Below are 113648 nucleotides of genomic sequence, written 5' to 3' on the forward strand. Positions count from 1 at the left end.
TTCTCGCAGCTCAGTGACATCGGTAAACAGCGCCACATAGTGTTGTACGTGGCCTTCGGGGTCATGAATGGCCGTGATGGTCTGCCCCGCCACGAAAATCTCGCCGTTACGCCGCCGGTTCCACAGCTCGCCCTTCCAAAAGCCCTCGCAGGTCAGCGCGCGCCACAGGTCGTTGAATACATCCCGGGCGGTCAGGCCGGAGGCCAGCAGTCGCGGGTTGCGCCCCAGTACATCGGCTCGGGAGTAACCGGTGATGGTGCAGAACGCCTGGTTGATGTCCACGATCTCACCACTGGCGTTGGTGATCATGATGCCCTCGTGGGCATGGGTGAACACGTTGGCCGCCAGGGCCAGGCTTTTTTCCGCTGCTTGACGCGCGCTCAGGTCGGTGAGGGCCAGGCGCACCAAACGCTGGCCATCGAGGTGGCGGACACAGTCCACATGCACCGGCAGGGCTTCGTGGATGCCGCGCAGCACCCGCAAGCCGGTTTCATGCGCGGCGGCGTCCCGACAGGCCCGTAGGAACAGGGCCGTCCATGCGCCCAAGTCATCGGGGGCAACCCAGCGGTCGAAGCGTTTGCCGACCAACGCATTCCGCTCAAGGCCCAGCAGTTGCTCGGCGCGCTGGTTGACGGCCTGAATGACACCACTTTCGGTAAGGTTCAGGTACGCGACCGGTGCGCGCTCGTACAGGTCCATATACAGGTCGCGGGAGCTTTCCAGTGAGGTCTGCATATGCCGCAGCGCCTCGTTCTGCATTTCCAGCTCAACCTGGTATACCTGCAGTTCACGCAGCGTGCCCAGTTGCACGGCGTCGAGCTCTCCCTCCAAGGCATGCTCGTCACTTTTGCTCAGGCCAGTTTTAGGCGGGCGGGCTTTTTTCATCGTGGCCTCGTAGTGAGCGACGGTTGATTTGCATCGCAAGCAAAATCAGATCCGGCCGTATGCCGTCACCTACTACACGCCGACCGTCCAGGCTCAATTGCAAAAGGCCAACGGCGGCGAACTGCTGCTCCATGCATAAGCCTGTAAAACTGCTGTCTCGTTCAAGGATAGTTCGAAGCCGGTCCTTTAGCGCGGGGATATTCCACTCACCGCAGCCAAGCTCCAGCAACGGGCGGTTGAGGGTGTGTGCTTCGCTGGTCTTGAAGATCTCGTAATACGACTGGCTGGCCGATACCACCCGCAAGCTTGGGTCCAACACCAGCAGCGGCTCGCGCACGGTATTGATCACCGCTTGGGCCAGGGATCTGGCGGCTTCGACCGAGCGCTCGGTGGCAATGCGCGAGGTTATGTCATGGAAGGTCAACACCACGCCCTCGATGACGTTGTCCAGGGTGCGGTAGGGCATGATCCGCGCCAGAAAGCATTGCCCCTGGGCGGTGTGCACTTCGCATTCATAGGGAATCAGCGTATCGAGTACTGCCCAGGCAGGTTCGATAAGGTCGGTGTTTACCAAGTGAGAGGTGATGTCGAGCAGCGAGCGCCCAATGTCTCTGGTGATAAGCCGGTAAATATGCGTGGCTTCACGGGTGAACCGCCGTATGCCCAGCTGCATATCCAGGAAGATTGCCCCGACGTTCACGCTGTCGAGCAAGTTCTTCATATCGTTTTGCATATCGAACAGTTGCTCGACCTTGGCCTGGAGTTCGGCGTTGACCGTGATCAACTCTTCATTGACGGACTGTAGCTCTTCACGAGAGGTTTCCAACTCCTCGATAGTGGACTGCAACTCTTCGTTTGCCGACTGAAGGTCCTCATTGGTGGAGTCATATTCCGCGTTCGACAGTTGTAGCTCCTTGATAGTGGCGTGCAGGGTGTACTGGGTGTTAGTGGAGGCCGCGGGCCGTGGCGCCTTGATAGCCTCATAGAGCTTCCAGCGGCGGTCCAGGGGTGTGAAGAGTGTGCCGTGTTGCCCGATGCTTTCGGACGGAGAGACAAACAGCACGCCCTTGGGCTTGAGGGCATAGTGGAACGCCGGGATGACCTGCTGTTGCAGCCGTGGGCCCAGGTAGATAAGCAGGTTGCGGCAGCACAGCAGGTCCAGCCGTGTGAAGGGCGGGTCGCTCACTACATTATGTACGGCGAACACCACCCGCTTGCGCAATTCGCTTCTCACCCGGTAACCGCTCTCTTCATGGTTGAACCAGGCACGAAGCCGCGGTGGGGATACCTGCTGCTCGGTAGCGAGAGGGTATAGGCCTGCTCGCGCCAGGCATATAGCGTCAGCGTCCAGGTCGGTAGCATAGAGCTGGATGTCAAAGGTGCCAGGCAATTCGGCGCGCAGTTCCAGCAGCAGTATGGCCAGCGAATAGGCTTCCTCGCCGCTGGCACAGCCCGCGACCCAGGCGCGCAGCACATAGCCATCCGGCTTATGCGCCAGCAGGGGTTTAAGTACCTGGTATTTGAGGGTGTCGAAAGCCTCAGGGTCGCGGAAGAAACCGGTAACGTTGATCAGCAGTTCATCGAACAACAACGGCAGCTCCGCTGGCGTGGCCTTGAGGTACTGAACGTAGCTGGCTTGCTCGGTAATCCGCTGCAAGGCCATGCGCCGTTCGATACGCCGTTCGATGGTGCTGCGTTTGTAGTGGGTAAAATCGTGGCCGGTAGCCTGATGCAGTGCCTGGATAATCTCATCGAAACCATGAGCTTTGTTGATCTGGCCAGCCCCCTGATGCTCCAACAGCAAAGTAGGCATTTGTTCTACAGGCGCAACGGTGGTTGCCTGGCCGGCGGCGATAACCCTGGCAGGCATGCTGCGGTACAGGGCTTCGTCCGGCAACTGCGCCAAGGTATACCCCCCCGCTTCGATGATCGCCTGGCATCCCAAGGTGCCATCCTCGCCACTGCCCGACAGCACAATGCCGATAGCGCGGGCCTGGCGCTCGCTGGCCAGCGAGCGGAAAAACCTGTCCACCGACAGGTGTCTGCCACCTTCGATCACTTTCTCCACCCGGCGCAGCCTGTTGCCGTCGAGCACGAGGTCGTAGCCAGGCGCAATGATATACACCCGGTCAGCCACCAACGGGTCAGCCTCGCGTGCCTCCCTCACGGCCATCTGCGTGCAGCGCCCAAGAAGTTCGGTCAGCAGCGAGGGGTGGGTGGGCGACAGGTGTTGAACCACCACGAAGGCCATGCCGGTATCACAGGGCAGGGCGCGCAACAGCGCCTCCAGGGGTTTGAGCCCCCCAGCGGAGGCGCCTATGCCCACTACTTGAATGCCGGCGTCCACGTGCGACGCGGGGGTGTGTTGGGGCGTGTTCACGAGGGGCGCCTGTTGCGGGCATGGGGCGGCCAGTATGCGCGCTTGACCCAGGGAATACACAAGCCCCAGGCTCCATGCGCCTACCGGCATGCCCAGGTAGCGGCAGAGCTTGCTCGCGACCGGCACCGGCACCGGCATAAGTGCTGTGTTGAACCCGGTCGCGGGCAAGCCCCGCTGCTACGGGCGATATGAGCCCGCGTGTGCGATGAGGGGCCAGACGGTCTCTACGAGAACAGGATCAAGCATCGTGGCCCAGGGCATAACGTCGGCAATGCTCCAAGTAGCCCATTTCATGCTTACCCACCAGTTGTACCACGCTGGACCATAGCCACGAGGGCGCGTCCAAGGTGCGGGTGCGATTGAGCTGCAGCTCTTTGATCCAGGCAGCACGAGTGGCCAGGTCCATCTGCCGGGCGTGGGCCAAGCCCACCACCCTTGCCAAGTAGGCCGCCACTTCCATGGCCTCCCGAGGCGTAAGCTCGTCAAGCTCCAGCTTCATGTCCTGGGGCAACAGTTCGCGAATAAAGAACCCCCGGTCCAGCAGGCGGGTGGCGATCATCCGGTTGCCCAACCCCGGCGACAGTTGCCGAGCGCCTTGCAGTACGCGCTTGGCATTGTCCCGAGGCATGGGCAGGCGGGTCGCCCGAGGGGCCGCGGCCGCCACGGCCTCCTTGATGTCGATCAGGCAATAATCCTGTTCGTTCCGCCCACCTACTCCCAGCAGCACGGCATAGCGGTGCAGCCCGAGCGAGCTACAGCCTTTGACCCAATAGGCGCTGTCGAGCAGTTCGACCCTGTCGTCCTTGGACCGGCCCTTGAGGGATGTCACCAGGGCGTGAAGTTCCGGCGTAGCGCACAGGGTTTTCAGCGCCTCTCGCTCAGGTTTGGAAAGCGTCCAGAAGTGCTTGCCCAAGGGGAAGCTAGGCCGAGTGTCTTCGATCCGTTCATGGGCCAGGTGCTTCCAGGTGCGCTGTACCGCGCTGCGCATCCCGGCCTTTACCTGGGCCGGGCGCTGTGGCTCCTCGTCCACATCGCCCTCGAACGCGTGCTCGTAACCGCGCATCATTTCTTCGAGCATCTTGGCCGTGGCTACGCCGGGCAGGTCCGAGCCGCGGGCGGCGGTGGCCAGGGACAACGCCAGCCGCACCAGGTCATGTACCGGGTTGCCGATCACGGTTTGGTCCAGGTCGCGGATATGAATGTCAATCTGGCCGCGGGAGTCGCCCGTGGGGCCCAGATTACCCGCGTGGCAGTCACCGCAGATCCATACCGGTGGGCCACTGGGCAAGCGCCGGCCCGGCTGGCTATGCAGCCATTCATAGAATTGCACGGTACTGCCGCGCACATAGGCGTGGGCAGAGCGGGCCATCTTCAGGTTGCGCAGCTCAGTGAGTGGTTCGAGCCGTTCTGAAGGGGAGGGGGTGACCACGCAAGGTTGTTTCCCAGCGAATTTCTTGCGTTTTGCCTGAGGCTTAACAGTATTCAAACGGACCATCCCAACTGCTGGCCAATGACTTGGCGATAGGTAGTATCGATTTGTGCAGGCACCGATTCCATATAGGTTCGGGCGTGTTCAAGGGTTTCACCCTCGAGCGAGGACAGGTATCGCACTGTGCCCATGGCCGAAGGTACACGGCCTTCTACATTGTCAAAGCGTGGCGGCAAGGCGGTCCAGATCAGCGCCTCGATGCCTTGCTCGTTGGCCCAACGTACGAGCGGGCCGGCGGGGTAATCAGTGACCAGCAGGCTGCCAACGCCATCATGGCGGTCTGCTGGGATACCTTCACGCTCCTTCAAGGCCGCGCAGGCCTCGGCCAGGTCGGTGGGCGCCAGCCATGCCCACAGTACCGGCACGGGTACCGCGTCCACGCACAGGGCCGTGGCCAGTTCGCCCGTTTCGCCGACCCGGCAGAATTCCACGGGCAAGTGTGGGCCATTGGCGTGCCACTGGCCTTGCACGGGCAGTTCCGCCGGTTTCCAAATAAGGGAGCCCCACCCAAGACACGCAATCTTCACTTCACGGCTCCTTCGACTATCGCCGAAACAAATTCTTCATACTCAGTGGCTAAGACCCCAAGGCCAAGCGATTGGTGCGCCACATTACCGCGTACTTTCGTCCGGAAATGCGGTGCTCGATGGAACGTCGCCCGGATGCGCCAATCTTCCCAGAAAGCCCCTGAGAAGAAGGTAACGCCATGGCGATTCGTCCAACCCTCGCATCCACCAAGGCCGGCAGTACCGGCGAGAACCTCAGCAAACCGGAGCGGGTGCTGTCCATGGCCGGCGGCGGCGCGTTGCTGATCAATGGCCTGCGTACCGGCGGCATAGGCGGATTGGCCCAACTGGCCATGGGTGGCTGGACCCTCTGGCGCGGCTACAAGGGCCGTTGCGAGCTTAAGGCCGCCATGACTCACACCCCATTCGAGCAAGAGTGGGAGGCCGAAACCGGCTGGCCCACCAGCAAGGTAGTCAGCCGCAGCATTACCGTAAACAAACCCTTGGAAGACGTGATCGCCTGGTGCCGCGACCCGGCCAATATCGGCCCGTTGATCCCTTGGGTCGACTCCATTGAGCAAACCGCGGACAACACCTATCGCTGGACCGTGCGCGGCCCAGGCGATCGCACCTACAGCTGGACCCTGATTCAGAGCGAGCCTGACGCAGGCCGCGCTCTGCGCTGGAATACCCCAGGCGAAGGGGTATGGCAACACGAAGCCGACGCCCGTTTCACTGAAGGGCCACGGGGTGAAGGTACCGAGATCAAACTGGTACTGGCCACTCAACCACCAAAGGGTGCCGCGGGCTACGCAGTAGCCAGCATGATCAGCCGCTTCACTCATAAGGCGCTGCTGTACCTGCTGCGTGCCCTCAAGCAGCAGATGGAGACCGGCGAAGTCACCACGAGCCGCGCCCGTGCCGGTGCCCGGGACTTTCTGTTCATTCACCCAGACCGTGGCGACACTCCGCCGCCAGCCACCGAGACCCTGGAAGGAGGTACTCGCTGATGCGCGCACTGACTTGGCAAGGCCCTAACCACTTGCAAGTGGACACCGTTCCTGACCCAACCCTGCTCAACCCCCAGGACGCCATCATCAAGGTTACGCTGTCTTCGGTATGTGGCTCAGACCTGCACCTGCTTGGCGGCTATGTGCCTACCATGCATGCGGGCGATATTCTTGGCCATGAGTTTCTTGGCGAGGTGGTGGACGTGGGCGCGCGGGTGTCTTCGGTGCGTAAAGGCGACCGCGTGATCACCGTCTCGATCATTGGCTGTGGGGAGTGCGAACACTGCCGCCGTAAGGATTTCTCCTGCTGCGACAACTCCAACCCCAACCCCTGCGTGACGGAAATGGCTTACGGCCAGCCCTGTAGCGGCATTATCGGCTACAGCCATGCGTTCGGTGGCTATGCCGGCAGCCATGCCACCTACATCCGCGTGCCCTTTGCTGACACCAACCTGTTCAAGGTCCCTGAAGGGGTGCGAGACGAGCAGGCGGTGTTTGTGTCCGACGCCGCGCCTACCGGGTATTTCGCCGCCGATAACGCCGATATCCAACCTGGCGATACAGTGGCAGTGTGGGGCTGCGGCGCGGTGGGCCTGATGGCAATCGCCAGCGCCTATGTCTTGGGCGCCGAACGCGTCATCGCCATCGACCGGTTGCCCGACCGCTTGGCCTTGGCCGAAACCAAGCTCGGCGCCATCCCTCTTGATTACGAAACGACCAATGTGCACCAGGCATTGCTGGAGCTTACCGGTGGCCGAGGCCCGGATCGGGTAATCGATTGCGTGGGCATGGAAGCCCATGGCACCGAGCTGGATTACGTGTACGACAAAACCAAACAGTTGTTGCGTATGCACACCGAGCGCGGCACGGTGTTGCGCCAGGCGATCCGCGCCTGCCGCAAGGGCGGCACGGTATCCGTGGTGGGCGTGTATGGTGGCCTGCTGGATAAATTCCCCATGGGCGCGGTAGTCAACAAGGCCTTGACCATCAAGGCCGGGCAACAGCCAGGGCAGCGCTATGCCAACCGGCTGTTCGAGCTGATTCTGGAAGGCAAGCTGGACCCTTCCTGGATGCTTACCCACCCCATGGACCTGGAGGACAGCCCCGGGGGTTACAAGCTGTTCAAGGAGAAAGGCGACCAGTGCCTGCGAGCAGTGTTCAGGCCGTAAAATCGCCTTCGCCAGCTGCGCTGGCTCCTACCTTGTAGGAGCGAGCGCAAGCTCGCGAAAAGCCGGTACAGGCACCAATGACGGCCTGTTCGCCAGCTTTGCTGGCTCCTACAGCGATCCCGCTGGTGCGATCATTTGCGGGATTAGGCGTCCTCAAACGGGCCTTGCGCGGTAAAGGCACCGCCGTGGTACACCGACGCCGGGTCATCGGCGCCAGGCTGAGGTTGGGCTTCAACCTTGGCTTGGAAAGGGGCCGAGCTGCCCTGGGGCACATAGCCCAGGTGCGCGGCCAGGCGGTTGTCCCACCACACCTGCGGGTTTGCAGACACCCCAAACACAATGGTATGGCCCAAATCAGGCGTTTCCAGGCCTTTGACGATCAACTGAGTGAGGTCATCGTAGCTCAGCCACGTGCTGAGCATGCGGCGGTTTTGAGGTTCAGGGAAGGACGAACCGATGCGGATGGTCAGGGTTTCGATGCCATAGCGGTCGTAATAAAAGGTTGCCAGGTCTTCCCCATAGGATTTGGACAACCCGTAGTAACCGTCCGGGTGCCGAGGCGAGAGCGCATCGATGGTTTCAGTCTGCTTGTAAAAGCCAATCACATGGTTGCTGCTGGCGAAAATCACCCGCTTCACCCCGTGACGGCGAGCTGCTTCGTAGATGTGATAGGTACCACAAATGTTTGGCCCTAGGATTTCTTCGAACGGCCGCTCCACCGACACCCCGCCAAAGTGCAGAATCGCATCCACGCCTTTGACCAGTTGGTCCACCGCGGCTTTATCGGCCAGGTCGCACATCACCACTTCTTCATCACTGCCGGGAGTCTCCAGCGGAACAATATCCGACAGACGCAGCAACGAGGCATGGGGCTTAAGGGTTTCGCGCAACACCTTGCCTAGGCCACCGGCGGCACCGGTCAGCAAAAGCCGGCGTGGGGTAGCGGTGGCAGCGGTCGATGAGGTCATGGGGCCTTCCTTATTGTGGTTATCGGTTGTCGTATGACAGGTGATCAGTATCCCTATGGCGCTTGAATTGTCAAAGGCCCAAGCACCCCTATTCATGCCAGAGTGGCATAACATTCTGCCGATTGCTCCTTTGCCCAGGCCGCGCAGGGCTCCGATACTGCGCTTTTGCCCAGGGAAGCGCAGCCATGCCCGACGTGCCACGCCAATACCGGTTCAATAAGGCCTTCGAGGCGCCAGGCGGATCAGCGATCCGCGAGCTGTTCAAGTACTTGGCCCGCCCAGGCATGATTTCCTTCGCCGGTGGCTATCCCGCCCCTGCCTTGTTCGATGCACAGGGCTTGGCTAGCGCCACCGCGACGGCCATGGCCGAACCGGTCAGTTGCCTGCAATATGGCGCGACCGAGGGTACTCCGGCGTTGCGTGAACAGTTGGCGGCGCTGATGGCTCGCCGAGGGAGCAGGGTTACCGCGGATGAACTGCTGGTCACCACCGGCGCTCAGCAAGGGCTGGACCTGTTGATTCGGGTACTGCTCAGCCCGGCAGATGCGGTATTGGTGGAGCAGCCTACGTATCCCGCGGCGCTGCAGGCATTGCGCTTGGCCGGTTGCGCTGTCAGCAGCGTGAGTAGCGATGCCGAGGGCCTGGTCCCTGAAGCGTTGGCGTTATTATTGGACGCCGCGCCCGCCGGCCACTATCGCCTGCTGTATTGCGTACCAGATTTCGCCAACCCCACTGGCGCGTGCATGCCTCTGGCCAGGCGCTTGGCGTTATTGGCACTGGCCGCGCGGTATAACCTGCTGTTGATCGAGGATGACCCCTACGGCGCCCTGCGCTTTAGCGGCGAGCCTGTGCCCTCGTTATTAGCCCTGGCCAGCCAGGTACCCGGCGCGCAAGGATGCGTGATGCACCTGTCTAGCCTGTCCAAGATCGTCGCCCCTGGCCTGCGCGTCGGCTGGATGGTTGCGCCCACGCCGGTACGCCAGCGCTGCGTGATCGCCAAGCAGACCGTGGACCTGTGCACCTCGCCCATCAGTCAGCAGATTGCTGCCTGTTATTTGGCCAGCGGCGCCTTGGAGCGGCATTTGCCCACGCTGCGTCAAGGTTATGCAGAAAAGTGCCAGGCAATGCTGACAGGGCTTGCCACCCTCGGTGGGCAAGTGACGGTGGCCGCCCCGGCCGGGGGTATGTTCGTGTGGGGCCGGCTGAGCAACGGCAGCGATGCTCAAGCGTTGTTCGACCGCGCCATCGAGCACAATGTGATGTTCGTTCCTGGCCAGGCGTTCTACGCCAGCGAGGCGGACCCTGCCAGCTTGCGGTTATCCTTCGCGGCACCAGGGGTAGAGGCCATTGGCGAAGGCCTGCGACGCCTGGCCAAGGCCCTAGGGCAGGGTTAGCGTGCGGCATCCATGGCGGTAACAGGGAAGCGCGGGTTACCCTTGGCGCCGGGCGGCCAGCGCTGCCCGCAAGGTTGCCATTGGCTGAGTGCTTACGAGGGTGCGATGAAACTGCTGCTGGTAGAAGACGAGGCTTTGCTGCGCCACCACCTGCACACCCGCCTGGGCGAAAGCGGGCACATCGTCGAAGCGGTGGGCGATGCCACCGCAGCATTGCGGCAGGCCGAGCACACCGCCTTCGACCTGGCCATTGTTGACCTGGGCTTGCCGGGGCTGTCAGGCCTTGACCTGATCCGCCAGTGGCGCGCCCAGGGGTTGGCGTTCCCGGTGCTGATCCTCACCGCCCGGGGCAGTTGGCAGGACAAAGTCGAAGGCCTGGCCGCCGGCGCCGACGACTATGTGGTCAAGCCCTTTCGTTTCGAAGAGGTCGAAGCCCGGCTCAATGCCTTGCTGCGCCGAGCCAGCGGCTTCACTCAGCCTACCATCGTGGCCGGCCCCTTGGCCCTGGACCTCAACCGCAAGCAGGCCACCTTGCAAGGCGAGGCGCTGGTACTCACGGCCTTTGAATACCGTATCCTCGAATACCTGATGCGCCATCACCAGCAGGTGGTGGCCAAGCAGCGGCTGATGGAGCAACTGTACCCAGACAACGACGAGCACGACCCTAACGTGATCGAGGTACTGGTAGGGCGTATCCGCCGCAAGCTGGAGGCTGCCGATGGCTTTCGCCCCATCGATACCGTGCGCGGGCTGGGCTACCTGTTTACCGAGCGCTGCCAGTGATCCGCTCCCTGCGGCTGCGGCTGATGTTGGCCGGGGCGCTGCTGGCGGTATTGTTTATGTTGGGGCTGCTGCCGGCCCTGCAGGGCGCCTTCAGCCAAGCCTTGCGCGAGTCGGTGGAAGAGCGCCTGGCCACCGAAGTCACCACGCTGATTTCCGCCGCCCGTCTGGAGCGAGGCGGTTTACAGATGCCCGCGCCTGCGCCCTATGAGCGCCTGGCGGTGCCAGATGAACGCTTGCTCAGTTATATCTTCGACCGCCAGGGCCGGTTGCTCTGGCGCAGCCCAGGCGCGCCGCTGCCTGAGTACCAGCCTAGCTATGACGGCAGGGGTAACCATTTCAACCGAGTGGTCGGCCAGGACGGCCAGGCCTGGTGGGTCTATGACGTAGAAGTGCGCCTGCTGGGCGGGGAGAATGCGGCGTTTAGCTTCGTCACCCTGCAATCGGTGCAGCCTTACCAGCGTACCCTGGCCGCTCTGCAAGACCGGCTGTATCTGGGCTCTGGCGCGGCGCTCTTGACCCTGTTGCTGTTGTTCTGGGTGGGCATGACCTGGAGCCTGCGCTCGCTGCGCCGCCTGAGCCAGGAACTGGACGAAATCGAAGCAGGGCATCGCCAGGGCTTGAGCGAGGCGCACCCCAGTGAGCTGCTGCGCCTGACCCGTTCCCTCAATCGGCTGCTGGCCGGAGAGCGGGAGCAGCGCCAGCGTTATCGGGATTCCCTGGGCGACTTGGCCCATAGCCTGAAAACCCCTTTGAGTGTGCTGCAAGGCATTGGCGAAACCCTGGGCAGCGATGACCCCAAGGGGGAGGAGGGGCGTCAGGCCGCGGTCTTACGGGCCCAGGTAGCGCGTATGAACGAGCAGGTGGACTACCAATTGCAGCGCGCTAACGTGCGTCACGGCGGCCTGGTTCGCCGCCAGGTAGCGGTGCGGCCGGTGCTGGATAACCTGGCGGCCAGCTTGCGCAAGGTGTATCCCGATAAACCCGTACAACTGCATATCGCCCTGGCCGACCCTGGCACGCTGCCGATCGAGCAAGGGGCGCTATTGGAGTTGCTGGGTAATTTGCTGGAAAACGCCTGGCGCCTGTGCCTGGAAGACGTCAGCGTGAGCATGAGCGTGATCGGCCGACGCCTGGAGCTGTTGCTTGAGGACGACGGCCCTGGCATACCCCTGGACCAGCGCGGCCGAATCCTGCAACGGGGTGAGCGCCTGGACCGGCAACACCCAGGCCAGGGCATCGGCCTGGCGGTGGCCCATGACATCATCCGCGGCTACCACGGCACCTTGACCATCGAGGATTCCCCGCTGGGCGGTGCACGTTTTCGTATCAGCTTTCCGTTAGAGTAGCGCGGCTCGCCGTCAGGCTCAGGGTGTGGCGAGGCGAGTGGCGGATATCCGCCAACCAAAGCGATTCACCTAAAAGTGCCTGGCGAGAAACCGCCACCTTTGCTGCGCCGTACGGCCATCAGCGAGGGGGGTAACCCTGGCAGTAGTGGGGTTGAGCTTTATTTGCCAGGTTGGCATGAGCTTTGCGATACAGCAGCGCAGGCTTGCCCGAGGTCGGTTGACGGGCGGTTGGCCAAGAACAAATCTCTCCAGCCAGGAGGGTTCTCGCTTCATGTGCAGCAGCGCTCGGAAGGCGCTTGTGGGCACGCTTGAGGAAATTGCTATGACGGCTCGTCAGCCCTTTTACAAGTCCCTGTACTTCCAGGTGATCGTCGCCATCATCATTGGTGTGCTGCTTGGTCATTATTACCCGCAAACTGGGCAGATGCTCAAACCGCTGGGTGATGGCTTCATCAAACTGATCAAAATGGTCATCGCTCCGATCATCTTCTGCACCGTGGTGAGCGGTATCGCCGGCATGCAGAACATGAAAGCCGTGGGCAAGACCGGCGGCTACGCGCTGCTGTACTTCGAGATCGTCTCCACCATTTCCCTGATCATTGGCTTGATCGTAGTGAACGTGGTTCAGCCTGGCGCTGGCATGCACATCGACCCGGCCACCCTGGATGCCTCCAAGGTCGCCACCTATGTTACTCAAGGTGAAGGCCAGAGCGTCGTGGGCTTCCTGCTCAACGTGATTCCCAACACCATCGTTGGTGCCTTCGCCAACGGCGATATCCTTCAGGTGTTGATGTTCTCGGTGATCTTCGGCTTCGCCTTGCACCGTTTGGGCGCTTACGGCAAGCCGCTGGTAGAGCTGATCGATCGCTTCGCCCACGCCATGTTCAACATCATCAACATGATCATGAAACTGGCCCCACTGGGCGCGCTGGGCGCCATGGCCTTCACCATTGGCAACTATGGCGTAGGCTCGCTGGTACAGCTGGGCCAGTTGATGCTGTGCTTCTACATCACCTGCGTGCTGTTCGTTGTTGTGGTACTGGGCGCCATCGCCCGCGCCCACGGTTTCAGCGTGTTGAAGCTGGTGCGTTACATCCGTGAAGAGCTGTTGATCGTACTGGGTACCTCGTCGTCGGAATCTGCGCTGCCGCGCATGCTGGCCAAAATGGAACGCCTGGGCGCGCAAAAATCCGTGGTTGGCTTGGTGATCCCTACCGGTTACTCCTTCAACCTGGACGGCACCTCGATCTACCTGACCATGGCTGCGGTGTTCATCGCCCAAGCCACCGACACCCACATGGACATCACCCACCAGATCACCTTGCTGGCGGTGCTGTTGCTGTCGTCCAAGGGCGCGGCGGGTGTAACCGGTAGCGGCTTTATCGTGCTGGCGGCCACGCTGTCTGCGGTAGGTCACCTGCCGGTCGCAGGCTTGGCGCTGATCCTGGGTATCGACCGCTTCATGTCCGAAGCCCGTGCGCTGACCAACCTGGTGGGTAATGCCGTGGCCACCGTAGTGGTTGCTAAGTGGGTAGGCCAACTGGACGAAACTACCTTGCAGCGTGAGCTGGCCTCCGGCGGCACTCCGCTGGAACTGACCCAGCCCCAGGACGACCTGAAAGTCGCCGAAAACACCCGCCTGTAATACCCCCTCGTGTAACACCCCTTGTGAACCGGCTTAGGCCGGTTCACTGCGTTTAGGGCTAGGGTGAACTGCGCCCGAAGGTTGGACTGCCCTGTTCGCCAGCTCTGCTGGCTACGGCAGTCCTTACAGGCGGGATGATCCCTATATTCACACCACCTTCGTTTCCCCACTGAACACTAGCGCCTGTTTGCAGCGCTTGCACAGGTAACGGCGGCCCTGGCGCACCAGGCCATGGCGCTGGGCGGTGAAGGGGAACACGCCGTCAACGCAAGGGCAGCGGTAGATATAGCGGGTAACGGGCCTGCGTTTGACCTCGTAGTTATGGCAGCGTAACGGTTGAAGTTCGTACACCCCGCGCATGATCATCTGCCACTCCTGCCCATGGGGCTGGATACGGCCGCCGAACAGTTGGTGCGCGACCAAATGGGCCACTTCATGGGCTACGGTCTGGCGCAGAAAGTCCTCGCTGTTCTGGCGATACAACTGCGCGTTGAAGCGCAGTTTGTTTTCGTGCAGGTGCGCCACGCCTGCTTTTTGGCCGCGTAATTCGAGACTGACGACAGGGCGTTTGAAAGGGCGTTTGAAAAAGGTTTCGGCCTGGTGATAGCAGGCTTCGACACGGGCAAGCAGGGGTTCTGGCATAGACAAGGCTCCACAAGTGGCAATTATGCCCCGGCGCCCCCTGGCGTGCCGAGCCGCTCGTCACTACCGCTACGCGGGGCCTGGCTTACCCAACTGGCGGCCTACGCCCCGCCGGTATTTACAGGTAGAATGCGCGCCTTCGCATTCCGCTGTCGTACGTATCAGGACTTTTCATGGGCACCCTCTCGGTCAATCAGAACAAACTGCAGAAACGTCTTCGCCGCTTGGCGGGGGAGGCCGTGGCTGATTTCAACATGATCGAGGAGGGCGACAAGGTGATGGTGTGCCTGTCCGGTGGCAAGGACAGCTACACCCTGCTAGACGTGCTGCTGCACCTGCAAAAAGTCGCCCCGGTACGCTTCGAACTGGTGGCGGTGAACATGGACCAGAAGCAGCCGGGCTTTCCCGAGCATGTGCTGCCGGCCTACCTCAAAGAACTGGGCGTGGCCTACCACATTCTGGAAAAAGACACCTATTCGGTGGTCAAGGCGTTGATCCCCGAGGGCAAGACCACCTGCTCATTGTGTTCGCGCCTGCGCCGGGGAACCCTGTACACCTTCGCCGACGAAATCGGTGCCACCAAAATGGCCTTGGGGCACCACCGGGATGACATCGTCGAAACCTTCTTCCTGAACATGTTTTTCAACGGCTCGATCAAGGCCATGCCGCCCAAGCTACTGGCCGACGATGGCCGCAACGTGGTGATCCGCCCCTTGGCCTACTGTGCCGAGAAAGACATCCAGGCCTATTCGGACTTCAAGCAGTTCCCGATCATCCCGTGCAACCTGTGCGGTTCCCAAGAGAACCTGCAGCGCCAAGTAGTCAAGGACATGCTGCAAGACTGGGAGCGCAAGCACCCAGGCCGCACCGAGAGCATTTTCCGCGGCTTGCAGAATGTCGTGCCGTCGCAGTTGGCCGACCGCGAGCTGTTCAACTTCACGGACCTGCGCATCGACGACAGCGCCACGCCGCGCTTCGTCGATGTGATGAACCTCTGACTCAGTGATTGGCGGTATGGGCCAGCATCACCGATAGCTGGCACATGGGCCGCCCGCTTTGTTCGTGCCAGGCGTTGAAAGCGGCCTGGGTGGCAGCCAAGTCTCGCTGGCTGCTGGGTACACGGTCCACAATCTTCTGGGCATTAAGCGCCGCGACCACATCATGGGTGGGCACGAAGGTGTCCTTGCCGACCATGCGCAAGAAGCGTGGCGAGGACAGCCCGCCCAACTGATTGCCATGTTTTTGCAGGTAGCGCCACAGGCCAGTGATGTCCGTGACCGGCCACTGGGCAATGAAGTTGGCGAAGCTGCCGTGTTCGTGGGCGATGTCCAGGATCATCTGGGCGTTGATAGGCACACTGCGCAGCTTGCCCAAGTGACGAATGATGCGGGTGTCCTGCATCATCCGCTCAAGGTGCTCGCCTCCCATCAGCACGACCTTCTCGGGGTCGAAACCGAAAAACACCTGCTCGAACGCCGGCCACTTGGCGTCCACCAGGCTGTGCTTGAGCCCCGCGCGGAACACCCGCAGGGCCAGGGTGGAGAGGTAGCGATCATCGCTTTGCACGGCCAGCTCGCTGCTCGGGCGGGGCTTGGGTAGCCGGGCCTCCAGTGCGGCGACGGAGCCGAAGCGGTTCAGGCAATGCTCGTATAGCCATTGATAATCTTGCATTCAGGGGCGCGCCTCCAGGGGGCGCGACAGGCGCCGGGCGGCTTCGGCCAAGCGCTGGCCCAAGGCGCGACACAGGCTGGTTTCGTGTTCATCCAGGGGGCGCTTGCCGTCGTTGCCCGCATGGTGGCTGGCGCCATAGGGGGTGCCGCCGCCGCGGGTGTCGAGCAACGCCGCCTCGCTGTAAGGCAGGCCGGTGATCAGCATGCCGTGGTGCAGCAGCGGCAGCATCATCGACAGCAGGGTGGTTTCCTGGCCGCCGTGCAAACTGGCCGTGGACGTGAACACCGCCCCAGGCTTGCCCGCCAGGGCGCCGCTGAGCCACAGGCTGCTAGTGCCATCGAGGAAGTATTTGAGCGGCGCGGCCATGTTGCCGTAGCGCGTTGGGCTACCCATGGCCAGGGCGGCACAATGAGTCAGGTCGTCCAGGGTGGCATAGGCCGCGCCTTGGTCGGGCACGCTAGGGGCTACCGCTTCACATTCGGTGGACACCGCTGGCACGGTGCGCAGCCGGGCCTCCAAACCGCCACGCTCGACCCCACGGGCGATTTGCATGGCCATTTCCCGGGTGGCGCCGTGGCGGCTGTAATACAGCACGAGGACGTAAGGCGTAGTCATGGCAACAGCTCCAACAGGTTGTCCACTGGGCGGCCAATGGCGGCGCGGTCACCGCTGACCAGAATCGGCCGCTCGATCAAAATAGGGTGGCTGACCATGGCATCGATCAACGCTTGATCAGAGTGGCTAGGGTCGGCCAGGTTCAAGGTGGTGTAGACGCTTTCACCGGTGCGCAGCAGGGCCCGGGGCGGCATGCCCAGGCGGCGGAGTACGCTTCGCAAGGTTTCTGCGTTCGGTGGCGTTTCCAGGTAGCGCACAACGGTGGTCTTCAGGCCTCGGCTTTCCAACAGCTCAAGGGCCGCGCGGGATTTGGAGCAACGAGGGTTGTGATACAGGGTAAGGTCAGTCACGGTGCGTTCCTTTAAGAGCGGATGGCGGCTATTCTACCTGCCTGATTTCTCGAGACGAGGCGGCGATGCTGCAACATGCCAAAAACGCCCTGATGGCCGGGCTGCTTGCGTTGTGCCTGAGCGCATGCGGGCAAGACCTGGGCAACGACAGCCACGGCCAGGCAGTGACCGCCAAGAGCCTGGAGGGGCAATGGCTGGTGATTAACTATTGGGCCACCTGGTGTGGGCCGTGTCGGCGGGAAATCCCTGAGCTCAATGCCTTCGCCGCACGAATGGCCGAGCAGGGGGTGCGGGTGCTGGGTGTGAATTTCGACCGGTTACAGGGTGAGGAACTGGCCCAGGCGGCGGCCGGCATGGGCATTAGCTATCGGGTGCTGGCCCAAGACCCGACAGAGGCCTTCGATCTGCCTACCGCCGAGGGCTTGCCGGTGACCTTCGTGCTGGACCCGCAACGCAAGCTGCGGGCGACCTTGCTAGGCGAACAAACGGCCGCGGGCTTGGCTCAGCGCTTGGCGGCCTTGAAGGGTGGTTAGGCAGTACAGGCCGGGCAGCGGTGTATATCACCCTCGGTTTGCCAGCCCAACTCGGCGATGCGGGCGATAGCGGCCGGCTGCACAGCGGCTTCGCCCAGGCTCGAATCTACCGCGAATTCGAAATTCATGGCCTTGCCGCACGGGTCGCAGTTCACGTCCCAGCGGCGGATCTCCAGCGCCTTGAACGCCGGCCCACGGGCCACGGCGGTCCATTGCCCCACCGGGTTGATCAAGTGGCGCACTTTCTCCACGGTCAAGCGCATGCTGAGGGTCTGGCTGCCCTTGAGGGTGACCAGCAGCACGTCATCGGCACGTACCGCGCCGCCGTTGCCGGTCACCTGATAGCGCCCAGGCGACAGCGCCCGGCACTCGATCAGGGTGTGTTGTGGGGTGAGCAGGCTGTAGCGGAAATCGTGTTCGACCATAGGGCCTCCGGAGAAGGGCGCGCATGGTAGCACGGGCGCCGCGCCTTATTCGCGCCCGTCGCCGGACGGCCGCGCGCGCGTTTACACATTCACCCGCGCGTGGGTGGCAAGGCGCACAATCGCTTGTTCCAGTTCATCCAGGGCTTGCTCCGCGTTAGGGGCTTGTTGCTTGAGCAGGGTTTCGCTGCGCTGGCAGGCGGCGCGCAACTGTGGCACACCACAGTAACGCGTGGCGCCATGGAGCTTGTGCACGCGTTCGATCAGGGCGGCGTGGTCGTTACTCTGGCGCGCCGCCTGGATAGCCTGGCGGTCCTCATCCAAGGCCGCCAACAGCATGGCCAGCAAGTCCACCGCCAGGTCTTCCTTGCCAGCGGCCAGGCGCAGGCCTTCGTCATGATCAAGAATGCGCTGGTCAGCGGCACCGCCGGTCCATTCGCTAGGGCGTTCGGCGGGCTGCCCGCGCAGCTGAAGGCCGGTCCATTTCAATACCACCTGGGCCAACTGCCGTTCGCTGATGGGTTTGGTGAGGTAATCGTCCATCCCGCTGTGCAGCAAGGCGCGTTTTTCATTGGCCATGGCATGGGCGGTCAACGCTACGATGGGCAGCGGCGAGCCGGGCCTGCCTGCTTCCCATAGGCGAATGCGTTCGGTGGTTTCGCGGCCGTCCATGCCGGGCATTTGCACGTCCATCAACACAAGGTCCAACGAGCGCTGTTGCACGGCGTCGAGCGCCGCCCTGCCGCTGTCCACCGCCTGCACCAGCGCGCCCATGTCTTCAAGCAGGGTTTGTACCAGCAGCAGGTTGGCCGGGTTGTCGTCCACGCACAGGATTCGCGGCGGCCGGTCGGCGGGGGCCTCGTCCACGGCGGTGTGCGCCTGGCGTGGGCTCACCAGCTCACTGAGCACTCGGCGCAGGGTGCGGTTGCAGACGGGTTTGGCTTGCAACTGGCTATGGGGGTTGGGCACGACCGAATGGAACAGGCTTTGCTCGGTGGTCGGGCACAGCACCAACACTTCGCAGCCTTGCTGTTGCAGCTCGCGCAGGTGCGGACGCAGGCGTTCTGGCGGGTGTTGCTGGTGGGTCAAGCCCAGTACCGCCAGTTCTATAGGCTGCTCGGCCAGGCGAGCGGCCGTGACCGCCTCGGTCAGCCGTTCCAGAGAATTAAAGGCCATTACTGTCAAGCCCAAGTCATTGAGCTGATGCTCCAAGGCCTGGCGCGCCAGTTCATGGTGCTCCAGCAGGGCGACGCGTCGGCCCAGCAGCGGCGAGGCGGGCAGGTCCTCGACATCTTCCCGGGCGCGGGGCAGGGTGAGGCTGATCCAGAAGGTGCTGCCTTCGCCGGGCGTGCTGTCCACGCCGATCTCGCCGCCCATCTGCTCAACCAGCCGCTTTGAAATCACCAGGCCCAAGCCAGTGCCGCCTGGTTGCCGTGACAAGGAATTGTCCGCCTGGCTGAAGGCCTGGAACAGCGCCCGCACGTCATCGTTGGACAGGCCGATGCCGGTGTCTTGAACGCTGATGCGCAGCTGCGCGCTGTCGCTGTCTTCGCCGCTCTCTTCGAGCATGGCGCGGGCAACGATGGTGCCTTCGCGGGTGAACTTGATGGCATTGCTCACCAGGTTGGTAAGAATTTGCTTGAGCCGCAGGGGGTCACCCACCAACGACAAGGGCGTGTCCCGGTATACCAGGCTGACCAGTTCCAGCTGCTTGGCATGGGCCGCTGGCGCGAGGATCGTCAGGGTGTCCTGAAGCAGGTCGCGCAGGTTGAAGGGGATGCTATCAAGCACCAGCTTGCCCGCCTCGATTTTCGAGAAATCGAGAATCTCGTTGATGATTGACAGCAGGTTGTCGGCGGACTTTTCGATGGTGTTGAGGTAGTCGAGCTGGCGGGGGGTCAGCTCGCTTTTCTGCAGCAGGTGGGTAAAGCCCAGGATGCCGTTCAGTGGTGTGCGAATCTCATGGCTCATGTTGGCCAGAAACTCCGATTTGATCCGGCTGGCCTCCAGGGCTTCCTTGCGGGCCAGATCCAGCTCGATGTTCTGGATCTCGATGGTTTCCAGGTTCTGCCGTACGTCTTCGGTCGCCTGGTCGATGCTGTGTTGCAATTCGTCGTGGGCTTCTTCCAGGGATTGGGCCATGCGGTTGATACCATCGGCCAGTTCGTCCAGCTCATGGTTGCCCAGGGTGGGCAGGCGGTAATCCAGCCGGCCTTCTTTGATCCGCGCTACCGCCAGCTTGATATGGCCCAGAGGCGCGCTGATGCCCCGGCCCAGTTGCAGGGCCAGCAACAGGGTGATCACCAGGCCCGCTGCGATCAACATCAGGCTGGCGAACATCATGCGGTAGCCGCGCAGCAGGGTGTTGGTGTGGGACAGCTCGATCTCGACCCAGCCCAGGAGCCGTTCGTTTTCGTCAGCGGCCTGGGCACCGTCCATAAACCGGTCGCGGCCGAGCACCGGTTGCAGGTAGCGGGTGGCATCGCTACCGCTACGCTGGGCCAACCGTGTGCCGTTCTCTCCAGGTACCGGGTTGAGCATGCTGGGGCCGGCGTGGGCGAGCAAGCCGCGTTCGGCATCCAGGAAGGTCACGCTGCGCACGTCGGCCTGCTCCAGGGCCTGGGCCGCCACGCGCTCAAGTTGGCTCACGTTGCGGTCAGCCAGGGCAGGGGCCACCAGGGGCGCCAGTTGGCCGGCGAGCATTTCCCCGCGGCCCAGCAGTTGACTGCGCAATTCGGCTTGCTGGACCCAGGTGAAATACCCCCCCAGCAGTACCGTCAACAAGCTCGCTGGCAGCATGGTGAGCAGGATGACCCGCCCTTTGATTCCTACTTTCCTTAACACGCCGGCACCTCGGTCGCCTGACTATCCCTTCAGTGGAGCGAACCATACCTTGCCGGCCCGGCGCACGGCTACATCAGCGCGTAGAGCAATAGCGTATTGACCACCAGCATGGTCAGGGCCGTAGGCACCTGCGCCTTGATCACCGCATAGCGGTCCGGCAGCTCCAGCAGGGCCGCGGGCACCAGGTTGTAGTTGGCCGCCATGGGCGTCATCAAGGTGCCGCAGTAACCGGAAAACATACCGATGGCTGCGATCACCGCCGGGTTGCCCCCGTATACCCCGATCAATACCGGTACGCCCACACCACCGGTCATCACCGGGAAGGCGGCAAACCCGTTGCCCATCACCATGGTGAACAGCGCCATGCCCAGCACGTACACCAGCACCGCCACCAGCCGGTAGTCCATGTCGATATAGCTACTGGCCAAAAAGGCCACCGCCTTGCCTACGCCCGCTTCGGTAAACATCAGCCCCAACATGGCCAACATTTGTGGCAGCACCAGTGCCCAGCCCAAGGCTTCGGTGAGGCGCCGGGACTCACGCATCGCTTGCACAGGGGTGTCGCGGGTCAGCCAGCAGGCCAGGGCCAGGGCCACCACGCTGGCCACGCCCAGGGCCACGAAGGTGGTGTTGGCCGGGTCCAGCAGCCAGCGGTCGCCGAGTTTTACACGCTTCATGCCCAGCGCGATCGCCACCGTCAACAGCGGGATGGCCAGCGCCGGAATGAACAACCGGTTGCCCAAGCGTGAGGCCACGGCCTGCTGAGCCTTGTCGGCCAAGGGCCGGTAGCTGCCGACCGCAACCCCACCACAACCGGCCAACACGGCCATCAGCAGCACGCCGACGCCAACGGCCACCGGCGGCAGCCGCTCGCCTGCCAGAAACGCCACGGCGAACAGCCCCCAGAACAGGCCACTGCTCCAACGCTTGGGGTGGCCCCGGTCGGCCAGGGTCATCACGCTGGTGATCGCCAGCACCACGCCCGCCAGCCAATACAGGTATTGAATCGACAGGATCATAGCGGCGCTCCCTGTACTTGAGGGGCAGGGGTAGCATGCCGGGCCAGATACTGATCCAGCCGGTACAGGCGCAGGCTATGGATAACGAACACGCTGACCGCCGTTGGAATGCCCCAGGCCGCGATATGCAGCGGGTCTACATCAATGCCCACCCCCAGCAAAAAGGTATGCATCAGCGCGATGGCCCCAAAGGCGACGAACACATCCTCGCCAAAGAACAAACCAATATTGTCGGTCGCGGCGCAAAACGCCAACAGCCGTTGGCGCACCGCGGCGGGCAGTGGGCCATGGCGGCTGGTAGCGGCGCCTTCGGCCATGGGCGCAAGCAGCGGGCGTACCATCTGCGGGTGCCCGCCCAGGCTGGTCAGCCCCAGGGCCGCGGTGAATTCTCGAACAAACAGGTAACCGATCAACAAGCGGCCGGCAGTGGCTTGGGCGAAGCGGCCTATCCATTGCTGGGCATGGCGGCGCAGGCCATGACGTTCCAGCAGGCCGATCACCGCCAAGGGCAGCAAGATGATCAGCGGCAACGTGCGGGTTTTGATAAAGCCGGTACCGATGCTGGCCAGAATCTGCTCCAGCGGAAAGTGTGCCGCAAGGCCAGTGACCACGGCGGCAATGGCCACCACCAGCATTGGGTTGAAGCGCAGGACAAACCCGAGAACGATGACCGCGACGCCCGCGAGCGGCCAAAGGTTGAGCGACTCATTCATGGTAAGTGCCTTTATGGGGGCTTGGGGCAGGTTCAGGCTATTTATTGTTGCAAGGGCGGGGAGCCCCCTGTTGTTATGGGGGCATTGTTGAAACCGGTAGCGGGATGCGTCCAACGAGAAAATCCCGTGCCCCCCGATAGGTTTTTCTTGAGCCCACACCCATGAACATCCGCTTCCTCGAAACCTTTGTCTGGGTCGCTCGGCTCAAAAGCTTCCGGCTGACCGCCGAAAAGCTGTGCACTACCCAGGCCAGCATCTCCAGCCGAATCGCCGCCCTGGAGGACGAACTGGACAGCCGCCTGTTCGTGCGCGACCCCCGTGGCGTGACCCTCACGCCCGAAGGGCAACGGGTGCTGGACTACGCCGAGCGCATGGTCGACACGCTGCATGAGCTTAAGGCTGCCCTCAAGGACCCAGGCCTGGCGCGGGGGCATTTGCGCATCGGCGCCATGGATACGGTGATCCACACCTGGTTCAGCGCGCTGGTCCAGCGCATCGGCGCCACCTGGCCTGCGGTGGAGGTGGACATTACCGCCGACACGGCGCGGAACCTGTGCGACCAGCTGGAAAAAGGCTACCAGGACATCATTCTGCAAACCGACATGGTGCGCCTGGACACCGTGCGCAACGCGGTGCTGGACCGCTACCCGATGCAGTGGGTGGTGGCCACAGGCTCGGCCCAGGATCGCCCCTACCCAAACCTGCGCGCCCTGGCCGCCGAGCGCATCGTGACGTTTTCGCGCAATTCTCGCCCTCACCAAGACCTGCTTAATCTGTTGCATGGGGCGGACCTTGCCACCAGCCGGGTCAACTGCGTGAACTCCGCCTCGGCGATCATTCGCTTGATTGAAGATGGCTTCGGCATCGGCCTGCTCCCCTTGCCGTTGGTTCAGGCCCAGGTGAACACGGGCAGTTTGCGGCTGGTGGAGGGCCCGGCTACCCCGCCACCCATGGAGATCGTCGCCTCTTGGCGCACTGGGCCCGGCATGGCGCTTTCTGAACACGTGGTGGCGTTGGCGCAGGGGTTGATCGGCCAGGCCAAGGCTTAAGCAATTGTTATCACCCCTGGGCGGGTTTTTCTAAGTTGACCGTAGCGGCCGCGCGCTTCTACCGTGAGGCGACAACCCTTCACGGCTGGAGCGGCCCATGATTGTCCTGAACTGCGATATTGGCGAGAGCTACGGTGCCTGGCACATGGGCCTGGATGAGGAAGTGATGCCGCTGATCGATTGCGCCAACGTTGCCTGCGGCTACCATGCCGGGGACCCACTGACCATGCGCCGCACCGTGGCCCTGGCCGCCCGCCACTCGGTGCGCATCGGCGCCCATCCCGCCTACCCAGACCTGGTCGGCTTCGGCCGCCGCTCCATGGCCTGCTCCGGTGAAGAAATCGAAAGCCTGCTGCATTACCAGATCGGCGCCTTGCAAGCGTTCTGCGCCCTGGAAGGCACTCGGCTTGAGTACGTCAAGCCCCATGGGGCCCTGTACAACGACATGATGGTCAACCCTGCGATCCTCACGTCGGTGCTTACCGCGGTGGCGGCCTATCAAGTGCCCCTGGTGCTGTTGGCCACCCGCGACAACAGCGCCCAGCGTGCCCTGGCCGCCGAGCAGGGGGTGCCGCTGTGGTTCGAAAGCTTTGCCGACCGGGCTTACGAAGGCAATGGCCAGTTAGTCTCCCGGCGTTTGCCAGGGGCGGTGCACGAGCATGCCGATACCGTGGTAGCCCAAGCCTTGGCCCTGGCCCGTGGTGAACCCCTTACCGCCCGCGACGGCAGCCTGTTGCGGCTGCACACGGACACCCTCTGCGTACATGGCGACAACCCGGCCTCGGTGGCGGCGGTGCGGCGCATACGCCAAGCCCTTGAGGCCGAGCGGCCATGAGCGGCCTGCGGGTGACTTTTGGCCAGGGCCAGGCCGGGGTCATCGAAACCGTGGCCCTGGACGCGCTGATGGTGCGGCTGTTCGAGCAGATCGACGAAGCCAATGTGGGCTGGTTAATGGCCCTGGCAGATCGGCTGCGGGTGGAGTTTGGCCCTCAAGCGCTAGACCTCGTACCCTCGTACACCACGGTGATGGTTCACTTTAACGTGCTCGAACTCAGCCCTGCCCAGGCGCGACAGCGGGTGATACGCGCCCTGGACGGTTTGGCCCCCACCGACCTTAGCCAGGGCCGTGAGCACAGGGTGCCAGTATGGTACGACCCCAGCGTGGGCCCGGATTTACCCCGCCTGGCGCAATTGAGCGGGCTGGCGCGGGCGGAGGTGATTCGTCGCCACTGCGCCAAGGCGTATAGGGTATTTGCGTTGGGCTTTACGCCAGGTTTTGCCTTTATGGGCTTGGTCGAGCCTGCCCTGGCCGCGCCCCGGCTGACCACCCCTCGGCAGCGTGTAGCGGCGGGTAGCGTGGGCATCGGCGAGCGGCAGACCGCGATTTACCCCAGCGTTTCACCGGGTGGCTGGAACCTCTTGGGGCGAACGCCGCAGGTGCTGTTTAGCCACGGGCAAAGCCTGTTCAACCCAGGGGATAGCGTGCGTTTCGAGGCCATCGAGCGTGAGCGTTTCATCGCCCTGGGTGGCGACCCTACCCCCTTTGGAGAGGCCCCATGACCCGCCTGCGTATCGAGAAAAGCCACGCACTGTGCCAGTTGCAAGACGCCGGGCGTTTTGGCGTGCGCCACCTGGGCATCACTCAAGGGGGCGCGGCGGACTGGCTATCCATGGGCTGGGCCAACTGGCTGCTGGGCAATGAACCAGGGGCGGCGGTGGTGGAAATTACCCTAGGCGGGTTCGAGCTGGTCGCCGAGGCTGACAGCTACCTCGCCCTGGCCGGGGCGGATTTGCAAGCCACCTCAGTGGGCGCGGCGCTGTTGCCTTGGCGCAGCTTCAACCTGCGGCGTGGCCAACGGCTGGTGTTTAACGCCCCTGTTCAGGGTATGCGTGCCTACTTGGCGGCACCCGGGGGGTTCAGCGCACCCGCAGTGTTAGGCAGCGTGGCTACGGTGGCCCGTGACCAACTGGGTGGCCTGACCGGGGAGGGTGCCGCGCTGGCGGCAGGGGATAGCCTGGTGGCCGCCAAGGCCGTGAGCCACGGCCGGGAGGTTGCCGTGGCACGCATTCCGGACCTGAGCCTGCGCGCGCCCTTGGACCTTATCCTGGGCGCGCAGGCGTCGGGTTTCTCCGGGCAGAGCTTGTTCGCGGCGTTCAATGAAGAATGGACCTTGGACAGCCGTGCCGACCGCATGGGCTCCCGCCTGCTGGGGCCGGCACTGGTGTATCAGGGGGGCGGGCTGGTATCGGAGGGTATCGCGCTGGGCAGCGTGCAGGTGCCGCCCGATGGCCAACCTATCGTACTGGGCAACGACCGCCAGACCATCGGCGGTTACCCGCGCCTGGGCGCGCTTACCCCCTTGGCGTGCGCGCGCCTGGCCCAGGCCGCTCCAGGGGACCGCCTGCGGTTACGCGCCACCCTGGCCGAGAACGCGCGCCGCGATCATCTTCTGGCCGTACAGGCGCTATCACCGCAATAGGCATATAACCCAATGGAATACCTTCCTAACCGAGCGTGATATGGCGCTGCGGCGAATGCGCGTATCATAGCGCCCCCCGCGTCCGGAATGCGAAATGTCATGAGCGTGCATTACCCCACTATCGCCGACTGCATCGGCAATACCCCGCTGGTCCGCTTGCAGCGCCTGGGCGGGGCCACCAGCAATACCTTGCTGGTGAAGCTTGAGGGCAACAACCCGGCCGGCTCCGTAAAGGACCGTCCCGCCTTGTCGATGATCACCCGCGCGGAACTTCGCGGCCAGATCGCTCCGGGCGATACCTTGATCGAGGCCACCTCCGGCAACACCGGTATCGCCCTGGCCATGGCCGCGGCCATCAAGGGTTACCGGATGATCCTGATCATGCCGGACAACTCCACCGCCGAACGCAAGGCCGCCATGGCCGCCTACGGCGCACAGTTGATCGAGGTCACCCGCGAGCAAGGCATGGAAGGCGCCCGCGACCTGGCCGAGCGCATGCAGGCCGAAGGCCGCGGCAAGCTGCTGGACCAGTTTGCCAGCGCGGATAATCCCGAGGCGCACTATCAGGGCACTGGCCCCGAGCTGTGGCGCCAGACTGCTGGCAATATCACCCATTTCGTCAGCTCCATGGGCACCACCGGCACCATCATGGGGACCTCCCGCTACCTCAAGGAGCAGAATCCAGCTGTCCAGATCATAGGCCTTCAGCCTATGGAAGGCGCCGCCATTCCTGGCATACGCCGCTGGCCGGAGGCTTACATGCCCAAGATCTACCAGGCCGACCGGGTAGACCGGATCATCGATATGGGCCAAGACGAAGCCGAGCAGACCATGCGGCGGCTCGCCCGCGAAGAGGGCATCTTCTGCGGTGTGTCCTCCGGTGGTGCGGTAGCGGGCATGCTGCGCCTGAGCCAGGAGGTGGAAAACGCCGTGATTGTGGCAATCGTCTGCGACCGTGGCGACCGCTACCTGTCCAGCGGCCTGTTCGATGCGCTGACTGATGGCACGTAAACAGAGTGGGCTGCGCTTCGTGCCCAGCGGCGGCCAACGCTCGCCAGCGGTGCCAGTGGGTAAAAAGCAGCGTTTGAGCATTCAGCGGTTGGCCGCCGATGGCCGGGGCATCGCCTTCAACGAAGGCCGTACCTGGTTCGTTTCCGGCGCCCTGGCCGGGGAGGAGGTAGAGGCCCGGGTGCTAGGTGCCCACGGTAAGGTGGTAGAGGCCAGAACCGAACGGGTGCTGGAGCCTGCAGCCATGCGTCGCGAACCGCCATGCCCCTATGTGGACCGCTGCGGCGGCTGTACCGTGCAGCACATCAGCCACAGTGACCAACTGGCGCTAAAGCAACGGCAATTGGCCGAGCAGTTACTTAAGGTGGCCAGCACCGAACCGGACGCCTGGGCAACGCCACTGGCGGGCAGTGAGTTTGCCTACCGTCGGCGGGCGCGCGTGGCTGTACGTTGGGATTCAAAACAGCAGCACCTGAACGTCGGGTTTCGCGCCGCTGCCAGTCAGCAGATTGTGGACATCGATCAGTGCTTGGTGCTGGTACAGCCCTTGCAGCCTATCTTCCAGGCGCTGCCGCAGACGTTGCGCCAGCTCAGCGCGCCACAGGCCATCGGGCATGTGGAGCTATTCTTTGGCGATTGCGCGGCGGTGTTGGTGCGCCATACCGCGCCCCTGAGCGAGGCCGACCAAGCCGCCTTGCGTGCCTTTTGCGCGCAGCATGGGGCGCAGCTGTGGTGGCAGGGGGGCGGTGAGCCTGTGGCGGATGACCCGCAGGGTTCGTTGAGCTATCCCTTGGCGCCCTGGGCACTTGAGCTGGCGTATCGGCCCGGGGATTTCGTGCAGGTAAACGAGGCGGTAAACCGGGCAATGGTGGCCCAGGCGTTGGACTGGCTCGCGCCAGCGCCAGGGGAGCGTATCCTGGACCTGTTCTGCGGCCTTGGAAATTTCGCCTTGCCCCTCGCCCAACAGGCCGATCAAGTTGTGGGCGTGGAAGGGGTGGCCGGCATGGTCGAGCGCGCCACGGCCAATGCCCAACGCAACGGCCTGGGCAATGCGACCTTTCATCAGGCCGATCTGTCTGAGCCCCTGCAGGGTGCGCAGTGGGCCGTGGGTGGGTTTTCTGGGGTATTATTGGATCCGCCGCGTGATGGCGCTTTTGAAACAGTTCGCCATATATCCTCGCTGGGTGTGCGTCGCATTGTCTATGTATCGTGCAATCCGGCCACCCTGGCGCGAGACACCCTGGTGTTGCAGCAGCAGGGGTATCGCTTGAAACGTGCTGGCGTTCTCGACATGTTCCCGCAAACGTCCCATGTCGAGGCGATGGCGTTATTTGAAAAAGGCCCACAGGCCGTATGACTGGCGAGCTTCGCGCGTAGCGAAGGTCAAAGCCAGCGAACATGGGCGGGCTTGGTGCCCGCCTAGGGAAGGTAAGCAACATGGTACAGGTTAGAGCACAACAGCCGGTCAACACAGACGGCAGCGTTAACCTCGAGGCGTGGCTTGATCACATCGTCAGCGTCGACCTGGCGCTGGACCGGGAGGCGTTGAAAAGCGCCTGTCAGTTCGCCCATGGCCTGGATGTGCCCACCCACGCCGCCAAGCATTCCTGGGCCGACGGCACGTCCAGCTTTCAGGCAGGGCTTGAGATCGCTGAAATTCTCGCCGACCTCAAGCTCGATCAGGATTCACTCGTGGCAGCGGTTATCTACCGCGCCGTGCGCGAAGGCAAGGTGTCCCTCGCGGAAGTCGGCCAGCGCTTTGGCGCGGTGGTGGCCAAGCTGATCGACGGTGTATTGCGCATGGCGGCCATCAGCGCCAGCCTCAGCCCACGCCAATCCCTGGTGCTGGGCTCCCAGGTGCAGGTCGATAACCTGCGCAAGATGCTGGTGGCCATGGTGGACGATGTTCGCGTGGCTTTGATCAAACTGGCCGAGCGTACCTGCGCCATTCGCGCGGTCAAGAACGCCCCTGAAGAAAAGCGCCAACGAGTGGCCCGGGAAGTCTTTGACATCTACGCGCCCTTGGCCCATCGCCTGGGCATCGGTCATATCAAGTGGGAGTTGGAAGACATCTCCTTCCGCTACCTGGAGCCCGGCCAGTACAAACAGATCGCGACCTTGCTCCACGAGCGGCGGCTGGACCGTGAACGGTTTATCTCCGAGGTGATGAGCCAGTTGGAATACGAACTCACCGCCACTGGCATCAAGGCGGACATCAGCGGCCGCGCTAAACATATCTACTCCATCTGGCGCAAGATGCAGCGCAAGGGCCTGCAGTTCAGCCAGATCTACGACGTGCGCGCGGTGCGGGTGCTGGTACCGGAAGTGCGGGACTGCTACACCGCCCTGGGGATCGTGCATACCCTGTGGCGGCACATCCCCAAGGAGTTCGACGATTACATCGCCAACCCCAAGGAGAACGGTTACCGCTCGCTGCATACCGCGGTCATCGGCCCTGAAGGCAAGGTGCTGGAAGTGCAGATCCGTACCCACGCCATGCACGAAGAAGCCGAATTGGGCGTGTGCGCCCACTGGCGGTATAAAGGCACCGATGTAAAACCCAGCTCAAATCATTACGAAGAAAAAATCTCCTGGCTGCGCCAAGTGCTGGAATGGCACGAGGAACTGGGCGATATCGGCGGGTTGGCCGAGCAGTTGCGGGTGGATATCGAGCCGGACCGGGTATACGTATTCACCCCGGATGGCCACGCCATCGACCTCCCCAAAGGCGCCACGCCGCTGGACTTCGCCTACCGGGTGCATACCGAGATCGGTCACAACTGCCGAGGGGCCAAGATCAACGGCCGGATCGTGCCGTTGAACTACAGCCTGCAAACCGGCGAGCAGGTCGAAATCATCACCAGCAAGCACGGCAACCCCAGCCGGGACTGGCTCAACTCCAACCTGGGTTACGTCACCACCTCCCGCGCCCGGGCCAAGATCGTTCACTGGTTCAAGCTTCAGGCCCGCGACCAGAACGTGGCGGCCGGGCGCAGCCTGCTGGAGCGTGAGCTTAGCCGGCTGGGCTTGCCCCAGGTGGACGTCGAGCGGCTAGCAGAGAAAACCAACGTCAAGACCGCCGAGGACATGTTTGCCGCTCTGGGCGCGGGGGACCTGCGCCTGGCCCCGTTGGTCAATGCCGCCCAGCAGTTGGCCGAGCCGGATCGTACCCACAACGAGCAATTCGACCTGCTGCCGCGCAAATCCAGCGCCGGCTACAAACCTGGCAAGCGCGGGGACATCCAGATCGAAGGGGTGGGCAACCTGTTGACCCAGATGGCCGGCTGCTGTCAGCCGCTGCCAGGGGATGCGATCGTGGGCTACATCACCCAAGGGCGCGGAGTCAGCATCCACCGTCAGGATTGCGCTTCGGTGCTGCAACTGGGCGCCAAGGAACCTGAGCGGATCATCCAAGTGAATTGGGGCCCGGTGCCGGTGCTTACCTACCCGGTGGATATCGTCATTCGCGCCTACGACCGCTCCGGCTTGCTGCGTGACGTCTCCCAGGTCTTGCTCAACGAGCGCATCAACGTGCTGGCGGTCAATACCCGTTCCAACAAGGAAGACAACACCGCGCAGATGTCGCTGACCATTGAAATTCCAGGGCTCGACGCCTTGGGTCGGCTGCTTGGCCGTATCTCGCAACTGCCCAACATCATCGAAGCCCGGCGTAACCGCACCCCATGAATCAGCCCACCGAGCCTTATGGCCTGAACGATCTCCTGTACCTGATGGCGCGCCTGCGGGACCCGGACCACGGCTGCCCGTGGGACCTGAAGCAAACCTTTGCCAGTATCGTGCCCTTTACCCTTGAAGAAGCTTACGAAGTGGCTGATGCCATCGAGCGGGAGGACTACGCTCACCTGCCCGGGGAGTTGGGGGATTTGCTCTTCCAGGTGGTGTACTACGCCCAACTGGCTCAGGAAGAAGGGCGCTTCGATTTTGCTCAGGTGGTCGATGGCATTACCCGCAAGTTGGTCCGCCGTCATCCCCATGTATTCCCCACGGCGCAACTGTACGCACCGGTGGACCAGCAACGGCTCGACGAGGCTCAGGTAAAGCAGCGTTGGGAAGAGATCAAGGCTCAGGAACGCGCCGAGCGAGCGCCAGCGCCCGAGCAGCTCTCCTTGCTCGATGACGTGCCGGTGACCTTGCCCGCGCTGGCCAGGGCGGTGAAGTTACAAAAGCGAGTAGCGGCGGTAGGCTTCGACTGGCCTGACGCCTTGCCCGTGCTGGATAAGGTCCAGGAAGAACTGGGCGAGCTGCGCCACGCCATGGCGGGCGGCAGCCCCGAGACCATCGTCGATGAGCTTGGCGACCTGCTGTTTACGGTGGCCAATCTGGGGCGCAAGCTCAAGCTGGACCCAGAGCAAGCGCTGCGTGGCGCCAACGCAAAATTCGAGCGGCGCTTTCGTTACATCGAACAGCAGTTGCGCACGCGGGGGCAACTCATTGAAGATTGCGACCTTCAGGCACTGGATGCACTCTGGGCCGAAGCGAAATGTCAGGAACAAAATAGCGCCTAATCGCGTGGTCAGCCTTGGCTGAGTGAGAGTGAGTGAAACCATGAGCCTTTCCCTTCGTGACCAACTGCTTAAGGCAGGCCTGGTCAATCAGAAACAAGTCAAGCAGGTCACCAAGGACCAGCAAAAGCAAAAGCGCCTGGTGCAAAAAGGCCAGGCCGAGGCCGACGACACGCAAAAGCGCCAGGCTCAGGAAGCCGCCGCTGAAAAGCTGCGCAAAGACCAGGAGCTGAACCGTCAGCAGCAGGAAAAAGCCGAAGCCAAGGCCCGCGCCGCCCAGGTCAAGCAGTTGGTGGAAGCCACTCGCCTGCCCAAGCTCACCACCGAGGATTACTACAACTTCGTAGACGACAAGAAGGTCAAGCGCCTGTCGGTCAACAGCCTGATGCGCGGCAAGCTGTCCAACGGCAGCCTGGCCATTGTCCACCATGGGGGCGGCTACGAAGTGATCCCGCGCGAAGCCGCGCTGAAGGTTCAGGAGCGTGAGCCTAGGCGCATCGTGTTGCTTAATATGCCCACCGAGGAAACCGAAGGCGACGATCCGTACGCCGCGTACAAAATCCCCGATGACCTGATGTGGTAAAACGCCAGCCCACCATTAGGCGCGTCGATTCGCCAGCTGGGCTGGCTCCTGCAGGCTGACCTGCGCACTGTCCCACCCTCGGGCGCGGTTCAGGGTGTAGGAGTGAGCGATAGCTCGCGAAAGCTGCACCGCGAGGTTGTTGTCAGGCGTCAGACACCCCAGTTTGCCGCGCTGAGCGCAACCAGTAACGCCCAAGTCATGGGGGAGCGTGGTGAACCATAGGAGCGGGGCATGACCGCCGCGAGTACCTTGAACCGGACGCCCCAGTGTGGCGCCAGCACCGGGCTGGTTCCTCGGCGCATGCGGGCAGTACAGCAATGTAGTGCAATGTAGTGCCGGGCAGGGAACCAATCGTCTGCTGGCACCACACAGACCTACGAACATGCCCTGCCTACTTGTAACGCCCTTGGTGGCGGCTTGGCCATGTGCCAGGGCGCTTTAGAAATAGGCGCTGACCGATTGGTGATCTCATGCTTGCAGACCCCAACCTGCGTTTTTCTACCCCGCCGCGCTCGCCCCAGGCCCGCAAGGCGCCCGCCGACACCACGCTCAACGGTCTGCCGCCACTGGGGGACGACACCCGCGCCTGGCTGACCGAAGTTGCCCGCGCATTGGGGCTATCACCCCAGGCAGCCGCAACCTTCGCAGGCTACGGCATGCTGACGCTGTCACCCTTGAACGTGCTGATGGTCCGCCAACAAGAGGAACCGCCCAGGTGGTCCTTGCTGGGGTTCATCCAACCGCCGACCGGGATCAGCCCTTTGCTGTGGAGCGAGGCCCTGCTGCGCGCCAATTGCGTGAGCATGGCCCTGGACACCTGTGTGTGGGCCCAGGATGCAAGCGGCGCCACGCTGCTGGTCAAGCAGTTACCCTTCTACCACCATAACGACAGCCAGGCGCTGATCGAGGCCATTGAGCAGATGCAAGCGCTGGGCGCCAGCCTGCTGGTCACGCTGATAGCCGCCGCCCAGGCCAGCGAAAATCCTCCCGAACAGCCCTCGCCGGATATGGCCCCGGCTAACTCGCAATTGGCGCAGCTGGGCGAGAAAGTCGACGCCATCGCTGAGCAGCAGATCAACGACCAGTGGCACCGCCGCTTGCTCGAGCAGGCCTTCACTGCCCTGCAAGTGCCGCTGCCAGGCCGGGCCTTTGGTAGCGTGGGCTCGCTCAAGGTGAACGATCGCTACATCGACATCATCGCCGACCCTGACCAACGCCACCTGCTGCTCAGCACGCCGGTGGCGGTTGCCCTAAACAGCGCCGAGCAACGCGGCGCGGCCTTGCAGAGCAACCTGTATTTGATGACCGGCGCCCACTGTGGCGTTGCCCTGGCACCCGCTGGCGCAAGCCTGCAAGCACGCTGGGACAGCACTGGGCTCAATGGCAACGACCTGGCGAGCTGGCTGGCGGGTTTCGTGACGCTAGCGGTGGGCATTGACAGCAATCAGCGGCCTGGCGCTACCCCAGGCAAGCGTTTGAACGGGAGTAATGCCTAATGGTCGGCGGCGTTAGCAATAACCACAGTGCTTCCCCCTACCTGCCCATCGCGCAACAACCCCCAGCAGGCAATACGGGCACGGGCAACGCCGGCAATGCGGGGCAGCAACGACCCACCTGGGCGGACCGCTTGCACAACGCCGGTAACTCGGCATTGGCCACCGGCGGCATGCTGCTCGACGACACACGCAGTAGCCTGCCTTCGGCGCGCACCCTTGGCGCCATGGCCGGGCACGGTGTGCAACAACTGATTACCTGCGGGGCCACTACCTTCGCCCGCGAAGAAGTGTTTATGCATGCCTACAATGCCATGCTGCCAGCACTTCAGGAGAAGGGCGGCGTTGCGGGAATGATGACCGCCCAAGTGGCGGTGTCTGCAGGCAAGATAGCGGCGAACCTCTATCGCCATTCTCGCCTGCAACACCCGAACCCGGAAGTGGGGGTGCGGGGCCATTTCGGCCTGAGCGACCAAGAGTGGCAGGCCAAAACACCCGCTGAAAAGGCCGCGCTCACAGCCGAACACAATAGCGACTCGCGCAATGTAACGCGCAACGAGATGCTGGCCGACGCCGCCTTCCTGGTGATGTCCGCGCTGAGCCATAGCCACGGCGATGGCGCCTTGGCCGCCCGGGTGCTGGCCACACAGCTGCGCAACCTGACTTATGCCGTCACCCGCGAAACCGCGCAGGCGACCATCGCCACCACCAAAAGTACCAAGGGCACGGCCACCCATGGGGTCAACGCCGATAACATGCACGCCAATGCCTGGACCTACTCGGCCATGACCCTGGCCACGGGCTACCTGCAAGATGCGGTGATTGGCCAAGCCTTGCCCGCGGGGCAAACCGTGGCGGGCCCAGCAGTGAATGATGAGCACGGTAAACCCTTGACCGGCGCGGCGCTCAACAGCGCGATCAACACGGTGGCGAGTGTACGCGCGCTGTTTAACACGGCCATCGAAACCGTGGATGCTTACCGGGGCAAAGAAGCTAACGTGAAACAAGTGGGCGATACCCAGCAGTTGCAGACCGAGGTCAAAAAGATGTTCCCGCTCAAGGACTATGAGCGCCTGCTGGATCACTCTCCTGCGCGCTTGAGCTGGAACAATATTTCAGGTGCCGTGCCCCTGGCGATAGACAGCGTGACCAGGGGCAAGGTCTCGCCGGCGGTGTCTCAATTCCTGAACAACGCTGGCACTGCGGCCATGTTTGGCTTGACCTACGATGCGACCAACAGGACCTACGGTGCCCACGCCCCTAACCGAGCTGCACGCGCCGCATTGAAAACTGGAACCACTCAGGCGGCCGGTGTGCAAGGGGGGGTCAACGTGACGGTGACACCGGCGCAAGCGCAGGGCATAACAAGCGGTTCCGGCAGCGCGCCGGGGCCTGCGGGGCCTACTGCCCCAGGCAATTCCGCCCAGCCTACCCCGGCCCGGCCGACAGCCGCCCCTGCGAACCGACCTGCGCCAGCGCCAGTGGCGAGCTCTTTGCAAAGCCATGCGGCAGCCCTGACTCAAGCCCGCCTTGGCAAAGTGCCCGTGGGCCGACCAACCGCCGCGCCAACCAGTGTTGCTGCCAGTTCCAGCAGGCCCGCTCCTGCCGCTGGTGCTCTTCGTGCGTCGGCACCTGCGCCTGCGCCCGCCGCGGCCACTGCGTCCACCACCGCGCCTACGCCAACCGCCGCTCAAGCCGCCGCTGCCTTGGCTGCCTCTGTTCAGCCAAGCGCTGCAACGGCGCCTCCGCAAGTGGGCATGAATCTGGACCTGGGGGGCCCCTTGGATGGGGACACGATCATGCGCAATGCTGGCCTGTAATGCTCACCCGCCATCCACGGCGGACACCCAACTACGCCGCACCTGCGCTCGGCCGCTCCGAGGCGCAGTCTGCGGTGTCTGTGAGTCCTGTGCACGGGGACGGCTTCGCCGTCCAACGCGCACAGCGCTAGTTAAAGCAGGGTGATTTAGTCTTTTAAATCAAAGCGTTTTGTTTGATAAGAGCCAGCAAAGCTGGCGAATAGGGGCCGCGCCGACCGAAACTAGACAGCCTTGGCCACCACCGCTTGCCGCCGCTGCCGGTACAGCACCAGGGTTGCTGACAATCCGCACACCGCAGCGAACATCAGCCAATAAGCCGGTGACGCCTTGTCACCGGTCAGTTGCACCAGATAGGTCGACATCGCTGGGGTAAAGCCGCCAAACACCGCGGTCGCCAGGCTAAACGCCAGTGAGAAGCCCACTACTCTCACTTCCTGGGGCATCACTTCAGTCAGTGCCGCCACCATCGCGCCGTTGTACATCCCGAAGAAGAACGAAAAATACATCAGTACGGCCAACAGCCGCTCGAAGCTGGCGGCTGCCGCGAGCCAATGCATGGCTGGGTAGGCGGTGAAGATGCACAACAGGGAAATGGCCAGCAATAACGGACGCCGGCCGATCCGATCAGACAGCGCGCCGCCAATGGGCAGCCAGATAAAGTTGGTCAGGCCAACGAACAGGGTGACCACCAGGCTATCGGTAGTGCTCAGGTGCAGCACGCTTCTGCCGAATGTCGGAGTGTACACCGTGATCAGGTAAAAAGTGGTGGTGGTCATCGAGGCCAGTAAGCCGCCGGCCAGTACCGTGCGCCAATTGTCTCGCATCGAGCGGAACACTTCGCGGGTGCTAGGGTGATGGGCGCGTGCCTTGAATGCTTCGGTTTCTTGCAGCGAGCGGCGGATGATAAAAATGAACGGGATGATCACGCACCCAATGAAAAACGGTACCCGCCATCCCCAGGCGGCAATTTCACTGGCTTGCATCAGGGTACTGATGGCATAGCCCAGGGCCGCGGCCAGGATGATCGCGATCTGCTGGCTGGCGGACTGCCAACTGGTGTAAAAGCCGGTATGCCCCGGGGTGGCGATTTCTGCCAGGTACACCGACACACCGCCCAGTTCTGCCCCAGCGGAAAAACCTTGCAACAACCGCCCGAGCAGTACCAGGAAAGGCGCGGCTACGCCAATGGTAGCGTAGCCTGGCACCAACGCAATCAGCACCGTGCCGCAGGCCATGATCGAGAGGGTGACGATCAGCCCCTTGCGGCGGCCCACTTTATCGATATACGCACCCAGTACGATGGCACCCAGCGGGCGCATCAAAAAGCCCGACCCGAACACTGCGAAGGTCATCATCAGTGAGGCGAACTCGCTGGTGGCGGGGAAGAACGTTTGGGCGATGTAGGTGGCGTAAAACCCGAACAGGAAAAAGTCAAACTGCTCGAGAAAGTTGCCACTGGTGACCCGGATAATGGCGCCGAATTTGGATGCGCGCGAGCCTGTGGTTTCTAGGTGTGTAGTCATCATGGCTTGAGTTGCACTCGTTATTGTTATCGTGATGAGCAGGAATCAGCCCAGTTGAATCAATCGCTGCCAGCGTTGATCGGGTTGGGTTGGCGTTTTTCGATGTTGTATTTAAATAGCGCGGCGCTACGAAACACCCCGTGGGCGAACTTGCTGTAGGGCATGGTCAGGAAGAACGCCATGACCAGCCCAAGGTGGACGGCCAGCAACACGCCCAGTGCGGCGCTTTCACGAAAGGCCAGCAACGCCAGGCCACTGGCGCTGACCAGCAGCAACAGGGCGATAAAGCCGCAGTCCATGGGCTTTTGATTCGCATCGCCTTGTTCCGGGTTGCGCCGAAGGTGCAGCCACAGCAGGCCAGACGGGCCGACCAACAGGCCAATGCCGCCAATCACACCCAGCATCACCGGCAGGCTGAACACGGGGTAGGGCGCCGACCAATCCAGCAGGTAGTGGTACAGCGTCGCGGTGAAGGTGGCGGCAAAGCACAGCATGAAGCCGTAGAAGGTGGCATGGTGGAAGCGCTTGCGCCACAGCGTGAACTTGTCGTCGGCGTTAGTGCAGCCCTGGCCGTGGCCGCCATCCAGGTAGGTCAATTGCGCGGCATTGCTGCTGGCCTCCAGAGCCGCGCTGGCTTTGAGCGGTAAAGGCGCCTGTGCCGGTGATACGGTGCGCCAGAAGCGCCGTACGCCCATGCTGAGCGCCAGCAGCGCAAAACCAAATACCGCGTTGAACATCAGGGCCAGGGTGTTGTGGGGGAATATCCCATAAAAATTGCCCCCAGCAATAGGCGTGTAGAGGTTACCCATCAGCATCAGGGTCAAACACAGGAACAACGCCAACCCACCCCCGACCGCCAGCGCCAGGGTCAGGCCATTGCGCTGGTACAGCACCCCTAGGGGGCGAGGCCAGGCGAATTCCGTATAGGTATCAAGGCGCACTTTGGCCATGGCCTTGGGTACATTGATGGCGAACTCATGGGGCGCGGCGTATTGGCATGAGGTGAGGCAGGCGCCGCAGTTGTGGCAGAGGTTGGCCAAGTAGTGGATGTCGGCCTGGTTGAAGGTCAGGCGCCGGGTCATGGCCGGGAATACCGCGCAAAACCCCTCGCAGTAGCGGCAAGCATTGCAGACAGTCATCTGCCGCTGCACTTCGCTTTCTTGCAGGTTGAGCACAGGTATCAAGGCGCCAGGCGCTTTTGGGTCAAATAGTTGCATGGCGGGGTTCCAAACGCAGGGGGGAGGGGCTGAACCCCACGGAGGCAGCGGCTTGAACCCCGGCGATGCGGCCAAAGGCGGTGCCGATGGCCATCCCGATGCCGGCGGTATAGCCCTTGCCCAGCACATTGCCGGCCATCATCTCGCCAGCCACGAACAGGTTCGGGCTGGGCCTGCCATTGAAGTGCACCGCGGCGGTCTCATCCGTGGCCAAACCCAGGTAGGTAAAGGTCACCCCAGGCTTGAGCGGGTAGGCGTAGAACGGCGGCTTGACCAGCGGCCGCGCCCAGTGGGTTTTAGCGGGCGACAAGCCTTGGGTGTGGCAGTCATCCAGGGAGGTGTGGTCGAAGCTGCCAACTTGGCAGGCGCGGTTGTAGTCTTCAACTGTCTGGACGAAAGTGGCTTCTGGCAGCTCCAGCAACCGCGCCAGTTCCGCCAGGGTGTTGGCCTGTGTGCCGGGAAACACCGGCGGCATAAAATGGCCGATAGCTTGGTGGTCGATGATCGAATAGGCCTGTTGGTTGGGTTGCCCGGCTACCAGGCGGCCCCATATGGCGTAGCGCTTGGGCCAGAAATCCTCCCCTTCATCATAGAAGCGCAAGCCGTCACGGTTGACCACCACCCCTAGGGATACACAGTCGATGCGGGTGCAAATGCCACCGTCATACAGCGGCGCGCGTGCATCAATGGCTACCATATGTGCCTGGGTAGGGTCGCCGATGATGTCTGCCCCCAGGCCTTGCATGCGCCGCAGCAATACGCCGGTATTGAAGCGCGTGCCGCGAATCAAAAAGTTGTCCGAGGGCCATTCGCCGCGGTCGTTCTGGCCCCAGGCTTCGCGCAGCCATTCCCGGTTGGACTCAAACCCGCCTGCGGCCAGCACGCAGGCGCGTGCCTCGATACGTTCGGCAGGCAGCCGCGCACCTTCTACCTCCCGCGCGCCGATGTGCGCGGCTACGAACCGATCGCCGTCAAGCTCGATGTCCGTCACCTGGGCGTCGTAGCGAATCTGTATGCCTAAGCGTTCGGCGCTGCGAAAATAGGCGTTGATCAGGGCCTTGCCGCCGCCCATGAAGAACGCATTGGTACGGGCCACGTGCAGTGCGCCTGACAGCGGCGGCTGAAAATGCACGCCGTGGGCGCGCATCCAGTCCCGGCAAGACGAAGACGCACGGATGGCGATGCGTGCAAGCTTTTCATCAGTCAGGCCGCCGGTGACCTTTAGCAGGTCTTGCCAGTATTCTTCTTCAGGGTAGGCCTCGATCAATACATCTTGAGGCGCGTCATGCATGCAGCGAAGGTTGCGGGTGTGTTGGGAGTTGCCACCACGCCAGGCTTTGGGCGAACCCTCCAACACCATTACGCTGGCGCCTGCCTCGCGCGCCATCAGCGCGGCGCACAGGGCCGCGTTGCCGCCGCCAATGACCAAAACATCTACCATCGGTTGTCCTCGATTCACTACCGCGCACCGAACCCGGCGGGCGAGTGAGCGCACACTAGAGGCACCAGGCATAGGGCGAAAGCCCGCTTGGGAGGGTAGGGCTTTAGTTTTACTAAAGGCTTAGCCTTGTATCTTAGGGCGCGAGCGCTGAAGCTAAGCCTTGTCATTTTCGAGGACCTTCCGTGGAACTGCGCCAACTGCGGTATTTCGTCAAGGTGGTCGAGATGACCAGCCTGGGCCGCGCGGCCCTGGAGTTAGGCGTCGGTGTATCCGCCCTGAGCCAGCAAATGAGCAAGCTGGAAGACGAATTGGCTACCCGCTTGCTTAATCGCACCTCCAGCGGCGTGAGCCCCACGGCGGCGGGGTTTGCTTTCCTCCATCACGCCCAGTTGACCCTGCGCCAGGCCGAGGCGGCCGTGCAGGCCGCCCAGCGCGGGCGCATGCAGGGTTACGTGAGCGTGGGCTTGCCGCCTACTACCGCCAGCGTACTCGCGGTGCCCTTGATCGAAGGCATGCGCGCGCGCTACCCCGACATCCAGCTTCACCTGGTGGAAATGCTCTCGGGATATCTGGCGATTCAACTCAATGCTCGGCAATTGGATCTTGCGGTGGTGTTCCATGCCGACACCGCCGGCCGCTGGACGCTACTGCCGATGCTCGATGAAGCCGTCACCCTGCTGTACGCGCCAGGCTTGCCCGGCATACCCGCGGGCGAGGCGCTTAGCCTGGCCCAGATCGGCAGTATTCCCCTGGTGCTGCCCAGCACCCGCCATGGCCTGCGCGCGACCTTGGCAACCGCCTTCGAAGCAGCGGGCATGCGCTTGAACGTGGTGATGGAAATTGATGGCTTGTCGACCTTGATGGACGTGGTGCGCGCAGGGGTGGCCGCAACCTTGCAACCAGGTGCCGCCGCTGCCCGCTCGGCCAACGCTGGCCTGCGCGTGGTGCATATCCATGATCGGCATTTGATGCGGCGTAATATTCTTGCCAGTTTGCCTGACGAGGAACTGTCACCCGCGGCCCTGGCCGTCAGGGTAGTGATGCGCGATGTAGTCCGCGCTCTGGTCGAACAGGGGCGGTGGCCGGGGGCGACGCTGTTGTGAACGTGGGCTAATGGCTCAGTTGAACAGGTCACCCCAGTGCGTCATCAATGGTTGGTCAACGCGTCGCGGGCCGCCTCGCTTTGCTCCAACTCGCGTTGGTACGCCACTGCATCGTGTTCGCTATGGAACATGCCTACGAGCAGGTCTTGCTGGTACACATCCCAAATCCGCACCCCGGCGGCCACGCCTTCGTGGGACATACGGGTATCGTCACGTTCGCTTACTTTCACAGTCATGCTGTTACTCCTTTCGTTTGCCGTAACCAGTACAGGCTTCCGTTATAGGAGCGTTCGTAAGCGCAGGGAACAGGCTGGCGGCGCAACGGTGCGTTGCAGCTTTCTTGAGAATCGCTCAAAGCCAGCGTTGGCGGGGGCTGCGACAGAATGTCGCGGTAGATGAAGGCGCGTGAAGATTAATTTAGAAAGGCCAGGCGCGAGGTTTATGCCACCGCCGCGCCCGAATTCACGTCAGTTGCCTTTGACCTGACGGCCATCCACGGTGCCGTCCTGCAGCATGATGGTGTATTCCTTGCCATCGGTTTCAATCTGCTGCAGTTGCACCAGCAGGTAATCCCAGCTCTTGGCGAACCAGAGGACGGTCACGCGCTTGCTCTGGGTGGGGTCGCGCACGCGCTCTACCTTGATGGCATCAATGGAGCCGGCCTTGGTGGCAACCTTCTCTTCACCTAGCACCCGGAAGTCATAGGTATCGATCTCATCGCCATCCACCACTTGATAGCTCATGCTTTTTTTGCCGGCGGCCACATCGTGCTGCAGCGCCAGCTGATAGCTGCTTTTGTCCAGCACACCACGGTTGAGGGGCAGGTTGATAGGGTCGCCCCGGTCGGTGCCGCTGATCTTCTTGGCGGCCCAATCGAAGCCCAGGTCTACCTTCTTGGCTTTGCCCAGGCCGCCACGTTCGAAGTGGTAGGCCACCGGCAGCAAGGTGCCTTTGTCTACCTTCAAGGTGCTGGTTTCGCTGAGGCTTGCAATCATCATGGAGGCCTTGAACTGCAGGCTCCACGTACCGTCGGTGTTGGCGCTAAGGCTGCGCTCGGCGGTGCCGCTCATGGGCAATTGCTTCCAGTCAGCGGTATAACTGGCGGAAAAAGGCTTAAGGTCCGCGGCCTGCACGCAAGGTAGCGTGAGCAGGGCCAGGGCGAACATCAGGGCACGACGCATACGGTCTCCTATGGGCGGATCAAATGGCCAGTGGCGGCGAGGGGTTGGCCGTCGAACAGCACGCCTTGGCTACCAAGGCAGAGCCTGCCCTCGGCGAACCAGCGTACCGCCAGTGGGTAGATCTGGTGTTCTTGAGCATGGACACGGCGGGCCAGGGACGTGGGCGTGTCGTGCGCCGCTACGGCGACGGCAGCCTGTACGACCAAGGGCCCCCCATCGAGTTCCTCGGTCACGAAGTGTACGCTGCAGCCATGTTCGCTGTCGCCCGCTTCGAGGGCACGTTGATGGGTGTGCAGGCCTTTGTGACGGGGCAGCAGGGAGGGGTGAATGTTCAGCAGGCGGCCGTGGTAGTGGCGCACGAAGGCGGGAGTCAGGATGCGCATGAAGCCCGCCAAGGCCACCAGGTGGGGATCGAAGCTGTCGATCAGCGCCATCAGCGCTTGGTCGAACGCTTCCCGCCCAGCATAACCGTGATGCTCCAGCACGGCGGTATCGATGCCAGCGGCCTGGGCGCGCCGTAGGCCAAGGGCATCGGCCCGGTTGGTGATCACCGCGCGGATGCGTACCGGCGTGTCGCCTTGGGCAAAGGCATCGATCATTGCCTGAAGGTTGCTGCCGGCGCCCGACAGCAAGACCACCAGATTGCACGGCTCGCGCATCAGTGAGCCTTGAGGTTTTTCAGCTCGACTTGCGCGGCGCCTTCGGCGGCGCTGGTGATTTCACCGATGACCCACGGTTGCTCGCCTTCGGCCTTGAGCACGTCCAGCGCGCGTTGCACGTCGCCTTGCGCCACGCAGATCACCATGCCCACGCCGCAGTTCAGTACCCGGTGCATTTCGGTTTCGTCCACATTGCCGTGCTGCTGCAACCAGTCGAATACCGCCGGGCGCTCCCAACTGGCTACGTCCACGACTGCCTGGGCGCCAGCGGGCAATACGCGAGGGATGTTGTCCAGCAGGCCGCCACCGGTAATGTGCGCCATGGCCTTGACCGCGCTGGTATCGGCAATCAGCTTGAGCAGGGGCTTTACATAGATGCGGGTGGGTGCCATCAGCAGGTCCGCCAGGGGCTTGCCACCCAACTGCTCGGTGGCGATGTCGGCGCCGGACACTTCGATGATCTTGCGAATCAGCGAGTAGCCATTGGAGTGCGGGCCCGAGGAGGGCAGGGCGATAAGCGCGTCGCCAGCGGCAACCTTGGAACCGTCGATGATTTCGGCTTTTTCCACCACGCCCACGCAGAAACCTGCCAGGTCGTAGTCTTCGCCTTCGTACATGCCAGGCATCTCGGCAGTTTCGCCGCCTACGAGGGAGCAGCCGGCCTGTTCGCAGCCCTCGCCGATGCCGGTGACCACGGTAGTGGCGACGTCCACGTTGAGCTTGCCGGTGGCGTAGTAGTCAAGAAAGAACAAAGGCTCGGCGCCGCAGACTACAAGGTCGTTCACGCACATGGCCACCAGGTCGATGCCGATGCTGTCGTGCTTGTTCAGGTTCAGTGCCAGGCGCAGCTTGGTGCCCACGCCATCGGTACCGGACACCAGTACGGGCTGTTTATAGCCGGCCGGGATTTCGCACAGGGCGCCGAAGCCGCCCAAGCCCCCCATCACCTCAGGCCGCGCGGTACGCTTGGCCACGCCTTTGATGCGTTCGACCAGCGCTTCACCGGCGTCGATATCCACACCGGCGTCCTTGTAGCTCAGGGAAGGTTGCTTGCTCATGATCCAGGCCTTTGAAAAGGGGCGATTCAGAAATAACCACAAGGGTCTGCGAAGGCGCGCGATTTTATCAGGCTTGGCCTGATCAGGCCAGAACAGGGCCAGGCGCGCCCGCCACGGGCTTCCAATGCCCGTGCTGGACGCGTCTTGCTACGATCGACGGCTATGTGATGGTTGGCAGGTCGAATGTTTTACGGGAAAGTGTGTCCCAGTCACTTCAGTACCCCAGCCTTTTGGAACCTAACCCATGCGCCTGCGCCCCGCTTTGCTTGCTTCATTATTCTGTTTTGCCCACCTGGGCGCCTGGGGCGAGACGGTGACCAACCTGTACCAGGTGAGCGAGCCGGTGGCCAGCCAGGCCGCCGAAGAACGCAGCCAGGCTACCCAACGTGCCCTGGAAACCCTGGTGCTGCGCTTGACTGGCGACCCCAAGGCTTACGCGGGGGTTGGCCTTGCGGCCGTGCGCAAAGACCCGCAACAGATCATCAGCCAGTTCGGTTACCAGGCAGGGCCGCCCCAGGCGCTGCAGGTAGATTTCGACCCTGTGAGCACGGATAAAGCCCTGCGTCAGGCCGGCCTGGCTACCTGGGGGGCAAACCGCCCATCCCTGCTGGTGTGGTGGCTTAGCGAAACCCCTGGAGGTACGTCCTTGGCAGGCGATGCGCAGCCCAGTGCCGCGCCCCTGCGCCTGGCCGCCAAACATCGGGGGCTGCCGGTCAAATTGCCCATCGCCGATCTGCAAGAGCAGCTGGCGGCCACGGCCAAAAACCTCGAAGGCAGCGACCCGGCCGCCTTGCAAGCGGTCTCCGGCCGTTATGGCGCCGATGCCCTGCTTGCCGTACACGCCACCGAGGACGGTGACAAGTGGCAGGCCAAGTGGCGCCTGTGGCTGGGCAACCAGCATGAACAAGGTACCGCCCAGGGCGCTGACCAAGCAGCCTTGGCCGATGCGATCCTGCTGGCGGTGACCCAGCGCCTGGCGCCACGGTATGTGGTCAAGCCCGGTTCCACTGGCGAGCTGGCGGTAGAAGTGCAAGGCATGACCCTGGAGCGTTACGCTGAGTTGACTCGCGTGCTAGATAACCTGGGCGGTCGCTTGCAATACGTGGCCGGGGACGTGGCGCTTTATCATGTGTCGGCCAGTGCCGAACAAGTGCGGGCACAGCTGGGGCTGGCGCGGCTACAGGAGTCTGCCCCCGCGGTAGCGCCCGAGCCGGCTATGCCTGCCTCGGCGCCGGTACCAGGCGCGCCGCCTGTAGCGCCCGGCCCTGAACCGCTGAGGTTCCACTGGTGAGCGCGGTCATGGCAGACAAAAAGCAGTGGTTCTGGATAGGCGCGGCGGTGGTGCTATGCGCGCTAGTGTTCGAACTTCACGCCATTCTCTCGCCTTTTTTGGTAGGTATGCTTATCGCTTACCTGGGCGACCCCTTGGTGGACAGGCTGGAGCGGCTGAAACTCTCCCGCACGTTGTCGGTGGTGGTGGTGTTCGTGCTGTTCACGGTGATCGTGCTGGTGGCGCTGATTGTGGTCATCCCGATGCTGGCCAAACAACTGGTGCGTTTGTATGAGCTGACCCCGGCGTTCCTGGACTGGCTGCAAGAGGTGGCTCTGCCGTGGGTACAGGCTCGATTGGGGCTGGCCGAAGGCTTCTGGAAATTCGATAAAATCAAACAGGCCATCTCTGCCCACATGGGGCAAACCACGGATATCGTCGGTTTAGTGCTGGCCAGGGCTACTGCCTCGGGGCTGGCGCTTATCGGCTGGTTGGCCAACTTGGTCCTGATTCCGGTAGTGGGTTTCTACCTGCTGCGCGATTGGGACCTGATGATGGCCAAAATTCGTGGCCTGTTGCCTCGCCAGCGGGAGGCGCGGATCGTGGCCCTGGCTCAGGAATGCCACGAAGTGCTGGGTGCGTTCGTTCGCGGGCAATTGATGGTGATGCTGGCGCTGGGCGGTATTTATTCAGTGGGCTTGATGCTCACGGGGTTGGAATTGGGCTTGCTGGTAGGGGTGATCGCGGGCCTTGCGTCCATCGTGCCTTATATGGGCTTTATCACCGGCATCACCGCCGCCTTGGCAGCGGGGCTGTTTCAGTTTGGGCTCGATGGTTGGCACCTGGCGGCCATTGGTGCGGTGTTCGCCATTGGTCAGGCCTTGGAGGGTATGGTGCTCACGCCTCTGCTGGTAGGTGATCGCATTGGCTTGCACCCGGTGGCGGTAATCTTCGCCATTCTGGCCGGGGGTGAGCTGTTTGGCTTTACTGGCATCTTGTTGGCCTTGCCAGTGGCTGCGGTCATCATGGTGCTGATTCGTCATATGCATGTGCTGTATAAGCAGTCGGACCTCTATGACGGCGGCGAAGACCCTCAGCTTTAGGCCCTTTCGCGGCGGCGTGCCCCAGGCGCGCCGCGCATGGCGCTTGCAGCCTGCAGCCAAGCCGCTAGAATTTGCCCCCTTTGAGCTGAGGCGTAACCCCGGGCCGCATGAAAGAGCCGATCCAACTCCCGCTGGGTGTGCGCCTGCGCGATGACGCCACCTTCGTCAACTATTACCCTGGGGCCAATGCCGCGGCGCTGGGCTATGTCGAGCGGTTGTGCGATGCCGACGCGGGTTGGACCGAAAGCCTGATTTACCTCTGGGGCAAGCCCGGGGTAGGGCGCACGCACCTGATGCAAGCGGCCTGTTTGCGCATGGAGCAGCAAGGCCAGCCGGCGGTTTACCTGCCTCTTGCCGACCTGCTGGAACGGGGGGTAGGCATTCTGGACTACTTGGCCCAGTACGAACTGGTCTGCCTGGACGACCTGCAAGTGATTGCCGGCAAGCCTGAGTGGGAAGAGGCGTTGTTTCATTTGTTCAACCGCTTGCGGGACAGTGGCCGGCGTTTGCTGATCGCTGCCTCTCATTCCCCGCGGGAACTGCCTGTGAAGCTGGCAGACCTCAAATCGCGCCTTACCCTGGCCCTGGTGTTCCAAATGCGGCCGCTGTCAGACGAAGACAAGCTGCGTGCACTGCAATTAAGGGCATCACGCCGTGGCTTGCACCTGACCGATGAGGTGGGGCATTTCATCCTTACCCGTGGCAGCCGTAGCATGAGTGCGTTGTTCGACCTGCTGGAACGCCTTGACCAAGCCTCGTTACAAGCACAGCGCAAACTCACCATTCCCTTCCTCAAAGAAACCCTCGGCTGGTAGGCGGTCCATGGCCCTTTGGCCTTACCGCCGGCAGGGGTGGCCTTTTTTATTTCCTTAAACTAACGCCGCCAAGTATCTGGCGCGAAACAAATGCTCATTCTCGATAGTATTTCTGTATCGCCTAGGGTTTACAGGGAGTTCACTGGAATGGCGTCCGTTCGTAGAATAGTGCGGAAAATACAGATAGTTGCTCTGTCACTTTAGATTTATTTTTTAAAATCAATAGGTTACAAGGCGTCAAAAGGGCGCCAGTTTTCCCTTGGGTGAAAATCCCGCCTTAGATCGACGGCTCGGCAGCAGAAGTCACAAAATGTTCTATAAAATTTGCAAATAATACTGATAGCGGGCATATTCGCGCCTTCTTCCACTTTCTAGCCACGGTCGTGCCCATGCTCAAGCGCTTAGCACCCCTCGTGCCCCTTGCACTCGTTACCCTGCTGTTCGGCTGCGCAGCCCAATCTACTGTTTCGCAACAGCAGGTGGCCGCCCCCGTTACCGCCGAACGCGCCCCACTGGTTCAGCCTCATCCAATGGCCCGTAGCAACGTCGCGCTGTTCGATGAAGAAGACCTCACTGATAAAGACGACCTTCAAGCGTTCAGCCGCAATGGGCCCTACAAGCTGCCCTTGCTCGCCGACAGCATCTTGGAGCGGGGCAAGTCCCTGATCGGTACGCGTTACCAGTTCGGTGGTACTACCGAGAGCGGCTTCGACTGCACCGGCTTTATCAACTTCCTGTTCCGTGAAGAAGCCGGCATGACCTTGCCGCGTTCCAGCCGTGACATGATCAACGTCAAGGCCCCGTTGGTTGCCCGCAACAAGCTCAAACCCGGTGACGTGCTGTTCTTCGGAACCAGCGGCCGTCGTGGCCAGGTAAGCCACGCCGGCATCTACCTGGGCGGCGATCAGTTCATCCACTCCAGCAGCCGCCGCAGCGGTGGCGTGCGGGTCGATCGCCTGGGCGACACCTACTGGAGCAAAACCTACATCGAGGCCAAGCGCATGCTTGCCATGGCGCCTACATCGGAACTGGCCCGCAGGTAGTCACAAACCGACACGAAGGGTAGCGACGAGCGGTCACGCTTTCGCTACCCTTTTTTTTTGAAAACAGCGAGTTAAGCGCTACTCTTGAGCAGCAGTTGAACTCGGAACCCCTGCCCATGGCCTTCATCCGTTTGCACACGCTGGCACTGGCCCCCCTGGCCTTGCTGGCGGCATGCTCCAGCCCACCGCCGGCACCCGCGCCCGTGGCCCTGGTGGCGCCTCGGCCCATTATTCTCAACCCCGCGGATTACTCCACCGTCAAAGCTGACGACGTGTTGTTTCGGGCGATTGGCTTGGTTGGTACCCCATACCGATGGGGCGGTAACACGCCGGACTCTGGGTTCGATTGCAGCGGTTTGATCGGTTTTGTGTACAGAGACGCAGCCGGTATCGCCTTGCCACGCTCTACCCGAGAAATGATCAGCATGCGGGCGCCGAGCATCGACCGCGGCGCCTTGCGCTCAGGTGACTTGGTATTCTTCGCCACCCAGGGCCGTGGACAGGTGAGCCACGCAGGTATCTATGTGGGGGAGGGGCGCTTCGTGCATGCCCCCAGAACCGGGGGCACGGTGCGCCTGGATTACCTGAACAAGCCCTATTGGCAGAAGGCCTATCTAGATGCCAAGCGGGTGATACAGCCTGAGCGCCTGGCGCAAACCGCCATGAGCACTCAGTAGGCCAGCAGCGCGTCAGTCAGCTCGCGCCCCCCAAGCAGGGGCGGCGAACGGTCACAACCCTTACTGTTTGGTCACACGCCACACCTTGTTGCCCACGTCATCGGCCACCAGCAGCCCGCCTTTGTTATCTCCGATCACCCCCACCGGGCGGCCCTGGGCATCGCCCTTGTCATTGAGGAACCCAGTGAGCAGGTCCACCGGCTGGCCAGTGGGCATGCCATTGGCAAAGGGCACGAACAGCACTTTATAGCCACTGTGGGGCTTGCGGTTCCAAGAACCGTGCTGGCCAATAAAGGCCCCATGGTCGAAAGGCGCTGGCAACTGGTTGGCTTGAGCGAAGGTCAGGCCCAGCGAAGCGGTATGGGGACCTACCGCGTAATCCGGGGCGATCGCCTTTTGCACCATCTCTGGCTTGCCGGGCTGTACCCGAGCGTCTACGTGCTGGCCGTAATAGCTGTAAGGCCAGCCATAGAAGGCGCCGTCTTTGACCGAGGTGATGTAGTCGGGCACCAAGTCACTGCCGATTTCGTCACGTTCGTTGACGGCCGTCCACAGCTTGCCGGTCTGGGGTTCCCAGGCCATGCCGTTGGGGTTACGCAGCCCGGTGGCGAACAGCCGCTTGTTGCCGGTGGCGGCGTCTACTTCCCAAATGGCCGCGCGGCCTTCTTCCTGATCTAGGCCGTTTTCACCCACGTTGCTGTTGGAGCCCACGGTCACGTACAGCTTCTTGCCGTCCGCGCTGGCGATTACATTTTTGGTCCAGTGGTGGTTGAGGGTGCCGCCTGGCAGGTCGGTGACCACCTGGCCTTCGCCGCTCAGTTCAGTTGCCCCCGACTGGTACTTGAAACGCAAAAGCCGGTCGGTGTCAGCTACATAGAAGTCCTGGCCGACCAAGGCCATGCCGAAGGGTGAGTTCAAATGCTGGGCGAAGACTTCACGGGTTTCAGCCACGCCATCGCCGTCTTTGTCACGCAACAAGGTGATGCGGTTAGGGCTAGGCACACCGGCCCCGGCGCGGCCCATGACCTTCTCCATCACCCAGCCGCGAATACCCTTACTGTCATCTGGCTTGGGCGGGGAGTTAGTCTCGGCCACCAGCACGTCGCCATTGGGCAATACATAGAGCCAACGGGGGTGGTCCAGGCCTTCGGCAAAGGCGGCCACTTTAAGGCCCGGCGCGGCGGTGGGGTGGGCACCTGCGGGCCAGCCCACGGCGGGGGCAATATTGACCGTAGGCATTAGGGTTTTATTAGGCTCTGGCAGCTTGGGCGAAGGGCCGGTGCCGTCGGCCACCTGCAACTTGGAGCTTTCACCGCAGCCTGCCATGGTGGCGGCCAGCAATACGGTAAGGGCAATACGAGACATCTGCATAGGGCGCTCCTGGCGGCCGGATTATCTACCGTAGAGGTAGCGAGGCGGTGGAGGTTCAACATGTTTGATTGACGCTGTTAGGCCAACCCCTTACCCTTCGCCGATTGTTTCAGGTGCCCCGCGGCAAGCGCTGGTGGGGTGAAACAGGGAAGCCGGTACGCCACGCCGCGTTCAACGCGCCGCACGGCAAAGCCGGCGCTGCCCCCGCAACGGTAGATGAGTCAACGCTTGCGCACAGGCCACTGGGTTAACCGGGAAGGCGCGCCAGTGGGGCACCACGCCCGCTCATAAGCCCGGAGACCGGCCTGAAGCCCCTATGCACGGTGCGTTAATCGCCCCGTTAACCTATGGATCGCCGCGCGGGTGAGAGCGGCATCGACGCCGGCGCGCCAGCCTTGGTTGGCGCGGGTGCTTCGTCGATGCGCACGCGTGAGCGAGGAGAGCAGCGATGAACGACACCCCCCAGCGCGACGAGCGCCACCTGGCCCGCATGGCGCGCAAAAAAGCCGTAATCGATGCCCGCATTGCCGCCTCTGCCGACGAGCGCGGTGTATGGCTGGTGCTCACTGGCAATGGCAAGGGCAAAAGCAGCTCGGGGTTCGGCATGCTGGCCCGGGCCATGGGCCATAACCTGCGCTGTGCGGTGGTACAGTTCATTAAAGGCCGCCACACCACAGGCGAAGAGGCCTTCTTCCGCCGCTTCCCCGAGCAGGTCAGCTACCACGTGATGGGCGAAGGCTTTACCTGGGAAACCCAGGACCGTCAGCGTGATATCGCCGCTGCCCAGGCCGCCTGGGAGGTGACCAAGCGCGTACTGGAAGATCCTTCGGTTGATTTCGTGCTGCTCGATGAGCTGAACATCGCCCTCAAGCATGGCTACCTGGACCTCGCCCAGGTCATCGCCGACCTTAAGGCTCGCCCGCCCTTACAGCATGTGATCGTCACCGGCCGTGGCGCCAAGCCTGAAATGATCGAAGCCGCCGATACCGTCAGCGAGCTGGGCGCGGTCAAGCACGCCTTCGCCGCCGGCATTCGCGCGCAAAAAGGCATCGAGTGGTGAGTATGCCCCGCCGTTGCCCGGCCATGCTGATCGCGGCCCCCGCCTCCGGCCAAGGCAAAACCACCGTAACCGCGGCCTTGGCGCGCCTGCACCGCAACCGCGGGCGGCGTGTGCGGGTGTTCAAGTGTGGCCCGGATTTTCTCGACCCGATGATTCTGGAGCGGGCCAGCGGCGCGCCGGTGTACCAGCTGGACCTGTGGATGGTCGGCGCCGAGCATAGCCGTCGATTGTTGTGGGAAGCGGCTGAAACCGCGGACGTTATTTTGGTGGAAGGGGTGATGGGGCTGTTCGACGGTATTCCGTCCAGCGCAGACCTGGCTATCGCCCTGGGCTTGCCGGTGATGGCGGTGATTGATGGCACTGCCATGGCGCAGACCTTCGGCGCGCTGGCCCTGGGCTTGGCCCGTTATAACCTTGAATTGCCCTTCCTAGGGGTATTGGCCAACCGGGTAGGCAGCGAGCGCCATGGCCAACTGTTGCGCGACAGCCTGACCGAGGGCCTGCGCTGGTTCGGCGGTTTGCCCCGCGAGCAAGGTTTCACGCTACCTAGCCGCCACTTGGGGCTGGTGCAAGCCAGTGAGCTGGAAGACCTGGACCGGCGCCTGGACACGGCAGCCGATGCCCTGGCCGCCAGTTGTGACGACGCCCTGCCGCCACCGGTAACCTTTGCCCCGCCGGTGTCGATGCCGCTCCCAGCATTGCTCGATGGCGTGCGTATCGCGGTGGCCCACGACCAGGCCTTCGCCTTCCTGTACCGGGCCAATCTCGATGCGCTGCGGGAGATGGGGGCCGAACTGAGCTTCTTCTCGCCCCTGGCCGATACCCAGTTGCCGCTGTGCGATAGCCTGTACCTCCCCGGGGGCTATCCCGAGTTGCATCACCATCGCCTAGGCGCCAATACCCCGATGCTCGAAGCCATTCGTGCCCACCATCAGGCAGGCAAGCCGCTATTGGCCGAATGCGGCGGCATGCTGTACCTGATGGAGGGCCTCACCAACGTGGCGGGCGAGCGCGCGCCTATGCTGGGTGTGATGCCGGGAGAAGCTGCCTTGCAAAAACGCCTGGCCGCGTTGGCATTGCAGCAGGTGAACCTGCTCGGTGGTTGCCTGCGTGGGCATACCTATCACCACTCCCTGACCACTACCCCTTGGGCGCCCGTGGCCCGGGGGGAAAGCCCTAACGGTGGCCGTGGCGCCGAAGCGGTGTACCAGCGCGGGCGCCTTACGGCGTCGTATGTTCATTTTTACTTTCCTTCAGGCCCGGCCCTCGCCGCCGCCTTGCTGCGCCCCGAGGCGCGCCCATGACGAATCACGCTTACAGCCAAGCCGAGCGCAACGCGGTGTATCGCGCGATCGCCGAACGGCGCGACATGCGCCATTTCATCGAAGGGCAGGTGCCGCCGGAGGTGTTGCAGCGCCTGCTGGCGGCCGCTCACCAGGCGCCGAGCGTGGGCCTGATGCAGCCCTGGCGGTTCATTCGTATACGCCAGGCTCAATTGCGCAGTGCGATTCACCAGCTAGTGGAAGAGGAGCGAGTGCGCACGGCTCAGGCTTTGGGTGAGCGCTGCGATGACTTTATGGCCCTTAAGGTAGAAGGCATCAAAGACTGCGCCGAATTGCTGGTGGTAGCCCTGGGCGATGAGCGCGAACGCCACGTGTTCGGCCGCCGCACCCTGCCCGAGATGGACCTGGCGTCACTGGCTTGCGCGGTGCAGAACCTGTGGCTAGCCGCCCGTGCCGAGGGCTTGGGAATGGGCTGGGTATCGCTGTTTGATCCACAGCGCCTGGGCAAGCTGTTGAACATACCCGCCGGTGGCAAGGCAGTAGGCGTATTGTGCCTGGGCCCTGTGGCCAGCTTTTATGACCAGCCCATGCTGACCCTGGAAGGCTGGGCTCAAGCACGCCCCTTGCAAGCGTTGTTATTCGATGACAGCTGGGGGGTAACCTCATGAGCCTGGCCTTGGTTTGTGTGGCGGCGGTTGCATCAGACGCGCTGTTGGGCGAGCCGCGCCGGTGGCACCCGTTGGTGGGCTTCGGCCGGCTGGCCCAGCGGCTGGAGCAGCGCTTTAACTCTGCCGGCCATGGTTGGCGCAGCCACGGTGTCACCGCCTGGTTGCTGGCCGTGGTCCCGCCAGTGCTGGTGATTACGTTACTGTCCTGGCTGCCGCTGATTGGCGAGTTGGTAGAAATAGTGGCGCTGTATTGGGCACTGGGGCTGCGCAGCCTGGGTGAACATGTGTTGCCGGTGACCCAGGCGCTGCGGGCGGGCGACCTGCCCAAGGCCCGTGAGCGGGTAGGGCGCCTGGTCAGCCGCCACACCGCCGAACTCGACGCCGTTGGCGTGGCCAAGGCTGCTACGGAGTCAGCCCTTGAAAACGGCAGCGATGCGGTCTTTGCCGCCGTGTTCTGGTTTGCCGTGGGCGGTGTACCCGGCGTGGTGCTGTACCGCTTGGCCAATACCCTTGACGCCATGTGGGGCTATCGCAATGAGCGCTTCGAGCGCTTCGGCTGGGCCGCGGCTCGCATCGACGATCTGCTTAACCTGCTCCCCGCCCGATTGGTGGCATTGACCTACGCGGTGCTGGGTAAAACGCGCCTGGCCCTACGCTGCTGGTGGCACCAGGGCAAGCGCTGGGACAGCCCCAACGCAGGCCCAGTGATGGCGGCCGGCGCCGGTGCGCTGGGGGTGACGCTGGGCGGCCCGGCGATTTATCACGGCGAGCTGCATGAGCGGCCTGAACTGGGCGAAGGGCCGGCGCCTACCGCCGAGACGGTGGAGCGCGCTTGGGCCCTGGTGCAGCGCGGTGTGTGGCTGTGGTTGCTGATCATCTGCGTGGGAGCGCAATTCTATGCTTGAACACGGGGGGCGCCTGCGCGCCGCGGCCCAGGCCTTTGGCATTGAAGAAGCCGCCTGGGTAGACCTGTCCACCGGCATCGCGCCGTGGCCGTGGCCCATCCCTACCATTGCCGAGCGCGCGTGGGCCCGCCTGCCTGAAGCCGATGACGGTCTGGACACCGCGGCCTGTGACTACTATGGCGCCGAGCATGCTTTGCCCGTCGCTGGTTCCCAGGCCGCGATCCAGATGCTTCCGCGCTTGCGCCGGGTCGGCAAAGTGGGCGTGCTCAGCCCGTGCTACGCCGAACATGCCCATGCCTGGCGCCACGCCGGCCACTTGGTGCGCGAGTTGGCCGAAGATGACGTGGGCGAGTACTTGGGCGCCCTGGATGTGCTGGTGGTGGTCAACCCTAACAACCCCACGGGGCGGATGATTGACCGCGACTGCCTGCTGGCCTGGCACGCGCGGCTAGCGGAGCAGGGCGGCTGGCTGGTGGTGGACGAAGCCTTTATGGACATGACCCCGGCGCACAGCCTGGCCGCTGAAACCCACCGGTCGGGGCTGATCGTGTTGCGGTCATTCGGCAAGTTCTTTGGCTTGGCCGGCGTTCGCTTAGGTTTTGTTCTGGCCGAGGCCCGTTTGCTTTCAGCGCTGGCCGAGCATTTAGGGCCCTGGTCGGTCTCGGGCCCCACCCGCAGCTTGGGCGTGGCCTGCCTGCGTGACGAGCCCGGCCATCGGCGGCAGATCGAGCGCTGTGGCGCCGCGGCCGCTCGCCTGGGGACGGTGCTGCGCGAGCATGGCCTGGCACCCAGCGGTGGTTGCATGCTGTTTCAGTGGGTGTATACCCCGCACGCCGAAGCGCTGTACCTTCACCTGGCGCGAGAGGCGGTGCTGGTTCGGCTGTTCGCCGCTACCAGCAGCCTGAGGTTCGGGTTGCCTGCCGATAACGCTCAGTGGCAGCGCCTTGATGTTGCGTTGGCTGCGTTTTCGGGAGCCGCCTGATGCCTACCCTGATGGTGCAAGGCACCACCTCCGATGCCGGCAAAAGCACCCTGGTGACCGCGCTGTGCCGCTGGCTGCACCGGCAAGGCGTGACAGTCGCGCCTTTTAAGCCGCAGAACATGGCGCTAAACAGTGCGGTGACCGCCGAGGGCGGGGAAATCGGCCGCGCCCAAGCGGTGCAAGCCCAGGCCTGTGGCCTGGCCCCCCACACCGACATGAACCCGGTGCTGCTCAAACCCAACAGTGAAACCGGTGCCCAGGTGATCATTCACGGGAAAGCCGTAGGCAATATGAATGCCCTGCGCTATCACGGGTACAAGCCCACCGCCCTGCGCGCGGTGTTGGCGTCCCATGAGCGGCTGCGCGCCGCTTACCAGGTAGTGATGGTGGAAGGCGCCGGGTCGCCCGCGGAAATCAACCTGCGCGAAGGCGACATCGCCAACATGGGCTTTGCCGAGGCCGTGGGTTGCCCGGTGATCCTGGTGGCCGACATTAATCGCGGCGGGGTTTTCGCGCACTTGGTGGGCACCTTGGCCCTGCTGTCGCCCAGCGAACAGGCGCGGGTACAGGGGTTCGTGATCAACCGCTTTCGCGGGGACCTGGCCCTGTTGCAACCTGGCCTGGATTGGCTCGAAGCCCACACCGGCAAGCCGGTACTGGGGGTGCTGCCCTACCTGATGGACTTCCACCTGGAAGCCGAAGACGCCGTGGATAGTCGCCAGCCCAGCAAAAGCGGTGAGCTGCTCAGGGTCGTGGTGCCAGTGCTACCGCGCATCAGTAACCACACCGACTTCGACCCCCTGCGCCTGCACCCTCAGGTTGCGCTGAGTTTCATCCGCCCCGGCGAGGCTATACCTGCCGCGGATCTGATCATCCTGCCCGGCTCCAAAAGCGTACGGGCAGACCTCGCCCGCCTGCGCGACAGCGGTTGGGAGCAAGCCATTACCCGCCACCTGCGTTATGGGGGCAAGGTGCTGGGCATTTGCGGCGGCCTACAGATGCTCGGCCACCAGCTTCATGATCCATTGGGCCTAGAGGGGCCGGCAGGCAGCAGCTCAGGCCTGGGTTGGCTGCAACTGAGCACTACCCTGGCGGCGGAAAAGCAACTGCGTAACGTGAGCGGGCGCCTGGCACTCAATGGCGAGCCGGTGCGGGGGTACGAAATTCATGCCGGGGTGAGCACAGGCGCGGCTTTGAGCCGGCCTGCCCTGTGGCTCGGTGAAGGCCGGCCCGACGGCGCCTTGAGCGACGACGGCCAGATTATGGGCACCTACGTGCATGGTGTATTCGAATCCTCCTCGGCCTGCGCCGCGCTGCTTCGCTGGGCGGGGCTGGAAAACGCCACTGAGCTGGATTACGACGGCGTGCGCGAACGGGAAATCGAGCGGTTGGCGGACCTGGTTGCCGAACATCTGGACACCGACCGGCTATTTGCCCTCTGCCAGGAGCCCTGCTGATATGTTGCGATTGATCCTGGGCGGCGCGCGGTCCGGCAAAAGCCGCCTGGCCGAAAGCCTGGCCGAGGCCTGCGCCTTGCCGGTCACCTACATCGCTACCAGCGAGCCCCGCGATGCTGAGCTCGATGCCAGGGTGCGCCTGCACCAGGCACGGCGCCCGGCCCACTGGCAACTGATCGAAGAGCCGCTGGCCCTTGCCACAGTGTTGGCGACCCACGCCAAAGCAGACCGGTGCCTGTTGGTGGACTGCCTTACCCTGTGGCTGACCAACCTGCTGATGCTTGACGACCCGCAACGGCTCGCCGCTGAGCGTGACGCGCTGCTCGCAGGCCTGCCCGAGCTACCTGGCGAGATCATATTGGTCAGTAACGAGACCGGGTTGGGCATCGTGCCCCTAGGCGAGCTGACCCGCCGCTACGTGGATGAAGCCGGTTTGCTTCATCAAGCCATTGCCCAGCGCTGCCATCAAGTGGTGCTGACCATGGCCGGATTGCCACTGACCTTGAAAGGACCCCAGCCATGACCGCAGCCTGGTGGCGCGCCCCTTGCGCCAGCGCCCACGCAGATATCGCCGAGCAAGCCCAGGAGCGCCAGCGGCAATTGACCAAGCCCGCTGGCTCCCTAGGCCAGCTGGAAACCCTCGCCATACGCCTGGCCGCGCTGCAGGGCAGCCCCTTGCCCAAGGTCGAGCGAGTAAGCATCGCGGTCTTTGCCGCTGATCACGGCATCGTTGCCGAAGGCGTATCGCCTTACCCCCAGGCCGTGACCGGCCAGATGCTGCGCAACTTCATCAATGGGGGCGCGGCGATCAGCGTATTGGCCAAAAGCCTGGGCGCGAACCTGAACGTAGTGGACATGGGTACCGTAGAGCCCCTGTCGCTGCCCGGTGTTCGCTCGATGCGCCTGGGTGCCGGTACCCGCAACTTCGCCCTGGAAGCTGCCATGACGCCCTGCGAGTGCGAGCAGGCCTTGCAGGCTGGGCGGGAGGTTGTCCAGCAGGCGGCGGCAGGCGGGGCGCACCTGTTCATTGGCGGTGAAATGGGCATCGGCAATACCAGCGCCGCCAGTGCTTTGGGCTGTCTATTGCTAGGCTGTACGGCCAGCGAACTGGTAGGGCCAGGCACCGGCCTGGCTCCTGAGGGGGTGAAGCATAAAACCCAGGTGATCGAAGCCGCGTGCCAGTTGCACGGGGCTAAGGCAGCCGATCCCATGGCGACACTCGCCTGCGTAGGTGGTTTTGAAATCGCGGCTTTAGCCGGCAGTTACCTGGGGGCCGCGCAAGCCGGAGTGCCGGTGATGGTGGATGGGTTTATCTGCTCGGTGGCGGCCTTGGTGGCCGTGCGCTTGAACCCCGGTTGCCTACCTTGGCTGTTTTTCGCCCACCAAGGCGCCGAGCCCGGCCACGCTCGTGTGCTCCACGCCATGGGCGCACAACCGTTGCTAGACCTTGGGCTGCGCTTGGGTGAAGGCAGCGGCGCCGCGCTGGCGGTGCCTTTGATGCGCCTGGCCTGCGCGCTTCATGCGGGCATGGCCACTTTCGCCGAGGCCGCGGTAGCGGATCGCCCAGCATGAGCGTGCGCCTGGATTTGCTGCGCCATGGTGAAACAGAGCGCGGTGGTGGCTTTCGCGGCAGCCTGGATGACGCCCTGACCCCTACGGGTTGGCGTGCAATGGACGCCGCCGTGCAAGGCCAGGGCCCTTGGGACGCTATCTTGACCTCGCCCTTGCAGCGCTGCGCTGCCTTTGCCGAAGGGTTGGCTGGCCGTTTGAGCCTGCCTTTGGTGCCCATGCCAGCGCTGCGCGAACTGCATTTTGGTGAATGGGAGGGCCGTAGCGCCGCCGAACTGATGGTGGATCAGGCTGAAGCACTGGGACATTTCTGGCGTGACCCCTTTACCTTCACACCGCCTGGCGCCGAACCGCTGAGTGACTTTTGTAGTCGAGTAGGGAAGGCCATTGCTGGCTTGGCTTCGGTGTATGCCGGGCAGCGTGTGCTCTTGGTCGGCCATGCCGGGGTGATGCGTTTGCTTTTGGCCCAGGCCAGGGGCCTGCCGGCCTCGGCCCTGCTCCAGGTAGACGTGGCCCATGGCGCGCTGCACTCGGTGTGCGTAAACGCTAGCGGCAAACTGGCGGCGCTGTGATGATGCCTTGGTGGATTGCCCTACAGTTTCTGAGTAGCCTGCCAGTTAGCCTGCCCCGGGTGCCCACGGCGCAGGAGACTGGCCGGTCTTTGCTCTATTACCCTTTGGTGGGCCTGGTGTTCGCCTTGGTGCTGTCAGCCTTGAACCAGCTGCTAGGCGGCGGCCCTTTGTTGCTGCGCGCGGCACTGTTGCTGGCAGCCTGGGTAGCGCTTACTGGCGGCCTGCACCTCGATGGCCTGGCGGATACCGCCGATGCTTGGGTCGGGGGCTATGGTGATCGCGAACGGACGCTGACCATTATGAAGGATCCGCGCAGCGGGCCCATGGCTGTGATAGCCCTGGTGCTGCTGTTGCTGGTGAAGTTCGCCGCCTTGGTCGCGCTGCTCGAAGCAGGCAAACACGGCTGGTTATGGGTACCTCTGCTCGGCCGCGCGGCCCTGCTCGGGTTGTTCCTGACCACGCCTTACGTGCGCCCAGGCGGGCTGGGGCAGGCATTGGCCAGCCATGTGCCCCGCAGGCCTGCGTGGTGCGTGTTGGGCCTGTGCCTGGCGCTCGGCTTACTGCTTATGGGGCAAGCCCTGCTGATGGGCGCGGTGGTATTCGTATGGCTGCGCTGGTTACTGCTTAGGCGCCTGGGCGGTACCACTGGCGATACCGCGGGGGCGGTACTCGAATGCATTGAGGCGGCAGTGTTGGCAGGTTTGGCGTTTAGCCTGTGAAGCGGGTATAGCCCTTGCACCAGGCCCCGCCCACTTCCCACTGGGCGTTGGCCAGTAGGGAGCGGGCTGAGGCGCCAGGCCGCGAGTTAGAACTTGTAGGTCAAGGAGCTACCGAAGCCATGGGCACTGTTGTGATAGCTAGAGCTATAAGCGCCTTTGCTTGCGCTGGCCAGGTTCACGTCCACGCTTTCTTCTTTGAGGTAGGAATAGGCGAAGTCCAGCGTGATGTTATCCGTTGGGCTGTAGCCGGCCCCCAGGCTCAGGATGCGACGGTCCCCAGTGGGAATGCGCGGTGAGCGGTTGGTGTTGTTGGTGGGGGACTGATCAACGCTCAAGCCCGTGCGCAGGGTCCACTGATTATTCACCTTGTAGGACGCCCCGATGGCATGGGCCCAGGTGTCGTGCCAGTTCTGCTCTTCAGTAATGGTACCCAGGCCAAGGCGGTTGGCGGCGGCGCTACCGGAGTTCTCTATGGTGATGCTTTCCAGGCGGCTCCAGCGTGTCCAGGTACTGCCCCCGTACAACGTCCAGCGGTCGTTAAGCTCGTGGGTAAAGGACAGGTCTACCGACTCTGGGGTAGTGATATCCAGAGAAGCATCGGCCTTGAAGTTGAACGCTGGCAGGCCCGGAACAGGCAAGGGGTTCAAGTTGCGAACCTTGGTTTTGCCGTCCAGCTTGTAGTCCACTTTGGAGTGATAGGTTAGGCCTACTCGGGTTTTGTCGGTGGCTTGTACCAAGATACCGGCATTGAAGCCCATCGCGGTATCGTCACCCTTGATCTTGACCTGGCCATCACCACCGGAAATCGGATTTTTCGCATTGATGGTGCGGGAGGTCAGCTCGCCTTCGAGCCGGTTGAAGGTTGGGCCAATCCCGATGGACACCTTGTCATTGAAGGCATAGCTGATAGTGGGCTGGAAGGTAACCACCTTGACCACGCTTTTGTCTGCCCAATACCGCCCGGCAAAGCCACTTTCATAGTCCGTTGCCAGGCCAAAGGGCGCATACACGCCCAAGCCCAAGGCCCATTGGTCATTGAGCGGCTTTACGTAGTAGCCCATGGGCACGCCCACCAGAGGCACCATATCGCCTTCACTGCTGCCACCCAGGGTAGAGCGGGAATGGTCGATATCGCTATTGGCATAGATGCCAGCGGCGCCAAAGCTGATTTGTTCTTGCTTGATACGCGCCATGCCTGCCGGGTTTCCGGCTACGGTACTGGCATCGAGCGCTGATGACGATCGACCCGCGAAGCCCACGCCCATGCCACTGACACTTTGCTCATTGATGGCGAAACCGGCGGCGAGGAGCTGAGTGGAGGCGAGCGTGACTGCTAGGCCAAGGCTCGATCTGATCATGACTTTTTTCATTGTTGTTGGTACTCCGAGGGTGATCACCGGCGCAAATTACCAATAAATCTTAAACGGCGCTATAGCTTGTATCGCGCAGGCTAGAGCGCCTTTGTAGGACAATCCAAGGAAAATCTTGTAGGACAATTCTAGGTTGTGCACCAGCAGGCCTACTAAGGTTCGGATTAATGGCGATGGTATTTTGACATTTCAAGAGCACCTTGGCTTGAGCGCAACCCGACAACCAGCCTGGCGTGGGGTTTCAAAGCGGTGATCTATTTTTGACACATCCCTCGGCGCAGTGACAAACGTCTGCCCCCCCATGGTGTCGGCATTCCTTGTTTGATCATTCTGCCCAGGCGAATACTGAGCGGATTATTTGTAACAAGGGTAAAAAATTGCGTTGAACCGGCCTGTAAAAGGGAACGGTAAGCCAGGGAGACAGGCACTGTTACTCTCTACCTCGAAGCTTAGCTTCAAAGCCGATGAGCGAAGGGCGTTTCGTCGTTGGCGCGGTGCGCGCAAGGGCGCGGGCGCCGGGGGAAGGCGCCCAGGGAGCGCGGGTCAGGCAACCAGGGACTGGCGCGCGCGCTCGATGACAGCCTGCAGTGGAGCGGGTGCTGCGTACTGCTCAGGGTACAAACGCTGGGTATGGCGGGCCACGCCATGCTCGTTGACCACCGAGAAGCTGAAGCTATCGTTACGGGCGGCGATGATTACGCAGCGCAGCGGTGCGAAGGCTTGGGACAGCGTTGAGATAGCAACTTGGGTTTGGGTGTTGACGTTCATTATTGTGTTCCTGCGATTGACACGGATCAGAGCCGTGAACATTGGATTCGTTCCAGCCCGCCTTGGAAAAGCGGGTAACCTGCCAGAACAGTACGGCACGCCTGTGACGCCAATATGAATGGAGCGAAGGCGAGCGGTCGGTACGCAAGACGGGGTGGGCCAGAACCTGGGTTAACGGCAGGTACGGGCAAAACCTTAGGAAGCGAGACAGCGGGGCGTGACGATCAGGGACGCTTGGCGCTGGCCAGTAGGCCGTGTGGGGTCCGAAATAACAGCGAAGGGCACGATGATTGGCATCGGCGGAGTAGCTGGAGGGACTTGAGCGGCCGAAAGAGCTTTCAGCTTTTGTACAAACTTCGCCGGAAGCTACCGAAGCGCCTAGGAAAAAGCAAGCGCTATGTGTTTTTTTTGATAATCGACGGTTTGCTACAGGCGGTCAGGGCATTAGCCCGATGGCCTTCTTATAGTCCAAGCCAGGTTGTGCACACAGCGCAGCAGAAATGTCATATTTCCGGGCACAGGTCCAGGACTTAAGCCTCAGTATCGAAAAATTTTTTAAGTCAATGAAAAAAAACACTTTTCGGAGCTGGTGAAAAAATCGACAGTTTGTCTGTAAGCCCCGGTTCATAGGGGTTTGAAGGCGCTGATTAGGTGTTGTCCACTGTGTTATCCACAGGTTCTGTGGATTGTGCACAGCAGGCGCTCTAGCTCGGCGGTTCTTGAAAAACGCCCTAATAAAGGAGCACAAAGCCTGGGGGTGTCAAGCCGGCCAGTGTATTTTTTCGGCATAAGCCTGAGGGCAGGTAGAATGCCTGTTAATGAATGCACTGTAGCGCGTCTCTCTCTCTAGTTGGTATGCCAATGTTTGACGAAACCTTACGCCTGCTTATCGCCGCCGTACTGGGCGCTGTCCCATGCCTTGGGCTTGCTTGGCATTTATACCGTGCCGCCGCCATTGCACGCGCTGACCTTCCTGTGTTGGAAGAGCGGCTGCGTGTGGCCCAGGCCCTAGAGCAGCGCCTGACAAACCAAGCGCAAGCGCAGGGGGTGGAGCTAGCGGCCTTGGGCAGCCGCAACGGCGTTTTACAGTCTGAGCTGGCCGCTACGGGGCGAGAACTGGAACTGCTTCGCCTGGAGGTAGATAACAGCCGGGATGCCGCCCATGCTTGGGGCCATGAACGTGCCAAGCGCGAAGAAGATTCGCGCCAATTGCAGGCCCGTTGCGCGGGGCTGGAAGCGGAACTGCGTGAGCAACAGGAAGGCCATGAACGTCGCCTGCAAGACATGCAGAACGCTCGTGATGAACTGCGCGCCCAATTTGCCGAGTTGGCTGGGCGTATTTTCGACGAACGTGAGCAACGCTTTGCCGATAACAGCCAGCAGCGCCTGGGCCAATTGCTCGATCCCCTAAAAGAGCGCATCCAGTCCTTTGAAAAGCGGGTGGAGGAAAGTTACCGTAACGAAGCCCGAGAGCGTTTCTCCTTGGCCAAGGAGTTGGAGCGCCTGCAACAACTTAACCTACGCTTGAGCGATGAAGCCACCAACCTGACCCAAGCGCTTAAAGGCCAGAAAACCCAAGGCAACTGGGGCGAGCTGGTACTCGAGCGGGTGTTGGAACACGCTGGGCTGCAAAAAGGTCGGGAGTACCGCACGCAGGTCAACCTTAAGAGTGAAAGCGGCGAGCGGTTCCAGCCGGACGTTCTGGTCAGCCTGCCAGGTGACAAGCAAGTGGTGGTAGACGCCAAGGTCAGCCTGGTGGCGTGGCAGCAGCACGTCAGCGCCAGCGAGCCAGACGTGGCCCAGGCAGCCCTGAAACAGCACGTACAAAGCCTGCGGGCCCATATCAAGGGTTTGTCAGGAAAGGATTACAGCCGTCTTGAAGGCCTGCACAGCCTGGATTTTGTGCTGCTGTTCGTGCCTATCGAAGCAGCCTTTGCCGCTGCCCTGCAATATGAGCCAGGCTTGTTTCAGGAAGCCTTCGATAAACAGATTGTAGTGGTCAGCCCCACCACGTTGCTGGCCACCTTGAAAGTAGTGGACAGCTTGTGGAAGCAGGAACGGCAAAGCCAGAATGCGCGAGAAATCGCTGAGCGCGCCGGCTGGCTGTACGACAAATTCGTGCTGTTTGTGCAAGACCTGGACGAAGTCGGCAGCCGTTTGCAGCAATTGGACAAAGCGTACGCCAATGCCCGTAATAAGCTGACCGAGGGACGTGGCAACCTGGTCAGCCGCAGTGAACAACTCAAATTGCTCGGCGCCAGGGCCAGCAAAAGCCTGCCCCCTGACCTGATCGACCGGGCGTTGTCGACCGGCGAAGCGGGGCCTGCCGAAGGGGATTCAGGCCCGCGTCAGGTCACGGCTGGCCACATACCGGCTCAATAACGCGCGTAGCGCCGCGGGCTTCAAGGGCTTAGGCAAGTAATCCAGGCCGGCCGCATGCACTTGCGCCACGGTTTCTGGCCGCCCATCGGCGCTGATCACCACCCCTGGTATAGGCGCGCCTAGGGTGGTGCGCAGCCAGGCCACAACGGCCAGCCCAGTGTCGCCGTCGTCAAGGTGGTAATCGACCAGCGCCAGCTGAGGCAAGATGCCCGTCGCCAGCAGCGCAGCGCATTGGTCGCGGTTCCCGGCGGTCCAGACAGTACAACCCCAACGGGTCAGCAGGCTGGTCATGCCCACTAAAATACTGGTTTCGTTGTCTACGCACAGCACCCGTAAGCCAGCTAAGGCCTGAGCGGTGGCCGCAGGCGTGGCGGGCGCGGGAACCGAGGCTGGCGCCAGGGGTACGCTTACGCTGAACACGCTGCCGCGCCCCGGCCACGACCTTACCGCTAATTCATGGCCCAATACCCGGCACAGGCCGTCGGCGATGGCCAGGCCCAAGCCCAGGCCTTTTTCCGCGCGGGTCTGGTGGCTGTCCAAGCGTTGGAATTCTTCGAAGATCAGGTTGAGCTTTTCGGCAGCAATGCCAGGGCCTCGGTCCCACACTTCCAGGCGCACCTGCCCGCCTGCCCGTCTTACGCCCAGCAACACAGGGCCCTTGGCGTAGCGAAAGGCGTTGGTCAAAAAGTTTTGTAGCACCCGGCGCAGCAGCCGAATGTCACTGTCTACCCGCAGTGCCGTACCGCGCACCCGAAAACTCAAGCGTTGCTCCTTGGCCAGCACGGCGAATTCGCTGCCCAAGGCACTGTAAAGTTCGTTCAAAGGGAAACTGCCACGGCTGGGCGTGACTTTGCCGTTTTCCAGCCGAGAAATGTCCAGCAAGTCGCCAATCAGCTCTTCGGCCGAGCGTAAAGCGCTGTCCATATGCCGCACCAGCTGCAAGGCTTCGGCGGGCAGTTCATGGGGCTGGTGCCCGAGCGCCGAACAGAACAACCGGGCAGCGTTCATCGGTTGCATCAGGTCATGGCCCACGGCAGCCAGGAAGCGGCTCTTGGAGCGGTTCGCCGCATCGGCGTGGGCCTTGGCTTCGGTCAGTGCCAGGTTCAGCGCCCGCAACTCGCCAGTGCGTTCGGCCACACGCAATTCCAGGCTCTCATTGGCGTGGGTCAGGCCGCGTTCGGCGTCGCGGTAGGCGGTGATATCGGTAAAGCTCATCACGAACCCGCCGCCGGGCATGGGATTGCCGATCAGCTCGATCACTTGGCCAGTGGGAAACACCCGCTCGGACGTATGGGCGCGGCCTTGGCGCATGTAATGAAGGCGCCGCGCCACGTGTTCGTCAGCCTCGCCTGGGCCGCAAAAACCGCGCTCGGCGTTGAAACGAATGATATCGGCAATGGGCCGGCCCACCGCGATTAGCCCATCAGGGTAATTGAACAGCTCCAGGTAACGGCGGTTCCAGGCCACCACTCGCAGGTCCTGGTCCACCACACTGATGCCTTGGGTGATATTCTCAATGGCCCCTTGCAGCAGGGCCCGGTTGAATTGCAGCACTTCCGAGGCTTCGTCGGCGATTCGTACCACGTCTTCGAGCTGCATGTCCCGCCCTTCAATGGCGGCCTTGACCACCGCGCGGGTCGAGGAGCTGCCTAGGGTGCCCGTCAGTAGGTGTTCGGTATGGGCGATCCAGTCCGGGTCGGCGGTTTGGCTGGGGTTAAAGCCCTTGCCTTGGGCCAGGGCGAACCGCTGGAAGCTCTGCAAGGCGCGTTCTTCACCCACGAAACGGCTGGCCAACTTGAGCAGGTCGTCCAGTTGCACCGCCAGCAGCCCCTTGCCATTAGGCCGCAGGCTGTATTGGTGGCCCACGAAACGCCCCGCCTGCCAGTGCTCCGATACCCGCGTGCGGGACAACACCGACACCCACGCGAACAGGATGAAATTGCCCGCCAGGGACAGCAGCACCCCCTGAGTCAGGGCAGAGATGGGCAAATGCAGCGGATTGCCATGCAGCCAGGCCAGGGCGGGGAATACCTCAAGGGGCCAGTTCAGGCTATGAGCGGCGATGGGCAGTACCAAGGCGTAGAACCAGAGGAAACTGCCCGCTGCCAGGCCGGCGAATACGCCGCGACGGTTGGCTTGCTTCCAGTACAGGGCGCCCACCATGGCGGGGGTGAGCTGGGCAACGGCAGCGAAGGCGATTTGCCCAATGGTCGCCAGGCTGGCGGTAGAGCCAAGCAGTCGATAGCTCACATAGGCCAGCAGCAGTATGACCAGGATACTGGCTCGGCGCGCCGTGAGCATCCAGTGGCGGAAGGCCTCGAAAGGCCGCTCGGCCCGTTGCCGGCGTAACAGCCAGGGCAGCAGGATGTCATTGGACACCATGGTCGAGAGCGCCACGCTTTCCACGATGACCATGCCGGTAGCCGCCGAGGCGCCGCCGATAAAGGCCAGCAGGGCCAGGGCCGGGTGAGCTTCAGCCAGGGGCAGGCTGATTACAAAGGAGTCGCGGATCACCGCATGGGGCAGCAGCATTTGCCCGGCCAGGGCAATGGGCACCACGAACAAGGCCGCCAGCGCCAGGTAGCCAGGGAATACCCAGCGTGCCAGGCGTAGATCCCGGGCTTCGAGGTTCTCCACCACCGTTACCTGGAATTGCCGTGGCAGGCAGATCATGGCCATCATCGCTACACCGGTTTGCACCAGCATCGAGGGCCAATTGATGGTTTCGCTCCAATAGGTATCCAGCGCTGGGGCTTGGCGGGCCTGGGTAAGTAAATCGTCGAAGCCGTCGTAGAGCTGATAGGTAATGAAAGCGCCCACCGCCAGAAAGGCGAATAGCTTTACCAAGGCTTCGAAGGCGATGGCCAAGACCATGCCCCTATGGTGCTCGGTAACGTCCAGGCTACGGGTACCGAACACGATGGTGAACAGTGCCAGCACCAACGACACCACCATGGCGGTGTCCTGCACGCGCGGGCCAGTGGCGTCGGCGCTGGCGCCGATCAACAGGTTTACCCCCAGCACGATGCCTTTGAGCTGTAAGGCAATGTAAGGGAGCATGCCGATCAGGCAAATCAGCGCCACCACAATGGCAAGAGGTTGCGACTTGCCATAACGGGCGGCGATAAAGTCCGCGATTGAAGTGATGTTTTCCTGCTTGCTGATCAGCACCATCTTCTGCAGCACTCGAGGCGCCACCAGCAGCAACAGCGCGGGCCCCAGGTAGATGGGCAAGAATGCCCACAACTGCTCGGCGGCCTGGCCCACGGCGCCGAAGAAGGTCCAGCTGGTGCAGTACACAGCCAGGGACAAGCTGTACACCCAAGCCCGTAGTCTGGGTGGCAAAGAGGTTTTGCGGCGGTCGCCCCAATAGGCAATGGCGAACATTACCGCCATATACGCCAGGGCGACCGCGGCGATCAGCCCGCTGGAAAGTGACATTCAAGCTCCGCGATAGACAAGCACCGGCGCGTCGGTGATATCAAAACAGCGCGCAGTGTGGCATGGCCGGCGCGCTTCGTCAGGGCGACCATGGTCTATTGGCAAGGGCCAACACAGTGGCTTTTTTTTCCGCGCGGCGTTCTTATAGATCACCGCCGCCCCGGCCTTGAGAGATTCCTGGATCATGAGTTCACAGCTCGCGCTGTTTCGCACGCGGCGGTTCTTGCCGTTCTTTCTGACCCAGGCCTGCGGTGCGTTCAACGACAACGTGTTCAAGCAGGCGCTGATCCTGGCCATCCTGTATAAGCTCAGCGTGGAAGGGGACCGTGCCTTATGGATCAACCTCTGCGCCTTGCTGTTTATCTTGCCGTTCTTTCTATTCTCGGCCCTGGCCGGGCAATTGGGCGAGCGCTTGGCCAAGGACCGGCTGATCCGCGCCATCAAGCTGGCCGAGCTGGTGATCATGGGGATGGGGGCGGTGGGCTTTTTATACGGGCACCTGCCTTTGCTGCTGCTGACCCTCTTTGCCATGGGCACGCACTCGGCGCTGTTTGGCCCGGTAAAGTACTCGATACTGCCTCAGGCCCTTAGGCCTAGCGAATTGCTGGGCGGCAATGGCCTGGTGGAAATGGGCACATTTTTGGCTATTCTTGGCGGCACCCTCCTGGCAGGCGTGCTGCTCGCCCAGGCCGATTACGCCCCAGTGGTGGCCTGGGCGACCCTCGGCGTCGCCGCCCTGGGGTACCTGGCCAGCCGTGCGATCCCCCCCGCCGAGGCTACAGCGCCAGGCCTGGCGCTCAGTTGGAACATTCCCGTTCAAACCCTGCGCACCCTACGGCTGGGGCTTGGGCAAACGCCTGTGGTGTCCAAGGCGCTGCTGGGCAATTCCTGGTTCTGGTTTATGGGGGCTACTTACCTCACGCAGATTCCTGCTTACGCCAAAACCTGGCTGCGGGGGGACGAAACCACCGTTACCTTGGTGTTGACCCTGTTCTCGGTGGGCATCGCCTTGGGCTCGATGCTCTGTGAGCGGTTATCACGGGGCCAAGTGGAAATCGGCCTGGTGCCTTTTGGCGCGCTGGGGCTGTCTGTGTTTGGCGCGTTCTGGTGGTGGCATTCAGGGGGTGTGCCCGCGCCAGCGCTGGATAGCGGTTACGGCTGGTGGCAACTGCTCAAGCTCGATGCGGTATGGCCTGTGCTGGCGGATGTATTGGGCCTGGGGGTATTTGGCGGCTTTTATATCGTGCCGCTGTACGCCCTGATGCAGGCGCGCTCACCGGCCCATCAGCGGGCCCAGGTAATTGCTGCCAATAACATTCTCAATGCGCTGTTCATGGTGGTGTCGGCGGTGATGGCCATGGCCCTGCTCAGCGGCCTGGGGTTAAGCATCCCGCAGCTGTTCCTGGTGGTATCGATCATGAACCTTGGGGTTAACGCCTACCTGTTCAACCGCGTGCCGGAATTCGGCCAGCGGTTCGTGGCCTGGCTGCGGGGCTGGCGCAAAGGGTAGCGCCAGCCTTACAGAGGTTCGGCAACTGGCGTTGGCTCTCATCAAACAAAACATAACGTTTTGATTTTAAAAGATTAAGATCACACTACTTTAACTAGCGCTATGCGCGCTGGACAGCGAAGCCGTCCCAGTGCACAGAACTCACAGACCCCGCAGACTGCGCCTCGGATCGGCCGCCCGTAAAGCGCCATGGTTTTCCCCCTTTTTGCCGAAACAAACGGGGCCGGCCTTCCGGGGGACGCCGTAAAGGCGAAACCATGAGGTGAAGCCACTGCGCAGCAGGATGTATACGCCGTGTTCAGGCCGATTGTTTGATCTATGCCCCGAAGGTTAGCTCAAGTTCCAGCCTTTAGGTGTAGATCATTCGCAGCTTTACTAGCTCCCACAGGAAGCCAATGCTTTTGAGATCAAGCGCCGCAGAGTCAACGTTATGCGCCCCTGTTTGCTGCGTGATAGCGCGGCGCCTACAAGGCTTCGGCCTCTGGCTGTTCTTTCATCCGCCGGAACACCGTAGAAAGCAGCGCCCCGGAAATGTTGTGCCATACGCTGAACAGGGCGCTGGGCACGGCGGCGATGGGGGAAATGTGCGCTGCGGCCAGGGCCGCCCCCAAACCTGAGTTTTGCATGCCCACTTCCAGCGCCAGGGACTTTCGCTGGGCCAGGGGCAGGCCGCATACCCGGCCGGTGAAGTACCCCAGCAGGTAGCCGAAGCCGTTATGCAGTATGACCACCGCCATGATCAACATGCCAGACTCGGCGATCTTTGCCTGGCTGGCCGCCACCACCGCGCACACGATCATCACGATGCTCACTACAGAAACCAACGGAAGCACTTCCACCGCCACGGCCACCGCTTTGCCCAGCAGCTTTTGCGCAATCACCCCAAGCACGATCGGCAGCATCACGAACTGCAGAATCGACCAGAACATATCCCAGAAGGATACGGGCATCCAGGCCGAGGCCAGCAGGTAGATCAGCGTAGGGGTAAGCAGGGGCGCCAATAGGGTGGTCACCGCGGCGATGGCCACTGACAGCGCAAGATCGCCCTTGGCCAGCCAGGTCATTACGTTCGAGGAGGTACCGCTAGGGCAGCAGCCCACCAAAATCACCCCCACGGCGATTTCTGGCGGCAACGCAAACGCCTGGCACAGCACCCAGGCCACCCCAGGCATGATCGCAAAGTGCGCCACCACCCCTAGGCCCACGCGCCACGGGTGGCGCAATACCTCGGCGAAATCGTCGAGCTTGAGGGTCAGCCCCATGCCGAACATCACCAGCCCCAGCAACGGCACGATGGCACCTTTGAGCCCAATGAACCAGGCTGGCTGCATAAAGGCCAATAGGGCGAACACCAATACCCACAGGGCAAAGGTATTTCCTACGAAACGGCTGAAAGCGGCCAGAGCGCGCATGGGTGTGTCCTTTTAGAGTGGTGGGGCAGGGCGATACATCAAAGGCCTTGGGGGAGCTCTTCCCCACCCAGGGCTTCGAACAGGGCAGGCAGGAAGTCGCCAAAGGTCAGCATCATCAGGGTGAAGCTGGCGTCGAGCTGGCTCAGGGCTTCTTCGCCGCCATCTTCTTCGGCCTGGTCTTGCAGCAATTCTTCGAAGCGCAGGCGCTTGATCACCATTTTGTCGTCCAGTACGAACGACAGCTTATCCTGCCAGCCCAGGGCCAACTGGGTGACTTGTTTGCCGGTGTTCAAGTGCAACTGGATTTCGTCACTGGTTAGGTCCTGGCGCTTGCAGCGCACGGTACCGCCGTCTTCATGGGTGTCACGCAGTTCGCATTCGTCCAGCACGAAAAAATCCGGAGCGGCGTTCTGGGTCTTGACCCAGTCGGTCAGGGTCGCGCTCGGGGCGATTTTCACCGACAGCGGCCGTACCGGGAGCGAGCCCATCACTTCGCGCAGGGTGGAGAGCAGGTCTTCGGCCCGCTTGGCGCTGGCGGAGTTCACCAGGATCAGGCCTTGCTTGGGTGCGATAGCGGCGAAGGTGCTGGAGCGGCGAATAAAGGCGCGGGGCAGGAAGGCCTGGATGATCTCGTCTTTGATCTGATCGCGCTCCTTCTTGTAGACCTTGCGCATCTGCTCGTTTTCAATCTCTTCGATTTTCTCTTGTACCGCGTCACGAACCACGCTGCCGGGCAGAATGCGCTCTTCTTTACGGGCGGCGATCAAGAGGAAATCCTGGCTCAGATGAACCAGGGGGGCGTCTTCGCCTTTACCGAAGGGGGCCACAAAGCCATAGGTTGCAAGCTCCTGGCTGGCGCAAGGGCGTGCCGGCTTGCTGGCCAGGGCAGCTTCCAGCGCCTCGGCGTCGAAGGGCACTTCCTGGGTAAGGCGATAGACGAGCAGGTTTTTGAACCACATGGGCGGGTGTCTCTCGAAGAACAGAAGCCGCGCATTATTCTCTCTGTTAGGCCTCAGGCCAACCCTGCGCTAAGTCTTTGGAAGGTCAGGAAAAATTTTTTTAAAAAGTGCTTGCCAGCAGGGAAAGCCGCCCGTAGAATGCGCGCCACACCGAGAGACAACGGGTGATTAGCTCAGCTGGGAGAGCGTCTGCCTTACAAGCAGAATGTCGGCGGTTCGATCCCGTCATCACCCACCACTCGCTCAGTGTATCGCGCAGCGGTAGTTCAGTCGGTTAGAATACCGGCCTGTCACGCCGGGGGTCGCGGGTTCGAGTCCCGTCCGCTGCGCCATATTTGCTTATTGGGCCCGCTGAACATCCAATAAGCTGCCGGAAAGGCGACCTGAAAAGGTCGCCTTTTTTGTTTGCGCGTTTTCACCCTCGCCGCGCTGAGTTGCAAGCTTGGCAGCGTGGGCGGGTACTATTCAAGGTTACTTGGAAGGCGCTGCGAAGAACGCCTTGGTGTCCGGGCCAGTCTGGTTTACCGCACCCAATTGGCGTATCAGCTGCGCAGCGCGGCTGCCCCGCAGGCCCGCGAGGGTAAGCTCGCCGTCCCGTACATAGGTGAACACGCCCCGCACCGCGAAAGGGGTCACATAGCGGACATGCTGGCTCAAGCCTCCCACCGCTTGGCGGAAGGCATTGGAGCCATAGAACTGCCGGCGCGCCAAGGCCGACTCGAACACTAACTCCAGCATGGCCAGATGCAATCGGGCGGGCGGCGCTTCGTGCCGTACGTTGGGCGAGGGTGGCGCCGGGCGGGCATTGTCATAAGGGTCGGGCAGGTGCAGACGCAGCTTGAGTACCGAAGGGTCCGCGGCCATGGCTGGCGCCAGTTGCTCATTAAAGAACGCTTTGAAGGCGTCGCGTGCTCCAGGCTGCCCGTGAAAATGCACATGCAGCCTGTCCAGAGGGTCGGTTTCGTTGGGGTTGGGGTTAGCCAGATAATCCACGAAAGTGGTAGAGCCTTTCGGTAAGCCGTAGCACAGGGTTTCTTCGAACATATTTTGTTCGTCCACGAACAGCACCTTGCTGGCGGCCTTGAAACGCTGCTGAGCATCCGCAGCGCCGAAGCCTAGCTCTACCGCGCCGTCTAAGGCATAGCCCGGCAATGCCGCGATACCTTCCACGTTTGGCCACAAGTGGGCATCTTGTTCCGTGGCAAAGTGGTACTGCACATACCAACCAAGCCCAGGCAGCCGGGAACACAGCGGCCCATGCACGTCACGCCAGTAAGTGGAGAACAGCTCGTAAGGCACCTGTGGGTGACGAAGCACCGTGGTGTAGGAGTTGATTACGATGCCCTGATCCCGTTGGGAACAGTCCAGCGCGGTGAGTGGGTTATCCATGCCATATGCCCTGATAGGTCCTGAACATTAGGACTCGGCCGGCGCTCCCGTAGCGCCGCCGCGCATCGAACTTCCCGACGCGAGGTCGAGTTCCAAGGTCGATTACACCAAGCCAAAGGCCTCCAGCGGCGCGTGCGAACCCTTGCCCCGCAGCTCATTGATGGCATGCAGCAACACCACCTCGAGCAATGTTGGGTTGTGCCACTGTTGCTCGGTCAGCTGCCGGTGCACCTGGGCCGGCACCTGTGGGTCGAGCAGTGTCAGCACCATGTGCCCGCCGCACGCTTCCACGGTGTGGGACAGCGGCGGATTGAGCCGTTCGAGCCGTTGGCGTAGATCTTTCATAGGTAACTCCGGGGATCAGCCAATTCAAACCGTGTGGAGCGCGGATGTCACGGGGTGGCTATTTCTCGATACACCGCTTGAGCATAGCCTTTTGTACGGCAGTTTTCCCGCGTCGCTAAGGTAGGGGCGTACTGTATCGGCTGGCATACAAAATGCTCTAGTTCGTTGCAGCGGTTCATTCGCCAGTTTTCCGACAACGGCTTTCCCTCAAGAGGTGCATGCGCACATGCGATTTTCCTGCGTGGGTTGTGGTAAGTGCTGTAACGATCACCATGTGCCACTGACGTTGAGCGAAGCCGTGTCATGGGCGGCCGACGGCGGTACCTTGATCGTACTGACCGAGGGTTTTCTGGAAGACGAACACCTGGACCTGTCGCCTGCGTTACAGCACGCGCGGCGGCGTTCGTTACGCGTGCCCTCCGGTAGCACCCATGCGCATGTAGCCATTACCTTTGCGGCGTTCAACCAGGGCCCGTGTCGAAACCTGGATCAACAGATGATGTGCCGCATCTATGACCGGCGCCCTCTGGTGTGCCGCATCTACCCGGCGGAGATCAACCCGCATATCCCGCTGCGCGCCGAACAGAAAGATTGCCCACCCCAGGCGTGGGAGCAGGGGCCGGTATTGATTCATGGCGGCAAGGCAGTAGACCCGGCACTGGAGACCTTGATCGAGGCTTCGCGTCAGGCCGATCGCGACGACATTGCCGCCAAGGCGGCGATCTGCAAATTACTGGGCATTCGTACCATGGCCCTTAAAGGCGAAGGCTTTACCGCCTTTATGCCGGACATGGGCCATTTTCTACAGGCGGCCCAGCGGGTGGAAACCTTTGGCCTGGCGGCTACGGCTGTCGAGCACGCCTGGTCGCTGCATGCGCCGAGTGCTGAGTTGGTAGCCCGGCTCGAAGACACCGGCGCCCGTATCGCCGCCGCGCTTGAGCAGCACAATGCGGCCTATATCCCTCTGAGGCAGGCGTCCTGAGCCGGGATACCGTCTTGGCCCTTACCGCGCAAGTGGAGCCATACACCTCGTAGCAGTTGGCCTTGGCCGCGACCGGTTCAATACCGGGGCGTGGCTGGCCGCTGGCAAGGCTTTAGTAGCCACTATCCGCGAGCGGGCAAGATGAGATGCCTGGTAGATCTGCTAGCTTGCCGCGCGTGCCTAATAAGGCAATCTAGCGCTTATACATAGGATTGTTGGAAAACTTTTGATGGAAAGCAGAACTACGACCCTGTGGGCAACCAACGCCATTGGGTCGGTCATGAATAACAAAGCCGCTTACTCGCCTTTTGGATACCGGCCTGATCTGAGTAATCGGATTGCGTTCTGCGGTTATCACCAAGAACTGCAAGTCATGTTCATACTGGGCCAGGGTTATCGTGCTTACTTTCCTACCCTGCAACGTTTCAATAGGCCAGATGCGCTTAGCCCATTTGGGGTAGGTGGAATAAATACGTACGCTTATTGTCTAGCAAATCCAGTCAATAACGTGGACCCCAGTGGGCGAATGACTTGGCCCTTGGTCGCGACCTTTTTCAAAGGGCGACGGACCGTGGCATCACCACCGGTCGCTACAAGAATTCTACAAGCAGGGCACAATCGCCCCGTAGCCATCGTTTATCCGATTAGAAGGACCGCTTCGCCAGCCATTGCGTTACCTGGTCCGGCGGCTCGGCCTTCAGTAACTCATAATGTAGGAACTTTGAATTCAGCCCCTGTGACCTTGCCCAGAGCGCGCCAGGCCACCTCGACAGCTCCATCCCATCTTCCATCAACGTCCCACGCACGTACAAATGGCCGTATAGAGCCAGCGCTACCGTTATTGGGACGGGCTGAAGCGCCGCGGATAACGCCTTTCGAAAGATCAGTGGACCCAGTTCAACCAATTAGCAGGGAATCTAGTAGATCCAGCTTAGAGTGGGATTATGATTCCGACGATAGCTTCTCCCGGAACCCTCAAACGTAATGGGTTCCACGCAGGCACTTTTGCCAGCCTTGGACTCAAATCGTTTTCACTCCCGTTAGTGCCTAGGCAGCCAGCTGTGAACGGTTCCTTGGTACCTTCGCTACTGGTAGGGCTCATTTTCGTAACAGGCCAGTAGCAACGATCATTAACCGTCCGTCCGCCCATTGGCGAAGTTCTAGAGCCCAAAATTAAAGGCTATGGACACCCGAGGCCGCGTGCCGGTAAAGGGCCGTACGCTGTGCAAGAGCCAGGAAGGGAACATCACCAAGGTACCGCTGCGGGCCGCTTCGGTGGTTGAGCAGCCAGCGGTGACGCATTCTTCGATGCGCATGCGCAGTTCAGGGCGGTAGGCGGAGGCTACCAAGCCGCGGGGGTCGAGAAACTCCAGGTCACCGCCAACGTTTGGGTTTTCCGCCCGCCCGCCGTCGTCTACCCAATACACCGCTGACCAGAACGCGCCCGCATGGCCATGCACGCTGTTGCTATCGCCAGGCCGGTTGATATTGGCCCAGGCATTGAAGTGCCAATCGAAGGTGGCATGCACCAAGGTGTTGTCGGCGGTATGCACGGCAGTCAGGCTTCGGGCCATATGCTGGGCGAAGGCCAGCAACCGCGCGCCTTCCTCCCCCGACCAGGCGGCGAAATCGCCAGTAGACTGCCAGCCGCCCTGGTTGCTGTGCCGCACTCCACGAGAACGGGCCTCCTGGGCGAAAATCGTGGCACTCAAACGCTCATTCAAGGCTTCAAACCCAGGGATCTGGCAGCTGACCAGTGGGGTAGGGAACAGCTTTCGGATATGCAGCTGGCTTTCATCGAACACAAGCTCAGTCATGGGGCGGCGCCATTTACAAAAGGAAAGGGCCACCTGAGAACATCAGGTGCTGGCTTTATTCTGGTAACGATCCCTGGGTTGCGCAAGCTGCCATGGCTTTTACCGAACCGCCTACCGGTTATTGCTGTCGGTAATGGATGGATGGCGGTCCTACCTGCCATGAAAAACCTCTTACAGGAGCCATCAATGACTAAGTCAGTTCCCTACGTGACCCTTAATGACGACAAGATGATGCCCCAACTGGGCCTGGGCGTTTGGAAGGCTAGCAATGAAGAGGCGCGTAACGCTGTACGTACGGCCTTCGAGGTCGGCTACCGGGCCATCGATACCGCGAGCATTTATGAAAACGAAGAGGGCGTAGGCCAAGGCCTGCAAGACGCCGGCCTGCCGCGCGAATCGTACTTCGTTACCACCAAGGTGTGGAATGCCGACCAGGGCGCGCAGCAAAGCCGTGAAGCCGCGCTACGCAGCCTGGAGCGGCTCAAGCTGGATTACGTGGACCTGCTGTTGATTCACTGGCCCTTGCCGAGCAAAGACCAATACGTGGAAACCTGGAAAACCCTGGTCGCCTTGCGCGACGAGGGCCGCGCATTGTCCATCGGTGTGTCGAATTTCAACCCCGCGCACCTGCGCCGGATCGTTGATGAAACCGGCGTGGTGCCAGCGGTGAACCAGATAGAAGCCCACCCGTACTTCCAGCGTGCCGACCTGCGTGCGGTACACGAAGAGCTGGGTATTCATATCGAGGCCTGGAGCCCGCTGGCACAGGGCAAGGTCAGCCAAGACCCAGTGTTGCAAGCCATCGCCGCGCAATACGGGAAGACACCCGCTCAAATTGCCTTGCGTTGGCACCTGGATAACGGCGTGATCGTGATTCCAAAATCCGTGACCCCTGAGCGTATTCGCGAGAACTTCGACGTATTCGATTTCGAGTTGAGCCGCCAGGACACGGCACATATTGCCGAGTTGGAACGCAACGAGCGTCTGGGGCCAGACCCAGAAACTTTTAATATGGGGGCCTGAGCCTTTATAGCCGCTCAGGGCGCGCCAAATAGGGGCGCCCGTAGAGGCCCGCGTTGCTTTTAAGGTTGAGGGCGTAGAAAGTGCCTAACACCTTCTGGCTAGGGTTAATCAAGGTTGCACAGTGGGGCAGGCCGCCGAGCCAGCCCTGCATGCCCCAGGTAGCGGAGCCCTTACATGCTTGGCCCTTCTCGCTCACCAGGCGCGCCGTGCAAACGCCTGTTCTTCGCCCTGGCCTGCCCGGCATCCCAGCGCCAATCCATTGCACGGTGGCGTAGCAGCTTGGGCTTGCGCGGCGGTCGACCCGTCGCCACCGGCCAGTTCCACCTGACGCTGTTATTCCTTGGAGAGGTGGAGCTGGCGCTACTGCCAGCGGTACTGGCGGCGGCTTCAGGGGTTCGCACGCCTGTTTCGCGTTTACAGGTGCCGCTGGACAAGCTCGATGCCTGGCGCCGCCCTGGTGTGTTGTTCCTTGCCCCAGAACAGCCGCCGCCTGCGCTACTGCGGTTGGCATACGATCTACAGCAGGCGATGCGACCCTTAGGGATAATGCCCGAGTACAACGATTACCGCCCCCACCTGACCCTGGCGCGTGACTACCTCAGCCCGCCCCCAGAAGCCGTGGCTGCCCCGGATTTTTTCATCTCAGCCAGCCACTTCACCCTGTTCGAGTCACGCAAAGGCCAATACTTGCCCGTGCAAGAGTGGCCCCTGGGATAGGGGTGAGCTCAGGCAACGCCCGTCGGCTACACTGTGCGGGCCAGCCTTCGGAGGACACTGCCGTGAGCCAGCCTGCCCCCACCCTTACTCGCCATCGCGGCGCATGCCACTGCGGCGCGGTGGTATTCAACGTGGTATTGCTCGACGGTTTCGACACCGCTCGACGCTGTAATTGTTCGTACTGCCGCATGCGTGGCGCAGTGGCGGTATCGGCCAACGCAGGCGACCTGCACATCGTCGAGGGCGAAGCGGCCCTTACTCTGTATCAATTCAATACCGGCCAGGCGCGACACTATTTCTGCGCCCGGTGTGGGGTGTATACCCATCACCAACGGCGTTCGAACCCCTCCCAACTGGGCATCAACGTGGCCTGCCTGGAAGGCGTAAGCCCTTTTGATTTTCCAGAACTGCCGGTATTTGATGGGGTAAACCACCCAGCGGACCACCAAGGCGGGCCAGTGATAGCGGGCATTCTTCAATACAACGCTACCCGTGTCTAAGGTAGCCATACCACTCATAGGCGTGTATCAGCGCTCTAGGTTCGCTTATTTTTATCCTTTCGGGTGTATTTTTTAGGCCATTAGCACTATCGTCCGATCTCGAAATAACAACAATACAAGGACGCCTTTTCCATGATACATAAACACCTTCTGGCCACGGCGGTTGCGCTGGGCCTTATGGCCGCCTGTACGCCCGCGGTCGCAGGGCCTTCGCCTTATTCTTCCATGATTGTGTTCGGCGACAGCCTGGCCGATGCCGGTCAGTTTCCCGACCCGTTCGGCCCCCTGGGCGCCAGCACTCGCTTCACCAACCGCGAAGGCCCGACGTACCGCCCCGGTAGTGGCGAAACCTACGGCGCTGTGTCTCCCACCTTATTAGGTCGCCGCCTAGGCATAGCCAGCGGCGCGCTTGGCGCTTCCACATCCCCCGTCAATGCGGCGCTGGGCTTAGAAGACGGCAGCAACTGGGCCGTGGGTGGTTACCGTACCGATCAGATCCATGACTCCATCACCGGTACATCCGTCGTTGGGCTCGATGGCGTGGTGTATCGAGCACGCCCAGGTTACCTGGCTGACGGTAACCGTGCCGACCCCAACGCCCTGTACTACCTTACAGGCGGGGGCAACGACTTTCTTCAAAACCAAGTGACTTCCGTGCCTACCGCCATCGCTGCCGGAGGACGCTTGGCCAGCAGCGCGGCCGCGCTCCAGCAGGCCGGTGCGCGCTATATCATGGTGTGGCTGTTGCCTGACTTAGGCCTCACCCCTTCGTTGTATGGCACGCCTGGCCAAGCGTCGGCGTCGGCCCTTTCAGCGGTGTTCAACCAGGCACTGCTCGCCCAGCTACGGCAAGTGGACGCGCAGATCATTGCGTTGAACATGCCCTTGCTGCTCTCTGAAGTGGTAGCCAACCCTGGCCGTTATGGGCTGGCTACAGACCAAAACCTGGTAGCTACCTGCTTTAATGGTGATAAGTGTACTGTCAATACCACTTATGGGCTGGGCAGCGCCAACCCTGACCCTACCAAACTGTTATTCAATGACCGGGTACACCCCACCACCACTGGGCAGAAGATCATTGCCGACTACAGCTATTCATTATTAGCCGCCCCTTGGGAATTGACCTTGCTGCCTGAAATGGCCCATGGCACCTTACGCAGTCATCAAGACGCCCTGCGCAACCAGTGGGAGCAGGCGTGGCAGCCGGTAGGGCAGTGGCAAGCCTTGTTCGATACCGGCGCTGGGTACGCTGATTTCGATGAGCAACACGGCAGCGCCAACGCTGACGGCCATGGCGTTAGCCTGACCTTGGGCGGTAGCTACCGGCTTACGGATGCATGGCGCCTGGGCCTGGCGGGTGGCTATTACCGGCAAAGCATGGAAGCGGGTGTAGCGGATTCGGACTACCGGCTCAACAGCTACCTGGCTACGGCATTCGCACAGTATCAGCAGGGCAGGGCATGGGCGGACCTGAGCGCCAGCGCCGGCAGGTTGGATTTCGACAGCCTCAAGCGCACATTCGACCTGGGCATCCACCAGCGTGCAGAGAAAGGCGACACCGATGGCAACCTTTGGGCCCTCAGTGGCCGGCTGGGGTATGCGCTGACTCGGGCCGATAACCCCTGGCAGGTATCGCCTTTCGTAACGGCAGACTACGCCAGTGTGAAGGTAAGCGGCTATTCGGAGCAGAGCACCCGCGCCACTGCCTTGAGCATCGGCGACCAACGCAGGGATTCCAAACGCCTAGGCGTAGGGCTTAAAGCCAGCCATCGCCTGACGCCGGAAACAGTGGTTTTTGGAGAAGTGGCCCATGAGCGTGAGCTGAACAACGACACCCAATACCTGGACCTGTCGCTGCGCAGCCTGCCAGCCAACGGTTTTACCTTGAAAGGCTACAGCGCTCAGCGCGACCTGAACCGCGTTGGCCTTGGCTTACGTCACCAGCTGACGCCGGGCGTGGCCTTGAGCGCGGCCTATACCTGGCGCGGTAGCAGCGCAAGCCAACAGCAGGGGGTAAATCTGGGGCTGAGCCTGGACTTTTAAGAGGGGGCCCCTGGGGCCTGGCCGTAATATAGGCGCAGGCCCCGGAGCGACGGTGACGGTGCCTTACACCTTGAAGCGCGCCACCATGCGGGTAAAGGAGGTGGCCAGGCGAGACAGGTCCTGGCTTGAAGCGTTGGTCTGGTTGGCGCCTGCGGCGGTCTGGCTGGAGAGGTCCTGAATATTGACCAGGTTACGGTCCACTTCCCGGGCGACCTGAGCCTGCTCTTCCGCCGCGCTGGCAATCACCAGGTTGCGCTCGTTGATGCCAGCCACTGCCACAGTGATGCGTTCCAAGGCCTTGTCGGCGGCTTCAGCCAGGCCCTGGGTGTTCTGCGCCAGTGACTGACTATTGCCCATGGCCCGTACCGCTTGGTCCGCCGTGGCCTGCACGGTAGTGATCATGGTTTCGATTTCACCGGTAGAGGTTTGGGTGCGGGCCGCCAGTGCACGTACTTCATCGGCCACTACCGCGAACCCTCGACCCTGTTCACCGGCGCGCGCCGCCTCGATGGCCGCGTTCAGGGCCAGTAGGTTGGTTTGCTCAGCAATCCCACGGATCACATCCACCACATTACCGATGTTGCGCACCTGCTCAGCGAGGGTATGCACGGTGGCTGTGGAGCCGTTGAGTTCGCGGGCCATGCCATGGATGGCGCCCACGGCCTGCTGCACCTGATTGCGGCCAGTTTCAGCTTCTTCGCTGGTGCTGCGTGAAGCTTCGGAGGTCGACACCGCATTGCGGGCGACTTCTTCCACCGCGCTGGTCATCTCGTTCACGGCAGTGGCGGCTTGTTGAATTTCATCGTTCTGCCGGGTAAGGCCACGGGTACTTTCTTCGGTGACCGCGCTCAGCTCTTCAGCCGCCGACGCCAGTTGGTCGGACGCCTTGGCGATTTCGTCGATAGTGTTCTTAAGGTTGGCCTGCATGCCGCTCAAGGCTGTCAGCAGTTGACCGGTTTCATCCTTGCGATCAGCGTGAATCGCCACGGTCAAGTCACCCCCGGCAATACGCTGCGCGGTGTTCACGGCCAGCCCAATCGGCCGAGCGATGGCACGGGTGATGAGCAGCCCCAAACCGATGGCCAGCACGAAGGCCACGGCGATACCCCCGTACAGCCAATAGCTAGCGTTTTGCGCCAGGGCATGAGAGGCGGTGCCAAGTTCAGTGATCTGGCGAACGTTGGAGTCGTTGATCAGGGTAATGTCCGCAAGCACTTCGCGGTAGCTGTCTGTCACAGCGCCATTCAATGCTGCCCGCGCACCAGCAATGTCCGCGCGGTCAATGAGCACCACGGTGTTGTCTACCGCTGCCTGGAAAGCCGCCCAATTGGTTTGTTGGATTTTGTCGCCAGCGGCCCGCTCATCATCGGCCATAGGTAGAGCTCGGTAGGTCAAGAACGCGTTCCAGGCCTCGTCCCGGTTTTTATTCAGTGACGTGAGGGCCTCGCGCTGCGCTTCGGCCGGCGCCTTCCCTGCATAGAGGGTAAGGTAGCGGTACAGCTCACGGTTCTGGGCGATCAGGTTGGATTTGACCGAGTTGATGTTAAGAATCGATACCACGTTATTTGAAAATACCGCATTCAAGTTGTCGCTGCCCTGGCTGATCCCCCGGCTGCCGATAAGGCCCACGGCGAGGGTTAGCAACGCGCACAGAATGAACGCGGTAAGCAACTTGGTGGCCAATTTCGCGTTATTGATAAAGCCCATGTGGTAAACCCTTTTCGGTGCATGAAGGCCGTGCGCACGGAGCACGCTGATGGCCTAAGCATCGGCATGGGTAATGGAAACTAAAGTGCACCGACGTCATGGGCCGACGGGCGTGGTGATACCGGCATACCCCAAGCGCAGCTCCGGAAACACAGTAGGCGACGAATGAATCCACAATATATTGTCTGAACTCATTCAAGGTGACCTTAGCCCTGCCGCTAGCTTCTATGCTGTGGGCCTTGTCACAAAGGTCACCGAATCGCGCACTGTACTGTTGCGCCATGCCCCGCTTTCTTAAGGAAAAGGAAAGGCCTACCCATGCACACTAACCGTCGCGGATTAGGACGTGATTTTGCTCGCCGTATCTATGGGCCCAGGTCATTAGGCTGTGCGTGCAGCTTTGTATTCATTGCGACGGTGGCCTATACCGGGGCTGGAACCAGCCCGTGGGTTTGGGCACTCATGCTGCTCAATGGGTTTGTCTGGCCTACCGCGGCCTACCGCTTGGCACGCGCCAGCGCAGACCCCTATGTCGTGGAGCGCCGCAGCTTGTTGCTCGACGCGCTCTTAGCCGGGTTATGGGTCGGGCAAATGGCGCTCAATCTGCTGCCCTCGGCTTTATTGCTGGCCATGGTGTCCATGAACGCGGTGGCAGCCGGTGGCTGGAAGCTGTTGCGAATCAGTATGGCCCTGCAAGGCTTGGGTGTGGCCGCAGCCTTGTGCCTTACAGGCGTGAAGCTGGCGCCTACCACCAGCTATGTGCAATTACTAGCCTGCCTGCCCATGCCGCTGGCCTACCCCTTGGCGGTAGGCGGGGCCAGCTATCAATTGGCGGTGCAGTTGGCCCTGCACAAAAAAGCCTTCAAGCTCATTAGCACCCTGGACGGCATGACTAGCCTGCTGCACCACGCGGCCTGGATGCAACGGTTGCGCGATACTTTCGGCCAATGCCGAGAGGGGCATCGGGTAGCAATACTGGGGCTACTGGATATCGACGATTTCAAGACCGTGAACGACAGTCATGGTCACTTGGTAGGGGATGCGATCATCGCCCGGCTGGCCAACCTGCTGCGCGCAGGCTTGGGTAGCCAAGCCGTGCCAGGCCGTTATGGTGGCGATGAGTTTTGTGTGTTGCTGTTCGATATGACCGTCAGCCAGGCATTCGACCAGCTCAACGACATCCGCAAGCGCTTCGCGCAATGGACAGAAGGTACCCTGCCAATAGCTGAAGTCAGCTTGAGCGTTGGGCTCGTGCCCTATTCTCCCAAATACGCTTCTGAGCGGGATTGGTTACAAGCGGCGGATGAGGCGTTGTACCGTGCCAAGCACAACGGCAAAAACCGTTTGTGGCTACAGGAGTTGCCTATTAGCTAGCGGCGCGGGCGTAACAGCCTGGGTTTAGCCCAGCCAGCCTGGCAATACAGCCCAAGGCATGGGGTCGGCGAAGGGCGCCCCGTCGCAACTGCGGCGGTGCTGGAACGGCTGGCGGCTCTGCCAACGCCCCTGGCTTGAGCCGCAATGACGGCAGGTTAGGCGGTCGCCACGCAGCGACCAGTGGGTTTCCCACGCAGTGATCGCGTCCAAGGGAAAGTTGAGCCCGGCGGTATGCGTCTGGATAACGGCCATCTGCCATCTCCCTGTCGTTGAATAAAGTAGAGCCGTTTTGAAAGAAAAGGTTCGTGGCCGATGGTCGACTTTCCATCGGCATGGTCCAAGGGGGGTAGGTGGCACTACTGTGCACGTAGCTACCGTCTTGATGCTCATCGCAGAAGCGGGATTGCTGTAAGAGCCAGCAGAGCTGACGAACAGAACGTCTTCGGTGGCCTGTGCCGTCATCTCTTCGCGAGCTTGCGCTCGCTCCCACAGACGATAGAGGCCACCGTAGCAGGCCAGCTTGCAGCGACCGGCCACGCCACGGTGTTGAAGCTGGTCGCGAGCAAGCTCGGCTGCTACGAGATGTATGGCTTTACTTGCGGGGTGAGAGTCAAGACAGTATCTACCCGTGCCTGTGTACCGTGGCCTACTACCTGTTACCCACCTAAGGAGCTTTATGTCTGATTTTTTGATCCAGCCTTTGCTCGAGGTTGACCTCCCTGGCGCCAGGGAGGTGGTACGCGAAGCCTTTGCCGCTTATATGGGCGAAGCTGCGCCAGGTGAGTTCTGGAATGATCGCGATTACGTGGAAGGGCGCTGGCGGGCGCCCCATACCGCGTGGTTCAAGATCGAGCTCGAAGGCCAGTTGGCCGCCGTAGCTGGTGTGGCGCGTTGGGGAAGCCATGGGGTAGTCGGCCCGGTCGCGGTTCGCCCGGCCTTTTGGGAGCGCAAGCTGGCCAAGGCGCTGATGGCCACGGTCAGTGGGCAGTTGGACGCCTGGGGCGTGACCCATGCCGGCTTGTTCACGTTCCCGGACAGCCCTCGGCACTTGGGGTTGTACCAAGGCTTTGGATTTTGGCCCCAGGCCCTGACTGCGGTGATGGAGCGCCCCATTAGCGCCAGCGCGCCCACCAGTGCGTTTGTAATCCCTCGCCTGAACCAGGCCGACCTTGCCGCGTGCGCCGCGCTGGCCAGCAGCGTGGCCGCCGGGCTGGATGTCAGCGGCGAACTGCAAGCGGTGGATGAGTCTGAGCTTGGCGCGAACATCGTGTTGCGTTCGCCCAGCGGTGCGGTGGACGGCTTCGCCGCCTGTCATTTCGGTCCGCGCAGCGAGGCTGAGGCAGGTGTGTGCTACGTGAAATTTGCCTTGGTGCAAGGTGGCAACCAGGCTAGCGAACGCCTGGACCGTCTATTGGCCGCCTGCGAGGCCTTAGCCATCGGCAATGGCCAAAAACGGTTGATGCTCGGGGTCAATACCGGGCGTCGCCCGGCGTATGCTCGCTTGCTGGAACTTGGGTTCAGCATCGGCATTCTAGGTGTTACCTTGCACCGCGGAGAGGGCAGCTACGATCACCCAGGGGCTTGGGTATTTGATGACTGGCGCTGAGATTGCCATGAGCGCAGGGCAGGGCTCAGGCGTGAAATCAGAGGCTTGGCGGCTTCGCTTTTAGCGGCCTGACGGCAACTGAGCTGCGCCCGGAAGTTGGGCAGGCGCGCAGTTCATCCTGTAGAAGCCAGCGAAGCTGGCGAAAAGTGCGTTATGGGTTGCCTGTTTAGTCTCTTTGCAAGCTGTGCTCGCTCCTATCAACGATAGACGCCCCTGTAGCTGCCGGCCTGGGGGCAGGCCGGCGCAAAGGCTATCAATGCCCATGGCAGGCACCCGAGCGTTTACTCCTGAAGCTTGCGTTCTACCTCCGCATTAGCCTGCTGGAGTTTTTCCACCTCCTGCTGCTTTTCCTTGGTCGAGGTCGGGGTTATCACTTTATCCACCTCGTCGGTTTTCGAATTGGGCTGAGCAATATCGCGCTCCACTACCTTCACTTGCTCGCCTTGGCTGTCAGTCACGGGTGCTTTGGGTTGCGCGGGTTGTACAGGGGTAGTCATCAAGGCCTCCTAAAAACTGGCCGGGTGCCCGGCCTACAGAGGTTCGAGTACGGCCGGGCGGCTTCGTTCGAAGCATAAGCGGACCGCTGCCGCTCATCCGCCCCACCAGTAAACGGCCGGAACCAACCCCTCGCCGCCTCGCTCGCATGGTTACGAGAAACGCTATGTGTTTCCAGGCAAACCACGATAAGCGGCGTGGTGGCCGTCGCCGTGATGGCGCCTATAACGAACCGCCCTGATTAGCCCGAGGACACCACCATGAACGCTGTTGAATTGCTTAAACAAGACCATGAGCGCATCAAAGGCTTGCTCGAAGAACTCACCAATACCACCGAGCGCGCCGTGAAGAAACGCGCGGAGTTGCTGGGCAAGATCGAAATGGAATTGACCCTGCACACCTATATCGAAGAAGAAATCCTTTACCCCGCTTATAAAGAAGCGGGCGGCAAGGAGGAGGCCGAAATGTACTACGAAGCCAAGGAAGAACACCGCACGGTCGATGCCTTGGTGGTTCCAGACCTTAAGCAGACCGACCCAGGCAGCCTGGAATTCTCTGGCCGCGCCAAGGTGTGCAAAGAGTTGCTGGAACACCATATCCAAGAAGAGGAAGAGGAGATGTTCCCCAAGGCCCTTGAGTTGTTGGGTAAGGACAAGCTTGAGCAACTGGGTAAAGACATGCAGGCCGCTCGCGACAGCATGAAAAAAGAGCTGACCGCCAAGGCCAAGGCCGTTGCCTGATCGGTAATCGCTGACCCCGGCCGAGCGCTCGCCTTGGCCGGGGTCACTTCCCGGATGGACCTTGCACATGCTCTCGTATTCCGACATTCCCAAGCCCCAGGCTTCACGACCGCGTACGCGGCCGCTGCGTATCGGGGTCATTGGCCATATTCAGTTTCCGATTCGTCAGCCTTTCGCTGGCGGGCTGGAAGCCTTCACGCACGATGTGGTCTTGGGGCTTCGCCAGCGCGGCCATGACGTCACCCTGTTTGCCCGTGATGCTAGCGCCGAGGTACTGCACGTGGTGCCCATCCTTGAGCACCGGGAGCAACCGATTACCTCCAGCGCAGGCTATGTGGCTGAACACCATGCGTATATGGGGCTGATGCAGCGCATGGACAGCCTAGGGTTCGACGTGGTGTTCAATAACGCATTGCACTACGTGCCGCCGACCATGGCCGGGCTGATACGCACCCCCATGTTGACGGTATTGCACACCCCGCCATTTTTCGAACTGATCAACGCCTACAGCCATCGCGACGTGGCGGGGCGGTTTTGTACCGTTTCCACGGCCAATGCCCGTAGCTGGCAGCACCTGATCCCCGACTGCACGGTGATTCCCAACGGGATTGACCTGAACCAATGGGCACCTAGCCCGAAACCACCTGGCGATCATGCCATTTGGTTCGGCCGTTTGGTGCCCGAAAAGGGCCCGCACCTGGCGATAGAGGCGGCTCGGCGAGCGGGAATGGAAATCTACGTGGCAGGCACCATGGCCGATGAGAACTACTTCCGCCAGTCCATAGAGCCCCTGCTGGGCCCCCGGGTGCACCACTTGGGGCATTTGAACCACGACCAACTGGCCAAGGCTGTGGCGAGGGCTAAGGTCGCCTTGGTTACCCCTTGTTGGGACGAGCCTTTTGGCTTGGTGGTGGCCGAGGCCCTGGCTTGCGGCACGCCTGTGGCAGGTTTCGACCGCGGGGCAATCCCTTACCTGCTTACCCCTGAAACAGGCGTGGTAGTCCCAGCCAACGACGTCGACGCCTTGGCCGCAGGCATGCTAGAGGCCGCGGGCAAGTCTCGCCAGGCCTGCCGCATTCTGGCCGAGGAACACTGGGGCTATGACCTGATGCTTAGCCGCTACGAAGCATTGCTCCAAGAGGTCGCCGCAGGTCATGAATGAGTTGCACATCGGCTATTACGTTCACCACCACGGCGCAGGGCATGGCGTACGGGCCGCTACTGTCGCGGCGCAACTGCATTACCCCGTTACCCTAATGGGCAGCAGCCTGCCGGAAGGTGAACTGGCGCCCCATATTGAACGCTTGGCGCTGCCCCTGGATACCGCTGATGGGGTAGCCGATCAACCGCTGTCCTGCCTGCATTATGCGCCGCTAGGCGTGCCGGGCCTGAACCGGCGCATGGCGATGATCGCCCAATGGTGTGCCGATCACTGGCCGTGCGTCTTGGTGGTGGACGTCTCGGTTGAGGTCGCAGTGTTGGCGCGGCTGTGTTCGGTCCCGGTGATCTATGTGCGCCAACATGGCCAACGCAGTGATCCCGCTCACCAACTGGCCTATGAAAGCGCTAGCGCCTTGCTTGCGCCTTACCCGCAAGCGTTGGAAGACCCGCGCCAGCCGGCGGCTTTAAGGGCTAAAACGTATTACAGCGGCTGGCTGTCACGCTTTGCCGATCAGCCTGCGGCCGCTCCGGAGCCGAACCGTGCGCTGGTGATCTGCGGCCGCGGCGGTAGCGGCTTGAGCCCTGCGTTGCTGCATGCGGCAGCCGTTGCCTGCCCAGGCTGGCAATTGCGGGTGGCTGGGCTTAGTGTCGAGTGCCTGGCAGGTGGCCCATCGAACGTGATACCCCTGGGCCAGTTGGCTAACCCGCTTGAAGAAATGCGCCGTGCCGAAGTGGTGCTGGGCAGTGCCAGTGACAGCCTGGTATCAGAGGCAGCCTCCCTGGGCTGCCGGTTCGTTGCGGTAGCCGAACAGCGGCCCTTTGATGAGCAACTGCACCAGGCCCACCGTCTGCAAGAGGCAGGCGTAGCCATCGGTCTAGGCGGCTGGCCGACCCCCGATCAGTGGAGTGGTGTACTGGCCCGGGCCCGTGCCTTGGACGGTCGCCGCTGGCGCCATTGGGCCGACGCCGCAGCCAGCGCCCGCGCCGCTGCCATCATTGACGAACAGGCTCAGGCGTTACTTAAAAGCCCTGTCGCGCCGTGTTGAAACAGGCATCCACTTCGGTTTGTTCCGGGGTGCGTAATACGCGCAGGGTATCGCCTTCCCAATGAATCAGGCCGCGCTCGGCAAAACTGCGTAGCCAGCCTTCCATCGGCCACACCTTCCAACGCTGGTGAAAACGCGTAGCGTTGCTGATGATGTCTTGGAAGTGATTCAGCGGCGGGCTGTAGGTCGGGTGGTACTGATGAAATGCTAGCGCTTGAGCCACGCGCAGCGGCACTTTACGGTCCCTTGCGCGGAAGGCGAAATCGGTATCCTCGGCGCCATAACCGGTGTAGCCCTCATCGAAGCCACCCACCTGCTCAAACACCTCACGGGTACAGGCGAAATTCAACGACCAGAACAGCGCATGGTCCAGCTCGTCGCCAGGGTCCCCGCGGTACACGCTTAGCGGGTGGGCCACGCTCTGGGCCTGCAGGCTGGCGTGATTCCAACCCTGTGCATTGGCCCCTTCGGGCAAATAACGCACCGCGCCCAAGTGCAAGTCGTGGGGGTATTCGCCCAGGGCCGTAAGGTAGTGCTCAAGCATCTGCTCGCCAGGGATGCAATCCACATCCAGGAATACCCAGGGCCCTGGCGCCCTAAGGGTGAGCATGGCGTTACGGGCCCGCGCCAAGGGAAGCCCGGTAGCGCTTTCCAAAGTCACTTCATGAATGGGGAAGCGCTCGCTGTGCAACTGTGCGCCAGGCTCGTTCATATGGATGACCCACACGCCCTGTGGGAGCAGCGTGGAATGTTCCAGCCCCCGGATCAAATTGTGTAGATGAGCCGAACGGCCATGCACAATAGTAATGACGTTCACCCCGCGGGCCGTTGCTTTGGCGAGATGAGAGGAAGAATCCGCGGCGGCGGGGGTGGCAGTCATGGGCAGGCTCCGGAAACTAAAACCAGGCAGTCGTTGGCGGTGGCACCGCGCAGCACGTAAGATCGTCCGCGCACCGGCTTCTCAGAGCCGCCCCGCTGGTAGTGCGACTCGGCTGGGCACAGAAAGGTTTCTTCAGGCTGACCACTGTCGCCTGCCACACGAGGGAGTGAACATGGCACCCAAGGATTTATTGCTGGCGCTGGTGGTGATCGTGGCCTGGGGTTTGAATTTTGTGGTGATCAAGGTTGGCCTCGACGGGCTTCCACCCTTGCTGCTGGGCGCCTTGCGCTTTGCGCTGGTGGCCTTCCCCGCCGTGCTGTTTATCAAGCGGCCTAAACTGCCCTGGCGCTGGCTGCTGGCCTATGGCTTGACCATTTCCCTGGGGCAATTTGCATTTCTCTTCGAGGCCATGGCCCACGGCATGCCGCCAGGGCTAGCCTCGCTGGTGCTGCAAAGCCAAGCTTTTTTCACGTTGTTTTTCGCGGCGTTTTTCCTCAAGGAGCAGCTGCGCCCGGCCAGTGTGCTGGGGTTGCTGGTAGCTGCCGGTGGGTTGGCCCTGATTGGCCTGGAGGGCGAGCACGCCACGCCCCTACTGGCCGTATTGCTGACCCTGTGCGGGGCTGCCATGTGGGCCATGGGCAATATCATCACGCGGCGCTTTGGCAACGTAAACCTGGTGGCGTTGGTGATATGGGGCGCGCTAGTGCCGCCCTTGCCATTTCTGGCGCTGTCGTGGTGGCTGGAGGGGGAGGCGCGGATTGTCGATTCGCTGCTCAACATTCAGCTGAGTTCGGTGCTGAGCCTGGCCTACCTGGCGCTGATCGCCACCATGCTGGGTTACAGCCTGTGGGGCACCTTGCTCTCACGCTATCCAGCGGGCAAGGTGGCGCCGTTTTCGTTACTGGTGCCGGTGATCGGGCTTAGCTCCTCGGCCTGGCTGCTGGGCGAACGCCTGGGTACCCTGCAGTGGGTCGGTGGCGCGCTGGTCATGGTAGGGCTGCTGGTCAACGTGTTCGGCGCCAGGCTGTGGCGCGTGATCAGGCGGCCCGCTGCCCCGGCGCGGGGCATGAACTAGGTAGGGCTCAACTTGGAGCAAGGGTTTATGGCATCATCGGCGCTTTTGAACCTAGCCCCGGAGTCGCCATGAGCCTGCCCACCGTCACCGTTATACCGCCTGGCAAACCCTTGCAAGGGCAGGTGGCGCCGCCGGGGTCGAAGTCCATCACCAATCGGGCTTTGTTATTGGCCGCGCTTGCCAAGGGCACGAGCCGCTTGACCGGCGCGCTCAAGAGCGACGATACCCGGCATATGTCCGAAGCCTTGCGGCAGATGGGCGTCACCATCGACGAGCCAGACACCACTACCTTCGTGGTTACCGGTACAGGGCGTCTAGAGGCACCCGCTGGCCCCTTGTTTCTTGGCAACGCGGGCACCGCGGTACGCTTTCTTACCGCGGCGGTGGCCACCGTGCCGGGCGAGGTGGTGCTCGATGGTGATGCTTACATGCGCAAACGCCCCATCGGCCCCTTGCTCGAAGCCCTGCGCGCAGGCGGTTTAGAGGCCAGCAGCCCAACCGGCTGCCCACCGGTGACGGTGCGCGGCAGTGGGAAGCTGCACGCTACCCGGCTGGAAATCGACGGCGGCTTGAGTAGCCAGTATGTTTCCGCGCTGTTGATGCTGGCGGCTTTGGGCCAGGCACCGATCGAGGTGACGCTGACTGGCAAGGACATAGGCGCCAGGGGTTATGTGGACCTCACCCTGGCCTGTATGCAGGCCTTCGGTGCCCAGGTAGAGGCGGTGAGCGAAACCACCTGGCGCGTGGCCGCCACGGGGTACCAGGCCACCGATTACCCGATCGAACCCGATGCGTCCGCCGCCACTTACCTATGGGCCGCCGAGGCCCTTACCGGTGGCCGTATCGACCTGGGTGTGGCCAATGATGCCTTCACCCAACCTGACGCCCAGGCACAGGCGCATATTGTGCGTTTTCCCCACATGACCGGGGAAATCGACGGCTCACAGATGCAAGACGCCATTCCCACCTTGGCGGTGCTGGCGGCGTTCAACCAAACCCCTGTGCGCTTCACTCAACTGGCCAACTTGCGGGTAAAGGAATGCGACCGGGTGCAGGCGCTGCATGACGGGCTCAATGCCATTCGCCCTGGGTTGGCGACAGTGGAGGGGGATGATCTGTTGGTAGCGGCGGACCCCGCGCTTGCCGGTACGACTACCGATGCGCTGATCGACACCCATTCGGACCACCGCATGGCCATGTGTTTCGCCTTGGCCGGCCTGATGGTCAGCGGCATACGCGTGCAAGACCCGGCCTGTGTAGGCAAAACCTACCCCGCTTACTGGGAGGCCCTGCAAGGGCTGGGCGTGGAACTGGTATTCGAATAAAACACCGGCTCGCCAGCCTGGGCGCGCGCGGGCGCCTACAAACGAGGCCCTGTTAAGCACGCACCTGAGGCGTGCCGAGCAGGTCCTCGATACGCACGGGCAAATCACGCACCCGCACCCCGGTGGCGTGGTACACCGCGTCGGTAATAGCCGCGGCAATGCCGGCCAGGCCGATCTCGCCGATGCCCCGGGCGCCCAAAGGGTTAAGGGCGTAGTCCGGGTAATCGAGGAAGGTGATGTCCACCTCTGGCGCATCGGCATGGGTGGTAACGATGTAATCGGCCAGGTTGGCGTTTACCGGGGCGCCGGTGCGATGGTCGTATTCGGTGGCTTCGAACAGTGCCATGCCAACGCCCATGATCAAGGCCCCCTCGATTTGGTTGCGCCCTGTTTGCGGATTGAGGATGGTACCGGCGTCAATCACCGTGACGATGCGGTTCACCTTCAGGCGGGCGATCTCCGGCTGCCAGGTCACTTCCACGAAATGCGCCCCATAGGAATGCAAGGACACTTTCTTGGCGGCTTCCTCGCTGCCTTTGCCTTCACCGTCGCCGCTTACGTGGTCCATGCCCGCCGCAGCCAGTACCTGGGCCAACGGCACCGGATGGCCGCCACCTTCCTTGAGGCGCACGGCCATATCGGCGAACACCAGTTGCTCCTTGGTATTGCCTTGGAAGGCCGTATGGCCGCGCAGGGCGGCGTCCACGGCTTCGTCCATGGCCTCACGGGTGGCTTGCTGGATCGCAGGCACCAGCGAGCCGGTGGCCATGGACCCGCCGGACATCGGCCCGGGGGGCAAGCGAGTATCGCCAATGATTACATCGACCCGATCCAGCGCCAGGCCGGTCAGTTCAGAGACCATCTGGGCGATCACGGTATAGGTGCCGGTGCCGATGTCCTGGGTACCGCACATCACGCGAGCGCGGCCGTTGGCTTGCAACTGCACGGTGGCCTTGGCGGGCAAGGCCTTGGCCATCCAGGAACAGGCCGCCATACCCCAGCCGATGACTTCGCCACCGCCATTGCGCATGCTACCCGGCACCGGGTCGCGGGACTTCCAGCCAAAGCGCTTAGCCCCGGTTTCTAGGCACTCCACCAAGTGCCGAGAAGAAAACGGCTGGTTTGTGCTTTCGTCCATCTCCGGCTGGTTGGCCAGGCGCAGTTGCACCGGGTCCATGTTCAGCGCCACAGCCAGTTCGTTCATGGCCGACTCTACCGCATACAGGCCAGGCACCGCGCCGGGGCCTCGCATCGAGGTAGGCGGTGCAATGTCGCGCCTGGCCAGGGACCAGGCGGCCTTAAGGTTCGGCGTGCTGTACAAAAAGCCCGTTGCTTCGCCACAGTTCTCTTTGTAGGTGTCCAGGCGGGCATTGTGGAACAGGTAGTCGTGGCACAGACAACTGAGTTTGCCGTCGCTGCTGGCGCCCAGGCGCAAGCGCTGTTGAGTGTTGGCGCGATGGCCCACGGTTTGGAACATCATGCGCCGGTCTACCACGAGTTTGACCGGCTTGCGCAGCTCACGGGCCGCGGCGGCGGCCAGCAGTGAGTGGGTCCAAGGCCATAGCTTGCCGCCGAAGCCTGAACCCAGGTACTCGGTGATCACCTGCACCTGTTGCGGGCCTACACCGAGCATCTGCGCCATTACCACTTGGTGGTTCATGATGGCCTGGGAGGTTTCATACAGGGTAAAACCCTTGCCGTCCCACAGCGCCACGCTGGCATGCAATTCGATAGGGTTATGGGTCTGCGGTGGGGTGGTGTAGGTGTGGTCGACGTTCACCGCCGCGGCTGCGAAAGCGGCTTCCACATCGCCCCGTTCGGTGTCGACCTTCTCCGGCTCCTCTGCACTCAGCCGCATGCTCACGTCAGGCTGCTCCGCGGCGTAGGTCGCCTGGACCGCCGCCGCGCCCGCGACCGCTTGCTCGTAGGTACGCGCTACCACCACGGCTACATACTGCCCGTAATAGGTGATTTTGTTATCGGAGAGGGGTGGGCGGGCCTCGTCGTTCTTGCCCTTGTTGGGCTGGCGTCTAAACAGCTTGCCCGCCATGTTCCCCTGATGAAATACCGCCACTACCCCAGGCGCGGCTTCGGCCGCCTGGGTATTGAGGCTTTGCAGCCGCCCTTTGGCAATGGTGGCGGTGACCGGTACCGCGTACAGCAGGCCCGGGAAATTATGGTCGGAGGTATAGCGGGCCACGCCGCTGACTTTTTTCGGCCCGTCGATGCGCGGCAACGGTTGGCCAATAAAACGTTCTGGTGCAGATGCCATGGGTGTGCCCTCGCTCATGCGGTTTGCGCGGTCAGCGCGACGGTGGCCAGGCAATGCGCTACGCAGCGCTTGGCCAGTTCCACCTTGAAGCCATTTTCACTCTGCGGTTGCGCACCACGCACCGCAGCTTCCGCCGCCATCTGCCAAGTGGCCGCGCTGGCAGGGCGGCCAATCAGCGCCTGCTCAGCTTCGGTGGCGCGCCAGGGCTTGGTGCCCACGCCGCCCAGGCTGACCCGTGCCTCGGCCACGCGGCCGTCTTCCACGCGCAGCAAGATGGCAGCCGATGCCAAAGCAAACTCATACGAGGCGCGGTCCCGCAGTTTCAGGTAGGCCGAGTGCGCGCCTGCGACGGGTGGGGGTAGGCTGACCGCAGTGATCAGGTCCCCCGGTTGCAGCACGGTTTCCACATGCGGGGTGGTGCCCGGCAGCAGGAAGAACGCGTCTATGGGGATCGAACGCTCGCCGCCGCTCCCTTGAATATGCACCGTGGCCTGCAGGGTGGTGAGCGCCACGTTCATGTCCGAGGGGTTGCTGGCAATGCAATGCTCGCTGGTACCGAAGATCGCCAGGTTACGGTTGGCCCCTTCAATGGCCGCACAGCCGCTGCCCGGTTCGCGCTTGTTACAGGCGCTGAGGTTGTCCCGGAAGTACATGCAGCGGGTGCGTTGCAACAGGTTGCCACCGGTGGTGGCCATGTTGCGCAGCTGTGCCGAGGCACCCGACAGCAACGCCTGAGACAGTACCGGGTAGGCCTGGGTGACCCGTGGGTGCCACGCCAGGTCGCTATTACGCACCAGAGCCCCGATGCGCAAGCCGCCATCAGCGGTGCTGGTCACCTCATTGAGCGGTAGGCGGTTGATGTCCACCACTTGGCTGGGGTGTTCCACGCCCAGCTTCATCAGGTCGGTGAGGGTGGTACCGCCGGCGATAAAGCGCACCTGTGCCCCTTGCTGGGAGGTCTGCGCAACGGTGCCTAGGCGCACGGCTTGCTCCGGGCTGGTAGCGCGGGTGAAGGTAAAGTTTTGCATGCTGGCCACCTCAGGCTTTGCGGGTATCTTCGATGGCCGCAAGAATGTGCGAATAGGCCCCGCAGCGGCAGATATTGCCGCTCATGGCTTCTTTGATGTCTGCCGCCGTATTGCCGTAGGGCTCTTTAGCCAAGGCCACGGCGGACATGATCTGCCCACTGGTGCAGTAGCCGCATTGGTAAGCATCACGCTCCACGAAAGCCACTTGCATGGGGTGCAGGCGGTCAGGGGTGCCCAGGCCTTCGATGGTGGTAATGTCGTCGCCCTCGTGCATCAGGGCCAGGCTCAGGCAACTGTTCACCCGGCGGCCGTTCACATGCACGGTGCAGGCGCCGCATTGGCCGTGGTCGCAGCCCTTTTTGGTGCCGGTCAGGTCAAGGCGCTCACGCAGGGCATCGAGCAGGGTGGTGCGCGGGTCTACTTGCAGGGTGTGGGGCTGGCCGTTCACCTTCAGGGTCAGGCTCTGCTCCCCCGGTTCGGCGGGGTTCCCAGGCTGAGCGGCCGCGGCGTGGGCACCGGCCACCAGGCCACCGCCCAAGGCCGCGGCAGTGCCGCCCATGCCCATGGCTTGCAACAGCAGGCGGCGAGAAACGGGCAGGTGCCCAGTACGGCCCTCGGGGGGCAGTGGCTTGTGGCTCATCTTGGCGTCTCCATCAGGGCAGGTCAGGCGAGGGCCGCGCCTCTGCGGGCGCTGGGCGGTATAGCTATCAACCACGTTGGGCCGCACAAGCGCGCCCTAGGTTCAACCGGCTGTCGCCTGGCCGCTCGGCCGTTGCCGGGAACTCCAGGGGGCGCCCCGCTTCACAGCCTTACAGGCTGTTCGACCGCCTGCCAGGCGATAGTAACCCAGGAGGCCCGTGATGACCGATGCCCTGCAGGAATACAACCGCAAGCGCGATTTCAACGCTACCCCAGAACCCTCCGGCAGCGCCCCAACGGGCAAAACCCAGGCCCAGGGGTTGCAATTTTGTATTCAGAAGCATGACGCCAGCCATCTGCACTACGACTTTCGCCTGGAACTGGACGGCACCTTAAAGAGTTGGGCAGTGCCTAAAGGGCCCTCATTGGACCCCCGTGATCGCCGGTTGGCTGTCGAGGTAGAAGACCACCCACTCGATTACGCCAACTTCGAAGGGCATATCCCTGACGGTCATTATGGCGCCGGAGATGTGATCGTCTGGGACCGGGGTATCTGGGAGCCTGAGGGCGACGTCCATCAATCCTTTGAAAAGGGCCGGCTCAAGTTTCGTTTGCAGGGTGAAAAGCTCAGCGGTCTATGGAACTTGGTGCGCACCAAAATGACCGGCAGCAAGCAGCAGTGGTTCTTGATCAAGTCCCACGATGAGGCCGCCCGTGACCATGAGCAATACGACGTGCTGGTAGCAGCCCCAGACAGCGTGGTAAGCGATCGCACGCTGGTGCCCAAGCCTCGGGGTAAGGCCGCGCACGCCAAGCCTGCAAAGGTGAACGCGCCGGCGCCAACCAAGAGCGCCAAGCCTAGGGCAGGCGCCAGCACTAGCCTTAAAAGCGCCGTTGCCGCACCTCTTGCGCAAAGCTTCAGCCCCGAACTGGCTACCCTGGTAGACAGCACGCCACCAGGGGAGTGGCGCTACGAAATCAAGTTCGACGGCTACCGCATCCTGGCCCGGATCGACCAAGGCGAAGTGACGCTGTTCACGCGCAAAGGTAATGACTGGACCGCCAAGCTGCCCCGCCAGGTCGAAGCCCTTAAAGCACTCAAGCTGGACACTGCCTGGCTCGACGGTGAAGTAGTGGTGAACAACGACGCCGGGGTGCCGGACTTCCAAGCCTTGCAGAACGCCTTCGAGGCCGAACGTGGCAACCTGGTCCAGTATTACGTGTTCGACTTGATGCACCTGAACGGCATGGACTTGACCCGGGTGCCCCTTGAGCAGCGCCGCGCGGCCTTGCAGGCGGTGCTGGCACAAACCGACGAAGATGAAGCGTTGCGGTTTTCAGCGAGCTTTGATGAGTCCGCCACCGCACTGTTGGACAGCGCCTGCCAAATGAACATGGAAGGCTTGATCGGCAAGCGCGTAGGCAGCCCCTATGTGAGCCGGCGCAGCAACGACTGGATCAAGCTCAAGTGCAAGCACCGGCAAGAATTCGTGATTGTCGGCTACACCGAGCCCAAGGGTGCCCGCAGCGGCTTCGGCGCCTTGCTGCTGGGCCTGCATGAACAGAGTAGCGGAGCGCTGCGTTACGCGGGCAAGGTAGGTACTGGGTTCAACCAAGCCACGCTGCAAAGCATCCTGGCCCAATTGCAGCCCTTGAAAATAGACAAACCCGCCATGACCAACCCACCTACGGGGGCTGAGGCCCGTGGCGTGCATTGGTTACAGCCTACGTTGTTGGCGGAGGTGGCCTATGCCGAGATCACCCGTGAAGGGGTGGTGCGGCATTCGGTGTTCCAGGGGCTGCGCCAAGACAAGCCCGCCGAGAGCATCACCCAGGAGGTCCCCGTGAGCCTTGGTGATTTGAACAAGGACAAAGCGCCCGCCGAGCCTAAAGCCAAGGCCAAGGCGGAAGAACCCGCCGCGCAGTCACCCACCCCCCGCCAGGCAAAACATACCAAAGCCACCGCTACCCAGACCCAGGGCACTCAGGTACGCATCACCCACCCCGACCGGGTGATCGACCCCAGCAGCGGCACCACCAAGATCCAGCTGGCCCAGTATTACGCCGAAGTAGCACCTTGGATCTTGCCTCATTTAGCCCAGCGGCCAGTGGCCTTGGTGCGCGCGCCGGAGGGCATCACCGGCGAGCTGTTCTTCCAAAAGCACGCCGAGCGGTTGAACATTCCCGGTATCTCCACATTGGGGTCGGCCTTCTCGGGCCAGCCAGTGATGGTGGTGGACAATCCCGAGGCGTTGATTGGCGCGGTACAGATGAACACCGTGGAACTGCATACCTGGAACGCCACAGACAAGGACGGCGAACACCCAGACCGTTTTGTGCTGGACCTGGACCCGGACCCGGCGCTGCCGTGGAGGGCCATGGTCGAAGCCACCCAGCTCACCCTTACGGTGCTGGATGAACTGGGCCTGAAGAGCTTCCTTAAAACCAGCGGCGGTAAGGGCATGCACATCGTGGTGCCGCTAAAGCCCAAGGATGATTGGGAGGCAGTGAAGGCCTTTTCCCAAGCGATCGTGAACCATTTGGCCCGCTTGCTGCCCGATCGGTTCTCAGCGGTGTCCGGCCCCAAGAACCGGGTAGGGAAGATCTTCGTCGATTACCTGCGAAACACCCAAGGCGCTACCACCATCTGCGCCTTTGCCGCCCGTACCCGGGACGGCTTGCCGGTTTCGGTGCCGGTGTTCCGTGAGGAAGTGGCTCAGCTCAAGGGCGCCAACCAGTGGACCATCCATAATGTGCAGGAGCGTTTGAAGGAGATGGAAAGCAGTGACCCTTGGGCAGGCTACGCCAAGGTCCGCCAAACCCTGACCGCCACGATGCGCAAGAAACTGAACATGACGTCGTGAACCGCTGGCCGCGCCCCGTTGCTCGCGGCCCATTCAGAGCTATTGGAAACCCATGAGTAGAATCATCACCGAATTGCCCACTACCCAAGGGGAAGGCAGCGAATCCCCCGATAACGTGATTTTTGGCACGCCCAAGGCGCGCCTGGATTTTTATCGCAGCGAAATTCACTACGAAACCAGCTTGCTGTCCAACCGTACCAACGCCTACCTGTCCGCCCAGTCGTTTCTGGTGATCGCCTATGGCTCATCCATGGCTAACCTCAACCCCGAGTGGGGGAAGGTGTTCACCTTGGTGGTGCCACAATTGTTGGTACTGTTGGGCATTGTGAGCTCGCTGCACGCCTGGCCTGGCATTCGGGCCGCTTACGAGATCATCAGCCACTGGCATTTCAAGCAATACCAACTGTTGATGGCCGAACCCGTCATGGGGATGGCCTACGATGATTCGCCTCTGTTCAGCAAACATGAGAGCCAGGAAAAAGGCTACCGTCAGTCATTACTGTTCTCCATGCGCACGCCATGGATCTTCAGCGCGTTCTGGGTGGTGATCAGCCTGTTCACGCTGTGGGTTCAGTTTTTCGGCTAAGCCACTATGGCTGTAGCCGATAAAAACGCCTGGCGTTGTCCCACAGCACCGCCTGTGCGCCGGCTTCATCCAGCGTATTACGGATCAGCGCAATGTCCTCGGCGTCGAAAGGCCGCGGTGCGCGAGTAGAGGGCAAGTCGGTACCGAACATCAACGCTTCGGAATTGGCGTGGTACAGGCTGCGCAGGGCAGGGCCCACCGGGAAGTCCACTCGGCCAAAACCGCAGGCTTTTATCCGTACGCCCTGTTCGGCCAGGCGCAACAGCGTAGGCAGGCCCTCGGCGCTTAAGCCCAGGTGGTCAATGCTCACCGCTGGCAGTCGGCTCAATACAGGTGCAAGCTCAGTGAGGTCTCGGCTGTCCACGTACAGCTCCACATGCCAGCCCCAGTTGGCATGCACTCGCGTGGCCAAGGTCTCCAAGTGCGCCAAGGGCGCGGAGCCGCCGCGTTTGAGGTTAAAGCGCACCGCGCGCACCCCTTGGCGGTCGAGTTCGGCCAAGCTGTGGTCGGGCATGTCGTCTGGCACCTGAGTAACGCCCACAAAGCCTGGGCCCAGGCTGTTCAGGGCGCTGACCAGGTAGCCTTGGTCGAAGCCCTGGAAGGAGCCGGACACCACCGCACCCCCAGTGATGCCCAAAAGCTGCGCCTGGGTCCGGTAAGTGGCCACGTCGAAAGCAGGTGGTACGTAGCCTTGATTAGGCGTGAGTGGGAAGCGCGGGTCGATGATATGGCAATGGGCGTCGAAGATCATGGCCTTATTCCATCACCAGGGTGCCAGTACCCTCCAGAATCACCCGCAGGGCGGCTTCGGCTTCATCCAGGTCCACCAGAGCGTCGGTCAAGTCCGCGCTGAGCAGCGCGGCGGAGAAGGGCGCTTCGGCATCGGCGGGTAGTTCTACGTGTAAACGCTGGGCGCTCAAGGTGACCTTCACGCCGTTAACCAAGGTGGCGGCTTCGTCCCACACTACCTCGATCTCATCTTCGCCCGGCGCCCGGGACAGCAACAGCAGTTCCCCTGCCGCGCCCTGGCAGCACAATAGCGCCAGGTCGTCTTCTTCCTCGTCACAGGGGTTGCCCATCAACAGCGCGGCTTTCATATGCATGGCACAGCTTCCTAGAGAGATAGGGGATTGTGCCATGCTCCGGCCTGACCGGTCAGGCGGTTGATGCCTCTGCTGCGCCTAGGGCTTGCTGGCGCTTGTTGATGTTATCGATCAAAGGTGCTGTTGCGTTTTTGTCGGGCATGGCCTCTAGCGAGGTTTTCAAATTGGCTAGAAACTCCGATGGGTTATCCAGCTCTAGGTTATCGAACAGAGTAATCATTTCACTGGCGAGCAGCAACTTAGCTTCGACGGTCTTTACGTCTTCCAGGGTATCCAGTGCAACCTGGACACTTTTGCTAGGAATTTGCCCAACGGGGTCCTGATGGAATAATGCAAACTGCATAGCCATCGCCGCTGCCGTATTCAAATTGCTCAGCTCATCGTTTTTTTCTTTGGCACCCGGAAGCAACACGCCATGGGGATGCATACGCTCGAACTTTTCTGTCGCGACCTGGGTAACTGCGGCTTGCTCTCGGTAGGTAGCCAGGTTTTCAGCAAAGCTATGGGCTCTGGCACTGCTGCTATATTGCAGCGCAACAGTTTGAAGGGCGTCGGTAATTTTCTCCAGCCCAGCCCCATGCTGGCCAGCGGGAAGATTGCCAAGCCCATAGTCGAACAAGTTTTTGACCAGCCCTAAGGTAGCCTTAGGGTCGCTTTTACTGACGCTAGCCAGTTCGTCATATAGATGGTCCAAATGCGCCAGGGTTGGTGCTTCATTAGCTATCAGCCCATGTTTGCCAAATTCATCCACAATGGCTGCCTTGTCCTGAGCATTGGCCTTCGGCAAGTGTTCGAGCAAAGCATCCAATGCTTCGTAGTGTGTGCCCTGACGCAGGGTAGACCAGGCATTAAGCACCTTAGTTGGTACGTTGCCATCAATGGGCGTCATGACCTGAAGCGCCGCGCTGGTTTTTGATAACGCCAAGCGGTCTGGCGTTGCCAAGTGATTGGCCACCCTATGAACGACGTCGGCCTGGGCGTTTTTCCAACTACCCGTCAAAGCACGGTTCTTTGTTTCGGCGCCGCCAGTCGATTTCTGCATGTCGGCAAACCGGGCTTCTTGAAATGAACTGGCTTTGGGCTTGGGCGCAGCAGCCCCTTGCCGGGGTGGTGGCTCAGGTGGGCGCTCTTGCGCGGGGGGTTGATCAGTGGGTTCAGATAACGGTGTAGCGTGAGGTTCAGGAAGCGGCGTGAGTGGCACCTGACTACGAATAGGTGTGACCATAACGGAGGCCTTTGGCAAGGAGTTAACTGGGCTGCAGGAACACCGCCCTCGATTGACCTGCAGGTTGGTAATCTAAAGCGATGGGCCCTTCTGTATGGAAATGCCCATCGTGTTACATCAGTGGACGCTGGCAAATGCCCATGCACGCGCGTTGGCCAGCACGCTAACCACTAACGGGGCTGATTACAGCTTGCTTGCTATATTTCTTGCCGACTCTGGAGCTGCGTCGGAATTTTCAATGTTCTTCGCATAGATGGAAGCTCCCATTGCCGCTGGGGATCTTAGTTGGGTAGGGTTGGAGACTACGGCTTCGATGTTGTTTTTCCCAACGTCTAACGCGCCGTCAATCGCTCCTTTCAAGCCACCGCCTTCTTCCCTGCCAGCGCCCCTAAGTACAGCGCTCGCGCCTGGAATCATCCAGAGTTTCTCGCCTGCGGTGGCCAGGAAGCTCTTTTCCCCGCCGCCCTGGGTATTTTTCCCTTCTGGTGCTTTCTCTTTATCCAGGGAAAAACTCTGTGTGTTCATACTGCCAAAGCTGATATTGCCGTTACTCTCCGGAGCCTGCTTAGGCGTATTTTGAGGCGCTTGGGTTTGGCCCTGGGTGTCGGAACCGCCAGTGAACGGCTGAATGCCGGGAAGAATAGAGGAAATGCCCATGGAAGGTGCTCCTGTCAGGGTGGGTTAGCACGTTCGCCAGCCAGGCATGGGCCTGTGGCGACGATGTACTGGCGAAAAGCCAAGGTGAAGCGTTCACAGTTGACATGTGTCAGGCTTGGGTGGCCTTAACCGGCCGGGCGGTTCCCAATCAGCTCGTAATAATGCGCATGCATTCGAACACCGGCCCATTGCAATCCCAAGGCCGGGTTGCGCCAGGTGCAACCTGGGGCTGACCGAATATGTCGCGCTGTGGCAAGAAGTTCCCTGCCAGGTGTCGCTAAGCTGAGCCGTCCATGGCAGTGGCGCTGCCCGCGGAACCCTACGCCGCTGCGAGGACCCAACAGCTTCATCACCCGTGCTTGCACCGGCTGCAAATGCCAGCGGTCAGGCCTGGGATACACGCTACGCTTCCACCAAATACAAAGCCCGAGCGGAGTACCACAGATGGCGTTTTTCACCGCGGCCAGCAAAGCTGACTTCCAGCATCAACTGCAGGCAGTCCTGGCCCAGCACGTTGACGAACATGCCCTGCCTCACATAGCCCGATTCGCCGAACAGTTCTTCGGCATCATTTCCCTGGACGAACTCACCCAGCGCCGTCTTTCCGACCTCGCTGGTTGCACGCTCTCGGCCTGGCGCCTGCTGCAGCGCTTCGAGCCCGCACAGCCCCAAGCGAGGGTGTACAACCCCGATTACGAGCGTCATGGCTGGCAGTCCACCCACACCGTGGTAGAAGTGCTGCACCATGACCTGCCGTTCCTGGTGGACTCGGTTCGTACCGAGCTTAACCGCCGCGGCTATAACATCCACACCCTGCAAACGGCTGTGCTGAGCGTGCGCCGTGGCGCGGGTGGCCAACTGCTGGAAGTGCTGCCCAAGAACAGCGAGGGCGAAGGCGTAGCTCAAGAATCGCTGATGTACCTGGAGATCGACCGCTGCGCCACGGCCGCGGGCCTGGCCGGGATCAACAGCGCGCTGCTTGAAGTACTTGGCGAAGTTCGCGCCGCGGTGGCTGATTTCGAGCCGATGAAAGCCAAGGTGCAGGACATGCTGGCCCTGGTGGACGCCAGCCCCTGGCCTGCCGATGGCGCCGAAAAGGCCGAAGTGAAGGTGTTCTTGGAATGGCTGGTGGACAACCATTTCACCTTCCTGGGCTATGAAGAATTCCAGGTACACGAGGACGCTCAGGGCGGCCACATCCTCTACGACGAGCAGTCGTTCCTCGGCTTGCCTCGCCTGCTCCGCGCGGGCCTGAGCACGGACGACCTGCGCATCGAAGACTTCGCCGTGAACTACCTGCGCGAGCCGGTGTTGTTGTCCTTCGCCAAGGCCGCGCAGCCTAGCCGCGTGCACCGCCCGGCCTACCCCGATTACGTGTCTATTCGGCAGATCGATGCCGATGGCCGGGTAATCAAGGAATGCCGTTTCATGGGCCTGTACACTTCCATGGTGTACGGTACCAGCGTGCAGCAAATCCCCTACGTGCGCAGCAAGGTGGCGGAAGTCGAGCGCCGCTCGGGCTTTGACATGCGCGCGCACCTGGGCAAGGAACTGGCGCAGGTCATTGAGGTACTGCCGCGCGATGACCTGTTCCAAACTCCCGTGGACGAACTGTTCAACACGGTGATGTCCATCGTGCAGATTCAGGAACGGGCAAAGATTCGCGTCTTCCTGCGTAAAGACCCCTATGGCCGCTTCTGCTATTGCCTGGCCTATGTGCCGCGCGATGTGTATTCCACTGAAGTGCGGCAGAAGATCCAGCAGGTATTGATGGATCGGCTGAAAGCCAGCGACTGCGAATTCTGGACCTTCTTCTCCGAATCGGTACTGGCACGGGTGCAGTTGATTCTGCGAGTAGACCCGAAGCACCGTCAGGACATTGACCCGCAGCAGCTGGAAAAAGAAGTGGTCCAGGCCTGCCGTTCGTGGCAGGACGACTACCACGCCATGACCATCGAGAACTTTGGCGAAGCCCAGGGCACCGCCCTGCTGGCCGAATTCCCTAAAGGCTTCCCCGCGGGCTACCGCGAGCGCTTCGCGGCTCACTCGGCGGTGGTGGATATGCAGCACCTGCAAGCGCTGTCCGAGAAACGCCCGTTGGTGATGAGCTTCTACCAGCCGCTGTCCCAGGCCGGTGAGCGCCAGTTGCATTGCAAGCTGTATCACGCCGATGTGCCCTTGGCGCTGTCGGACGTGCTGCCTATTCTGGAGAACCTCGGTCTGCGTGTGCTGGGCGAGTTCCCCTATCGACTGCGTAACCGCAACGGCCGCGAGTTCTGGATTCACGACTTCGCCTTCACCTATGCCGAAGGCGTAAACCTGGACCTGCAACAGCTCAACGATACGTTGCAGGATGCCTTCGTGCATATCGTCAATGGCGAGGCGGAAAATGACGCCTTCAACCGCCTGGTACTGACCGCCGGCTTGCCATGGCGCGATGTGGCGCTGCTGCGTGCCTATGCCCGCTACCTCAAGCAGATCCGCCTGGGCTTCGACCTGGGGTATATCGCCGCCGCCCTGAACAACCATACCGAGATCGCTCGGGAGCTGACGCGGCTGTTCAAAACCCGCTTCTACCTGGCGCGCAAGTTGACCGGGGACGACCTGGACGACAAGCAGCAGCGCCTGGAACAGGCCATTCTCACGGCCTTGGACAACGTGCAGGTGCTGAACGAGGACCGCATCCTGCGGCGCTACCTGGACCTGATCAAGGCCACCCAGCGCACCAACTTCTATCAGCCCGATGCCAGTGGCCAGCCCAAACGTTACTTCAGCTTCAAGTTCAACCCGTCGCTGATCCCTGAGCTACCCAAGCCGGTCCCCAAGTTCGAGATCTTCGTATACTCGCCACGGGTTGAAGGCGTGCACCTGCGCTTCGGCAACGTGGCCCGGGGTGGCTTGCGCTGGTCGGACCGCGAAGAGGACTACCGTACCGAAGTGCTGGGCCTGGTGAAGGCGCAACAGGTAAAGAACTCGGTGATCGTGCCCCTGGGTGCCAAGGGTGGGTTCATTCCGCGCCGCTTGCCCATGGGGGGTAGCCGCGATGAGGTACAGAACGAGGCCATCGCCTGCTACCGCATCTTTATTTCCGGGTTGCTGGACATTACCGACAACCTCAAGGAAGGCGAGGTCGTACCGCCGGCCAACGTAGTGCGTCACGATCAGGATGACCCGTACCTGGTGGTCGCGGCAGACAAAGGCACCGCGACCTTCTCGGACATCGCCAACGGCATCGCGACCCAGTACGGCTTCTGGCTGGGGGATGCGTTCGCCTCCGGTGGCTCGGCCGGTTACGACCACAAAGGCATGGGCATCACTGCCCGTGGCGCTTGGGTGGGGGTGCAGCGCCACTTCCGTGAGCGCGGCATCGATGTGCAGAAAGACAACATCACGGTGATTGGCATCGGCGACATGGCCGGTGACGTGTTCGGCAACGGCATGTTGATGTCGGACACACTGCAAGTGGTTGCAGCCTTCAACCACCTGCACATCTTCATCGACCCTAACCCAGACCCAGCCAGCAGCTTCGCCGAGCGTCAGCGCCTGTTCGACCTGCCGCGCTCGGCCTGGAGCGACTACAACGCCGCTTTGATCTCCGAGGGTGGCGGTATTTTCCAGCGCAGCGCCAAGAGCATTGCCATTAGCCCGCAGATGAAAGCTCGTTTCGACATCAAGGCCGACCGCTTGACGCCTACCGAGTTGCTGCATGCGCTGCTCAAGGCACCGGTGGACTTGCTGTGGAACGGCGGCATCGGCACCTATGTGAAATCCAGCGAAGAAAGCCATGCCGACGTAGGCGACAAGGCCAACGACGCCCTGCGTGTCAACGGTGACGAACTGCGCTGCAAGGTAGTGGGCGAGGGCGGCAACCTGGGCATGACCCAACTGGGTCGTGTGGAGTTTGGCTTGAACGGTGGCGCCACCAACACGGACTTCATCGACAACGCCGGTGGCGTGGATTGCTCCGACCACGAAGTGAACATCAAAATCCTGATCAACGAGGCCGTGGCCGCCGGGGACCTGACCGAGAAGCAGCGTAACGAGCTGCTGGGCACCATGACCGACGAGGTCGCGCACCTGGTGCTGGGCAACAACTATAAGCAGACCCAGGCGTTGTCCATCGCCGCCCGCCGCGCCAACGAGCGCTTGGCCGAGTACAAGCGGTTGATGGCGGACCTCGAGGCACGGGGCAAGCTGGACCGCGCCATTGAGTTCCTGCCCAGCGAAGAACGCCTTGGTGAGCGTGCCGCGGCGCATCAAGGGCTGACCCGGGCTGAGCTGTCCGTGTTGATTTCCTACAGCAAGATCGACCTCAAGGAAACGCTGCTCAATTCCCGGGTGCCGGATGACGACTACCTCACGCGGGACATGGAAACAGCCTTCCCGCCGAGCTTGGTGGCCAAGTACGGCACCGCCATGCGTCGCCATCGCCTTAAACGCGAGATCGTCAGCACCCAGATCGCCAACGACCTGGTCAACCATATGGGCATTACCTTCGTGCAGCGCTTGAAGGAGTCCACGGGGATGAGCGCGGCGGACGTGACCGGGGCCTACGTGGTGGTGAGGGATATCTTCCACCTGCCGCACTGGTTCCGTCAGATCGAGGCGCTGGATTATCAGGTAGCGGCTGATGTGCAACTGAGCTTGATGGAGGAACTGATGCGCCTGGGCCGCCGCGCCACGCGCTGGTTCCTGCGCAACCGCCGTAATGACCTGGATGCCGGGCGTGACGTTGGGCACTTCGGCCCGCATATCGCCGCGTTGGGCCTCAAGCTCAACGAGTTGCTGCAGGGCCCGACCCAGAGCCTGTGGGAAGCCCGTTACCAGGCCTATGTGGATGCAGGGGTGCCTGAGCTGCTGGCGCGGATGGTGGCCGGTACCACGTACCTGTACAACCTGTTGCCGATCATCGAGGCCTCGGACCTCACCGGCCAGAGCCCGGCCAACGTGGCCAAGGCGTTCTTTGCCAGCGGCAGCGCCCTGGACCTGAACTGGTACCTGCAACAGATCAGCAGCCTGCCGGTGGAAAGCAACTGGCAAGCCCTGGCGCGCGAAGCCTTCCGCGACGACTTGGACCTGCAACAACGCGCGATCACCATCTCGGTATTGCAAATGCCGGACGCCCTTGAGGATGTGGACGCACAGGTGGCCCTGTGGCTTGAGCAGCACCGCATGAACGTAGAGCGCTGGCGCGCCATCCTCGACGACCTGCGGGCCGCCACCACCACCGACTACGCCATGTACGCGGTGGCTAACCGGGAGTTGGCGGATTTGGCCATAAGTTCATCAGCGAGTTCCTCGGCGCCCCAGCCAGTGTGAACCCGGTCGGTACCCCCTTAGGCTGCGCTGGGGGTACCGGGGGGGCATTCCAGATGCACAGCCTGCTGTCGTGGGCATAGGTTAGCCCGGCGCGTTAACGGCGCTTATGCTAATCCACCCATGACAGGAGGTCCCATGGCCGATATCAACGGACGATCTTTCATTGCCACGCTGCTTAGCACCACGGGAAGTCGGGTATACCCTGTGGGGTATGTTCATGATCATTCTGCCGCTGGCAGTGGCTGGCTGATCCAAGGGGGCGACGACGAATTCAACGCGGTATTGCGTTTCGATTTCGTGGAGGCCTGTGACGATCGTCTTCACTACCACATCAGCGGTGCCCCGGATACCCGCTATCCTGGTGCAAAGCTTGGGGTTAGCCGCAATGGCTACCTTGGGTTCTATTCGATTGCCACCGTTACGGACTTTTGGAAAATCGAGCTAGAGGGAGATACCACCGATCCCGAGTGCTTTGACTTTGTGCTGCGCGATGCCCGAGGGTACCGCGTAGGTGCAAGCATCGAACCACTAGGCGGGTTTTTCACCGGAATCAGCGCAAGGGACCGCTCCGAACGTATACGGTTCTTGAATGTAGAAACCGGTGACATCGTTCATTTCCGCGCGCGGATCCTCGATTACCTCTGAATACCCTTGGCCATGCCTGGCGAAGGGCTTATAAACATGCGCTCCAACTGTAGTGGCCCTGAGCTATTCGCGAGCTGCGCTCACTCCTACAGCGCGGGTAAGGCCAGCGCCTGTGGGAGCCAGCGGCAGCTGGCGAATAGGGCGTTAGAGGTTAACCATCTTTAGGTTTTTCTCGTCATACCGATCCCCCACCACATCGCCAGCCGGCAGCGCGGCGGTAATGGCTTCCAGGGCCGCGCTGTCCAGCTCCAGGCTGGCGGCACCGGCGTTATCGGCGAGGTGGGTGATTTTCCGCGCGCCGGGAATGGGCGCTATCCATGGTTGCCGTGCCAGTAGCCAAGCCAGTGCCAGTTGTGCGGCCGTGCAGCCTCGCTGCTTGGCCAGTGCATTGAGCGCTTCGACCAGCCGCATGTTCTGCTTCAGGGCTTCGTCCTGAAAGCGGGGCAAGCTGCGGCGCATGTCGTTCTCGTCCAGTTCCTCAACCTTGAGCTTGCCGGTCAGAAACCCACGGCCTAATGGGCTGTAGGGTACGAAGCCGACGCCGAGCGCTTGGCACGCCGGGAGTACTTCTTTCTCGGCCTCCCGGTACCAGAGGGAATATTCCGATTGCAGCGCGGTGATAGGGTGCACTTTATGGGCACGCCGCAGTGTCGTCGCCGACGCTTCCGACAAGCCCAGGAAGCGAACCTTGCCAGCCTTTACGAGCTCGGCCATGGCACCCACGGTCTCTTCGATAGGCACGGCGGGGTCTACTCGGTGTTGGTACAGTAGGTCGATGGTTTCGATTCCCAGGCGCTTGAGCGAGCCCTCTACAGCCGGGGCGATATGCTCCGGGCGGCTATCCAGGCCAATGATGCGTTCGCGCCCAACGCCTTGGTCGCCCAGTTTGAAGCCGAATTTAGTGGCTATCTGCACCTGGTCCCGGCGGCCCTTGAGGGCCTTGCCCAACAAGGCTTCGTTGTCGAACGGGCCGTATACTTCTGCGGTGTCCCAGAAGGTTACGCCCAGCTCCAGTGCCTTATGCAAGGTGGCGATCGACGCTGCTTCCGGCGCGCCGCCATAGGCGAAGCTCATGCCCATGCAGCCCAGGCCGATGGCTGAAACGTCCAGCCCCTGGCCTAATGTGCGGATGTTCATCGGTGTGCTCCTGAGGTGAGGTAGAAGAAGGCAGGTTGCGCTTAAGCGAAGCACAAAAAACCCGCCACGGTGGGCGGGTTTCTCTTTTGCATTACAACTTAGGGCTTACCCCAGCGTTTTACGCCTGAACCACCGGGATCTGAGCGTTCTTCGCCGCCTCGCGGAAGTCCGCGATCTGGTCAAAGCTCAGGTAGCGGTACACGTCGGCCGCCATGCTGTCGATGTTCTGGGCGTACTGCATGTACTCTTCCACGGTCGGCAGTTTGCCGATGATGGATGCCACCGCCGCCAGCTCGGCCGAAGCCAGGTACACATTGGCACCGTCGCCCAGGCGATTGGGGAAGTTACGGGTGGAGGTGGACACCACGGTGGCGTTTGCCGCTACCCGTGCCTGGTTACCCATGCACAATGAACAGCCCGGCATTTCCATGCGCGCACCGGCCTTTCCGTAGATGCCGTAGTAGCCTTCTTCGGTAAGCTGATGGGCGTCCATTTTGGTAGGTGGGGACAGCCACAGGCGGGTAGGAATGGCGCCTTTGACTTTATCCAGCAACTTGCCCGCGGCGCGGAAGTGGCCGATGTTGGTCATGCACGAGCCGATGAACACTTCGTCGATTTTCTCGCCCGCCACGGTGGACAGCAGGCGTGCGTCGTCTGGGTCATTCGGCGCGCAGAGCACGGGCTCTTTCACGTCGGCCAGGTCGATTTCGATGATTTCGGCGTATTCAGCGTCGGCATCGGCCGCCAGCAGCTCAGGGTTGGCCAGCCAGGCTTCCATGGCTTGGGCGCGGCGCTCCAGGGTACGAGCATCGCCGTAGCCTTCGCTGATCATCCAGCGCAGCAGGGTAATGTTGGATTGCAGGTACTCAGCGATGGCTTTTTCCGGCAGCTTGATGGTGCAACCGGCGGCAGAGCGCTCGGCGGAGGCATCGGACAGCTCGAATGCTTGCTCGACGGTCAGGTCGTCCAGGCCTTCGATTTCCAGGATGCGGCCGGAGAAGGCGTTCTTCTTGCCTTTCTTCTCGACGGTGAGCAGGCCCTTTTGGATGGCGAAGTAAGGAATCGCATGCACCAGGTCGCGCAGGGTGATCCCAGGCTGCATTTTGCCCTTGAAGCGCACCAGTACCGATTCAGGCATGTCCAGCGGCATCACGCCAGTGGCGGCGGCGAAGGCGACCAGGCCGGAACCTGCCGGGAAGGAAATCCCCAGCGGGAAACGGGTGTGGGAGTCGCCGCCAGTGCCCACGGTATCAGGCAGTAGCATACGGTTCAGCCAGCTGTGGATGATACCGTCGCCTGGGCGCAGGGAAACGCCGCCACGGGTGCGGATGAAATCCGGCAGGGTGTGGTGGGTGGTCACGTCGATAGGCTTGGGGTACGCCGCGGTGTGGCAGAAGGACTGCATGACCAGGTCAGCGGAGAAGCCCAGGCAGGCCAAGTCTTTGAGCTCGTCTCGGGTCATCGGACCGGTGGTGTCCTGGGAGCCGACCGTCGTCATTTTCGGTTCGCAGTAGGTCCCAGGGCGAACGCCGTCCACGCCGCAGGCCTTGCCGACCATTTTCTGCGCCAAGGTGTAGCCCTTGCCAGTGTCCACCGGGGCTTCCGGCAGCTTGAACAGGTTGGCGGCGGGCAAGCCCAGTTCGGCGCGAGCCTTGTCAGTCAGGCCACGGCCCACGATCAGTGGAATACGGCCGCCAGCACGTACTTCGTCCAGCAGCACTGGCGTCTTCAGACCGAAGGTGGCCAGTACTTCATCGGTGCCGTGCGTGCACACCTTGCCAGCGTGGGGGTACACGTCGATCACATCGCCCATGTTCAGGTTCGACACGTCGAACTCGATGGGCAGGGCGCCAGCGTCTTCCATGGTGTTGTAGAAAATAGGGGCGATCTTGGTGCCGAAGCAAAAACCACCGGCGCGCTTGTTGGGCACGTAGGGGATATCGTCACCGAAGTACCACAATACCGAGTTGGTAGCCGATTTGCGCGAGGAACCGGTGCCGACCACGTCGCCCACGTAGGCGACCGGGAAGCCCTTGGCTTTGACGTCTTCGATCTGCTTGAGCGGGCCGATGGCGCCTTGTTGGTCCGGCACGATACCGTCACGGGCCATTTTCAGCATGGCCAGGGCGTGCAGCGGGATATCGGGGCGCGACCAGGCGTCCGGGGCAGGAGACAGGTCGTCGGTGTTGGTTTCGCCCGGTACCTTGAATACCGTCAGGGTGTACTTATCGGCGATGGCGGGCTTTTTGGTGAACCACTCGCCATCGGCCCAGGATTGCAGCACGGCCTTGGCGGCGGCATTACCAGTCTTGGCTTTCTCGGCCACGTCATGGAAGGCGTCGAACATCAACAAGGTGTGCTTGAGCTGCTCGGCGGCGACCAAGGCGAGGTCTGGGCTGTCGAGCAGCTCGACCAGGGTATGGATATTGTACCCACCCTGCATGGTGCCCAGCAGTTCGGTGGCGCGCTTTTTATCGATCAGCGGGGAGGTGGCTTCGCCTTTGGCGAGCGCCGAGAGGAACCCTGCCTTGACGTAGGCGGCTTCGTCCACTCCTGGAGGTACGCGGTTGGTGATCAGGTCTACGAGGAAGGCTTCTTCGCCAGCGGGCGGGGTTTTCAGCAGCTCGACCAGGCCTGCGGTTTGTTCGGCGTTCAGCGGCTGGGGCACGATACCCTGGGCGGCACGCTCTTGGGAGTGGTTGCGATAGGCTTCAAGCACGGTTATTACCCTCATCAATGGTCCCGCGTGGGACGCTTATCCAGCGGCGCTCCCGCATACCGGCGCCGTGCGGCTGAGTAAGCCGTGTGGCCGGAGTAGCGATGAGTGCCAGGCAGAAGCTGCTTTCAAAGTTTTACGCCGGCAGAATGGAGGGCTGATGAGGGGCTGGCACGGTGAGAGGGGAGGCCGTGCCAACGCCATTCTGACGGATCGACTGTGCTCGTGACGCTTTGAAAACAGCTTCCAGATGGACATTGGTGCCTTCAAGCAGGCCGAGCGATTCTACGGCAAATTTCGTGGGAAGGTAAGTTGCCCGTTCAGCCCTTGGGGGTGAAAGCCCTTAGACGAAGGGCTAAGATAGGCGGCCCGCCGCTTCGTCGATGCCTGTTCAGCCATGCCAAAATCCACGATCAAAACCCCCTGTGTCGGCCTTTGCTCCACGGTGTATGGCGACCTGGTGTGCCGTGGCTGCAAGCGCTTTCACCACGAAGTCATCCACTGGAACGCGTACTCCGATGAGCAAAAGCGCGCGGTGTGGCTGCGCCTGGAGCAATTGCTGGCCCAGGTTATGGAAGCCAAGCTCGAAGTGTTCGACGCCACTCGCCTGCGCGCGCAACTGGAGCAGCGTAAGGTGCGCTTTCAGCCGCAGCAGTCCGAATACTGCTGGGCCTACCAACTGATTGCCCGGGGCGCCCGAGTGATCAATCAGCTGGACGCCTACGGCATCGTGCTATTGCCCGAGTTTCGCAACTGGGACCTGCCCGCCCTGCGTGACGCCATCGACCGAGAGTTTTTCCTGTTGTCCGAAGCCCACTACCAGCGCTATATCGCCCCGCTGTTTTTGCAGGAGGCGTTGGGGTAAGGGCGGTATGGGGGAGCTTGAACATTTTCATCATGCCTGCGCTATCCTTTACGCAGACTATGGATTAGAGCACTGGCAGCCGGCTGGCACCGTCGTATACTGCGCCGCCCATTATCCACATGAGACGGCGCATGCTGCCTGATATCCACGACTTCCTTGGCTGCCGCACGCCCCAGGCCTGGGTCGATGCCGCCCTGGCAGACCAGGACACGCTGTTGATCGACCACAAGAACTGTGAGTTCAAGGCCGCGTCCACCGCGCTGAGCCTGATCGCCAAGTACAACACTCATATCGACCTGATCCACTTTATGTCGCGCCTGGCCCGTGAGGAGCTGGTGCACCATGAGCAAGTGCTGCGCTGGATGAAAAAGCGCGGTGTGGCATTGCGCCCCCTCAATGCCGGGCGCTATGCCTCTGGCCTGCGCAAGCTGGTGCGGGCCCATGAACCGGTAAAGCTAGTGGACACCTTGGTGGTCGGGGCTTTTATCGAGGCGCGTAGCTGTGAACGTTTCGAGGCGCTGGTGCCGCGCTTGGACGGCGACCTGGGCGGTTTTTACCATGGCCTGCTTAAGAGCGAGGCCCGGCACTTCCAGGGGTATTTGAAGCTCGCCTACCACTATGGGGACGCGGCCGATATTGAGCGCACCATCGTCAAGGTGCGCGAGGCGGAAGCTGCCTTGATCCAAACGCCTGATGAGGAATTCCGCTTCCATAGCGGCGTGCCGAACTGACTTAACACATGCCTGAACACCGGGCGGCATGAGCCCACGCCCGGTCATGCCAGGCGTGCTTGACAATAGCTGCCTAGGCAGTAATATCTCGCAACATTCTCTGCCTAGGCAGGCATTGCGCTGAACCATGAGCCATTTCACTCCCGAAAATTTCTACGATAGCCAGATCGGCATGCTGCTTGGCCGCGCCAACAGCCTGAAGGACCGCTACCTCGACCAGCACCTGGAGGTCCACGGCGTGACCGCGGCCCAGTTCAAGGTGTTGGTAATCGTGGCCGAGTGGGGCTTGGACAGCCCTGGCGACCTGTGTCGGCACCTGTCCCTGGACAGCGGTTCGATGACCCGCATGCTAGACCGGTTGGAGCAGAAGCAGTTGATTCAACGCAACCGCAGCCAGGCCGATCGCAGGCAGATTCGCATCAGCTTGACCACCGAAGGCAAGGCCCTGGCGGCGCGGTTGCCGCATATCGGCGCTGCCGCCATGAACCGCCTTGCCGGTGTGTTGGAAACGGCCGAGTTGGCCGAACTGGAACGGTTACTGAAAAAAATTCTGATCGATGCCGGCGACCCTGTGGCCTGCTGGCGCATGGGTAAAAAATGAAGCCCTCTGTCTCTTGCTTGAACCTGCTACCCCTGGCGTTGGCCTTGGCCCTCGTAGGCTGTGCCAACGACCACGGCCTGGCGCCTGACGCCACCTTGAACGAGGCGGCCAGCCTGCGCGCGGGCGCGACACTGGCGCCTGTTACCGTCACCCCCGCGGCTTGGCCTTCGGCCACCT

99 protein-coding genes, 2 tRNA genes, 2 pseudogenes and 1 riboswitch (2 of these 104 only partly in view) are annotated in these 113648 nt (G+C 61.9%); of the genes and pseudogenes, 60 read left to right on the forward strand and 43 right to left on the reverse strand.

What is annotated here, in order from left to right:
- The 4 genes from ACWKV4_RS12315 to ACWKV4_RS12330 all read right to left on the reverse strand — a co-directional run.
- Positions 1–885, reverse strand: the 5' portion of a protein-coding gene (locus tag ACWKV4_RS12315; RefSeq protein WP_483832417.1) for a putative bifunctional diguanylate cyclase/phosphodiesterase. Its footprint begins 1380 nt before the window's first position; only the first 885 of its 2265 coding nucleotides appear in the window; its start codon is at positions 883–885; its stop codon lies off the left edge, out of view.
- The gene (locus tag ACWKV4_RS12320) at positions 863–3433 is read right to left on the reverse strand and encodes a chemotaxis protein CheB (protein ID WP_483832416.1); all 2571 of its coding nucleotides are present in this window, start codon (positions 3431–3433) and stop codon (positions 863–865) included. Before ACWKV4_RS12320 ends, ACWKV4_RS12315 begins: the two co-directional genes overlap by 23 nt.
- A gap of 70 nt (positions 3434–3503) precedes the next feature.
- Positions 3504–4694, reverse strand: a complete 1191-nt coding sequence (locus ACWKV4_RS12325; RefSeq protein WP_483832480.1) for a DUF2252 domain-containing protein — start codon at positions 4692–4694, stop codon at positions 3504–3506.
- Between the two features lie 53 nt (positions 4695–4747).
- Positions 4748–5281, reverse strand: coding sequence for a hypothetical protein (locus ACWKV4_RS12330; protein ID WP_483832415.1), 534 nt, complete (start codon positions 5279–5281; stop codon positions 4748–4750).
- 179 nt (positions 5282–5460) lie between these two features.
- Between ACWKV4_RS12330 and ACWKV4_RS12335 the strand changes: the two genes are divergently transcribed.
- A complete protein-coding gene (locus ACWKV4_RS12335) occupies positions 5461–6270 on the forward strand; it encodes an SRPBCC family protein (RefSeq protein ID WP_483832414.1) in 810 nt (269 codons plus the stop codon).
- Entirely contained in the window at positions 6270–7439 is a 1170-nt protein-coding gene (locus ACWKV4_RS12340) for a zinc-dependent alcohol dehydrogenase (RefSeq protein ID WP_483832413.1), read from the forward strand. The genes ACWKV4_RS12335 and ACWKV4_RS12340 overlap by 1 nt, the downstream gene beginning before the upstream one ends.
- A gap of 143 nt (positions 7440–7582) precedes the next feature.
- Here the strand turns inward: ACWKV4_RS12340 and ACWKV4_RS12345 are convergent, their stop codons facing one another.
- Positions 7583–8407: an NAD-dependent epimerase/dehydratase family protein gene (locus tag ACWKV4_RS12345; RefSeq protein ID WP_483832412.1), complete on the reverse strand. Its 825-nt coding sequence runs from the start codon at positions 8405–8407 to the stop codon at positions 7583–7585.
- A 185-nt stretch (positions 8408–8592) separates the two neighbouring features.
- Here ACWKV4_RS12345 and ACWKV4_RS12350 point away from each other — a divergent pair, with 185 nt between their 5' ends.
- The 4 genes from ACWKV4_RS12350 to ACWKV4_RS12365 all read left to right on the forward strand — a co-directional run bounded on the left by ACWKV4_RS12350 (position 8593) and on the right by ACWKV4_RS12365 (position 13575).
- Positions 8593–9801, forward strand: coding sequence for an aminotransferase-like domain-containing protein (locus ACWKV4_RS12350; protein ID WP_483832411.1), 1209 nt, complete (start codon positions 8593–8595; stop codon positions 9799–9801).
- Positions 9802–9906: 105 nt separating this feature from the next.
- Positions 9907–10584, forward strand: a complete 678-nt coding sequence (locus tag ACWKV4_RS12355) for a response regulator (RefSeq protein WP_483832410.1) — start codon at positions 9907–9909, stop codon at positions 10582–10584.
- Entirely contained in the window at positions 10581–11930 is a 1350-nt protein-coding gene (locus ACWKV4_RS12360) for an ATP-binding protein (protein WP_483832409.1), read from the forward strand. Before ACWKV4_RS12355 ends, ACWKV4_RS12360 begins: the two co-directional genes overlap by 4 nt.
- Before the next feature lie 322 nt (positions 11931–12252).
- Positions 12253–13575: a dicarboxylate/amino acid:cation symporter gene (locus tag ACWKV4_RS12365; RefSeq protein ID WP_483832408.1), complete on the forward strand. Its 1323-nt coding sequence runs from the start codon at positions 12253–12255 to the stop codon at positions 13573–13575.
- 147 nt (positions 13576–13722) lie between these two features.
- Here the strand turns inward: ACWKV4_RS12365 and ACWKV4_RS12370 are convergent, their stop codons facing one another.
- Positions 13723–14217, reverse strand: coding sequence for a SprT family zinc-dependent metalloprotease (locus tag ACWKV4_RS12370; RefSeq protein ID WP_483832407.1), 495 nt, complete (start codon positions 14215–14217; stop codon positions 13723–13725).
- A gap of 173 nt (positions 14218–14390) precedes the next feature.
- Here ACWKV4_RS12370 and ttcA point away from each other — a divergent pair, with 173 nt between their 5' ends.
- Positions 14391–15215: a tRNA 2-thiocytidine(32) synthetase TtcA gene (gene ttcA / locus ACWKV4_RS12375; protein WP_483832406.1), complete on the forward strand. Its 825-nt coding sequence runs from the start codon at positions 14391–14393 to the stop codon at positions 15213–15215.
- A gap of 1 nt (position 15216) precedes the next feature.
- On the opposite strand, the gene ACWKV4_RS12380 is transcribed toward ttcA, so the two are convergent.
- Genes ACWKV4_RS12380 through arsC form a run of 3 tightly spaced genes read right to left on the reverse strand, consistent with a single transcriptional unit; the run spans position 15217 to position 16853 of the window.
- The gene (locus ACWKV4_RS12380; protein WP_483832405.1) at positions 15217–15888 is read right to left on the reverse strand and encodes a DNA-3-methyladenine glycosylase I; all 672 of its coding nucleotides are present in this window, start codon (positions 15886–15888) and stop codon (positions 15217–15219) included.
- The gene (wrbA, locus tag ACWKV4_RS12385) at positions 15889–16503 is read right to left on the reverse strand and encodes an NAD(P)H:quinone oxidoreductase (protein ID WP_483832404.1); all 615 of its coding nucleotides are present in this window, start codon (positions 16501–16503) and stop codon (positions 15889–15891) included.
- Complete coding sequence (gene arsC / locus ACWKV4_RS12390; protein WP_483832403.1) at positions 16500–16853, reverse strand: arsenate reductase (glutaredoxin); 354 nt, start codon at positions 16851–16853, stop codon at positions 16500–16502. The genes wrbA and arsC overlap by 4 nt, the downstream gene beginning before the upstream one ends.
- 65 nt (positions 16854–16918) lie before the next feature.
- On the opposite strand from arsC, the gene ACWKV4_RS12395 reads away from it, so the two are divergent.
- A complete protein-coding gene (locus ACWKV4_RS12395) occupies positions 16919–17386 on the forward strand; it encodes a TlpA disulfide reductase family protein (protein ID WP_483832402.1) in 468 nt (155 codons plus the stop codon).
- Here the strand turns inward: ACWKV4_RS12395 and ACWKV4_RS12400 are convergent.
- From ACWKV4_RS12400 to ACWKV4_RS12415, 4 genes are all read right to left on the reverse strand, one after another.
- Entirely contained in the window at positions 17383–17811 is a 429-nt protein-coding gene (locus ACWKV4_RS12400; RefSeq protein ID WP_483832401.1) for a hypothetical protein, read from the reverse strand. The two genes, ACWKV4_RS12395 and ACWKV4_RS12400, sit on opposite strands and share 4 nt — an antisense overlap.
- An 81-nt stretch (positions 17812–17892) precedes the next feature.
- On the reverse strand, positions 17893–20652 hold the full coding sequence (locus tag ACWKV4_RS12405) for a response regulator (protein ID WP_483832400.1): 2760 nt from the start codon (positions 20650–20652) through the stop codon (positions 17893–17895).
- Between the two features lie 68 nt (positions 20653–20720).
- The gene (locus ACWKV4_RS12410) at positions 20721–21671 is read right to left on the reverse strand and encodes a DUF979 domain-containing protein (protein ID WP_483832399.1); all 951 of its coding nucleotides are present in this window, start codon (positions 21669–21671) and stop codon (positions 20721–20723) included.
- On the reverse strand, positions 21668–22384 hold the full coding sequence (locus ACWKV4_RS12415) for a DUF969 domain-containing protein (protein WP_483832398.1): 717 nt from the start codon (positions 22382–22384) through the stop codon (positions 21668–21670). Before ACWKV4_RS12415 ends, ACWKV4_RS12410 begins: the two co-directional genes overlap by 4 nt.
- A gap of 161 nt (positions 22385–22545) precedes the next feature.
- Here ACWKV4_RS12415 and ACWKV4_RS12420 point away from each other — a divergent pair, with 161 nt between their 5' ends.
- The 11 genes from ACWKV4_RS12420 to ACWKV4_RS12470 all read left to right on the forward strand — a co-directional run bounded on the left by ACWKV4_RS12420 (position 22546) and on the right by ACWKV4_RS12470 (position 35340).
- Positions 22546–23433: a LysR family transcriptional regulator gene (locus ACWKV4_RS12420; RefSeq protein WP_483832397.1), complete on the forward strand. Its 888-nt coding sequence runs from the start codon at positions 22546–22548 to the stop codon at positions 23431–23433.
- 97 nt (positions 23434–23530) lie between these two features.
- Positions 23531–24268, forward strand: coding sequence for a 5-oxoprolinase subunit PxpA (locus ACWKV4_RS12425; protein WP_483832396.1), 738 nt, complete (start codon positions 23531–23533; stop codon positions 24266–24268).
- Positions 24265–24993, forward strand: a complete 729-nt coding sequence (locus ACWKV4_RS12430) for a 5-oxoprolinase subunit B family protein (protein WP_483832395.1) — start codon at positions 24265–24267, stop codon at positions 24991–24993. Before ACWKV4_RS12425 ends, ACWKV4_RS12430 begins: the two co-directional genes overlap by 4 nt.
- Positions 24990–25913: a 5-oxoprolinase subunit C family protein gene (locus tag ACWKV4_RS12435; RefSeq protein WP_483832394.1), complete on the forward strand. Its 924-nt coding sequence runs from the start codon at positions 24990–24992 to the stop codon at positions 25911–25913. Before ACWKV4_RS12430 ends, ACWKV4_RS12435 begins: the two co-directional genes overlap by 4 nt.
- 99 nt (positions 25914–26012) lie before the next feature.
- Complete coding sequence (cysM, locus tag ACWKV4_RS12440) at positions 26013–26924, forward strand: cysteine synthase CysM (protein ID WP_483832393.1); 912 nt, start codon at positions 26013–26015, stop codon at positions 26922–26924.
- Entirely contained in the window at positions 26914–28278 is a 1365-nt protein-coding gene (gene rlmD, locus ACWKV4_RS12445) for a 23S rRNA (uracil(1939)-C(5))-methyltransferase RlmD (RefSeq protein ID WP_483832392.1), read from the forward strand. The genes cysM and rlmD overlap by 11 nt, the downstream gene beginning before the upstream one ends.
- An 80-nt stretch (positions 28279–28358) precedes the next feature.
- Complete coding sequence (gene relA / locus ACWKV4_RS12450; protein WP_483832391.1) at positions 28359–30608, forward strand: GTP diphosphokinase; 2250 nt, start codon at positions 28359–28361, stop codon at positions 30606–30608.
- Positions 30605–31447: a nucleoside triphosphate pyrophosphohydrolase gene (mazG, locus tag ACWKV4_RS12455; RefSeq protein WP_483832390.1), complete on the forward strand. Its 843-nt coding sequence runs from the start codon at positions 30605–30607 to the stop codon at positions 31445–31447. Before relA ends, mazG begins: the two co-directional genes overlap by 4 nt.
- Positions 31448–31487: 40 nt before the next feature.
- Positions 31488–32027, forward strand: a complete 540-nt coding sequence (locus ACWKV4_RS12460; protein WP_483832389.1) for a DUF2058 domain-containing protein — start codon at positions 31488–31490, stop codon at positions 32025–32027.
- 470 nt (positions 32028–32497) lie between these two features.
- Positions 32498–33523, forward strand: a complete 1026-nt coding sequence (locus ACWKV4_RS12465; RefSeq protein WP_483832388.1) for a CesT family type III secretion system chaperone — start codon at positions 32498–32500, stop codon at positions 33521–33523.
- Positions 33523–35340 carry a hypothetical protein gene (locus ACWKV4_RS12470; RefSeq protein WP_483832387.1) on the forward strand — a complete coding sequence of 606 codons (1818 nt, stop codon included), beginning with the start codon at positions 33523–33525 and terminating at the stop codon, positions 35338–35340. Before ACWKV4_RS12465 ends, ACWKV4_RS12470 begins: the two co-directional genes overlap by 1 nt.
- 221 nt (positions 35341–35561) lie before the next feature.
- On the opposite strand, the gene tcuC is transcribed toward ACWKV4_RS12470, so the two are convergent.
- The 3 genes from tcuC to tcuA are packed head-to-tail and all read right to left on the reverse strand — an operon-like array spanning position 35562 to position 39521.
- Positions 35562–36866 carry a tricarballylate/proton symporter TcuC gene (gene tcuC / locus ACWKV4_RS12475; protein ID WP_483832386.1) on the reverse strand — a complete coding sequence of 435 codons (1305 nt, stop codon included), beginning with the start codon at positions 36864–36866 and terminating at the stop codon, positions 35562–35564.
- A 56-nt stretch (positions 36867–36922) separates the two neighbouring features.
- On the reverse strand, positions 36923–38080 hold the full coding sequence (gene tcuB, locus ACWKV4_RS12480) for a tricarballylate utilization 4Fe-4S protein TcuB (protein ID WP_483832385.1): 1158 nt from the start codon (positions 38078–38080) through the stop codon (positions 36923–36925).
- Positions 38067–39521 (reverse strand): FAD-dependent tricarballylate dehydrogenase TcuA, encoded by a 1455-nt coding sequence (tcuA, locus tag ACWKV4_RS12485; protein WP_483832384.1) that lies wholly within the window; start codon positions 39519–39521, stop codon positions 38067–38069. Before tcuA ends, tcuB begins: the two co-directional genes overlap by 14 nt.
- A 182-nt stretch (positions 39522–39703) precedes the next feature.
- Here tcuA and ACWKV4_RS12490 point away from each other — a divergent pair, with 182 nt between their 5' ends.
- A complete protein-coding gene (locus ACWKV4_RS12490) occupies positions 39704–40624 on the forward strand; it encodes a LysR family transcriptional regulator (protein ID WP_483832383.1) in 921 nt (306 codons plus the stop codon).
- A 44-nt stretch (positions 40625–40668) separates the two neighbouring features.
- On the opposite strand, the gene ACWKV4_RS12495 is transcribed toward ACWKV4_RS12490, so the two are convergent.
- From ACWKV4_RS12495 to purM, 4 genes are all read right to left on the reverse strand, one after another.
- Positions 40669–40860 (reverse strand): hypothetical protein, encoded by a 192-nt coding sequence (locus ACWKV4_RS12495; RefSeq protein ID WP_483832382.1) that lies wholly within the window; start codon positions 40858–40860, stop codon positions 40669–40671.
- 231 nt (positions 40861–41091) lie between these two features.
- The gene (locus ACWKV4_RS12500) at positions 41092–41805 is read right to left on the reverse strand and encodes a DUF3108 domain-containing protein (protein WP_483832381.1); all 714 of its coding nucleotides are present in this window, start codon (positions 41803–41805) and stop codon (positions 41092–41094) included.
- A gap of 8 nt (positions 41806–41813) precedes the next feature.
- Positions 41814–42464: a phosphoribosylglycinamide formyltransferase gene (gene purN / locus ACWKV4_RS12505; RefSeq protein ID WP_483832380.1), complete on the reverse strand. Its 651-nt coding sequence runs from the start codon at positions 42462–42464 to the stop codon at positions 41814–41816.
- Entirely contained in the window at positions 42464–43522 is a 1059-nt protein-coding gene (gene purM, locus ACWKV4_RS12510; RefSeq protein ID WP_483832379.1) for a phosphoribosylformylglycinamidine cyclo-ligase, read from the reverse strand. The genes purN and purM overlap by 1 nt, the downstream gene beginning before the upstream one ends.
- 244 nt (positions 43523–43766) lie before the next feature.
- On the opposite strand from purM, the gene ACWKV4_RS12515 reads away from it, so the two are divergent.
- From ACWKV4_RS12515 to ACWKV4_RS12535, 5 genes are all read left to right on the forward strand, one after another.
- Positions 43767–44813 carry a DUF2066 domain-containing protein gene (locus ACWKV4_RS12515; protein ID WP_483832378.1) on the forward strand — a complete coding sequence of 349 codons (1047 nt, stop codon included), beginning with the start codon at positions 43767–43769 and terminating at the stop codon, positions 44811–44813.
- Positions 44814–44821: 8 nt separating this feature from the next.
- A complete protein-coding gene (locus tag ACWKV4_RS12520; RefSeq protein WP_483832377.1) occupies positions 44822–45895 on the forward strand; it encodes an AI-2E family transporter in 1074 nt (357 codons plus the stop codon).
- Positions 45896–46002: 107 nt separating this feature from the next.
- Complete coding sequence (hda, locus tag ACWKV4_RS12525; RefSeq protein ID WP_483832376.1) at positions 46003–46710, forward strand: DnaA regulatory inactivator Hda; 708 nt, start codon at positions 46003–46005, stop codon at positions 46708–46710.
- Positions 46711–47099: 389 nt separating this feature from the next.
- A complete protein-coding gene (locus tag ACWKV4_RS12530) occupies positions 47100–47753 on the forward strand; it encodes a C40 family peptidase (protein WP_483832375.1) in 654 nt (217 codons plus the stop codon).
- 116 nt (positions 47754–47869) lie between these two features.
- A complete protein-coding gene (locus ACWKV4_RS12535) occupies positions 47870–48430 on the forward strand; it encodes a C40 family peptidase (protein ID WP_483832374.1) in 561 nt (186 codons plus the stop codon).
- Positions 48431–48490: 60 nt separating this feature from the next.
- On the opposite strand, the gene ACWKV4_RS12540 is transcribed toward ACWKV4_RS12535, so the two are convergent.
- Entirely contained in the window at positions 48491–49801 is a 1311-nt protein-coding gene (locus ACWKV4_RS12540; RefSeq protein WP_483832373.1) for a PQQ-dependent sugar dehydrogenase, read from the reverse strand.
- A gap of 94 nt (positions 49802–49895) precedes the next feature.
- Positions 49896–50124, forward strand: a riboswitch (cobalamin riboswitch).
- A 125-nt stretch (positions 50125–50249) separates the two neighbouring features.
- On the opposite strand from ACWKV4_RS12540, the gene cobO reads away from it, so the two are divergent.
- Genes cobO through ACWKV4_RS12590 form a run of 10 tightly spaced genes read left to right on the forward strand, consistent with a single transcriptional unit; the run spans position 50250 to position 59016 of the window.
- Positions 50250–50861 (forward strand): cob(I)yrinic acid a,c-diamide adenosyltransferase, encoded by a 612-nt coding sequence (gene cobO / locus ACWKV4_RS12545; RefSeq protein ID WP_483832372.1) that lies wholly within the window; start codon positions 50250–50252, stop codon positions 50859–50861.
- The gene (locus tag ACWKV4_RS12550; RefSeq protein ID WP_483832371.1) at positions 50858–52165 is read left to right on the forward strand and encodes a cobyrinic acid a,c-diamide synthase CobB; all 1308 of its coding nucleotides are present in this window, start codon (positions 50858–50860) and stop codon (positions 52163–52165) included. Before cobO ends, ACWKV4_RS12550 begins: the two co-directional genes overlap by 4 nt.
- A complete protein-coding gene (gene bluB, locus ACWKV4_RS12555; RefSeq protein ID WP_483832370.1) occupies positions 52162–52812 on the forward strand; it encodes a 5,6-dimethylbenzimidazole synthase in 651 nt (216 codons plus the stop codon). Before ACWKV4_RS12550 ends, bluB begins: the two co-directional genes overlap by 4 nt.
- Entirely contained in the window at positions 52809–53717 is a 909-nt protein-coding gene (gene cbiB, locus ACWKV4_RS12560; RefSeq protein ID WP_483832369.1) for an adenosylcobinamide-phosphate synthase CbiB, read from the forward strand. The genes bluB and cbiB overlap by 4 nt, the downstream gene beginning before the upstream one ends.
- A complete protein-coding gene (gene cobD, locus ACWKV4_RS12565) occupies positions 53710–54699 on the forward strand; it encodes a threonine-phosphate decarboxylase CobD (RefSeq protein WP_483832368.1) in 990 nt (329 codons plus the stop codon). Before cbiB ends, cobD begins: the two co-directional genes overlap by 8 nt.
- Positions 54699–56156, forward strand: coding sequence for a cobyric acid synthase (locus ACWKV4_RS12570; protein ID WP_483832367.1), 1458 nt, complete (start codon positions 54699–54701; stop codon positions 56154–56156). Before cobD ends, ACWKV4_RS12570 begins: the two co-directional genes overlap by 1 nt.
- 1 nt (position 56157) lies before the next feature.
- Positions 56158–56679: a bifunctional adenosylcobinamide kinase/adenosylcobinamide-phosphate guanylyltransferase gene (gene cobU, locus ACWKV4_RS12575; protein ID WP_483832366.1), complete on the forward strand. Its 522-nt coding sequence runs from the start codon at positions 56158–56160 to the stop codon at positions 56677–56679.
- Entirely contained in the window at positions 56676–57728 is a 1053-nt protein-coding gene (gene cobT, locus ACWKV4_RS12580; RefSeq protein ID WP_483832365.1) for a nicotinate-nucleotide--dimethylbenzimidazole phosphoribosyltransferase, read from the forward strand. Before cobU ends, cobT begins: the two co-directional genes overlap by 4 nt.
- Positions 57725–58297 (forward strand): alpha-ribazole phosphatase family protein, encoded by a 573-nt coding sequence (gene cobC, locus ACWKV4_RS12585; RefSeq protein ID WP_483832364.1) that lies wholly within the window; start codon positions 57725–57727, stop codon positions 58295–58297. Before cobT ends, cobC begins: the two co-directional genes overlap by 4 nt.
- Positions 58297–59016 (forward strand): adenosylcobinamide-GDP ribazoletransferase, encoded by a 720-nt coding sequence (locus ACWKV4_RS12590; RefSeq protein ID WP_483832363.1) that lies wholly within the window; start codon positions 58297–58299, stop codon positions 59014–59016. Before cobC ends, ACWKV4_RS12590 begins: the two co-directional genes overlap by 1 nt.
- 86 nt (positions 59017–59102) lie before the next feature.
- Here the strand turns inward: ACWKV4_RS12590 and ACWKV4_RS12595 are convergent, their stop codons facing one another.
- Together ACWKV4_RS12595 and ACWKV4_RS12600 are read right to left on the reverse strand one after the other, a co-directional pair.
- Entirely contained in the window at positions 59103–60386 is a 1284-nt protein-coding gene (locus ACWKV4_RS12595; protein WP_483832362.1) for an OmpP1/FadL family transporter, read from the reverse strand.
- Between the two features lie 543 nt (positions 60387–60929).
- Positions 60930–61154, reverse strand: coding sequence for a hypothetical protein (locus tag ACWKV4_RS12600; protein ID WP_483832361.1), 225 nt, complete (start codon positions 61152–61154; stop codon positions 60930–60932).
- An 861-nt stretch (positions 61155–62015) separates the two neighbouring features.
- Between ACWKV4_RS12600 and ACWKV4_RS12605 the strand changes: the two genes are divergently transcribed.
- On the forward strand, positions 62016–63536 hold the full coding sequence (locus ACWKV4_RS12605; RefSeq protein WP_483832360.1) for a DNA recombination protein RmuC: 1521 nt from the start codon (positions 62016–62018) through the stop codon (positions 63534–63536).
- Here ACWKV4_RS12605 and ACWKV4_RS12610 read toward each other — a convergent pair.
- Complete coding sequence (locus ACWKV4_RS12610; RefSeq protein ID WP_483832359.1) at positions 63492–66977, reverse strand: hybrid sensor histidine kinase/response regulator; 3486 nt, start codon at positions 66975–66977, stop codon at positions 63492–63494. The two genes, ACWKV4_RS12605 and ACWKV4_RS12610, sit on opposite strands and share 45 nt — an antisense overlap.
- Before the next feature lie 184 nt (positions 66978–67161).
- On the opposite strand from ACWKV4_RS12610, the pseudogene ACWKV4_RS12615 reads away from it, so the two are divergent.
- Positions 67162–68466 (forward strand): annotated as a pseudogene (locus ACWKV4_RS12615) (MFS transporter); the annotation flags it as partial.
- Positions 68467–68951: 485 nt separating this feature from the next.
- Here the strand turns inward: ACWKV4_RS12615 and ACWKV4_RS12620 are convergent.
- Together ACWKV4_RS12620 and rdgC are read right to left on the reverse strand one after the other, a co-directional pair.
- Positions 68952–69899, reverse strand: coding sequence for a bile acid:sodium symporter family protein (locus ACWKV4_RS12620; protein ID WP_483832358.1), 948 nt, complete (start codon positions 69897–69899; stop codon positions 68952–68954).
- Between the two features lie 38 nt (positions 69900–69937).
- Positions 69938–70858 (reverse strand): recombination-associated protein RdgC, encoded by a 921-nt coding sequence (rdgC, locus tag ACWKV4_RS12625; RefSeq protein WP_483832357.1) that lies wholly within the window; start codon positions 70856–70858, stop codon positions 69938–69940.
- A 162-nt stretch (positions 70859–71020) separates the two neighbouring features.
- Between rdgC and ACWKV4_RS12630 the strand changes: the two genes are divergently transcribed.
- Positions 71021–71096 (forward strand) — tRNA-Val (locus tag ACWKV4_RS12630).
- 17 nt (positions 71097–71113) lie between these two features.
- A tRNA-Asp gene (locus ACWKV4_RS12635) sits at positions 71114–71190 on the forward strand.
- A 139-nt stretch (positions 71191–71329) separates the two neighbouring features.
- Here the strand turns inward: ACWKV4_RS12635 and ACWKV4_RS12640 are convergent.
- Complete coding sequence (locus ACWKV4_RS12640; protein ID WP_483832356.1) at positions 71330–72247, reverse strand: EthD domain-containing protein; 918 nt, start codon at positions 72245–72247, stop codon at positions 71330–71332.
- Between the two features lie 102 nt (positions 72248–72349).
- The gene (locus ACWKV4_RS12645) at positions 72350–72592 is read right to left on the reverse strand and encodes a hypothetical protein (protein WP_483832355.1); all 243 of its coding nucleotides are present in this window, start codon (positions 72590–72592) and stop codon (positions 72350–72352) included.
- A 226-nt stretch (positions 72593–72818) separates the two neighbouring features.
- Between ACWKV4_RS12645 and ACWKV4_RS12650 the strand changes: the two genes are divergently transcribed.
- The gene (locus tag ACWKV4_RS12650; RefSeq protein WP_483832354.1) at positions 72819–73574 is read left to right on the forward strand and encodes a YkgJ family cysteine cluster protein; all 756 of its coding nucleotides are present in this window, start codon (positions 72819–72821) and stop codon (positions 73572–73574) included.
- Between the two features lie 280 nt (positions 73575–73854).
- Positions 73855–74559 (forward strand): RHS repeat-associated core domain-containing protein, encoded by a 705-nt coding sequence (locus ACWKV4_RS12655; protein WP_483839550.1) that lies wholly within the window; start codon positions 73855–73857, stop codon positions 74557–74559.
- Between the two features lie 175 nt (positions 74560–74734).
- Here ACWKV4_RS12655 and ACWKV4_RS12660 read toward each other — a convergent pair whose 3' ends face one another.
- Positions 74735–75391, reverse strand: coding sequence for a TIGR02466 family protein (locus tag ACWKV4_RS12660; RefSeq protein ID WP_483832352.1), 657 nt, complete (start codon positions 75389–75391; stop codon positions 74735–74737).
- Positions 75392–75577: 186 nt separating this feature from the next.
- Here ACWKV4_RS12660 and ACWKV4_RS12665 point away from each other — a divergent pair, with 186 nt between their 5' ends.
- From ACWKV4_RS12665 to estP, 4 genes are all read left to right on the forward strand, one after another.
- The gene (locus ACWKV4_RS12665) at positions 75578–76414 is read left to right on the forward strand and encodes an aldo/keto reductase (RefSeq protein ID WP_483832351.1); all 837 of its coding nucleotides are present in this window, start codon (positions 75578–75580) and stop codon (positions 76412–76414) included.
- A gap of 174 nt (positions 76415–76588) precedes the next feature.
- Positions 76589–77131, forward strand: a complete 543-nt coding sequence (gene thpR, locus ACWKV4_RS12670; protein ID WP_483832350.1) for an RNA 2',3'-cyclic phosphodiesterase — start codon at positions 76589–76591, stop codon at positions 77129–77131.
- Positions 77132–77193: 62 nt separating this feature from the next.
- The gene (locus tag ACWKV4_RS12675; RefSeq protein ID WP_483832349.1) at positions 77194–77631 is read left to right on the forward strand and encodes a GFA family protein; all 438 of its coding nucleotides are present in this window, start codon (positions 77194–77196) and stop codon (positions 77629–77631) included.
- A 132-nt stretch (positions 77632–77763) separates the two neighbouring features.
- Positions 77764–79674 carry an esterase EstP gene (gene estP, locus ACWKV4_RS12680; RefSeq protein ID WP_483832348.1) on the forward strand — a complete coding sequence of 637 codons (1911 nt, stop codon included), beginning with the start codon at positions 77764–77766 and terminating at the stop codon, positions 79672–79674.
- Positions 79675–79737: 63 nt separating this feature from the next.
- On the opposite strand, the gene ACWKV4_RS12685 is transcribed toward estP, so the two are convergent.
- A complete protein-coding gene (locus ACWKV4_RS12685) occupies positions 79738–80601 on the reverse strand; it encodes a methyl-accepting chemotaxis protein (protein ID WP_483832479.1) in 864 nt (287 codons plus the stop codon).
- Positions 80596–81381: pseudogene (locus ACWKV4_RS12690) on the reverse strand (MCP four helix bundle domain-containing protein); the annotation flags it as partial. The pseudogene ACWKV4_RS12690 and the gene ACWKV4_RS12685, both read right to left, overlap by 6 nt.
- A gap of 318 nt (positions 81382–81699) precedes the next feature.
- On the opposite strand from ACWKV4_RS12690, the gene ACWKV4_RS12695 reads away from it, so the two are divergent.
- Entirely contained in the window at positions 81700–82755 is a 1056-nt protein-coding gene (locus ACWKV4_RS12695; protein WP_483832347.1) for a diguanylate cyclase, read from the forward strand.
- 24 nt (positions 82756–82779) lie between these two features.
- On the opposite strand, the gene ACWKV4_RS12700 is transcribed toward ACWKV4_RS12695, so the two are convergent.
- Positions 82780–83007 (reverse strand): hypothetical protein, encoded by a 228-nt coding sequence (locus ACWKV4_RS12700; RefSeq protein ID WP_483832346.1) that lies wholly within the window; start codon positions 83005–83007, stop codon positions 82780–82782.
- Between the two features lie 424 nt (positions 83008–83431).
- Here ACWKV4_RS12700 and ACWKV4_RS12705 point away from each other — a divergent pair, with 424 nt between their 5' ends.
- Entirely contained in the window at positions 83432–84361 is a 930-nt protein-coding gene (locus ACWKV4_RS12705) for a GNAT family N-acetyltransferase (protein WP_483832345.1), read from the forward strand.
- A 281-nt stretch (positions 84362–84642) separates the two neighbouring features.
- Here ACWKV4_RS12705 and ACWKV4_RS12710 read toward each other — a convergent pair whose 3' ends face one another.
- On the reverse strand, positions 84643–84858 hold the full coding sequence (locus ACWKV4_RS12710) for a hypothetical protein (protein ID WP_483832344.1): 216 nt from the start codon (positions 84856–84858) through the stop codon (positions 84643–84645).
- Between the two features lie 258 nt (positions 84859–85116).
- Between ACWKV4_RS12710 and ACWKV4_RS12715 the strand changes: the two genes are divergently transcribed.
- The 3 genes from ACWKV4_RS12715 (at position 85117) to ACWKV4_RS12725 (ending at position 87803) form a co-directional block, all read left to right on the forward strand.
- Positions 85117–85596: a PA2171 family ribosome-binding persister protein gene (locus ACWKV4_RS12715; protein ID WP_483832343.1), complete on the forward strand. Its 480-nt coding sequence runs from the start codon at positions 85117–85119 to the stop codon at positions 85594–85596.
- Between the two features lie 67 nt (positions 85597–85663).
- A complete protein-coding gene (locus ACWKV4_RS12720) occupies positions 85664–86758 on the forward strand; it encodes a glycosyltransferase (protein ID WP_483832342.1) in 1095 nt (364 codons plus the stop codon).
- On the forward strand, positions 86751–87803 hold the full coding sequence (locus tag ACWKV4_RS12725; protein ID WP_483832341.1) for a hypothetical protein: 1053 nt from the start codon (positions 86751–86753) through the stop codon (positions 87801–87803). Before ACWKV4_RS12720 ends, ACWKV4_RS12725 begins: the two co-directional genes overlap by 8 nt.
- On the opposite strand, the gene ACWKV4_RS12730 is transcribed toward ACWKV4_RS12725, so the two are convergent.
- Positions 87778–88683: a glycosyltransferase family 2 protein gene (locus ACWKV4_RS12730; RefSeq protein WP_483832340.1), complete on the reverse strand. Its 906-nt coding sequence runs from the start codon at positions 88681–88683 to the stop codon at positions 87778–87780. The two genes, ACWKV4_RS12725 and ACWKV4_RS12730, sit on opposite strands and share 26 nt — an antisense overlap.
- A gap of 172 nt (positions 88684–88855) precedes the next feature.
- On the opposite strand from ACWKV4_RS12730, the gene ACWKV4_RS12735 reads away from it, so the two are divergent.
- Both ACWKV4_RS12735 and ACWKV4_RS12740 read left to right on the forward strand, forming a co-directional pair.
- Entirely contained in the window at positions 88856–89758 is a 903-nt protein-coding gene (locus ACWKV4_RS12735; protein WP_483832339.1) for an EamA family transporter, read from the forward strand.
- A 68-nt stretch (positions 89759–89826) separates the two neighbouring features.
- Complete coding sequence (locus ACWKV4_RS12740) at positions 89827–91083, forward strand: 3-phosphoshikimate 1-carboxyvinyltransferase (RefSeq protein ID WP_483832338.1); 1257 nt, start codon at positions 89827–89829, stop codon at positions 91081–91083.
- 52 nt (positions 91084–91135) lie between these two features.
- Here ACWKV4_RS12740 and ACWKV4_RS12745 read toward each other — a convergent pair whose 3' ends face one another.
- From ACWKV4_RS12745 to ACWKV4_RS12755, 3 genes are read right to left on the reverse strand one after another with little or no spacing between them, the layout of a single operon-like run.
- Positions 91136–93355 (reverse strand): xanthine dehydrogenase family protein molybdopterin-binding subunit, encoded by a 2220-nt coding sequence (locus ACWKV4_RS12745; RefSeq protein WP_483832337.1) that lies wholly within the window; start codon positions 93353–93355, stop codon positions 91136–91138.
- 14 nt (positions 93356–93369) lie between these two features.
- The gene (locus ACWKV4_RS12750; protein ID WP_483832336.1) at positions 93370–94383 is read right to left on the reverse strand and encodes an FAD binding domain-containing protein; all 1014 of its coding nucleotides are present in this window, start codon (positions 94381–94383) and stop codon (positions 93370–93372) included.
- A gap of 10 nt (positions 94384–94393) precedes the next feature.
- Complete coding sequence (locus tag ACWKV4_RS12755) at positions 94394–95023, reverse strand: (2Fe-2S)-binding protein (protein ID WP_483832335.1); 630 nt, start codon at positions 95021–95023, stop codon at positions 94394–94396.
- Between the two features lie 220 nt (positions 95024–95243).
- Here ACWKV4_RS12755 and ligD point away from each other — a divergent pair, with 220 nt between their 5' ends.
- Together ligD and ACWKV4_RS12765 are read left to right on the forward strand one after the other, a co-directional pair.
- Positions 95244–97886, forward strand: a complete 2643-nt coding sequence (gene ligD, locus ACWKV4_RS12760) for a DNA ligase D (RefSeq protein WP_483832334.1) — start codon at positions 95244–95246, stop codon at positions 97884–97886.
- Between the two features lie 52 nt (positions 97887–97938).
- Positions 97939–98472: a hypothetical protein gene (locus tag ACWKV4_RS12765; RefSeq protein ID WP_483832333.1), complete on the forward strand. Its 534-nt coding sequence runs from the start codon at positions 97939–97941 to the stop codon at positions 98470–98472.
- Positions 98473–98476: 4 nt separating this feature from the next.
- On the opposite strand, the gene ACWKV4_RS12770 is transcribed toward ACWKV4_RS12765, so the two are convergent.
- The 4 genes from ACWKV4_RS12770 to ACWKV4_RS12785 form a co-directional block, all read right to left on the reverse strand.
- On the reverse strand, positions 98477–99223 hold the full coding sequence (locus tag ACWKV4_RS12770) for an amidohydrolase family protein (RefSeq protein ID WP_483832332.1): 747 nt from the start codon (positions 99221–99223) through the stop codon (positions 98477–98479).
- Between the two features lie 4 nt (positions 99224–99227).
- Positions 99228–99575 (reverse strand): hypothetical protein, encoded by a 348-nt coding sequence (locus tag ACWKV4_RS12775; RefSeq protein WP_483832331.1) that lies wholly within the window; start codon positions 99573–99575, stop codon positions 99228–99230.
- Between the two features lie 52 nt (positions 99576–99627).
- Positions 99628–100518: a hypothetical protein gene (locus ACWKV4_RS12780; protein ID WP_483832330.1), complete on the reverse strand. Its 891-nt coding sequence runs from the start codon at positions 100516–100518 to the stop codon at positions 99628–99630.
- 465 nt (positions 100519–100983) lie between these two features.
- Positions 100984–101457 (reverse strand): hypothetical protein, encoded by a 474-nt coding sequence (locus ACWKV4_RS12785; protein ID WP_483832329.1) that lies wholly within the window; start codon positions 101455–101457, stop codon positions 100984–100986.
- Positions 101458–101901: 444 nt separating this feature from the next.
- Here ACWKV4_RS12785 and ACWKV4_RS12790 point away from each other — a divergent pair, with 444 nt between their 5' ends.
- Complete coding sequence (locus tag ACWKV4_RS12790; protein WP_483832328.1) at positions 101902–106776, forward strand: NAD-glutamate dehydrogenase; 4875 nt, start codon at positions 101902–101904, stop codon at positions 106774–106776.
- Between the two features lie 135 nt (positions 106777–106911).
- Positions 106912–107421, forward strand: coding sequence for a hypothetical protein (locus tag ACWKV4_RS12795; protein WP_483832327.1), 510 nt, complete (start codon positions 106912–106914; stop codon positions 107419–107421).
- A 144-nt stretch (positions 107422–107565) separates the two neighbouring features.
- On the opposite strand, the gene ACWKV4_RS12800 is transcribed toward ACWKV4_RS12795, so the two are convergent.
- Complete coding sequence (locus ACWKV4_RS12800) at positions 107566–108558, reverse strand: aldo/keto reductase (protein ID WP_483832326.1); 993 nt, start codon at positions 108556–108558, stop codon at positions 107566–107568.
- A gap of 118 nt (positions 108559–108676) precedes the next feature.
- On the reverse strand, positions 108677–111277 hold the full coding sequence (gene acnB / locus ACWKV4_RS12805) for a bifunctional aconitate hydratase 2/2-methylisocitrate dehydratase (RefSeq protein ID WP_483832478.1): 2601 nt from the start codon (positions 111275–111277) through the stop codon (positions 108677–108679).
- Positions 111278–111671: 394 nt separating this feature from the next.
- On the opposite strand from acnB, the gene ACWKV4_RS12810 reads away from it, so the two are divergent.
- The 4 genes from ACWKV4_RS12810 to ACWKV4_RS12825 form a co-directional block, all read left to right on the forward strand.
- On the forward strand, positions 111672–112139 hold the full coding sequence (locus tag ACWKV4_RS12810) for a DUF1289 domain-containing protein (RefSeq protein ID WP_483832325.1): 468 nt from the start codon (positions 111672–111674) through the stop codon (positions 112137–112139).
- 131 nt (positions 112140–112270) lie between these two features.
- Positions 112271–112870 (forward strand): MiaE family protein, encoded by a 600-nt coding sequence (locus tag ACWKV4_RS12815; RefSeq protein WP_483832324.1) that lies wholly within the window; start codon positions 112271–112273, stop codon positions 112868–112870.
- A gap of 127 nt (positions 112871–112997) precedes the next feature.
- Positions 112998–113471, forward strand: a complete 474-nt coding sequence (locus ACWKV4_RS12820; protein WP_483832323.1) for a MarR family winged helix-turn-helix transcriptional regulator — start codon at positions 112998–113000, stop codon at positions 113469–113471.
- On the forward strand, positions 113468–113648 hold the 5' end (the start) of the coding sequence (locus ACWKV4_RS12825; RefSeq protein ID WP_483832322.1) for an efflux transporter outer membrane subunit. The gene runs 1277 nt beyond the window's last position; the window shows 181 of its 1458 coding nt (coding positions 1–181); it begins with the start codon at positions 113468–113470; the stop codon falls past the right edge of the window. Before ACWKV4_RS12820 ends, ACWKV4_RS12825 begins: the two co-directional genes overlap by 4 nt.

The sequence above is a fragment of the Pseudomonas artemisiae genome (assembly GCF_057128685.1).

Excerpts from the sequence above, each read along its gene's own strand:
- ACWKV4_RS12335 (WP_483832414.1), top strand. The coding sequence starts at position 5,461 with ATGGCGATTCGTCCAACCCTCGCATCCACCAAGGCCGGCAGTACCGGC.
- ACWKV4_RS12340 (WP_483832413.1), top strand. The coding sequence starts at position 6,270 with ATGCGCGCACTGACTTGGCAAGGCCCTAACCACTTGCAAGTGGACACC.
- ACWKV4_RS12345 (WP_483832412.1), bottom strand. The coding sequence starts at position 8,407 with ATGACCTCATCGACCGCTGCCACCGCTACCCCACGCCGGCTTTTGCTG.
- ACWKV4_RS12350 (WP_483832411.1), top strand. The coding sequence starts at position 8,593 with ATGCCCGACGTGCCACGCCAATACCGGTTCAATAAGGCCTTCGAGGCG.
- ACWKV4_RS12355 (WP_483832410.1), top strand. The coding sequence starts at position 9,907 with ATGAAACTGCTGCTGGTAGAAGACGAGGCTTTGCTGCGCCACCACCTG.
- ACWKV4_RS12365 (WP_483832408.1), top strand. The coding sequence starts at position 12,253 with ATGACGGCTCGTCAGCCCTTTTACAAGTCCCTGTACTTCCAGGTGATC.
- ACWKV4_RS12370 (WP_483832407.1), bottom strand. The coding sequence starts at position 14,217 with ATGCCAGAACCCCTGCTTGCCCGTGTCGAAGCCTGCTATCACCAGGCC.
- ttcA (WP_483832406.1), top strand. The coding sequence starts at position 14,391 with ATGGGCACCCTCTCGGTCAATCAGAACAAACTGCAGAAACGTCTTCGC.
- ACWKV4_RS12380 (WP_483832405.1), bottom strand. The coding sequence starts at position 15,888 with ATGCAAGATTATCAATGGCTATACGAGCATTGCCTGAACCGCTTCGGC.
- wrbA (WP_483832404.1), bottom strand. The coding sequence starts at position 16,503 with ATGACTACGCCTTACGTCCTCGTGCTGTATTACAGCCGCCACGGCGCC.
- ACWKV4_RS12395 (WP_483832402.1), top strand. The coding sequence starts at position 16,919 with ATGCTGCAACATGCCAAAAACGCCCTGATGGCCGGGCTGCTTGCGTTG.
- ACWKV4_RS12400 (WP_483832401.1), bottom strand. The coding sequence starts at position 17,811 with ATGGTCGAACACGATTTCCGCTACAGCCTGCTCACCCCACAACACACC.
- ACWKV4_RS12410 (WP_483832399.1), bottom strand. The coding sequence starts at position 21,671 with ATGATCCTGTCGATTCAATACCTGTATTGGCTGGCGGGCGTGGTGCTG.
- ACWKV4_RS12415 (WP_483832398.1), bottom strand. The coding sequence starts at position 22,384 with ATGAATGAGTCGCTCAACCTTTGGCCGCTCGCGGGCGTCGCGGTCATC.
- ACWKV4_RS12420 (WP_483832397.1), top strand. The coding sequence starts at position 22,546 with ATGAACATCCGCTTCCTCGAAACCTTTGTCTGGGTCGCTCGGCTCAAA.
- ACWKV4_RS12425 (WP_483832396.1), top strand. The coding sequence starts at position 23,531 with ATGATTGTCCTGAACTGCGATATTGGCGAGAGCTACGGTGCCTGGCAC.
- ACWKV4_RS12430 (WP_483832395.1), top strand. The coding sequence starts at position 24,265 with ATGAGCGGCCTGCGGGTGACTTTTGGCCAGGGCCAGGCCGGGGTCATC.
- ACWKV4_RS12435 (WP_483832394.1), top strand. The coding sequence starts at position 24,990 with ATGACCCGCCTGCGTATCGAGAAAAGCCACGCACTGTGCCAGTTGCAA.
- cysM (WP_483832393.1), top strand. The coding sequence starts at position 26,013 with ATGAGCGTGCATTACCCCACTATCGCCGACTGCATCGGCAATACCCCG.
- rlmD (WP_483832392.1), top strand. The coding sequence starts at position 26,914 with ATGGCACGTAAACAGAGTGGGCTGCGCTTCGTGCCCAGCGGCGGCCAA.
- relA (WP_483832391.1), top strand. The coding sequence starts at position 28,359 with ATGGTACAGGTTAGAGCACAACAGCCGGTCAACACAGACGGCAGCGTT.
- mazG (WP_483832390.1), top strand. The coding sequence starts at position 30,605 with ATGAATCAGCCCACCGAGCCTTATGGCCTGAACGATCTCCTGTACCTG.
- ACWKV4_RS12460 (WP_483832389.1), top strand. The coding sequence starts at position 31,488 with ATGAGCCTTTCCCTTCGTGACCAACTGCTTAAGGCAGGCCTGGTCAAT.
- ACWKV4_RS12465 (WP_483832388.1), top strand. The coding sequence starts at position 32,498 with ATGCTTGCAGACCCCAACCTGCGTTTTTCTACCCCGCCGCGCTCGCCC.
- ACWKV4_RS12470 (WP_483832387.1), top strand. The coding sequence starts at position 33,523 with ATGGTCGGCGGCGTTAGCAATAACCACAGTGCTTCCCCCTACCTGCCC.
- tcuC (WP_483832386.1), bottom strand. The coding sequence starts at position 36,866 with ATGATGACTACACACCTAGAAACCACAGGCTCGCGCGCATCCAAATTC.
- tcuB (WP_483832385.1), bottom strand. The coding sequence starts at position 38,080 with ATGCAACTATTTGACCCAAAAGCGCCTGGCGCCTTGATACCTGTGCTC.
- tcuA (WP_483832384.1), bottom strand. The coding sequence starts at position 39,521 with ATGGTAGATGTTTTGGTCATTGGCGGCGGCAACGCGGCCCTGTGCGCC.
- ACWKV4_RS12495 (WP_483832382.1), bottom strand. The coding sequence starts at position 40,860 with ATGACTGTGAAAGTAAGCGAACGTGACGATACCCGTATGTCCCACGAA.
- ACWKV4_RS12500 (WP_483832381.1), bottom strand. The coding sequence starts at position 41,805 with ATGCGTCGTGCCCTGATGTTCGCCCTGGCCCTGCTCACGCTACCTTGC.
- purN (WP_483832380.1), bottom strand. The coding sequence starts at position 42,464 with ATGCGCGAGCCGTGCAATCTGGTGGTCTTGCTGTCGGGCGCCGGCAGC.
- purM (WP_483832379.1), bottom strand. The coding sequence starts at position 43,522 with ATGAGCAAGCAACCTTCCCTGAGCTACAAGGACGCCGGTGTGGATATC.
- ACWKV4_RS12515 (WP_483832378.1), top strand. The coding sequence starts at position 43,767 with ATGCGCCTGCGCCCCGCTTTGCTTGCTTCATTATTCTGTTTTGCCCAC.
- ACWKV4_RS12520 (WP_483832377.1), top strand. The coding sequence starts at position 44,822 with ATGGCAGACAAAAAGCAGTGGTTCTGGATAGGCGCGGCGGTGGTGCTA.
- hda (WP_483832376.1), top strand. The coding sequence starts at position 46,003 with ATGAAAGAGCCGATCCAACTCCCGCTGGGTGTGCGCCTGCGCGATGAC.
- ACWKV4_RS12530 (WP_483832375.1), top strand. The coding sequence starts at position 47,100 with ATGCTCAAGCGCTTAGCACCCCTCGTGCCCCTTGCACTCGTTACCCTG.
- ACWKV4_RS12535 (WP_483832374.1), top strand. The coding sequence starts at position 47,870 with ATGGCCTTCATCCGTTTGCACACGCTGGCACTGGCCCCCCTGGCCTTG.
- ACWKV4_RS12540 (WP_483832373.1), bottom strand. The coding sequence starts at position 49,801 with ATGCAGATGTCTCGTATTGCCCTTACCGTATTGCTGGCCGCCACCATG.
- cobO (WP_483832372.1), top strand. The coding sequence starts at position 50,250 with ATGAACGACACCCCCCAGCGCGACGAGCGCCACCTGGCCCGCATGGCG.
- bluB (WP_483832370.1), top strand. The coding sequence starts at position 52,162 with ATGACGAATCACGCTTACAGCCAAGCCGAGCGCAACGCGGTGTATCGC.
- cbiB (WP_483832369.1), top strand. The coding sequence starts at position 52,809 with ATGAGCCTGGCCTTGGTTTGTGTGGCGGCGGTTGCATCAGACGCGCTG.
- cobD (WP_483832368.1), top strand. The coding sequence starts at position 53,710 with ATGCTTGAACACGGGGGGCGCCTGCGCGCCGCGGCCCAGGCCTTTGGC.
- ACWKV4_RS12570 (WP_483832367.1), top strand. The coding sequence starts at position 54,699 with ATGCCTACCCTGATGGTGCAAGGCACCACCTCCGATGCCGGCAAAAGC.
- cobU (WP_483832366.1), top strand. The coding sequence starts at position 56,158 with ATGTTGCGATTGATCCTGGGCGGCGCGCGGTCCGGCAAAAGCCGCCTG.
- cobT (WP_483832365.1), top strand. The coding sequence starts at position 56,676 with ATGACCGCAGCCTGGTGGCGCGCCCCTTGCGCCAGCGCCCACGCAGAT.
- cobC (WP_483832364.1), top strand. The coding sequence starts at position 57,725 with ATGAGCGTGCGCCTGGATTTGCTGCGCCATGGTGAAACAGAGCGCGGT.
- ACWKV4_RS12590 (WP_483832363.1), top strand. The coding sequence starts at position 58,297 with ATGATGCCTTGGTGGATTGCCCTACAGTTTCTGAGTAGCCTGCCAGTT.
- ACWKV4_RS12595 (WP_483832362.1), bottom strand. The coding sequence starts at position 60,386 with ATGAAAAAAGTCATGATCAGATCGAGCCTTGGCCTAGCAGTCACGCTC.
- ACWKV4_RS12600 (WP_483832361.1), bottom strand. The coding sequence starts at position 61,154 with ATGAACGTCAACACCCAAACCCAAGTTGCTATCTCAACGCTGTCCCAA.
- ACWKV4_RS12605 (WP_483832360.1), top strand. The coding sequence starts at position 62,016 with ATGTTTGACGAAACCTTACGCCTGCTTATCGCCGCCGTACTGGGCGCT.
- ACWKV4_RS12610 (WP_483832359.1), bottom strand. The coding sequence starts at position 66,977 with ATGTCACTTTCCAGCGGGCTGATCGCCGCGGTCGCCCTGGCGTATATG.
- ACWKV4_RS12620 (WP_483832358.1), bottom strand. The coding sequence starts at position 69,899 with ATGCGCGCTCTGGCCGCTTTCAGCCGTTTCGTAGGAAATACCTTTGCC.
- rdgC (WP_483832357.1), bottom strand. The coding sequence starts at position 70,858 with ATGTGGTTCAAAAACCTGCTCGTCTATCGCCTTACCCAGGAAGTGCCC.
- ACWKV4_RS12640 (WP_483832356.1), bottom strand. The coding sequence starts at position 72,247 with ATGGATAACCCACTCACCGCGCTGGACTGTTCCCAACGGGATCAGGGC.
- ACWKV4_RS12645 (WP_483832355.1), bottom strand. The coding sequence starts at position 72,592 with ATGAAAGATCTACGCCAACGGCTCGAACGGCTCAATCCGCCGCTGTCC.
- ACWKV4_RS12650 (WP_483832354.1), top strand. The coding sequence starts at position 72,819 with ATGCGATTTTCCTGCGTGGGTTGTGGTAAGTGCTGTAACGATCACCAT.
- ACWKV4_RS12655 (WP_483839550.1), top strand. The coding sequence starts at position 73,855 with ATGAATAACAAAGCCGCTTACTCGCCTTTTGGATACCGGCCTGATCTG.
- ACWKV4_RS12660 (WP_483832352.1), bottom strand. The coding sequence starts at position 75,391 with ATGACTGAGCTTGTGTTCGATGAAAGCCAGCTGCATATCCGAAAGCTG.
- ACWKV4_RS12665 (WP_483832351.1), top strand. The coding sequence starts at position 75,578 with ATGACTAAGTCAGTTCCCTACGTGACCCTTAATGACGACAAGATGATG.
- thpR (WP_483832350.1), top strand. The coding sequence starts at position 76,589 with ATGCTTGGCCCTTCTCGCTCACCAGGCGCGCCGTGCAAACGCCTGTTC.
- estP (WP_483832348.1), top strand. The coding sequence starts at position 77,764 with ATGATACATAAACACCTTCTGGCCACGGCGGTTGCGCTGGGCCTTATG.
- ACWKV4_RS12685 (WP_483832479.1), bottom strand. The coding sequence starts at position 80,601 with ATGCAGGCCAACCTTAAGAACACTATCGACGAAATCGCCAAGGCGTCC.
- ACWKV4_RS12695 (WP_483832347.1), top strand. The coding sequence starts at position 81,700 with ATGCACACTAACCGTCGCGGATTAGGACGTGATTTTGCTCGCCGTATC.
- ACWKV4_RS12700 (WP_483832346.1), bottom strand. The coding sequence starts at position 83,007 with ATGGCCGTTATCCAGACGCATACCGCCGGGCTCAACTTTCCCTTGGAC.
- ACWKV4_RS12705 (WP_483832345.1), top strand. The coding sequence starts at position 83,432 with ATGTCTGATTTTTTGATCCAGCCTTTGCTCGAGGTTGACCTCCCTGGC.
- ACWKV4_RS12710 (WP_483832344.1), bottom strand. The coding sequence starts at position 84,858 with ATGACTACCCCTGTACAACCCGCGCAACCCAAAGCACCCGTGACTGAC.
- ACWKV4_RS12715 (WP_483832343.1), top strand. The coding sequence starts at position 85,117 with ATGAACGCTGTTGAATTGCTTAAACAAGACCATGAGCGCATCAAAGGC.
- ACWKV4_RS12720 (WP_483832342.1), top strand. The coding sequence starts at position 85,664 with ATGCTCTCGTATTCCGACATTCCCAAGCCCCAGGCTTCACGACCGCGT.
- ACWKV4_RS12725 (WP_483832341.1), top strand. The coding sequence starts at position 86,751 with ATGAATGAGTTGCACATCGGCTATTACGTTCACCACCACGGCGCAGGG.
- ACWKV4_RS12730 (WP_483832340.1), bottom strand. The coding sequence starts at position 88,683 with ATGACTGCCACCCCCGCCGCCGCGGATTCTTCCTCTCATCTCGCCAAA.
- ACWKV4_RS12735 (WP_483832339.1), top strand. The coding sequence starts at position 88,856 with ATGGCACCCAAGGATTTATTGCTGGCGCTGGTGGTGATCGTGGCCTGG.
- ACWKV4_RS12740 (WP_483832338.1), top strand. The coding sequence starts at position 89,827 with ATGAGCCTGCCCACCGTCACCGTTATACCGCCTGGCAAACCCTTGCAA.
- ACWKV4_RS12745 (WP_483832337.1), bottom strand. The coding sequence starts at position 93,355 with ATGGCATCTGCACCAGAACGTTTTATTGGCCAACCGTTGCCGCGCATC.
- ACWKV4_RS12750 (WP_483832336.1), bottom strand. The coding sequence starts at position 94,383 with ATGCAAAACTTTACCTTCACCCGCGCTACCAGCCCGGAGCAAGCCGTG.
- ACWKV4_RS12755 (WP_483832335.1), bottom strand. The coding sequence starts at position 95,023 with ATGAGCCACAAGCCACTGCCCCCCGAGGGCCGTACTGGGCACCTGCCC.
- ligD (WP_483832334.1), top strand. The coding sequence starts at position 95,244 with ATGACCGATGCCCTGCAGGAATACAACCGCAAGCGCGATTTCAACGCT.
- ACWKV4_RS12765 (WP_483832333.1), top strand. The coding sequence starts at position 97,939 with ATGAGTAGAATCATCACCGAATTGCCCACTACCCAAGGGGAAGGCAGC.
- ACWKV4_RS12770 (WP_483832332.1), bottom strand. The coding sequence starts at position 99,223 with ATGATCTTCGACGCCCATTGCCATATCATCGACCCGCGCTTCCCACTC.
- ACWKV4_RS12775 (WP_483832331.1), bottom strand. The coding sequence starts at position 99,575 with ATGCATATGAAAGCCGCGCTGTTGATGGGCAACCCCTGTGACGAGGAA.
- ACWKV4_RS12785 (WP_483832329.1), bottom strand. The coding sequence starts at position 101,457 with ATGGGCATTTCCTCTATTCTTCCCGGCATTCAGCCGTTCACTGGCGGT.
- ACWKV4_RS12790 (WP_483832328.1), top strand. The coding sequence starts at position 101,902 with ATGGCGTTTTTCACCGCGGCCAGCAAAGCTGACTTCCAGCATCAACTG.
- ACWKV4_RS12795 (WP_483832327.1), top strand. The coding sequence starts at position 106,912 with ATGGCCGATATCAACGGACGATCTTTCATTGCCACGCTGCTTAGCACC.
- ACWKV4_RS12800 (WP_483832326.1), bottom strand. The coding sequence starts at position 108,558 with ATGAACATCCGCACATTAGGCCAGGGGCTGGACGTTTCAGCCATCGGC.
- ACWKV4_RS12810 (WP_483832325.1), top strand. The coding sequence starts at position 111,672 with ATGCCAAAATCCACGATCAAAACCCCCTGTGTCGGCCTTTGCTCCACG.
- ACWKV4_RS12815 (WP_483832324.1), top strand. The coding sequence starts at position 112,271 with ATGCTGCCTGATATCCACGACTTCCTTGGCTGCCGCACGCCCCAGGCC.
- ACWKV4_RS12820 (WP_483832323.1), top strand. The coding sequence starts at position 112,998 with ATGAGCCATTTCACTCCCGAAAATTTCTACGATAGCCAGATCGGCATG.